Raw genomic sequence first — 110,304 nt, forward strand, 5'->3', positions numbered from 1 at the left:
GGGCAGCCCGGTTTGCAGGGCCTGGAGGGCCTGCAAAAGGGTTAGGTAAATTTTCCCTTGCGGTACAAACACCAGGTGCGTGGGCGGTAAAAGCTGGGTGCGGCGGCCTTCCTGGCTGGAGAGGATAACCGTACCGGTCTCGGCCACCGCGCCCCAAGCCCAGGAGATGCCCAGGGGGGCTTCTTCGGGGGGTAGGAGGGGCACCTGGGGGTGCAACACCTCTGGAAGCGTCTGACCCAGGCTTGCCCCAGCAAAAGTCTGGGCAAAGCGGCCCAGCCATTCCTCAGCGGCCTGCAGGCTCTCCAGCCGCACCATCTCACCCCCGTTTCCCGTCAAGCGCTCGCTAAAGAGGGCCAGGGCTTCATCGGGCGAAGGCACCGGCGAGACCAACGGCTCCGGCAGGGCAGCCTTAGGACGGTGCTCGAGGCCCCTGCGGATGCGGGCCAGGATGCGTTCGCGCATGGCTGGAGTATACCAGGCCCTCGTTGCCCGATGGCCCATGGGGCCTTTACCATAGAGGTCAAATGATCCTGATTCTCAACGGCCCCAACCTGAACCTGCTGGGTAGGCGCGAACCCGGAATTTACGGCCATACCACCCTCGAGGAGCTCGAGGAGCTGTGCGAGGCCTGGGGGGCCGAGCTGGGCCTGGGGGTGGCCTGCCGCCAGTCCAACTTTGAAGGGCAGCTGGTGGAGTGGATTCAGCAGGCCGCCGATGAGGGCTTCCGGGCCATCGTGCTGAACCCTGGGGCCCTCACCCATTACTCGGTTGCACTGCTGGATGCGCTACGGGCACAGACCTTGCCAGTGGTGGAGGTGCACCTTTCCAACATCCATGCCCGTGAGGAGTACCGCCGCCACTCGGTCACAGCCATGGGTGCCAGGGGCATCGTCTCGGGCTTTGGCCCCATGTCCTACAAGATGGCGCTGGTCTACCTGGCCGACCTGCTGGAGGCCCAGCCATGAGGGTGGAGTGGCAGGAAGTGGCCATAGTCGCGGCCATCGCCGGCATTTTCACCCTGGTGGCCCAGATTCCACAGGTGGGCTTCTGGACGGCTCTACTGCCAAGCCTTGCAATGGCCCTGCTGGCCGCGGGGGCCTATAGGCTGCTGATGCCCTGGATCATCGGCTGGGCTGCCAAAGGGGCCCAGCCCCCAAAGACACCCCCTGATGAGGAAAAGTTATAAAGACACCCCGCCCTGCAAGCTTTCAACAAGCAAGCGGCTCCTTGCTGTGGGAAAGCGCCGCCTCGGCCAGGGGCATCACCCAGGGTCTACCGCTGGGGTGCTGGGTCTGGATAAATGGCAAACCGTAAACAGCCTGAAGGCGCGCGGGCTGTAAAACTTCGGCCGGCTGACCCAGCGCCTCCATACGGCCCTGGTGTAGCAGCAAAATGTGGTCAGAGAACAGCCCGGCCAGGTTAAGATCGTGCAGCACCGTCAGCACCCCCCAGCCCGCCTGGGCCAGACGTCGGCACAGGGCCAGAATCTCCACCTGGTGTTTGGGATCGAGGTGGTTGGTGGGTTCGTCCAGCAGCAGCAGCCGCGGTTCCTGGGCCAGCACGCGGGCCAGATCCACCCGGCTCTGCTCCCCGCCCGAGAGGGTCTGGTACCGGCGGGTAGCAAACTGCAGCGCACCGGTCTGGCTCAATGCCCGCTCGGTAACCTGGTGATCCTGAAGGTTTTCGGCCCGGCGCTCGAGGTGGGGCAGGCGGCCTAAAAAGGCCACCTCATAAGCGTCAAAGGGGAAATTGATCTCGCGGCGCTGGGTTAGCACTGCACGTTCAAGGGCCAGCTCGAGCGGCCGGTAGCTGCTCAAGGGCCGGCCCAATAGTTCAATCTGCCCCGAGTCGGGCTTCATCTCGCCCGATAGAAGCCGCAACAAGGTGGATTTGCCAGCGCCGTTGGGCCCGATAATGCTCAGCATCTGGCCGGCCTCGAGCCGGAAGGAGATGTTCTCGAGAAGGGTTTTTCCGCCTACAGCATATTTGAGCGAGCGAGCCTCCAACATTACCTCACACCCTCCACACAAGACCTAGCGGGCGGCCCCCTGCTTAAAGCGCAGCAGCAGCCAGATGAAGAAAGGAGCCCCCAGCAGACTGGTCACCACACCCACCGGCAGCTCGGCGGGCGAGGCCACGGTGCGGGCAATAAGATCGGCCAGCACGCTCAGGCCAGCTCCCAGCAGCACCGAGCCGGCCAAGAGGTAGCGGTGATCCGGCCCCGCCATCAGACGGAAAAGATGGGGGGCCACCAGCCCGATGAAACCCACCCCACCCGCCGCCGCCACCGCAGTGCCCACCGCCAGCGCGGCCAGGGCCACGGCCTGGCGCTTGAAACGCTCGAGGTGCACCCCCAGATGAAAGGCCTCGCTCTCGCCAAGAACCAGCGCGTTCAGCGGGCGGGCCAGGCGCATCAGCCCCCAGAAGGCCAGCAGTGCGGTAGGGGCCATGGCGGCCAGCCCGCCCCAGGTGGCCCCGCTGTAGCCACCCAGCGTCCAAAAGGTGAGACTGCGCAGCTGCTCATCGGTGGCGCGGGTGATCAAAAGGCCAATGAGGGCCCCTGCCAGGGCGTTGATGGCAATCCCCGCCAGCAGCAGGGTCAGGGTCTGCACCCGTCCATCGCTGCTGGCCATGAACCAGACCGCCAGGGTCGCCAACAGCCCGCCCACAAAAGCCGCGAGCGGCAGGGCATACACCTCCAGGATGCCCGCGCCCGGAATCAGGATGATAAAGACAGCGGCCCCCAAGGCGGCCCCGGCGCTCACCCCGATCAGGCCCGGGTCGGCCAGGGGGTTGCGAAACAGCCCTTGCATGACCGCGCCCGAAAGGGCTAGCAACGCCCCCACCAGCAAAGCCAGCAAAACCCGGGGGAAGCGAACCGATACCAGCACCGCGTAGGCCTGCTCCGAGCGCTCCCATAGGATGCGGGGAATCTCCTGGGGTGGGATGTAGTAGGCCCCGATGCCTGCCGAGATGAGCACCACCAGCGGCAGCAATAACCCCAACGCCAGCAGGGTCGAGCGGTAGCGGCTGGAGGCTTTATAGAAAGAAGAGGGTTGCATGGCCTTAGGTCAGCAGGGCGTGCTGGTCAAGCCGCAACTCACGCACAGTCACGCCGTCCTTATCGTGGCGCACCACCTGGCGCCGGCTGGGCAACCAAACCCCCTCAACCTGAACATAGCGATCGTCGAACGATTCCACCGCTTCAATGCCACCCTGGGCATTGCGATAAACGACGGTAAAGTGCTGCGGTAGGTGGTGCGCTCCAGCCGGTACGTGGTTGTGGATGTGGATGCGAAAGGAGCTATCGGGCAGGTTGCGCTCGACCATCCGCACGTGGTTATCCTGCACCCACAAAACAGAGCGCATAGCGTCCTCGAGGCGCACACCCACCCCCAGCGGGGTTTCCCCCTCGAGGTGCATGGGGTACTGGCCCTCGCTCTGGGCAAAAGGCCGGGGGCTGCGGTGGGCCAGCATCGAGGCCAGTTCCCGACGCGGCCAGGCCTGGAGGTCTTCGAGCAGGTGCAGCTCAATTTCCTTGGGCGAGCGGGCCACCAGGCCACCCTGGTGCCAGCTACCGGCCAGGTACACCTTGAGGCTGGCCCTGAACCCGGTGAACCCCTCTGGTAGGGTGTAGGCCCGGCTGCGGGCTGCTTCCAGCAGGGCGTAGGCTTTCTCCTGAACCGATGGCATATAGCTCACCTACTCCTGGGCTCCAGCGATATAAAGCCCGCTGCGTTCATAAGCTCCCACAAACAAATCCAGCGCAGCCCGCCCCGCCCTAGGCCCAAAACCGCCCAGGTACAGGTCGTCGATGGCCACCACCCGGCCGTTCTGACCGGCAGGGGTCTGCATCACCCCCGGCAGCTTACGCAAGCCTTCCAACCCACCAATGCTCTCCAGGCCAGCAGTGAATACCACAATAACATCGGGCTGGGCAGCAATCACCGCCTCAGCGGTCATCTGCTGGCAGTTCTGGATGCCTTTGGCCGCATTGGCAATGCCGGCCAGCTCCATCATTCCCACCGGGTTGGAACCCTGACCGCAAACATAGGTGACGTTGGTGCCGCGCAGGTACAGAAAGATGCCCTTGAGCTGTTTGCGTGTGGTGGCCTGGCGCTGCTTGGAACGCAACACCAGCAGGTCGCGCTCGAGGCGGCGCACCAGCTCCTCGCCGCGTTCAACCCGACCCACCGCCGCTGCAATCGTGCGGATTTTTTCCTTGGCCCCCTCGAGGCTGGGCTTGTCCGGTACCCGCACCACCGTGACCCCAGCAGCCGTTAGCTGATCAAAAACGGTGGGGGGACGCACATCCTCCCGGCCCAGCACCAGGGTGGGGCGCAGGGAAAGGATGCCCTCCACGTTGAGCTGGAACTGGTAGCCCACCGTGGGCAGCTTGTTGACGCTGGCCGGGTAGTAGCTGCTGGTATCACGGCCCACCACCCGATCCCCCACCCCCAGGGCAAAGAGAATCTCGGTGGTAACGCCGTTGAGCGAGACGATTCGCTCGATGGAACGCACTGTGACGGTTTGACCCCTTGAATCCTTTACGGTAAAGGGCTGGGCCAGCCCAAAGCCCAACAAGCAGAGCCCCAGTCCGATAACGATCTGTTTCACAAAACCCACCTCATTTCTTTGGACGTCGGGTTTCAGTCCCCGCACTGCTCCCTAGCTAAGAAGTTGTGGCCTCGAGCGCGGCCGAATCGGTGAACACTTCAAAGGTTTCCAGCGAGCTATGCCCCGTAAACACTTCGCGGGGCAGGGTTCCACTTCTGGCATGACCTTGCTTGAACTCGGGGCTTTCCACCCAGTTTTTAAAGTGCTGCTCGCTTTCCCAGAAGGTCATGACCACATAGGGTTGGTCGGGCTTCTGCGGACGCAGCACCAGGTTGCGGATGAAGCCCGGCATGCGATCAACCAAACGGGCCCGCTCACGGAAATTTTGCTCAAACAGCGCGGCATACTCGGGGTTGACCGGTATGCGGTTCATGGTAACGAACATTTCCTTCCCTCCTTAGCTTCGTCTGGTCGCTCCCCAGGCCTCGCTTCCAGGGTAGATGGCTTGAGGAGCAGCCCCATCGGATCCCCATTCCGGCATCGCTGTGCAAACTCGGGCACCAAAAAGCCGGGAGGAACCGAACAACACGCTTTCCGTACAGCTCTCTTCCCACATTCTGGCCGTCAGTTTATATAGGCCACAGCCCAAAGTCAAGTAATCCGGTCGGAATATATTTATTTAGTAAAAAGAACTATTCGCAACAGTCCAGCCCGCCTTATACCAGATTCGTTTAGTTCGCCGCCGGAAGGCGCTGAACTAGCCCGACCGAAGTTATCCGCGTAGCGGAGGGTGATACCGCCCCTTGGAAGGGATACGCTTTCTTCGCCGAGCGTAGCGAGGGGTGTGCTCTAGGATTCAAAAAGATAGCCTCTAGAGGTCTTTGTTTTGGAAGATTGTCTTTTTGAATCCGGTATTGGCTGGCTGCTTCAAAGAGAAACCTCCCCCATTGGACGGGGGAGGCGCACAACCTCGAGGCTACCGACGAACCAGACGCCAGGCGGTAGGGAGCAGGGCAGCGGCGATGCCGGCCTTGATCAGATCCCCAGGTATGAAGGGAATCATTCCGGCCTGCAAGACCCCCCACACACCGGCGTACTTCCCCGCCCCTGCCAGCGCAAAGCCCAGCCAGGTCACACCGATGGCGTAGATCAGCAGGCTGGCCAGCAGCATGGCCCCAAAGGTCTTGAGCACGCTGCGGTCGGTGCCGTAGCGCTCCACCAGGTAGCCCACCAGGTAGGCGGCCAGGGGGTAGGACAAGAGATAACCCGCGGTAAAGGCGATGCGCGGGTGGAACCAGGTGGCCCCTCCAGCAAACACCGGCAGCACCAGGCCCTCGAGCAAATACGCTCCCATCGCCCAAAAGGCCAGCCGGCTGCCCAGCAGGGCCCCCACCAGCAGCACCCCCAGGGTCTGGCCGGTGATGGGCACCGGGGTAAAGGGTAAGGGGAGGCTCACCTGGGCCAGTAGCGCCACCAGAAAACTGCCCAAAAGCACCAGCAGCAGATCGCGCTGCCAGCTGCGGGCCGGAAAAAGGGACTTGGAGAGGGGTAGGTAGGGTAGGCTTTGCGTTGGGTTCATTGGCTTCCTCCTAAAAAACCGATCAGTTCCACATCACCCGCCCCGATGTGGTGGGTTGTGTCCGCGCTTTGCACCACCAGGGCCCCATCCGGGGCAATCTCGGTGGCCTGGCCCTCGAGCACACCCCGCGTCGTGGTCACCCGCACCCGCCGGCCCAGGGTGTAGCTGTAGGTGCGGTAGTCCCGCAGCAGCGCCTCGGGGTCGGCAAGCTGGGCATAGCGGGCCTCGAGGCACTCCAGCAGCCGGGCCAAAACCCGAACCCGGCTCACCTCGAGGAACTCCTCCAGGGCCGCAGCGCCCTCCGGAAGCGCCCCCTTGTGCACATTGAGGCCGATGCCCAACAGCACCCAGGCCACCTCCTCCCCACTCACCTGGGCCTCCAGGAGCACCCCCGCCAGCTTGCGCCCGTCGGGGCTCAGCAGGTCGTTGGGCCACTTGAGCCCCCCCACGCCACTAGCATCGCGCAGGGCCAGCCCCGCCGCCAGGGGCAGCAAGGGCAGGGCAGATAATGGCAGCGCAGGGCGCAACAAAACCGAAAAGGTCAGGCTCCGGCCCGGCTCGCTGGCCCAGGCCCGCCCACGGCGGCCCCGGCCTTTGAGCTGCCGCTCCGCCAGCACCACCGATCCTTCTTCGGCCCCGTCCAGGGCCCAGTTTTTGAGCACCTCCTGGGTGCTGTCCACCGTGCCCAGGTAGGCATAAAAGGCCCCGAAGCTCCCCTTTCGCAGGGCCTCGAGGGCCGCCGGCGTGGGGCTTCCAGGGGCCAGGCGGTAGCCCCGGCCCTTCTGGGTCTCCACCGGATAACCGGCCTTACGGAGTTCGGCTACCTGCTTCCAGACCGCCGTGCGGCTTACGCCCAGGGCCGAGGCCAGCGCCTCACCGCTCTGGAAGTGCTCGTGCAGGTGGTTGAGCAGCGCAGACACGTCAACCAAAATACCCTGCTTTGGTTGACAAAGACAAGCCCAGTCGAACGCAGTGCCAGGTGGCCTCGAGCAGCGTGGGTGGGGTGGGTTTGTGTGGCTTAAGGCTGGCTTCAGCTTGGGTGGCTATGGTGGGTGCATCAGGAGTTCCGCTATGGCCCGTCCCCTCAGTTTTTCCAACGCTGCCCACCTGCTACGCCGCGCCGCTGCACGGGGGCGCAGGGAAGAAGCCCAGCAGCTGGCCGAGATGGGCCTCGAGGCCGCCGTAGACTTCCTGCTGCGCGACCCGGCCCCGGCCCCCAGCTACCGCACAGCGGCCACCCGCACCGAGCGCGGCCAGCAACACCGTGAGATCAGCCAGCTCTGGCTCAACCACTGGCTCACCACCCCCACCCCCGCCGCCGAGCGCCTGGTGCTGTTCTGGCACGGCCACCTGACCTCGGAGTTCCGCGAGACCATGGGGGCCCAGGGCATCGACTTCTGGCAGCAGTTTGCCACCTTCCGGCAGCTGGGGTATGGCCCCTACGGCGACCTCCTGAAGGCCATCGCCCGCAACCCCGTAATGCTGCTCTACCTCAACAACGCCCAGAGCCGCAAGGAGCACCCCAACCAGAACTGGGCTCGAGAGCTGCTGGAGCTTTACACCCTGGGGCCCGGCCACTACACCGAGCAGGACATCCTCGAGGCCGCCCGCGCCTTCACCGGCTGGACGGTGCGCCTGCCCGGCAACCAGCGGCCCCGCGAGGCCAGCGCCAACCTGGCCTTCGAGTTCGTCTTCAACCCCCGCTGGCACGACCCCGGGGAAAAAACCTTCCTGGGCCGGCGCGTCCGCACCGGCGACGAGGTACTGGAAGTTCTGATCGAGCACCCCCAGACCTATCTTTTTGTGGCCCGCAAGCTGCTGCGCTTTTACCTGTGCCCCGATCCGCCCGAGGCCCTGGTGCAGGAGGGGGCCCGGGTCTTCCGCGCCGAGGGCACCCGGGGGTTTTTGCGCTGGCTTTTCACCCACGAGGCGTTTTACAGCCCGGCGTACCGCAACGCGCTCATCAAAAGCCCCCTGGAGTACCTGGTGGGGCTGTGGTACGCCGCCGGGGTGCGCCAGGTCAACTTCGAGGAACGCCCCGGACGGGCCCTCTACCAGTCCCTGGCGGCCATGGGCCAGATTCCCTTCGACCCGCCCAACGTGGCTGGCTGGGACGGGGGCCTGGCCTGGCTGGCCGAGTCGCCCTTCCTGACCCGCATCAACCTGCTGGCCGGCTTTGCCGGCCGCGAACAGCGCCTCGACCTCTCGGTCTTCATGGACAACGCCGATGGGGCCCTGTCACTGGTCAAGCCGGAGGCCCAACTGCTGTAAACCCAGCCACCCGAACGAGGATCGTATGAACCGACGCGAGTTTATCCAGAAATCCCTGCTCACCCTGGCCCTGGGCCAGGGGGCCCCTTCGCTGCTCTCGAAGACAGCGCTGGCCGCACAGTCCAAAGACAAAATCCTGGTGGTGGTCAACCTGTTTGGCGGCAACGACCAGCTCAACACCCTGGTGCCCTACCGCAACGAGCTCTACTACCGCCTGCGCCCCAACATCGCCATCCAGCGCCCAGAGGTGCTCGACCTGGGCGCCAACGGCGAACGCCTGGGCCTGCACCCCGCCCTCAGGCCCCTGATGCCGATGTGGAACAACGGTGAACTGGCGGTCATTCCCCAGGTGGGTTATCCCAACCCCAACCGCAGCCACTTCATCTCCACCTCCATCTGGCACACCGCCGACCCCAGCCGCCGGCTGGAGACCGGCTGGCTGGGCCGCTGGGGCGACCTGCAGGACGACCCCTTCTGCGATACCTTCCTGGGCGGGGCCACCCCCCAGGCCCAGATGGGCGAACGCCGCAGCGCCCCGGCCATCAGCAGCATCGATACCTTCAGCATCCGTCTGCCCCGGCCCTTCGAGGAGGCCTTCGACCGGGAGGCCCAGCGGGTGCGCAGCGGCACCGCCGAAGAGGTGCGCCGGGCCATGCTCTCATTGCGCGGCGCCCTGGACAAGGTGGGCCAGCTACGCCAGGTTCGGAACCAGGCCCAGTACCCCGACAACGCCTTTGGCCGCAGCATGGCCGACATCGCCCGCATGATCGCCGGTGGGCTGGGCAGCAGCGTCTACTACACCACCCTGGGGGGTTGGGACACCCACGCCGGGCAGCCCCCGCGCCAGGCCGAGCTGCTGGGGTATCTGGCCCAGGCCCTGGCCGCTTTACGGGCCGACCTGAAGGCCATTGGCCGGGACAAAGACGTTATGATTATGGTCTTTAGCGAGTTCGGGCGCCAGGTGGCGGAAAACGCCTCGTTTGGCACCGACCACGGGGAGGGCGGCCTGATGCTGGTGCTGGGCGGCGGTATACGGGGTGGGCTGTACGGCGGCGAACCCGACCTAGAAGACCTCGAGCTCAACGCGCTCAAGTACCAGACCGACTTCCGCAATGTCTACGCCGCCGCCTTGCAGTGGATCGCCGCCAACCCCCAGCAGGTGTTGGGGGGCGATTTCCAGCCCTTGCGTCTGATTTAGCGTAATACCAGCACTGCTCGGTTTTATCCAGTATGGGGTTGGGCTCAGCCCACCCTTTCCTACAACGGCGGGGGCAGCAAAAAGGACCGCCCTGTTCGGCTGGAGGAGCTGGTTGCTATCATTGGTCAGATTTTAGATTTATAATCTAAAAAGCATGAAACGCAACAAGGAGTTTGCCAACCGCCTCCACGCGCTCACCCCCAAGTTTGCCTACATACCGCAGGAAGACCGCTTCCTGATGAACCCCGGCCCCCTCAAGTATCGCTTCAACGTGATTGGGGTGGGGGTGAACGGGCAGGAGCACATCCGGGTGACGCTGCTCGAGGGCCGCTGCACCGTTCACGGCGTCTACGACCCCAACCCCAGTAGCGTGGAGGCCGCCCGGCGCATCAAGGCCCAGTTCACCGAGGAACCCCTGGTGGTCTACGACAGCCTCGAGGCCGCCTGCAACGACCCCGCGGTGGACGGGCTGATCATCTGCACCCCCAACCACACCCACCTGGAGGTGCTGAAGGTGGCCGCCCAGTCGGGCAAGCACATCCTGCTGGAGAAGCCCATGGCCACCAACCTGAAGGACGCCTACGAGATCTGGCAGATTGCGCAGAATTACCCCAAGGTGCTGCAAATCGGCCTGCAGTACCGCTTCAAGCCCATCTACGTGGAGGCCATCCACGAGGCCAAGGAACGCAAAAGCCTGGGCGAGATCAAGACCATCACCATCCTCGAGCACCGCGAGCCTTTCCTGGACAAAGTCAAGCAGTGGAACAAGTTTTCCAAGTACTCGGGCGGCACCCTGGTGGAAAAGTGCTGCCACTACTTCGACCTGTTCAATCTGTTCGCTGGGTCGCGCCCGGTGAGCGTGTACGCCTCGGGCAGCCAGGCGGTGAACTTCCGCGACTTCGAGTACGGCGGGGAGAAATCGGACATCCTGGACAACGCCTTTGTAATTGTCGAATACGCCAATGGCATCCGGGCCAACTTCAACCTGTGCATGTTCGCCCCCATGGTCTACGAGGAAATCGTCATCTGCGGCGACGAAGGCCGGCTCAAAGCCAGCGAGGGCGTGAACGGGCAGGCCTACTCCAAGTGGGAGAACTACCTCGAGGTCATCTGCCTCCCCGACCGCACCTCCCGCACCATGACCCCCAGCTACCCCGCCCTGATCGAGGAGAGCGGCCACAGCGGGGCCACCTACTTCGAGCACCTGCGCTGGATTGAGGCCATGGACGGAAAACCCAATACCGCCGCCACCGCCGAAGAGGGCTTCTGGAGCGTGGTGGTGGGGGTGGCCGCCGAGGAGTCGGTGAAGCGGGGGGAGAAGGTGTGGGTAAAGGAGCTGCTCGAGGGGAGTGGTTTGGGGCAGTTGGTGTAGGTTGCGTCGCCCAGCCCCTGACCACGCTATCGTTGGTCTCGAGAGCATCGTAGCAGGCCAGCGCGTGCTTCTAACCTTGGCAGCTAGGGAATCTTGAGGCCATGCGTCACCTGTTAACCGGTGTCCTCGAGCCAGGCCGGGGCTGCCTGTTCAACCACAGATTCGGTCATCTGCGCCATGATTCATCTCTTGGCGGGGTAGGTTGCAACCCCGCCTTCTAAAATCGGATTTTCTCTATCCAGGCCCCATTTTGTCGGGTTATTCACAATATATTGGCGAATGCGGTTTAGAGATGCGTCGTTGCGGATGATGTGTTCGTAGTAATTGCGTTGCCAAAGGCGACCACCAAATGGCGGCCATCCCGATTGTTTCACGCCGCGTATATACGCGACCGTCGTCTTTGATTTGAACGCCCCCACAATATCCCCAACCGTAGGGGCAACCCTTGTGGTTGCCCCATCGGCGGTTGCCCCATCGGTGGTTGCCCCATCGGTGGTTGCGCGGTCATGTTGGGCAGGCACAAGGCCTGCCCCTACGGGGTGGTTATGGGCAATGACGATAATTCCGTGCAGATGATTCGGCATCGTCACAAACGCATCCAACTCGACATTGGGGAAATACGTAGGAATGTCGTACCAACACCGTTCGACCATGTGGCCCGCCTCGCTTAATTGCATCACTCCATCCACCACATCGCCCAACAAACATTCGCGGTCTTGCGTCACAATAGTGATGAAATATGCCCCCGCCTGGGTGTAATCGTAACCTTTCAGGCGGATGGATCGGCGGTGATGTTTTTGCGGGTCGTATTTCACAACTCGAGCTCCTTCAAGAGCCAGCGCGCATCCTTCACCCAAATCTCGCCGGAGATGAGCCCGGGCATCAGCATGTCGCGCAGGGCAGTGAGGGTGCAGGATTCCATAACTACTAACCACAACCTTCTGAGGGTTGTTGCAGTGCTTCCGGAGCGCCCCTCGGCCCAAGCCCGCTATGCGCCCTGCAAGCATGTTTGCTCTTTATCCTACGAAAACCCACAACCATACGCCAAGTCATCTGCACAGAAATAGCGCTGGTCTATTCCTTCAGTCACGCGCCAGTCATCCTGGGCTGTGTACACTGACCAATAACCATAGGAGGTGTGCGCATGAAACGGTTGGCTGGGTTTTTGGCTGCGGCGTGGCTGCTGGGGTGCGGCTTGGGGGTGGCCCTGGCCGACAGCTTCGACATTTTCGAGTACACCCCACCCCAGGGGTGGAAGAAAAGCAACCTGCAAGGCGGGGTGATGCTGGCGCTACAGACCAAGGAGTCGTTTGGTTCGATCGTGCTCTATGCCAGCGTGCCCGCCGGCAACAATCCCCAGCAAAACTTCCAGGGAGAGTGGAAGCGCCTGGTCGTAGAGGGCCTGGGCCTCTCCGGCGAACCCACCACCGAGATGGGGCCGCCCAACGGCGACTACCAGAATTTAGCGGGAGGCATCGCAGCTTCGCAGGACGGGCTGAACTATGTGGTGCTGCTCTCCACCTTTACCGGCAACGGGCGCGTGGCCAGCATCCTCTACATCACCACCGACGAGCGGCACTTCGACCTGTTCGACCGCTTCAACAGCTCCCTCAAGCTGAACAAGCCCAAGGCGGCCCAGGCCCCTCCGGTTAATGTGGCCCGCCCCCCCACCCATACAACAGCCAACCAACGCACCATCGCCACCCCCACCACCCGTTTCAACGACGGCTGGGTATCCACCATCGAAAACGGCTTCGTGCGGGTTGCCAAAGGCGAGGTGGTGGTACTGCTTCACTACGGCATGCCACTGCCGGAAAACATGTGGGTCACGGGCAACGAGCAAGAGCGGGTGGGCTACTACTGGAACCGCCTGGTGGCTCCCCGCTACCGGGTGGACGAACTCAAGGTCTTCAAAAACGATGTCTGCTATTACTGCCTCTACTTTGGCGAAGGCAGCGCTACCGAGGTTTCTACGGGTACGCGCAAGCATGTGGCCCTCTACATTGGATTTGACAAGGGCCTGGGCTACGCCATCCAGGTAGTGGCCCCCAGCTTTGCCGCCTTCCAAAAGGAATTCCCCAACATCGAGGCCGTTGGCAGGATGTACGGCTACAACAAGTTTGCGGTCAAAGCCACCGATCTGGTCGGCACGTGGAAGGAGAGCAGTTCCGTTGCAGGCCAGTACTACAACTCCATCACCGGCGCTTATGCCGGCATGAACGCGGTGAGCAGCGCCCATAGCTTCACCTTCAACCGCGACGGAACCTATACCTCCACCCACGCCGGGGCCAGCGGCTTCGTGGGGTCACAGCAGTTTTACTCCCAAAAATACCAGGGCCGAATGACCCTCAACAACTGGCAGATGAGCCTGACCAACCGCCACAACAACCGAACCGAGGTGTTCGAGGCCTACTTCGAGATGACCGGCGCTGGGCCGGTGCTCCATCTGATCCAGGTGGATGCAAGGGGCATCCACTACCGGCTGGTACGGGAATAGATTTTTAGCCTGCGACCCCCTCGAGCCTCCAGTCCACCTCGGGATACATAGGCTTGATGGCCTGCAGGAGCTCGTTTAGGCGGTGGAGGGTCTCGAGGCCCTCTTCGCGCAGGGCCTCGCGCACCCTGGCCTTGTCGGGGTAGAAACGCAAAGGATGCTGCCAGACCGCGCGGCCTGCCAGAAAACCACGGGCCCCGGCACTCAGAGCAGCTTCCAGCATCTGCACAAACTGCTCGGCATTCAGGCCACCAGAAAGCAGCAGCCAGGGCGCGGGAAGTCTGCTGTATTCGCGCATGTCGGCTTCCAGGTCTTCGAGCGAGTAGCCCCCGCCGCCAAACTCCTTTACCAGATCGGCGGCGCCGGGGAAGGCCAGCTTGTACAGGTCAATGTGGAAGCCGGGGTCGGCGAAGGCCGCGGCGATCTCCAGCGACATCTCGCGCAGCTTGGCGTTGTAGGTATGGGTATCTTCGCCGGGGAGGGGGTAGGGCAGCACCTCGAAGATGAAGAGACGGTCGGCCTTGCGGCAGGCCTCGCCCACGCTTCGCACAAAGTTCAGCTGGTGCTCGGTAATTTCGGGCGGGGCATCGGGGCGGTGCCAGGCCAGAAGCTTCAGGCCGTCGGCGCCCATCTGCACCGCCCGCTCCACGCTCCAGCCCGGAATCATCGCGCTTTTGCGCCAGCCGCCTTCTACGGTCTCGAAGCGGTGGTGCTCGAGGGTCAGCATCAGGCCGGTCTCACGCGGCAGAACCGGCATGGCCGCAGGAAAGGCGTAGTGCGGGTCTATCAGGATTCCGGTTACGGCCCGGGCCAGGGTCTCGGCCAGCAGGCCCTTGAGTTCGCTCACTTCGGGCCCCACGCTCTCCAGGTCGCGGCCCAGCGCTTTGGCAGCAATCTGCATCAAGGGTGGGCGTTGGTCAATGGCCAGGGTGCCAAAGCGCATGGCCCCATCGCCAATGCGGGCATAGGCGCGGGCTTTTGCTGGGGTGGTTTTCATGCTCCTCCTCGTGTATCTAGCTTGCTTGGGGTTTTGGGGTTCAGGGCAGGGAAGCCAGAAAGGCCTGCACCTCGTTCCGGCGCGGGGGGCTGGCCTGGGCGCAGTGCAGGGCGGCGGTCGCCGAGGCAAATCGCAGGGCCGCCAGCTCGCCCATCCCCTCGGCAAGGGCCAGGGTAAAGGCCCCGTGGAAGACGTCCCCCGCCCCGGTGGTGTCGCGCACCTGTACCGGGTAGGCCGGCAGGTGTCCGCCCGCATAGGCCACCCCCTGGGCCCCCAGGGTCACCGCGGCGAACACCCCCAGGGCTTGCAGTTGGGCCAGCAGCGCGTCCACGCCGCCTTTCTGCACGGCCAGCTCCTCCGAGGCCACCACGTGCGTGGCCACCCGGGTGAGCATCCAGTCCTCGTCGCGGTCGCGATCCAGATCCAGCACCACCGGGAGGCCCCGCGCACGGGCGGCCTGGCCCAGGCCATACCCCGCCGAGGCCCAGCGCCCGTCCAGCAGCAGCGCGCCGGTTCCTTCGAGCAGGCCCTCCTCGTTTAAAACCAGCTCATCGGGCAGCTCGGGCCGGTAGGGAAAGATGTAGCGCTCGCCCTCCGGCGTGACCAGCACCGCCGAGACCGGGGTGGCCGCGCCCAGCTGGAAGTGGGCCCTGACCCCTTCGGCCTCGAGCATCCCCTGCAGGCGTTCCCCCGTGGCATCGTCGCCCCGGCGGCTCACCAGATGGGCCTCGGCCCCCAGCCGGGCCGCCGCCACCGCCGCCACCGCCGCCGGCCCCCCGATGGTCTCGCGGTAACCCAGCACCCCGGTGCGGCTGCTGGAAGGCGGGAACTGCTCGACATAGAAGCGCTGGTCCAGGTTGGCCCAGCCCACGGTCAGGATCTTCACCATACCAGTCGGTTTTCCTCGGGCCGGGCGGGCAGCACCTCCAGGCCCAGCCAGGCGCACATCTCCAGCAAGGCTTCTTCATGCGGGCCCATCCCTACGGCCAGGTGGTGGGGGATGCGGTGGTTGAACCAGCTTGCTAAAAACTGCCGGGGGGTGAGGGGTTGGGCGGCCCAGGTGGGGCGGGTGAGGTAGCTCGAGTCCCCGTCGTAGCCTTTCTCACCGCTCAACACGCCCCCGTGCACCACGGCTTTGCGGCCCGGCAGCAGGCGCAGGCCGCTAATAGGGCCCGCCCGCAGCGCCATGTCGCGCACCGCGGGCAGGTGGCGGTTGAAGTGCGGCACCAGCCGGGTGGGGCCCGCGGCCCAGGCCAGGGGTGCCTCGCCCCCGTGCCAGAGCATGATCCCTTTGGCCGAAAAGTGCGAGATGTCCAGCAGAATGGCCGGCCGGCCCGAGATGGCCTTCAGGGCCAGCTGGCTGGCCAGGCCCATCACATCGCCCTCGGGGGCCAGGGTGTAGCCCGCATCGGCCAGGCGGGCCATGGCCGCGTAGGCCATCACCCCAGTTCGCTCGGGGATCTCCGGCCACTCCCGCAGGGCCACCCCGTCGTAGGGCCGGGCCAGTTGTTCTAAGGCCAGCTCGAGGCGGAAGCTTTCACGCAGCTGCTCCACCGGATACTCGGAAAGCTCGCGGAACCCTGCAACCCGCGCCTCTATTTCCGCCTCCGAGACCGCCGCCAGGGCCTCCCACAGCTCGGCCAGCTCAGCCTTCTCCACGGTGAGACCGGTCTCGGGCAGGGCATCAAAGGCAAAAAAGCCGGGCGCGTGGCCGCCCAGCCAGAGCACCCGGCCTTCGCGCAGCACCTTCACACCCCGCAGGGCCTGCAGGGTGAGCTTGAGGCGGGCCTGAAACCAGGCATCGTCTACTGCCCCATAGAACCACTTGGTGGGCTTTGGGGCCAGCGAGACCCCCAGGTTGAGGCCGCAGACCGCGTTCTGCGGCAGCGGGCCGCTGTCCCACACCTCGGGCAGGGCCCACAGCCCCACCGGGATGGGCAGCTCCAGGAGCGGCAAAAAGGCATCGCCGGTGGCAAAGGTCACGTGCTGCACCAGCAGCAAGTCCAACTTGGCGGCCTGGGCCGCGCGGGCCGCCGCCTCGGCCTGGGCGGCGTCGGCCACCGGCTCGGCCACATAGGCCAGCTCGAAGCCCAGCCGGGGGCCCAGGGCTTCCAGGGCCTGGCGGGTGGTGGGCTCGAGGCCCAGCTTGGAACCCCTAAACAGGGGCCGCACGATGGGAACAAGACCGATTCTGAGGTTTTGCATATGGACGTTGTTGCTCGAGGCCAGCCTATCCTTTCACGCCCCCCTGGGTCAGGCCGCCCACCACCCGCTCCTGGAAAATCGCAATCACCAGAGCCACCGGCACCAGCGCAATGATCAGCGCTGCCGAGATCAGCGGCCAGGGAAAGGTATACTCGCCTTGCAGGAACTGGATACCCACCGGCAGGGTGCGCATGGCCTGCGAGGGCAGCAGGGTCAGCGACAGAAGGAACTCATCCCAACTGTTGACGAAGGCCAGAATGCTGGCGGTAAAAACCCCCGGTGCGGAAAGCGGCACCACGATACGCCACAACGCACCCAGACGAGAGCAGCCATCCACCATGGCGGCCGACTCCAGATCCTTGGGGATACCCTGAAAAAAGCTAACCAGCACCAGCGTAGCCACCGGGATGGACAGCGCGGCATGGGGCAGAATCAGGGCAATATAGGTGTTGCGCAACCCCAGCGCCAGCACCATCTCGAACAACGGCAACAGCAGGGTGACGGTAGGAAACATCGAAACCCCCACCAGCAAAGAAAAAATCAGGGTCTTGTGGGGAATGCGCAAACGGGCCAGGGCGTAGGCGGCCAGCGCCGATACAAACACGCACAGCAGGGTTGCCCCCACGGCCACAATCAGGCTGTTGAGGAAGTAGCGCCCGATGGGGGCCTTGGTGAGGGCCTGCACGTAGTTTTGTAGGGTCGGGTTCTCGGGCAGCCAGGTGATGGGGATGCGGGTGAGCTCCGCCTCGGTTTTGAACGAGGTCAGGAGAATCCAAACCGCCGGAAAAAAGCCGTTAATAACAACGATACCTGCGGCAATCCAGAGCCATATACGGGGGTTGTTGAGTTTCATAAAACCCTCCTGGCTCGAGCAAAGGCAGCAAGGAGCCGGCCGGACTGGGCGAAGCTTGCTTCACTCCACCCATGCCCCAGACCGTGGGACTTTAGCTTAATCATCGGCCCCCCTCACATACCGCAGGTAGACCAGGGTGACCGCCAGGCTGATCAGGAACATCAGCACCGCCAGGGCCGACCCGTAGCCAAAGTTGAGGTTCTCGATGCTCATGGTGCGCACATACATAGCCAAGGTTTCAAAGGAGCTGCCCCCGTTCTGCATAGCAAAGGGGATGTCGAAGGTCTGGAAAGCCGTGATGGTGCGGAAGATCGCCGCCACCAGAATGGCTGGGGTTAGGAGCGGCAGGGTGATCCGCCAGAAACTCTGCCAGCGGTTGGCCCCGTCCACCGCAGCCGATTCGTAGAGCTCTTTGGGAATCACCTGCAACCCGGCCAGCAAGATAAGGGCCACAAAAGAACTGCTTTTCCAGATGATGCTGAAGCAAATGGCCCAGAAAAGCAGATCCGGCGTGGTTACCCATAGCAGCCGCTCACCCCCTAAGCGCACGATCACATCGTTGACCACCCCATACTGGCTGTCAAAAAACCATCTGAAAATCAACCCTGCGAACACCAGGGGCAAGGCCCAGGGCAGCAACAGGCCCAGGCGCACCGGCCACCTGACGCGAAAAGGCAGGTTGGCTAGCAAGGCCAGCAAAAGCCCCACCACCAGTGCCCCCGGCACCGTCACCAAAACAATCAGAAGGGTGTTCCACAAGGCCGTCCAGAAGCGCTCATCGGAGAGGGCCTGGGCAAAGTTGGCAAAACCAATGAACACCGGGTTGCTGCCGGTTTCATCGGTCAGGCGGCGCTGGAACAGGCTGGTGTAGAAAAGACGTACAACCGGATACAGCGCCACCGACCCCAGCAGCAAGGCCGCCGGAAGCAGCAGCCAGAAGGCCAGGGCGCGCTCGCTCAGGTCGCCAAAGCTGCGGCGGTATTTAGGCTGAATCATGCGCACCTCCCAGTTGGTTCTTGGCCCAGCCACCTGGCTTCACCATCCTGCTACGCCTGGAGATTATTGGGTCGGTCTTGGGCCGCTTTTGCATGGCTTGTTCCAGAAAGAGCCGTTCTTGTGTTGTGCAAACAAAAAACATGGGTTGAGGGGTAGGAGCGCCCGGCCCCTACCCCTATCGGCTTTTATCTGCCGCTGTAGATCGCCTGCAAGCGGTTCACAATGTCGCGGGCGCCCTGCTCAGGGGTTTTCTGGCGGGCCAGCACCTGGTTGGTGTTAACCCGGATGGCCTCAGAGATCTCAGCATAGCGCGGGTGTTGGGGGCGCGCACGGGCCGCCTGTACCACGGGCAAGGCCTGACCGAACCAGGGGTTCACCCGCAAAATATCCGCATCACGGTACAGCGAGGGGAAGGTCGGCAGATTGGAGGCATCGATAGCCAGTATCTTGGAGACCTCCGGGCTGCTCAGGAAGCGCACCAGGCGGTAGGCCTGCGCTTTATTGCGGCTAAAGTCGGAGACAGCCCACTGCCATCCCCCCAGACAGCTCGCCTGGCGGCCCCCAGGGAAGGCAGGCAGGGGCACCACGCCAATCTTGCCCTTGACCTGGCTGTCGGCGTCGTTCTGGAACCTGTTCCAGGCGTAGGCGAACAGGGTACCGAAGATCCAGCGTCCGGCCTGCATCTCCTGGCGAATGGTGTCTTGGGGTTTTTCGGCCATGTTGGGCGGCGAAACCCGCCGGTCCATCAGGCTGACCCAAAACTGCAAGGAGCGCTGGGCCTGTTCCACGGTGAGGCTGAACTGGCCCTCTGCGTTGGTCACATCGCCGCCCGCTGCCCAGATGGGGAGCAAGAAGGTGCAGACCGTCCCCTCGACGGGTGCGCCGATATAGCCGATACCGTTGAGGTTGGGGTTGTTCTCGCGCTGCAGGATGGTCTGGGCTTGCTGGATGACCTCATCCCAGGTGGTGGGGGGCTTGAAGTTGTACTTCTCCAGCAGGTCGGCGCGGTAGTACAAGAACATCGCGTCGGCAAAGGCCGGCAAGGCCACCAGTTGACCGTTGATCACGTTGGCCTGCGAGTAGGCCGGCAGGTACTGCCTCAGCAGGTTCTGGCGTGAGGCGGCGGGCAGATACTTGTCCAGGGTATCGGCCCAGCGGCTGGCCAGGTACTGGGCGGGGCGGATGACATCAATCAGGATGATGTCGATGCTGGGGTCGCGCGAGGCCAGCACCGTGGTGAGGTACTGCTGCTGCTGATCGGAGGTGGCCCCACCCACCTCGATATCCACCCGCACCCCTGGGTTGCGCTGCTGGTAGATGTCCAGAATTTTGCGCATCACATCCGGGCGCTGCTGCCCCCCCACAAAGACCCGCAAGCGGGTTTGCTGCGCCAGGGCAGTAGACATCACCAGCACAGCGACCAGTAGCCAAAACAGCTTCTTCATCTTGTCCCTCCTCCTTGTAGATGCACGCCTAGTTTACCGAGTTCGGCCTCTAGTGTCTCGTTGACCTCCACTCCTTCTACTAGGGATTTCTCTCGTAAAGCGGCGCGGCGCGCTCCAGGAATCCGGCCTCCGGCCGCTTCAAGAGCCTGGACGAGCTGGGCCAGCCGGCCCCCGTAGCCTGTGCCAAAGGCGGCGGGATCGAAGGCCAGCAGCAGCAGCCCCGGTTTGGCAGCTTGCTCGGGTGGCATCCAGGGCAGGGGCAGCTCGGGCGAGAGCACCTCGCCCGCCAGGGCCCCGGCCAGCACCTCCACCAACACCGCCAGGGCAAACCCTTTACCCTCGCCAATGGGCAGCAGCGAGCCTTCCAGCGCGGCTTGGGCATCGGTGGTGGGGCGGCCCTCCTTGTCGAGCGCCCAGCCCGGCGGGATGGGCTCGCCCTTTTTGGCCGCGGCAATAATCTTGCCGCGCGCCACCACCGAGATGGAGGTATCGATGATGATCGGCTGGGGCTCGGCCGGCGCGCCCAGGGCGATGGGGTTGGTGCCCAGCACCGGCCCCGGGGCGATGGCCGGGGGGGTGTTGGCAAAGGCCAGGGCCACCAACCCTTGCCGAGCCAGCCGGCCCACGTAAGCCGAGAGCACCCCGGAATGCCCCGCGCCCCGCACGGCCAGCGCGGCGCTCCCCTGCTCCCTGGCCATCGGGGCCAGCGCCTGCACTGCAAAAAGCCCGGCCACCGGCCCCGGTGCGCCGTCGGCATGGAGAACTGCAACGCCGGGTTTGGTTCGTTCCAAGCGCATCTGCGGCCGGGGGTTGAGCCCGCCAGCCCGAAGCTGCGCGGTGTACTGGGCAACACGGGTCAGGCCGTGCCCCACGTTGCCCTCGAGCTCGGCCTCGAGGATCACCTCGGCGAAGGCCTCGGCCTGATCCGGGGCCAGCCCCAGGCCCTGGAAGTGGCTCGAGAGCGCCTGCTTGAGCGTGGGATAAGGAACCCTCATGCCACCCCCAGGATGTTCAAAACCCCCTCGGCCACCCGCAACCCCACCGCCTCCTGGGCCTCGGCGGTCAGTCCGGCCACATGGGGGGTGATCCACAGGTTCTCCACACCCCGCAGCGGGTGTTGGGGGGGCAGAGGCTCGGGGTCGACCACGTCCAGCACCGCCCCGGCCAGGTGGCCCGAGCGCAGGGCTGCGATCAGGTCGGCCTGGTGCACCAGCTCGCCGCGGGCGGTGTTGATGAGAAAGCTGCCCCGGGGCATGGTGGCCAGGGTCTCGGCCCGGATCAGTCCTTTGGTCTCGGGGGTCAGCGGGGCGTGCAGCGAGAGGAACTGGGCCCGCCGCAGCACCTCCGGGGTCGAGAGCAGCTCGATCCCCAGGTCTTCCACCGCGCTCTCCCAGGGCAGGCGCATGGGATCGGAGGCCACCACCCGCATGCCAAAGGCCCGGGCCCGCCGGGCCACCCTGAGCCCCACCTCGCCCAGGCCCACCAAGCCCAGGGTCTTGCCCGAGAGCTCAAACCCCCCAAAGGCCGCGCGGTTCCAGCCGCCCTCGGCCACATGGGCCGCCGCCCCGGCGATGTTGCGGGCCAGGTGTAGCATGGCGGCCATTACATACTCGGCGACCGCATTGGCGTTGATGCCCCTGGCAAAGTAGAGCTGAACCCCGGCGGCCTTCAGGTCGGGCTGCGCGATGTTGTCCAGCCCCACCCCCAGCCGCCCCACCACCCGCAGCCGGGGCGCGGCGGCCAGCAGCTCGGCGTTGACCTGGGTCTGGTTGCGCACGATCAGCGCGGTGGCCCCGGCCAGCCGGGCCTTGAGGGCCTCGCGGTCTTTCCAGAGGTTGGGGTCGTAGTGCACCTCGAGGCCGCTTTGCTGCAGGCGCTGCAGGCCGCTGGGTGTGATGAACTCGCAAACCACAATCATGTTCAGGCGCTGGGGTACAGCTTGGTAATCACGAACTCGTTGTGCCGCAGGAGCTCGGCGGCGGTCAGGCGGCCATTCACGGTGCGGGCGAAGACCTCGAGGATGCGGTCGGCGGCCTCATCCAGGGTGATATCGCCCACCAGCAGATCCGGCAGTTTGACGTCGATGTGCTCGCTCATGGTGCTGCAGGTGATGGGGTTGGGCGAGACCTTGATGACCGGGATCAGGGGATGCCCCACAATGTTGCCCTGCCCGGTGGTGAAGAAGTGCAGCACGCTGCCCCCCGCCGCGCACAGCGTCACCTGCTCGGCCCCGGCGGAAGAGCTGTTCATGAAGACCAGGCCCTGGCCCGGCCTGACCGGCTCGGCGTAGTCGAGCACCGCCTGGATGGGGCGGGTGCCGGTTTTCTGGATGTTGCCCAGGGCTTTTTCCTCGATGGTGGAGAGGCCGCCGCGGATGTTGCCCTCGGTGGGCTGGGAGCCCAGCAGGTCGACGCCCTGGGCCTCAATCATGCGGATGTAGTCGTTGTAGATCTGCATGAATTTGCGCTTGAGGGCGGGGGTGGCACAGCGGTTGGCGATCAGGTGTTCGCCGCCGGTGAGCTCGGAGGTCTCGCCGAAGATGACCGAGGCCCCCATATCCACCAGCCGATCCACCGCCCGGCCCTGGGCCTTGTTGCCGGCCAGCCCCAAGGTGGGGTCGGACTCGCCGCACTTGATGGAGAGCACCAGCTCCGAGACCTGGATGGGCTCGCGTTTGAGCTCGGAGGCATCCTGCACCATCCGGTAGGCCACCCGGCTGGCCGCGTTGATCACGTTGAGGTCGCCATGGCGCTCGATGGAGAAGGTCTCGACGGGCTTGCCGGTCCTGGCAATGGCCGAGGCCACCCGGTCGGTCCATTTGGGCTCGATGCCGATCACCACCACCCCGTGCACGTTGGGGTTGGCCCCGTGGCCCGAAAGGGTGCGGAAGGTGAGCTCGAGGTCGGCGCCAAACTGCAAGCGCCCGTAAGGGTGCGGCAGGGCGGTGGTGCCGTGGATAAGCCGGGCCACCCCCTCGGCAGCGGCGTTGGAAAGATCGTCCACCGGCAGGATCAGCACGTGGTTGCGCACCCCCACCGCCCCGTTCGGGCGGCGGTAGCCGGTCAGCTGCAGGCCTTTGGAGGCTGCTTTCCTAGGCATTACTGGCCTCCTTTGGCCCTGGGCTTTTGGCCCTTGCCCTTGCTTCCGTAATCCCAGCGCAGGGTGCGGATGTTGTGCACGTGTACATAGCCACCTTTTTTGACGGGCTGGGTCATGCGGCCCACCTTCTCGCCGTACTCGATGACCACATGGCCCTCGGGCATGTCCCTGAGGGCGATTTTGTGCCCCAGGGGAATATCCTCAAGCAGTTTGACCTTGTGGGTTTTACCGCCCTCGAGGCTGTGAATGACCAGCTCCTCGCCGGCTTTTAAGTCGGCCACTGCAACCGCTACATCATCGGTGCTTTTATGCGCTAAGGCCCTATGTGCCACCAGACCCTCCTTTGGTTTCTGCAGGATTTTATATCTAAAATCTTTTATGGTCAATGTGCTAAACTGGGAGGCTAAGAATGACCCTGAACCGCACCACCCTGAACCGCGAAGCCTACAAGGCACTCAGGCAGGCCATTCTGGGGCGCAAAATTCCCCCCGGCCAGAAGCTGGTGGTGCGGGTGCTGGCCGAGGAGCTGGGCCTCTCCCCCACCCCGGTCAAGGAGGCCCTGGCCGCGCTGGAGCGGGAGGGGCTGGTGGTGGCGGTGCCGCACCGGGGCTACTTTGTGCTGGAGCCGAGCCTGGAAGACGTGCGCGAAATCTACAGCCTGCGCGAGGTGCTGGAAGGACTGGCCGCCCGGCTGGCCGTAGAAAACAACGGAAGGGCGCTGTTGCGGAAGCTCGAGCGGCTTTTCGAAAAGCAGTGCGAGGCGGCGGAGCAGGGGGATATAGAAGCCTATGGCGACCTCGACCTGGCCTTCCACCGCACCTTCTGGGAAGCCGCCGGCAGCAAACGCCTGCTGGCCACCGCCGAGACCATCGACGGCCAGATTCGCATGCTCATCAACAGCTCGGCGGCCATTCCCGGGCGCTTGCCGCAGTCCCGGGCCGAGCACCAGGCCATTTTGCAAGCGGTGCGGGACAAAGACCCCCAGGCCGCCGAGACCGCCATGCGCACCCACGTGCGCAACGCCGGGCAGGCCCTGGAACGCTTCTTGATGCGCAGAATAAATCGCTAGGGCAACGCCGCCAAGGCCCGCCGCACATTCCCCTCCACGCGCTCGAGCAGGGCCTGGGCCGCCGGGGCGTCCAGGCTTTTTTTGATCATCACGATGGCGGTCTTGACGTGGTAATCGCAGGCTTCCAGGGCTGCTTTGGCCTGGGCCTCGGAGGCCCCTGTGGCCGCCACGGTCAGGCGCACCGCCCGCGCCAGCAGCTTGGCGTTGGTGGCCTGCACATCCACCATCAGGTTGCCATACACCTTGCCCAGTCGCACCATCAGGGCGCTGGAAAAGGCGTTGAGGGCTATCTTTTGCGCAGTACCGGCCTTGAGGCGGGTCGAGCCCGAGATCACTTCGGGGCCGGTCTCGAGCACAATTCCTATCTGGCTCTGTTGCACCAGCGGCGTCTCGGGGTTATTGGCCAGGCCGATGGTCAGGGCCCCCACCTCCCGAGCAGCCGCCACCGCCCCCAGCGGGTAGGGGGTGGTGCCGGAAGCCGCAATCGCGATCACCACATCGTGGCGCGTAGGTTGCAAGGCCAGCAGGTCGCGCTTTCCAGCCTCAAAATCGTCCTCCGCGCCCTCCACCGCCCGCCACAGGGCTTCCCGACCCCCCGCGATACAGGCCACGGCCCGCTCCCGTGGCCAGGAAAAGGTGGGGGGCAGTTCGGAGGCATCGAGCTGCCCCAGGCGTCCGCTGGTGCCGGCGCCCACGTAAATCAGGCGGCCGCCCGCTTTCATGCGTTCAGCCGACTGTTCGACCGCATCCACCAGCTGGGGTATGGCCCGCTGCACGGCCTCCACCGCCCGGAGCTGATCCTCCACCAGGGCCTGCAGGATCGCCGGGGTAGGGCGGGTCTCGAGGTCGCGAAAGGCCTCGCTGATCTGCTCGGTGGTCAGGTGCGGTTTATTCATAAGCTGCTCCTGCGATTCTAATGGGAAACCCCTGTCCTGAGCAGCTCCAGGGCCAGGCGGGCGGCGGCCTCGGCGCTCGAGGCGTGTTGAACGGTCAGTTCCAGCAATTCCCGGGCTCCTTGCTCGATAAGCGGGCTCACCTGCAAAGCACCACCACACAGCACCACCGGCAACGGCCCCAGCCGCTGCTGCAAGGTCAGGGCCAGGTCGGCCAGCGCACGCCCGGCCTGAAGCAAGATCTGGGTTGCGGCCTGGTCGCCCTCGAGGGCCGCCCGGCCCACCGCCGGGGCCAGCGCGGCCACGGCCTGCCGCCCACCCCCGTACACATACCCACGAATGTGCGGCCAGTCGCGCCCCCCCAGCGCCCTATACAGATGCCGGGCCAGCGGGTACGAAGCCGTGTCCAATCCCGTATCGTGCCAGCGCAGCACCTGGCGCAAAGCGGTTTTCCCTATCCAGAACCCGGCCCCCTCGTCGCCAATCAGAAAACCGTGCCCGCCTGCACGGTAGACCGTGCCGTCCTGGGCGATGCTGTAGGCCACCGAGCCGGTTCCGGCATAGACCACAATGCCCTCCCCAGGGGCGAAGTGGGCCCGGTAGACCAGATCCATATCGTTGAGGACGCACACCCGCTTCTCTGGAAGCCCCAGGGCTTGCTGGATATATGCACCGAGCTGCCGGGCCTCGAGGCTGCCCGCATCCAGGCCGGTGATGCCCGCCACCACCGCCACCGGCGCGTAGGGCCGGCTCTGCCAAAGCAGCGCGTCCAGCGAGGCCAGCGTCTGGGCCTTTACTTTTTCGTCCAGCAGGTGGCCCACGATGGGGGCTGTCCGGCCCTGGGCCACCAGCCGGCCCGCCTCATCCAGCACCGCCCATTTGCCGCTGCTGGCGCCGCCGTCGATACCCAGGACGTAACGCATAGGCCTTCTCCTAAAGCTCGAGGCCGCCCCGAAACACCCGCCCTACGGGACGCCCGTTCTCCCACAGGGTCAGGTCGGCGGGGGCCTCTGGGCGAATCTGGCCGTGCTGGGGCCAGCCCGCCGCCAGCGCCGCCCCCCTGGTGTGGGCCCACAAAACCTCGGCCGGGGTCAGGCTCTGGGCCGGGTTCAGGGGGTGCTGGGTAGCGGCCTGAAGGTTCAGCTCATAGAGCGGTTTCATCACCGGGGCATCCGAGCCAAAGGCCATGGGCAGGCCGGTGTTCCAGAGGTCGCGCAGGCGGAAGGCCTCGCGTTCCTGGCCCTTCAGGTGAAACCGCACCAGCTCGGCATCGCCCAAAAGATGCATGGGCTGCAGGGAGAGGGCCAGCTTGAGGCCGGGCAGCCGGGCCAGCTCGGCATCGCGCACGTGCTGGGCATGCTCGAGCCGAAAGATGCGCCTGGAGACAGGTTGCAGTTGGTGGAACACCTCCAAGACCCCCTGCACTGCCCGGGTTCCGATGGCGTGCACCACCAGGCCCAGGCCGGCCTCCAGGGCCGCCCGCCCTTCGCTCAGGATGAGCTCGAGGGCATCGAGCGCCAGCCCGTGCGAGCCGTCGGGGTAGGGCTCAATCATCCAGGCCGTGCGGCTGCCCAGGGCCCCATCGGCAAAAAACTTGACCGCGGCAATCTCCAGGCTGTCGCCCCGCCAGCCGGGCCGGGCTTCCCGCCAGTGGTCGCGGTCCAGGGCCCACCACAACCGCACCGGCAGGCGGCCCGATTCTGCCAGTTGTTCGGCCAGGCTAAAGTGGCACCAGCCCATATGGTGCACGGCGGTGTAGCCCCGGCGCGCGAGATCCTGCAGGCCGCGCTCGAGTTCGGCCAGGCCGGGCTTTGGCATCACCCGCTGCACCAGTTCCTGGGCGGCTTCCAGCAGGTAGCCGGTGGGCTGGCCCTGCGCATCGCGCAGCAGAACCCCACCGGGCGGGTCGGGGGTCTGGGCGGTGATACCGGCCTGCTCGAGGGCTTTGGTGTTCACCCAGGCCGAGTGCCGGTCGCGGCTTTGCAGGAAAACAGGATGGTGGGGGGCTGCCGCGTCCAGCAGTTCACGGGTGGGGTAAGCCCGGAAAAGATAGCCCCCACCGCGAATCCAGCCACCAGAGGGCAGGGTGCGGGCCTTCTCGGCCACCTTCTGCGCCACCACCTGGGGGTCGGTCAGCCCCTCCAGATCCAGGCTGTCGAGTTGCAGCCCCCACATCTGCGGGTGGGCGTGGGCTTCGTGCAGGCCGGGGGTGATCTGCTCAAAAAACTGTTTTTTAGCAGCGGGATACCGCGCGCTCAGATCCTGCAGGCTGCCCACATCGGCGATGCGGTCGCCCTCCAGGTACACCGCTTCGGCCCGACCGGCCTCGGTCATGGTTTCAACGCGCCCGTATAGCAGCATGGAAGGCATCCTATCCCGCCGCCGGCCCTGGCTCAAGCCGGGGGTGAAGGTTCTATGCAACCCGATTGGGCATTCGCCCTCAAATCCAGGCTGTACCGGGCAGCTATACTCGGAGTCCGATGAGACGGGGTGTGGTGGTCGGGCTGGGTCTGGCAACCGGTCTAGCATTGGGCTGGGCGGCCTTTGAGCATTACCATCGCAACCGCATCTATGCCGGCGTCGAGGCCGCTGGGGTTCGGGTGGGAAGCCTGACCCTGGAAGAGGCCGAGGCCCGCATCGCCGCCGCCACACAAAACACCCCCCCGCCCCGGCTTACCCTCAAGGCAGGGGATAAAACCCTCGAGGTCTCCGCAGCCGAGCTGGGCTGGAGGCCCGATCCCAGGGCCACCGCCCTGCGCGCTTTTGCGGTAGGACGCACCAGCCTGGGTGAGCGGCTGGCAGCCCTGCGCGGACAGATCAAGGTTCCACTGGTGCCCGGCGTGGATGCCGCAGCCCTGGAAAAGCGGCTGCAATCCATTGCCCGGGGCCTCGAGCACCCCCCCACCAACGCCAGGGTGGTATTCCAAAACGATCGGTACGTGGTTGTTCCGGAAAAGCCGGGCCTTGCACTGGATGTCCTGAGTGCAATCGAGACCTATCTCCAGCACCCCGAGCTCACCGTGCTCGAGTTTTTCCCCAAGCCCCTCACCCCCCGCGTTACCGCCGCCATGCTCGAGCCGGTAGCCCGCCGGGCCAACGAGCTCCTGCGCCCCCTCGACCTGATCTACACAGAACCACCCCCCAGCGGCAGCGGAAAACGCCACCGGTACAGCCTGGGCACGGCCCAGGTGGCCTCGCTCCTAAGCGTGCAGGAGGAGGTCAGGGTTAACACCCAGGCCCTGCGCAAGCTCCTGGCCCAGATAGCCGCCCGCCACGACCGCTTACCCAAAGATGCCCGCTACTCCCTAGGCCCCGAGGGCCAGCTCACGGTACAGCCCGAGGTCAATGGCTGGAAGATGAACCAGATCGAAAGCCACAAGCGCCTCGAGCTGGCCCTCCTGCGGCCCGACCTCGCCGAGTTTCACCTGACCGTGCTGCCCAAAGCCGCCCAGGTGCGGGCCGCCGACCTGCCAAAAGCCGAGAACCTTCAGCTCCTGGCCGAAGCCACCACCCATTACGCCGGCTCGAGCCCCGAACGCATCGCCAACGTCCATGCGGCGGCCCGGAACCTCGATGGCTATGTGGTACCCGCGGGTGGGGTTTTCAACTTCAACGAGGCCATCGGCAGCATCAGCCCCGAGAACGGCTTCAAAGAGGCTCTGGTCATCTCCGAGGGGCGCACCGTCATGGGTGTGGGGGGTGGGGTCTGCCAGGTTTCTACCACGGCCTTCCGGGCTCTGTACCAGGCCGGCCTTCCCATCCTCGAGCGCAACCAGCACGCCTACCGGGTGCGCTGGTACGACCCCATCGTGGGCTACGATGCTGCAGTGTACCAGCCCTACCTCAACCTACGGGCGGCCAACGACACCCCTGGCCCCATCGTCGTGCGCACCAGCTTTACCCGATCCAGCCTCACAGTGCAGCTATACGGCCTCCCCGATGGCCGCAAGGTAACGGTCTCCAAGCCCGTCATCCTCGCCCGCACCCCCCACCCGCCCCCGCAGTACATCGTAGATCCCAGCCTGCGCCCCGGCCAGATTAAGCAGGTGGACTGGGCCGTGGATGGCTTCCGCACCCGCATCACCCGCACCATCCTCTGGCCCGACGGCCGGGTAAGCACCGACGTGCTCAACTCCAACTTCCGCCCCTGGCGGGCGGTGTACCTGGTGGGGCCGCAGACCCCCATTCCAGGGGATGCGGTGGCCTCGAGGAACCCTTAAGCCGGGCTCATCTCCACCCGGTTGCGGCCTAGGCGCTTGGCCTCATACAAAGCCTTATCGGCCCGCTCTACCAAAGCGTGACCGCTGTCGCCTATATGCCCTTCGGCCACCCCAAAACTCGCCGAAACCGAGCCCACCAGCTTAAACGGCCAGAAGGAGATGTCTTCCCGCAAACGCTCCACCGCTGCCAGCACATCCTGCTGGCCCTCACCGCGCATCAAGATCATGAACTCCTCGCCCCCCCAACGCCCCAAGACATCCTCCTTGCGCATGGAAACCCGCAGGCGACGGGCCACCTCCTTGAGCACCTCGTCACCGGCTGCATGACCAAAGCGGTCGTTGATCTGTTTGAAGCGGTCGATATCCAGCAGCACCAGATACAACCCATGCATATGCTGCGCGGCTCCCTCTAACAGTTCGCTCAGGGCCAGGCGGTTGGGCAGCCTGGTCAGGGGGTCGGTGCGGGCCAGGGCGTGCATCTCTTCCACCTGCCGGTTGGCCAGGGCAAGCTGATCCTTGACGATGGCCAGAGCGTACAGCAGGCCCGCCATTGCCAAAAGCCGCATCTCCGAGCGCACAAAGGCCAGAAACTCGGTTCTGTACAGGCCCTGGGCCACCTCGCCCCCCAGGCGCAGCAGACCCAGAATCAGGGTCGCCACCGCCAGGGCCAGGCTGTACACCAGCCCCATCCGGGCATCAAAAACGATGTAGAGCAAAACCATGACAAACGCCATGACCCAGTAGGTGCTCTCGATCTCGACCCAGTTGCGCTCGAGGTCGCCCCAAAACAGGTAATAGGCCAGTTTGATGGTAAAGAAAAGCGTTACCGTACCGATGGTCTCGCGCTCTATACGGCCTACGTGGGCCCCTTGATACAACCGCCAGGCCCAGCCCGCACACATCAGGATAAAGGCCGGGTACAACCAGCGGATAAAGCCTTCCTCGGGCCGCATCAGCCAGATAAAAAGCAACACCGGTACAGCCAGCAAAATAGCCCAAAAGTAAACGGCCCGTTTTTTGCTTTTAGAAATAGCTAGGAAAAACCCCCGCACTTCATCAGTCTAGGGGAAGCTCGAGGGCCCCGTACGAATTTTGGACATCACAAGCGCCTAGCGCGTAACGGCATCGGATATCTTGGCCTTGTCCCCCAGACGTCGCTCGTTGCCTGCTTGCAGTCGCTTGATGTTTTCGCGGTGCGTCCAGAAGACCAGTGCGGCCAGCAGCACCACTGTCAGGATCTCCCACATGGGCCGGCCCAGGGCTATAGCGACCACCGCTGCGGTAAGGGCACCGATCATGCTGCCCGCCGAGACAAAGCGGGTCAGTCCCATGGTTGCCACGCCCACCGGAAACGTAAGGAGGGCCAGCAGGGGATCCAAAAACAGCAGGGTGCCAAAGCTGGTCGCCACTCCCTTACCCCCAGTGAAACGTAGGAAGACCGAGTAGTTGTGGCCCAGCACCGCCGCCAGGGCCACCCCGCCCAGCAGATAGCCTTCGATGCCTACCAGCCGGGCCAGCCATACCGCAATTCCACCTTTGAGCACGTCAAAGACCGCCACCACCAGCGCCGGGCCTGCCCCCAGGGTGCGCAGGATGTTGGTAGCGCCGGTATTTCCGGAACCCACCTTCTGGATATCTACCCCGTGGTAGCGGGCCACCCAAGCGCCCGCAGGGATTGCACCAAACAAGTAAGCTAGCAACAAAACAAGCCAGGTTGTCCAGTCCACTGGGGCATTTTATACCCAACGAAAAGGTCTTTCAAAAGCACGGGCCCGTCAGGTGTTGCACCCAAAATCGGCTGGCAAGGGGGCGCTCAGTCGCTAAAGCGCTCCTCCTTCCAGGGGTCACCCCGGCGGTGGTAGCCGTTGACCTCCCAGAACCCCAGCTCCTCCCTGTCCAAAAACTCCAAACCCCGCACCCACTTGGCGCTCTTCCAGGCGTACAGGTGCGGCACCACCAGGCGCAAAGGGCCGCCATGCTCCCGCGGCAGGGGCTGGCCGAAGAGGCGGTGGGCCAGGATATTCTCCGGGCGCAAAAAGTCGTCCAGGCTCAGGTTGGTGGTGTAGCCCCCGTAGCAGTGCACCAGCACCGCCCTAGCCTGCGGCTTGAGCTGGATCGCTCGCATTAAGTCGGGTATCCGGATACCGCTCCACTGCACATCCAGCTTGCTCCAGCGGGTCACGCAGTGGAAGTCGGCGGTCAGGTCGGACTGCGGCAGGGCCATCAGATCGGCCCAGCTCAGGGTTCTGGGTTCCTCAACCTGACCCTTGATTTCAAACTTCAGCTCCTCCGGGCGCACGGTGGGGGTAGGGCCGTAGGTTAGCACGGGGAACTTCTCGGTGAGCACCTGGCCGGGGGGCACCCGATGCTGATCTACGTGTTTGGGCTTGAAAAAGTTGCCGAACATGGTTTTAGCCTAGCCCGGCTCGAGCCCCGGCCCCGTAAGCAAAGGTACAATGCCTAGCGGGAGCGGTAGCGAATCACCTCGAGCTTTTCCATGGTGATCAGGCCTTCCTGCACCATCTGATCGAGGGTGGGCATAAAGGCCTGAATTTTTTCCTCGCTGTCCACGATCTCAACGCAGATGGGCAGGTCTTCGGATAGCTGGAGGATTTTGGCGCTGTGGATGCGGGAGTGGGCCCCAAAGCCCATGAAGCCCCGGAACACGGTAGCACCGGCCAGGCCGGCTTTTTTGGCCTCGAGCACAATCGCTTCGTAAAGGGGCCTTCCCTGCCACTTGTCCGACTCGCCCAGAAAAATTCGCACCAGCTTGGCTTCGCCCTGTAGCTTCATACCCACCTCCCGGCCCAGCGGTAGGCCAGCCAGACCAGCCCAAACCCCAGCACCACGCTGCCAGTCACGTACAAAAAAGCCTTGAGCCACTCCCCCTGCTGTACTAAGTTCAGGGTCTCCCAGCTAAAGGTGGAAAAGGTGGTGTAGCCGCCCAGCACCCCCACCGCCAAAAACAGCCGCCACTCCGGGCTCAGGGCCCCCTCGAGGCTCCAGCGCAGCACCAGCCCAATCAGAAAGCTGCCGGTGATGTTGATCAAAAAGGTGCTCCAGGGGAAGCCCGGCCCCAAGAGGCCCTGCACCCAGGCCCCCAGCCCATAGCGCAGCATGGCCCCAATGGCCCCGCCCAGCATGACCAGCAGATAGCGCTCCACCCTGCCCAGTATCTTCTCTAAAGGCCACCTTAATCCAGTCCTGCGTAGTGCTCTCAGGAAGTGCGGGGTAGACTCTGGGGATGAGATTCCTGGGCCTGTTATTCGGTTTACTGTTGCTCGTGGGCTGTGCGCCCCAGGTTGGAATTGGCGAAAAAGAGCGTCAGGCATGGGGTTTACAACCCATCATCGGCGAGTTTGCCCCCGACCGGGGCGAGGGGGGTAAGTACAGGCTCGGTGACCGGGTGTTTCTTAGCTTTACCCTGAGCCAGCCGGGTTACGTGACCCTGGTGACCATGGATGTGGATGGCACCACCGTGGTGCTCGAGCGCAATGTGCAGTTACCGGCAGGCCGCCACACCTTCCCGCTGGCCACCGACCGCAACGCCCAGGGCCAGGCCGCCTATCTGGTGGTGCCGCCCCTGGGGCCCTCGCGCTTCCGGCTTTTGTACACCAACGTGCCCGTAGCCAACCGGGAGCTGTTCAGGGGCAGGCTCAGCAACGAGGCCTTCAACCAGCACACCCAGGCCTACCTGAGCGCTGCTGAGGTACGCGACGTGGCCGAGACCTGGATGGAGGCGGTGCGATGAAAGCCCGCTTCTTGCTAGCCCTGGCCGTGACCCTGCTAGTAGCTTGCGGCCCTACGGCACCCCAAAACAGCTTGGACTTGAAGCCCAATGCGGTGGTGCTTTCGGACGATGAGGTGGATTCAGCGACCGCTACCGACATGACCGTTCAAACCGACAAAGACCTGAGCGCAGGCCAGATTGTCATCAGCGATGAAGGAGAGGGTTTGGTGCGGAGAATTGCCGAGGTGACGCAAGCTGGCGTCGGTGAGGTCAATGGCCAGGCGGTGCGAAAGTTCTACCTCAAAACCGAGGAAGCGAGCCTCGAGGACGCCATTGCTTCGGGCGATGTGACCCTCGAGACCGACCTGACCATCGGCGAGGCCAACATGGTGCAGGCCCTGGATGGGGTTAGCGTGCAGGACTTCACCGGGCGCATCAACCTGACCAACGTCAAGTTCGATATTCCGGGGGTGCCCGGCGGGAGCATCACCCTCAACGGGTTTATCGAGCAGACCCTCAAGCCCAGCTTCAACCTCAAGTTTAGCAGTGGCAGCGTGGAGGTGTTCAAAGCCGGCCTGAGCGGCACGCTCAAGTCCTCCATTACCGCCACCATCCAGGCCAACGCCAGCTACAACCCTTTTAGCCTGAACAAGGAGCTGGCCTCCTGGAACATCAAGCGGGCCTTTCTGGTAGGCAGCGTGCCGGTGGTGGTGATCTTGCAACCCAAGCTGATCGCCGGGGTGAGCAGCAACGCCGGGGGCAAGGTGACGGTGTCGGTGGGCATTGCCCCTACCTTCACCACCAATCTGCAGCTCGACTACAACCGCAGCCGCACCACCAACGGCGGATGGAACAACACCTTTACCGCCAGCTTCGCCCTCAACCCCACCTTCAAATACGATGTTCCGGTGCAGGGCACGGGCAATGCCTTCGCGGGGCTGGCCATGGACATCAAGTTCTATGGGGTGGCCGGGCCCAGCCTCGAGACCAGGCCCTTCATCAACCTGACCCTGAACGGCAACAACGGCACCGCCGGGCTCAAGACCGGCATCAACGGCCAGAGCAAGGTCGAGGCCGGGTTCAAGGTGCTGGGGAAGGGGCTCGAGACCAGTTACAACGGGCCCAGCATTGAACAGGCCCGCACCTTTAGCTGCCGGGCCGACACCGACACCTGCACCGCCAACTGATACCAGATTCGGTGAGTTCGGCACCGGAAGCTTCGCTCCCTGGCCCGTTGCAGTCAATTTGCCCTTCCCACGGGGCCCAGGCAGGGGCGGTTGCACTTTGCGCCTCTAGGCCCCAAAATACCCAGGTGTTCGAGTTTGCCATCACCGCCCAGTCCGGCAGGGCCCGCACTGGGCTTTTTCACACCCCCCACGGCGTGGTGCAAACCCCCCTGTTCATGCCGGTGGGCACCCAGGGCAGCGTGAAGGGCCTCAGCCCCCGCGAGCTTAGGGAAATCGGTTCGCAGATCATTCTGGGCAACACCTACCACCTGCTCCTCAGGCCCGGCCCCGAGCGGGTACGGGCCCTGGGGGGGCTGCATAAATTCGCCGCCTACGACGGCCCCTGGCTCACCGACTCGGGCGGCTTCCAGGTGATGAGCCTGGGCGACCTGCGCAAAATTTCCGAGCAGGGCGTCACCTTCCGCAGCCACCTCAACGGCGATCTGATCGAGCTCACCCCCGAGTACAGCATCCAGGTGCAGGAAGCCCTGGGGGCCGATATCATCATGGCCTTCGACGAGTGCCCGCCCTACCCCGCCACAACGGAATACTTGAAGGCCTCCATCGAACGTACTTTGCGCTGGCTCGAGCGCTGCCTTAAGGCCAAAACCCGCCCCGACCAGGCCCTGTTTGCCATTGCCCAGGGTGGGGTTGACCTGAAACTGCGCCGCTTCAGCGCCGAGGCCACGGTGGCTTTCGATACGCCCGGCTTTGCCATTGGCGGCCTGGCCGTGGGGGAGCCCAAGGAGGGAATGTACCCGGCGGTGGAGCTTTCCACCAGGCTGCTGCCCGAGCACAAGCCCCGCTACCTGATGGGGTTGGGCCACCCCGAGGACCTGGTGGCCGCGGTGGCGCTGGGGGTGGATATGTTCGACTGCGTCTACCCCACCCGCACCGGGCGCTTTGGCTATGCCCTGGTGCCCGAGGGGCGGCTCAACCTCAAGCTCTCGCGCTACCTCGACGACCCCCGCCCCATCGACCCCGCATGCGACTGCTACGCCTGCACCCACTACAGCCGGGCCTACCTGGCCCACCTGGTGCGGGCCGAGGAGATGCTGGCCCCCCGCATGATCTCGCTGCACAACCTGCGCTACCTGCACCGCCTGATGGAGGGTGCCCGCACGGCCATCCAGACCGGCAACTACGGCGAGTTTGCCCAGGACTTTGCTGGCCGACGTTTTGGACGTCAGATCCCAGGGTGGTTTACTCGAGCTCTCCAGGAAGGCGGGCACTGGAACTAGGCCTGCATCACAGGTAAGAGACTGTCTTAAAACTCTTCCAGACGATATAATCACCTATGGAACCCAGAGAAAGCCGCTATCCGAGCGACTTATCGGACAAGGAGTGGGCGATACTCGGGCCGTTGATGCCTGAACCCTCTTGGTACACTCATAGACCTAGAGAAAATAGCTGGCGGGAAATCCTCTATGGCATCTTCTACATCACCCGTGGGGGTTGCTCTTGCCGCACTGGAAAACCGTTTATCACTACTTTCGGCTGTGGCGTAAGAGTGGTTTCCTCGAGCGTCTGCACACCACATTGCGGGAGAAGACCCCTACCCGAGTGCGGGCAGTCTGGACAGCCAAAGCGTGAAGACCGGTGAAAAAGGGGGGTCAGGGGGTACGACGGTGGCAAGAAAATCAAGGGTCGTAGAGGGCTGGTGCTCAAAGTCAAGGTGCTGCCAGCCCAGATCACCGATGCTGAGGGTGGGAAAGTAGTGCTGCAAGCTGCTGGGGCCACCCAGAGAGATTGCTGCCATTTGTGGCTACAAACGCCGGTTCGAGGGGTGGGTCAAGACCACCTTGGGCTGGAGCGACCCGATGCTAACTTTCGCGGCATCTGGTGGCCCAAAGACAAACCCATACCCGACGGCCTGCTCAAGAAGACCGGAGGGTATCGCGGCTTTGTGGTTATCCCCGTTGAGCTTCAACCGCAGGCTCAACCGGGACTGCGAGCTACTGTCCGAAACCTCAGAAACCCTGATCTACGCGGCGATGATCCGGCTCATGGTCAGGAGACTGGCCTCCTAGACGGTTTTTAAGACAGTCTCTTACATTCAAAGAATAGTCACCCAAGGTAAAAGACCTCCAGAGGCTATCTTTTTGAATCCCAGAGCACTCCTTTCGGGGAGCCAGGATATCGTCTGAAACCCTTGGTTCTCTCCCCTGTTCACCGCTCATGTCTCTATCGCAGTGTCTTGTCTGCTGCTAGTGATGAGCTCTTAACAAGGTGGGGACTTTTGAACAGCGCTCGAGCAGGGGTTGGGATTAAATCCCCAGGCGCTCGAGCTCATATGGCAGCATCTTCTGCCACCAGGGCCAGTCGTGGTCCACGTCGTGGCCCCAGTAGTCGAAGGTGGCGTACACCCCCTTCTGGTGGAGCAGTTCCTGCATCTCGCGGGTGTCGCGGATGCACTCTTCCTCCCAGCGCCCCTGGCCCACCGCGAAGACAATCTTGCTGCGCCGGTAGGCGTTGAGCTTGGCCTCGTCGGTCAGGTTGCGCAGGTACCACAACGGCGAGTTGAAGTAGGCATCCATGCCGCCCTCGTCCCCCACAAACCCCCCCACCTGGTACAGCCCCGACAGGGCGATCAGGCCATCGAAGACCTCGGGGTATTTAAAGAAGAAGTTGGCCGCGTGGAAGGCCCCCATGCTGCACCCCGTGACCCATAGGGTGGGCAGGCCGGTGTTTTTCTGCACAAAGGGCACCACTTCCTGCATGATGTAGGCGTCGTAGTCGTTGTGGCGGCGGGCCCGCGCAGCGGGGGGGATGCCCTGGTTGGTCCAGCTCTGCCAGTCAATGCCGTCCACGCAAAAAAACTTGACCCGCCCGGTCTCGATCATGGGGGCCAGGGCCTGCACCATCCCGGCGTGGCCCTCCCAGTCGTACCAACGCCCGTTCTGGGCTGGAAATACCATGACCGGCTGGCCGTAGTGGCCGTACAGCTTGAGCTCCATCTCCTGCCCCAGGGCCGGGCTATACCATTTGTGATACTCGGTGTACACGCAGCACCCTCCCTAGGCCCGTTCCTGAATGGCCTGAGCCGCCTGAAGCAGGGTTGGCAGGTCGGGGTGGCGCAGGATGTAGCCGTAATTCCCGATGGCCCCGGCAAAAATACCGCTGATGCGCTCGTGGTGGGCGATCAGGGGGCCAAACTCGGCCAGCACCTGTTCGTGCGGGCGCTTGTAGTGAATGTGATCCTTGCGGCCCACGTAGGCACAGAAGTAGGGGCGCTGGGCCTGCTGGCTCACCCGGCCATGGGTGAGCACGTTGACCCACTCCTTGAAGATGTCCATGTCGTTGGCATAGTTGAACATATCAATGGTGAGGCCCCCTGGTGGGCGCATGTTCACCTCGAGCGCCACCAAACTACCGTCTTCTAAGCGGAAAAACTCGAAGTGGAAGAAGCGCTCGCGCACCTTGAAGGCCTGCACCACCTTGCGCCCGGCCTCGCGCAGGTCTTCGGGGATCTCCCGCACCATGTAGTAGTAGATGTCGGTGTCCTGGTTGACCACCTCCATCACGCCTTTGGAGTACTCGAGCGAACTATCGAAGACCACGTTGCCCTGGAGGTCGGTCAGGCCGTCGTAGGTGATGATTCTGCCGGGGATGAACTCCTCCAGGATGTAGTCCACCGGGGGCTTGGTGGCGATGTAGTCCATGAGCTCGGCGTCGTTGGTGATCTTGTAGGTTTTGGCCGCGCCCACCCCAATATCGGGTTTGGCCACCACCGGGTAGCCCACCTCCTCTACGAAATCCTGGGCCTCCACCGCGGTGCGGCAGACCCGGCCCCGCGCCACCCTGAGCCCGGCCTGCTGAAAATACTGCTTCATAACCGACTTGCGCTTCACACGGTCCATGTCCTGGGGGCGCAGGCCGAAGATGTTGAAGTCTTCGCGCAGCCTGGCCTCGGTCTCGAGCCAGTACTCGTTCATGGAGTCGAGCCGGTCAATCTTGCCGTAGCGGTGGGTGAAGTAGCCCAGGGCCCGCAATAGCTCGTCGTAGTTGTGCATGTCGGAGACTTTGTAATACTCCGTCAGGGCCTGCTTTAGCTCTGGCCGTAGCGCATCGTACTCAGCATCGGCCAGGCCCAGCACGTTGTGCCCAGCCTCGCGCAAACGCACGCAAAAAGGCCAGAAATTGGGGGGGAAATGAGGGGACAGAAAAACCACATTCATCGCATACCTCCTGGGCTTTGAGTTGACCCCAGTATTCCCAAGCAAAGCCCGCAAATCAAGCTTTTTGGCCTTGCAGTCCCACAAACGATAGAATCCTCGGGGGCTTGCCAAAGCAAAAAATACATGCCAGCGGGCATAAGCGGGCTACTTGGTCAGCTCAGTGGGCTCCACGGCCTCGGTCTGCAGATCTTCCGGCCAGGCCCCCCCCAGGCCCACCCAGGCCTGCACCATATCGACGGGCACGGGGGCCACAAAGTGCAGGTATTTGCCGGTGCGGGGGTGCTGCAGGCGCAGCTCGTAGGCGTGCAGGGCCTGGCGCGCTATCCGCTCGGAGGGCTTGCCGTAGACCTCGTCGCCCAGGATGGGGGCGTGCAGGTGCTTGAGGTGCACGCGGATCTGGTGGGTACGCCCGGTGTGCAGGATGGCCGAGACCAGGGCGTGGGTTCCGGCCCGGGCCAGCACCTCGAACTCGGTCTGGGCGTGCCGGGCTGCCACCCCCCCCACGTGCATGCGGGTGCGGTCGACCGGGTGGCGGCCAATGGGGGCCGAGAGCAGGCCCTCGCGCGGAATACCCACCGTTAGGGCAATGTAGCGCTTGTATACGCTGCGCGTGGCGAAGGCCTCAGCGAGCCGGCGGTGGGCGGCCTCGTGGCGGGCTATCACGATCACCCCGCTGGTGTCCTTGTCGAGGCGGTGCACAATGCCGGGGCGTATCAGCTCGGGCCTCTGGGCTTGCAGTCCCTCCTCAGACCCGCCCAGCGAGAGATCCAGCCCGAACCGGCCCAAAATGGCGTTCACCAGGGTTCCGGAATACACCCCCGGGGCCGGGTGGGTGATCATGCCCGCGGGTTTGTTGATCACGATCAGGTCGGGGTCTTCGTACAGGACGTGCAGCGGGATATCTTCAGCGGCCACGCTGGCCGGCTGGGGGGGTGGGGGCTCCACCTCCACCGTCTCGCCCCGGAGTTTGTAGGAGGGCTTGGTCACCACCCTGCCCCCCACCGTCACCAGGCCGGCCTCGATCCATTCCTGGGCCTTGGCCCGGGAGGTATTGGCCTCGAAGGCCAGGGCCTGGTCGAGGCGAACCCCGCTGGCAGAAAAGCGCACCATCAGGGGTTATTGTACGTTACGTCAAAATGACCCGGCGCTCCCGTGGCTGAGGTGCTAAGGTGAGCCTAGCGATGGACGGCCGTAAGCGCCTATTTAGCCAGTTTCTGCGCCGTACGGTCTGGGCCTATTTTTGGGGCTCGCTGGCGGTTTTGGTCAATGCCCTAATTGTTCACGGGCTGTACTTCGGCTGGCCGGCCTGGGTCTGGGGGTATGCCGTTGCGATTGGCGCGTTGGTGGCTCCCCTAGTTGCGCTGCTGGATCTGTGGTGGGCCCGGCGGCAGCTCAACCCGACGAAAAGGGTTTTTCTGGACGGTTCTGACAGCCTCGAGGCAGCCCGGCAGGCTTACCGCAACCTGGTGCACTGGCCGGTGCTCTCGGTGGGTCGGGTGATGGGGCCGCACCTGCTCGCTACCATGGGCGGCTTTTTGCTGGCCATTAATTGGGCGCACCGGTGGAGCGGCTTTCCCATCGGGCCGCTGGAAATGCTGTATCTGCTGCCATGGTATCCGCTTAACGCGGCCCTGCACGCCATCATCGAGTATCTGGTGGGGGCCCGCCAGTCCCAGCGCCTGATGGCCTATCTGCGTGAACGCTTTGGCGACGAGGTAGTGGTACCCTCCCGCTTGCGCATCCCTTTTGTGTTCAAGGTGCTGGGGGTGCTGGTGGCTTTAGGGCTGCTACCCCTCTTGCAGGTGGCCGTGCTGGTTTACTTCCGGCTTGAATCCACCCATCTTGCCGGGCTGGTGGTCTGGGGGTTGTTTTCCGGTCTGGTGCTGATGGTGGCTGGGGGCATTCTCCTCTCCCGCGAAGTGGCGCGGCCCGTGCAGGCTGTGCTCGAGGGCATGCAGGCTATACAGGAAGGAAAAGGGCCGGTGCGGGTGAGCGCGGTGGCCTGGGACGAGCTGGCCGACCTGGCCCTGGGCTTTAACAACCTGGCCCGGGCCCTCGAGGCCGAACGTCAGCACAACCTCGAGCTGTACCGCGACACCGTACAAACCCTGGCGGCCGCCATCGACGCTCGAGACCCCTACACCCGGGGCCACTCCCAGCGGGTGGGGGCCTATGCGCAGCTCATTGCCCGCAAGCTGGGCTGGGATGAACAAAAAGCCTACCAGCTTTACATCACCGGGCTGTTGCACGACATCGGTAAAATCGGCGTTTCCGAGGCCATTCTGCAGAAAACCGATAAGCTCAGCCCCCAGGAGCGCCAGCTCATCGAGAGCCACCCGCTCATCGGCTACGAAATCGCTCGCCAGTCCCGCGCGCTTTCGGCCCATCTGCCGGGTATTCGGCATCACCATGAGCGGCTGGATGGCGGTGGTTACCCCGATGGTTTGAGCGGGGAGGCCATTCCCATCGAGGCCCGAATCCTGGCAGTGGCGGATGTCTGGGATGCCCTCACCAGCCACCGACCCTACCGCCCGGCCTTAAAACCTTCAGAGGTGTACCCCCGCCTCTGGTCTGAAGCCCTTGATCCCCAAGCGGTACGAGCCCTGGGTGAACTGTGGCAGGAAGGGGCGCTGGATGCCTTGCTCGAGGAAGCCCGGCGAGAAACCGGGCAGCCAGACCTTTCCACGCCGAAAAGTGCTAGGGAATCAATCCAGTGGCCCTGGCCTCTGTCAAAAACAGAATAGAACGCACCCACTTGCTATGATGAGGGGCGTGGAAGCGGATTTGACCCTGCGGCCCAAGCGGCTGGACGATTACGTGGGCCAGGCCAAGCTAAAAGAGAAACTGCGGGTCTACCTCGAGGCCGCCAAAAACCGGGGGGAGGCCCTCGATCACCTGCTGTTGTTTGGCCCGCCCGGGCTGGGCAAGACCACCCTGGCCCACGTGGTGGCCTACGAGCTGGGGGTGAACATCCGCGTGACCAGCGGCCCGGCCATCGAAAAACCGGGCGACCTGGCCGCCATCCTGACCAACAGCCTGGAGGAAGGCGATATCCTCTTCATCGACGAGATCCACCGCCTGTCCAAAGCCGCCGAGGAGCACCTCTACCCGGCGCTGGAGGATTTCAAGATTGACATCGTGATTGGCGCAGGCCCGGCGGCCCGCACCCTGCGGCTCGACCTGCCCCGCTTTACCCTGATCGGGGCCACCACCCGCCCAGGGCTTATCTCCGGGCCTTTGCGCAGCCGCTTTGGCATTATCGAACACCTGGAGTTCTACACCGAGGCCGAGCTGGCCCAGGGGGTGACGCGCGATGCCCTGCTGATGGGTTTGCAAATCGAACCCGAGGCCGCGCTGGAAATCGGCCGCCGCAGCCGGGGCACCATGCGCATTGCCAAGCGGCTGTTCCGGCGGGTGCGCGACTTTGCCGAGGTGGCCGGCGAGCAGGTGGTGGGCCTGGAGCGCGCCCGGCAGGCCCTGGATGCTTTGGGCCTGGACGCGCTGGGGCTGGACGCACGCGACCGGCTGATTATGCAGACCATCATCGAGCGCTTTGCCGGGGGGCCGGTGGGCCTCGAGACCCTGGCCACCGCCCTTTCCGAGGATCCCGAGACCCTCGAGGAGGTCCACGAACCGTTCCTGATCCAGCTCGGCCTGCTCAAGCGCACCCCCCGGGGCCGCCAGGCCACCGAGCGGGCTTACGCCCACCTGGGCTACCCGCTGCCCGAGCAGAGCCGCTTGCTGGAATAAACCCATCCGAGCGCCGCAGTCGAAGCGCAGGGCCTGTGCCATACTGGGGTCGGCGAGGCAGCTGTACCATGATTCGGGCCAGACTGGGTGAAATTGAGCTGGGAGACCTGCTGCGCACCCTCGAGGGGGGCCGCAAGAACGCGGTTATCAACATCACCTGCCCCAAACTGAAGGGTCGGATTCACATTCGCGAGGGCAAAATTGCCTACATCCAGACCCAGCCCGGCCCCCACCTGGGCGAGTACCTGGTGCGCTTCGACTACCTGACCCTGGAGCAGGTGCAGGCCCTGGTCAAGCACCAGCAGCAGGAGAACCCCGGAACCCCTTTGGGCTTGCTGGCTTTGCAGCAGAGCCTGATCACCGACGATGAACTCAACGAGGTTCTGCATGCACAGATCCTGGAGGGCCTGGCCACCCTGCTGGCCCAGCAGGAGGGCGAACTGGTGGCCGAACCCCCGCCCCTAGAAGCCTCCCAGGTGCTGCTGCCCGGCCTCTCCGATGCCAGCACCATGCTGATGGAAGCCCTGCGCCGCCTCGACGAATGGATGCGGGGCAGGGTGGAACCGGAAACCGTGTTACAACTTGCGGGCGATCCCACCCGCCATGCCCTCTCACCCGATGCCTGGACGGTGCTCGAGGTCATCGACGGGGTCAAGCGGGCCCGCTCGGTGGCCCTGGCCTGCGACCTACCCGAGGAGCAGGTGTATCACCTGCTTTACGAACTCAAAAGCCGGGGGATTCTGACCGAGGCCGAGGTGCGCCCGCAAGACCCCCTGCTGGTGGTGCTGGCCGACTCCGATCTCATCCGCCGGCTTTTGCTGGTGACGCTGGAGCGCCACCGCTACCGGGTCATGCTGCCCCCCGACCTCGAGGCCGTCAAGCGCGTTCTCGAGCACAACCGGGTGCAGGGGGTTTTGCTGGAAGGCACCGATCTTGCAGCAAAGGTGCGCCAGCTTCGGGCCCTGCCCAATGGGCGCTTTTTACCCATCTGGCTCATCGCCGAGCAGCCCCCCCGGGGGTTTTGGGTTAAGAACGCTCGGGTGGCCCATATTCCCAAGCCCTTTGGGGAGGAGGAGCTGCTCGCGGCCCTGGCAGTGATCCGGCGGCCGGTCTAGCCCAGGCTCAGGGTATGCAGGCCGGTGGCTGGAAGTTCGGCCAGCCGCTCGAGCGCAATCTCGCCGTGTTTGAGCAGGTACATCAGGAAAGGGTAGACCCGCTCCTGGGGGCCGGTGGGGGCCAGGTGCCGCTGGAGGCGGGCAAACTGGGCGCCGGTGGTATTTTCCTGCCGCAGGGCGTTGTCCAGAATTTTACGCTCGAGGCGCTTTAGCTCGTGCTGGATACGTATCTGGGCGCGATGACGGGGGCGTTGCAGGGTGGGCTCGTCGAGCAGGCGCTCTATCTGCTCGAACTCTGCGTTGATGCGCGCTAGGTGGCCTTGAATGGCCCGCACTTTTGCATCCTGCCGGGCCAAAGCAGCCTTGAAGGCCCCCTCGGGATCGGCCTGGAAGGCCCAGGCCTCGAGGCCGTATTTTTGCAGGAGGCGCTCGATGGGTGGCTCCAGCACCGTAACCCCCATCCGTCGGATGACGGCCGGGGGTTTGAGCCCATGCAGCTGGTAGACGCCCCCCAGCTCGGCCACGTACCTGAGTTCGCCCGGCCCCACCACAAAACCGGCGGTCGGTAGCACGCTGTCCTGCAATACCGGCCTGAGCCCGGCGGCGGGGGTAATGCGGGCGGGATCCTGCCCCAGAATGGCCCGCAGGTCGGCTTCGGTGTACTGCCGTTCGCCGTCCTCAAAATACCCCTTGCGGAAACGCAGCAGCCGACGGATGCCGTCGGGGCCTTCTAAAAACAGGTTGGTGGCCCCTTCGCCGCGGCCCAGGGCGGGCTCGAGACCGGCCTGCTTCATGGCCAGGGCGCTGCGGTTGATGGCCTCGGAGGAAGCCAGGGGATTGGCAATTTCGCGCTCGAGGGCCGGTATGAACAGGGGGGCCAGCTCGGGGGCCATGGGGTCGAAGACCACCAGCCCACGGGGCCCCAGGAACTCCAGCAGCAACCGGGCGAATACCTCGCTGTAGCTCCAGGGCCCCACCAGGGCTTTGCAGATGCGCTCGCGTACCTCAGGGTACCCACCGAACTGCCGCAGCAGCTCACAGACCTGGGCAAAATAGGGTGAAAACGAAATTCGGCCCGCGGGGTGGGCTGCGGGCAGCTCGAGCGCCAGGCGGTGCACCCGCTCCTCGAAATCCAGCAGCTCAACCGTGCGAATCTCCTCGGTGTCGTGATCCTGCGAGGCCACCCAGAACACCGGAACCACCGGCGCAGCACCGCTATGGGCCTGCGCCAGCTTGAGGGCTGCGTGGGCTTTGTAGAAGGTGTAGGCCGGCCCGGTGAGCAGGCCGGCTTGCTGACCGCTCACAATGGCCCGGCTATCCGGGTGGGCCAGCCGCCGGGCGGCCTCGAGGCTGGCCGAAGGCGCACCAAGCCGCTTCAGATAGGCCACCAGCCCCGCGCTGAGGGCCTCGCGTGGGGCTGCTCGAGGGGCGCGCAACAAAGCGGGTAGATCCTCGAGACCGTAGGGCAGGAACTGGCGCAAAGGGTCGGCCATGACCAGGGGATTCTATCTGTGGGTGAGGCACCACAGCGTAACTTGCTTTACCTGTTTCGCGCCCATCGCCATCATTGCGAGGCCACCTGCTTCAGCGCCTCGGGTTTGAGTATCAGGATGCGGCGGTAGCCCAGCTCGATGGTGTCGTCCATGGCCAGCTCCCCCAGCACCTTGGTGATGGTTTCGCGGGTGGAACCGGCGAGGTGGGCCAGATCCTGGTGCGATAAGGTGACCTCCAGGCCCTCTTGGCCCCTGCGCATCGCCGAGAGCAAAGCCTTGGCCAGCCGGGGGAGCACCTCCTTGAAGCGCAGGTCGCGCAGGCGTTCCTCGGTTTTGCGCAGCCGGCGGGAGAGCAGCAACACAAAAGCCGCTTGCGCTTCGGGGAAGCGGCTATTGAGGCGCAGCAGGTCTTCCCTCGAGGCCGAGAGCAGCTCACAGTCCACCAGGGGTTCGGCAAACATACCGTAGCGCTCGCCCGGCAGCAGGGCGCTCTCTCCAAAAATATCACCAGCCCCCACCACCGTTAGGGTGATCTCCTCCTCCTGTGGGCCAAGCTGGAACAGGCGCACCCAGCCCTCGAGCACGTAGTATAGGGTTCGGGCCTCGTCTTCTGGGTAGCACACGTAGCTGCCCCGCCGCGCTGTAAAGCTACGGAAGACCCGTTCGGCCTCGGCCCGGGCTTCGGGAGGCAGGGTGGTGATAAACTCCGGCGTCATACCCATCAATTTAGCGGCTCTACGCGCAAGAGATTCCTGGCTGAAGATACAAATTGTGATACGCATTTCGCTAGCATCGTTACCCTGCAAAGCCCAGACGATACCAGCCAAATGCTTTTCCACTCCCTATGGCAGTGAAACTGGTATGGGTCGGTTATACCGGACTCAAAAAGATAGGTAGTAGAGTGAGATTATCCCAGACAGGGGTTGAAGGGGAGGCCGTTTTCAACGCAGATTGCGTTGTGTGAAAACAAACAAACCTCCCCTCTCAAGTCTGGCATGCCCGATAGAAGGATGCAAGCTGTACGGGAAAACCGGACAAGGCAATCTCAAGGTACGCAAAGTGTACAGCGCAGAAAAGATACGATACCTGCGTTGCAAGAGCTGCGGGCAGGAGTTCAGCGAAAGGAAGGGCACGGCCCTCTGGAACTGTAAACTGCCCGAATCCAAGGCCGTAGCGGTCGCAGAGCAACTGAGCGAGGGCAGCAGTCAGGCCGCCACCGCTCGCCTGCTCAAGGTGAGCCGGGAGAGCGTGCGCAGACTGGAACGCTGCCTGGGTCGGCACGGGCGGCTGTTTCATGACCAGCAGGTGCAGGGCCTGGTGTGCAGCAGCCTGCAGGCCGACGAGCGGCACGGGTACGCCGGGAGCAAGAACCGGCCCTGCTGGGAGGCGGAGCTGCTCGAACCCAAAAGCCGCCTGATCGTGGAGCGGGTGCAGGGCGAGCGCAACGAGGATCTGGCCCGCCGCCTTCTGCGCGGGGGGAAGGCCCGGCTGAGAGACTTCCAGGATCTGGCCTTCTTCAGCGATGGCTGGGAATGCTACGCCACCCTGTTCCCGCAAGTCTTCGGAACCCCCTACCAGCCCAAGCGGCGAGGGGCTCGCGGCAGGAGGCCGCGAGAGCGCTATCGCCTGACCCGCCGACAGGCCCATGTCCAGGTGCTCAAACGGCGTGAGGGCCGGCGGGTGGTGGAGGTCAGACTGCGCATGGCCCATGGCAGTCGCAAGCGCATTGACCTGGAGTTAGAGCGTCTGGGCTACACCACCCCTAACACCTCTGCCATTGAGCGGCTCAACGCCACGGCCCGGCGTATGGACGCCTTCTCCGTGCGCAAGACCCTGGCCTTTGCCCGCAGGCCTGAGTCCCGGGAGCACCGCGGTGACTGGCGGATGACGGTCTACAACTTTGCCCGCCCCCACCGCTCCCTCCGACTTCCCCTACCAGAGCCCATCGGCAGGCGGCGCTACCAGCCTTGTTCTCCGGCTATGGCAGCAGGTCTCACGGAACGCATTTGGACGATCCGAGAAATCCTTCTTCATCAGGTTTTCCCCAGGCCTGTCAGAGATAATCTCACCTAACTACCAAAAGATAATCTTCAAACAAAAAACATTCAGAGGCTATCTTTTTGAATCCTAGAGCACACCCCTCGCTACGCTCGGCGAAGAAAGCGTATCCCTTTCAAGGGGCGGTATCGCCCTCCGCTACGCGGATAACTTCGGTCGGGTTAGTTCGCCACCAAATGGTGACGAACTAACCGAATCTGGTATTACTTATCGCTGGAAAACAGCGGTTGGCTGGATGGGGGCAGCAGCCCGGCGGCCTCGCCGCGTCGGAACAGCTCGGCCACCGCGGCCTCGCCTTCGGGGCCCACGTCCAGCGAAAAGCTGTTCACATAGGTGTGGATGTGGGCCCAGATAACCTCGTCCTGCAGTTCCTGGGCGTGCTGCTTGATGTAGGCCACCGTTTCTTGGGGGTGGGCGTAGGCATACTCGAGGCTCGCACGCACCGCCCGGTCGAGGGCCCGGATGGTATCCGCCCCCAGGTCGCGCCGGGCCAGGATGGCCCCCAGCGGCAAGGGCAGGCCGGTCAGGCCCTCCCACCACTCCCCCAGATCCAGCAGCTTTTGTAGCCCGTGCAGGTGGTAGGTAAACCGCGACTCGTGGATGATCAGGCCAGCGTCCACCGCGCCCTGGGCAACAGCGGGCATTATCTGATCGTAGCGCATCTCCACGGGCTCAAAACCCGGGCTGTGCAGGGAAAGCAGCAGAAAGGCCGTGGTGTAGCGGCCAGGAATGGCGATTTTTTTACCGCGCAGCTCTCCTAGTGGGTGTTTGGCAACCAGCAGCGGCCCCACCCCCCGCCCCAGGGCCCCGCCCGACCGCAGCGCCACATACCGATCGCGCAGATGGCCGTAGGCCGCGTAGCTGATCTTGGTTAGCGGGAGCCGCCCTTCCAGGGCCCAGCGGTTCAGGGTTTCCACATCCTCCAGTTGTTCGGTGATGGGAAAGGGGGTGGCAACCTTGCCGTGGGCCAGGGCATAGAAGATAAAGGTGTCGTTGGGGCAGAACGAGTAGCCTAGCTGCATGCTGTTTATGTTATCGACTGGCCCAAAGCCGCAAAGTGAGCCCGGCCGGTTGATAAACTAGGATCGTGCGGTATCTACGGGTGCTGGGTCGTTTTTGGGGAACTGCGCTGGCCGCCGAGCTCGAGTACCGGGGCAATTTTGTACTGGCGGCCCTCTCGTCGCTGGGGGGCGCGGCGGGGAGCTTATTTGGGATCTCCTTGCTTTACCAAGGTGGCTACCAGCCGGGCGGGTGGCGCTTCGAGGAGGCTTTGCTGGTGCTGGCAGCCTTCCTGATGCTGGATGGCCTGGCTTTTACCCTGCTTTCCCCCAACCTCAACCGGGTGGTGGAGCAGGTGCAGAAGGGTACGCTCGATTTTGTGCTGCTCAAGCCGCTGGATAGCCAGTTCTGGCTATCCTTTCGCACCCTTTCCCCCTGGGGCCTCACCGATGGCCTGATCGGACTGGCCCTCTGGTTCTACGCCGGTAGCCGCCTGCAGTTTGCTGCATCCGATTACCTGGTAGGCTTCGGGCTCTTGGGGGTGGCCTTTGTGATGCTGTACAGCCTGTGGTTCATCATCGGCAGCAGCAGCATCTGGTTTGTGAAGGTGGCCAACGCCACCGAGGTGCTGCGGGCGGTGCTCGAGGCTGGGCGCTTTCCCGTGCAGGCTTTTCCGGCGGCCTACCGCTTTGTCTTTACCTTTGTGGTGCCGGTGGCCTTCCTTACTACCGTACCCGCCGAAGCCGCTTTAGGCCGGCTGACCCTTGTGAACCTGGGCCTGGCTGTGCTCATAGCCCTGGGCCTGCTGTGGTTTTCCCGGGCCTTCTGGCGTTTTGCTCTGCGGAGCTACACCTCGGCCTCGAGCTAAGACCGGTTACCCAAACTTGTAAGGCGCTGACCAAGCCCCAGCGCTGTTTTGCTCACCAGACTTGACAATATTACACTCAAGTTTCATAATAACACTGATATGAATCTGGAGCGCTACACCGAACAAGCCCGCCAAGCCATTGCCCAGAGCCAGGTGCTGGCCCGGGAGTCGTCCCATTCGCAGATCGACCTGCCGCACCTGGCCGCGGTGATGCTGCGGGATGCCGCGGGTCTGCCAGCACGGATTGTGCAAAAAGCCGGGCAGAACCCCCAAAATATCTACCAGGCCGCCCAGAGCGAACTGGGCCGGTTGCCCAGGGTTTCGGGCACCGAGGGGGGGCAGTACCTGTCGTCCCGCCTGGCCTCGGCGCTGGGGCGGGCCGAAAAGCTGGCCGATGAGCTGAAGGATCGCTTCGTGGCCCTGGACACGCTGCTCTTGGCCCTGGCCGAGACCGGGTATGGGGGGTTGCAGGCCAGCGCGGTTCGGCAAGCTCTGCAGGAGATTAGAGGAGGAAGAACCGTGAACAGCGAACACGCCGAAGGAACCTACAACGCCCTCGAGCAGTACGGTCTCGACCTGACCCGCCAGGCCGAGGAGGGCAAGCTCGACCCCGTGATCGGGCGCGACGAAGAAATAAGGCGGGTAATTCAGATTCTGCTGCGCCGCACCAAGAACAACCCGGTGCTGATTGGTGAACCGGGGGTGGGCAAGACCGCCGTGGTTGAAGGATTGGCCCAGCGCATCGTGAAGGGCGACGTGCCCGAAGGGCTCAAGGGCAAGCGCATCGTAAGCCTGCAGATGGGCTCGCTGCTGGCGGGGGCCAAGTACCGGGGTGAGTTTGAGGAGCGGCTCAAGGCCGTCATCCAGGAGACCGTGCAGAGCGCGGGCCAGATTATTCTGTTCATCGACGAAATTCACACCGTGGTGGGGGCCGGCAAGGCCGAAGGCGCGGTGGACGCGGGCAACATGCTCAAGCCGGCGCTGGCCCGGGGCGAGCTGCACCTGATCGGGGCCACCACCCTCGACGAGTACCGCGAGATCGAGAAAGACCCGGCCCTGGAGCGCCGCTTCCAGCCGGTGTTTGTGGATGAGCCCAGCCTCGAGGAGACCGTCAGCATCCTGCGCGGCATCAAGGAGAAGTACGAGGTGCACCACGGGGTGCGCATCTCCGACCCGGCCCTGATTGCGGCGGCCCAGCTTTCGCACCGCTACATCGCCGACCGCAAGCTGCCCGACAAGGCCATCGACCTGGTGGACGAGGCCGCGGCCCGGCTGCGCATGGCCCTGGAGAGCAGCCCCGAGAGCATCGACGCCCTGAACCGCCGCAAACTCCAGCTCGAGATCGAGCGCGAGGCCCTGAAAAAGGAGACCGACGCCGAGAGCAAGTTCAGGCTGGGCGAGCTGGAAAAGGAGATCGCCGAGCTCGAGGCCGAGATCAAGAAGCAGCAGGCCGAGTGGGAGGCCGAGCGCGAGATTATGCAGAAGCTCCGCGCGGCCCAGCAGCGCCTCGATGAGGTGCGCACCCAGATCGAGCAGGCCGAGCGGGCCTACGACCTGAACAAAGCCGCCCAGCTCCGCTACGGCGAGCTGCCGAGGCTCGAGCAGGAGGTCAACGAGCTCTCCGACCGCATGGCCGGGGCCAAGTTTGTGCGGCCCATGGTGACCGAGGAGGACATCGCCGCCATCGTCTCGCGCTGGACGGGCATCCCGGTGGCCAAGCTGATGGAAGGTGAGCGCGAGAAGCTCCTGCGCCTGGAGGACGAACTGCACAAACGGGTGGTGGGCCAGGACGAGGCCATCGTGGCGGTGGCCGATGCCATCCGGCGGGCCCGTGCCGGCCTCAAAGACCCGGGCCGGCCCATCGGTTCCTTCCTCTTCCTGGGCCCCACCGGCGTGGGCAAGACCGAGCTGGCCAAAACCCTGGCCGCCAGCCTCTTCGACACCGAAGAGAACATGGTGCGCATCGATATGTCGGAGTACCAGGAGAAGCACACCGTGGCCCGCCTGATTGGGGCCCCGCCGGGCTATGTGGGCTACGAGGAGGGCGGCCAGCTCACCGAGGCGGTGCGTCGGCGGCCTTACTCGGTGGTTCTCTTCGACGAGATCGAGAAGGCCCACCCCGATGTGTTCAACGTCCTGTTGCAGGTGCTCGACGACGGCCGCCTGACCGACGGCCAGGGCCGCACGGTGGACTTCCGCAACACCGTGATCATCCTCACCTCCAACATCGGCTCGCCCCTCATCTTCGAGGGCATCCAGTCGGGCCAGAGCTACGAGACCATCCGCGAGCGGGTCTTTGGGGTGTTGCAGCAGCACTTCCGCCCCGAGTTTTTGAACCGCCTCGACGAGATCGTGGTCTTCCGCCCGCTGGCCAGGGAGCAGATCGCAGCCATTGTGCAGATCCAGCTCGAGGCGGTGCGCAAGCGCCTGGCCGAACGCCGGATTACCCTCGAGCTCTCGCAAGAGGCCCTCGACTTCCTGGCCCAGCGCGGCTACGACCCGGTCTTTGGGGCTAGGCCCTTGAAACGGGTCATCCAGCGGGAGCTCGAGACCCCCCTCTCGCGCAAGATTCTGGCGGGCGAGGTGGCCGATGGTGCCCATCTGTACGTGGGCAGCGGCCCCCTGGGCCTCACCTTCGAGGTGCGTCAGGCTGCGGTGGCCTAAGGAGATACCGTCTGGGGCCTTGGCGGCCCCAGACGTCTGTTGATTAGGAGTAACCATGGCTGTATCCGACAACATCACCACCTGTATCCATTGCGGCGCTAAAAACCGCCTGGGCAACCCCCCCGCCGGCCAGGTGCCGGTCTGCGGGGCCTGTAAAAAGCCCCTGCCCTGGCTGGTGAACGCCACCCAGGGCCTCACCCCCGAGCTTCAGGCCAGCGTGCCGGTGCTGGTGGATTTCTGGGCCGAGTGGTGCGGGCCCTGCAAGATGATTGCCCCGGTGCTCGAGGAGATCGCCCGCGAATACGCGGGCCGGCTCAAGGTGGTCAAGCTCAACGTGGATCATCACCCCCTGGCCCAGAGCGCCTACCACGTGCAGGGCATCCCCACCCTGATCCTCTTCAAAAACGGCCAGCCGGTCGAGCGCATTGTAGGGGCGGCGCCTAAGCATATGCTCCTGCAAAAACTCCAGCCCCATTTGTAGGGAGCGGGCTACCCATTCCGGCGCTGGGGTATGGTGATGTATATTCGTGATGTATGATCCGGAAACAGGTTTACCTAACCCCCGCAGAAGACGCCAAGCTCAAGCGTCTGGCGCAAGCGACCGGGCGCACCGAGGCCGAGATCATTCGCCTGAGCCTCGATCTTCTCCCGGAGGAAGAGGCCCCCGTGTTGCTCAACCTGGCGCGGGAGGGCTTGCTGGAGTTTCCGGAGCACCCCTGTACGCCGGCTAAAGCCCAGGAAGCTTTCCAGCGTTATCTAGCACAGGTAGGGAAGCGCCGGCTGGGGCTGTCCCAGGCGGTTATCGAGGGGCGGGAGGGGCGGTGATCCCTCCGTACCTGGATACCTCGGCCCTCATCAAGCGCTACGACCCCCAGGAGCCTGGGGCCGAGGCCGTGAGGGCCCTGCTGGAAAAGGCGAAGGTGGTGCTCACGAGCGCCTTGACCCCAGTAGAGGCGGTTTCCGCCTTCCGTATGAAAGAGCGGAGCGGGGTTTTCAGTGCGGAGGAGGTGCACCTGGCTATAGAAGTGCTGGAGGCCCACACCGCTCTACAGTACCGCCTGGTCTCGCCCGGACCCCCGGTGTACCGCGAGGCCAAGCGCCTTCTTTTGAGCTATAAGTTGCGGGCCTACGATGCCCTACAACTGGCCACCGCCCTGGTGGCGGTTCGGGTAGGCGGCCTCGAGGCCGGGGCCCTGGAGTTCTGGACGGCAGACCGCGACCAGGCCGAGGCGGCGCGGGCCGAAGGGCTATCCGTCAGGCCGTGTTAGTTCATAAGTCACTAAAACTACTTGACAATACTACACTCAAGTTTTATACTTTCCTACGTAAAGGAGGTTGCTATGGTTCGGTACAACCCTTTCCGCGAGATTGAACAACTGCAAAACGCACTGCTGCGCAACTTTTTCACCCCCACCACCGAAAGCGCCAACACGCCCTTGGTGGACGCGCTCGAGGATGCCCAGGGCATTCACCTGGCTGTTTACCTGCCGGGTGTCGAGCCCTCCAACGTTGAGGTAACCACTGAGAACAACACCCTCACCATCCGGGCCGAGCGCCCCTTCAACAAGCCCGAAAATGCCAGCCAGTGGCGGCTCGAGGGGCCTTACGGCAAGTTCGAGCGCAGCTTCGTCATCCCCAACACCTTCGACCTGGGCAAAATCGAGGCCACCTTCAAGCACGGTATCCTCTACCTCGATATCCCCAAGGCCGAAGCTGCCCAACCCCGCCGCATTGAAGTTCGGGTCAACCCGTAAGGTTTGTAGCTAGCACCTGCCCCCGCTTGGCGGGGGTTTTTTGTTGTGCTTGCTGTAATCTGTGGGCATGTTCCCGCTGCACGACATCAACCGGGCCCACCGCCGCCCGTATGTGGTCTACCTGCTGGTGGTGCTGAACCTTGCGGGGTTTGTGTATACCTTTGGCCTCACCGACCCCGCCGCGGTGATCGGGGCCTATGGCTTTGTGCCGGCGCGCTTTGTGGCCGACCCCTTCGGCGAGTGGGTCACCCTCTTCAGCAGCATGTTTTTGCACGGTAGCCTCTTACACATTCTGGGCAATATGTGGTTTTTGTGGGTCTTCGGCGATAACATCGAAGACCGCCTGGGCCACGGGCGCTTTTTGCTCTTCTACCTGCTGGGCGGGGTTGCCGCCGCCCTGATTCAGGGCCTGGTGAGCGGTTTTTCCAGCGACATCCCCATGATCGGGGCCTCGGGGGCCATCTCGGCGCTGCTGGGGGCCTACATCGTGCTCTACCCCCGCGCCCTAATCCTCTCGCTGGTGGGCTGGATACCGGTGCCCATTCCCGCCGTTATTTACCTGGGCTACTGGCTCCTGATCCAGTTTGTGGGCGATTTTATGGGCGAGGAGGGCATCGCTTTCTGGGCACACATAGGCGGGTTTGTGGCGGGGGTGGTGTTGATAAGGTGGTTTGAAGGCAGACAGTCTGGACGGAGACGGTACTAGGCAGTCTTAGCGGCAAACTAACCCGACCGAGGTGCAAAAAGATAGCCTCTGCCTAGGCCACATATGAGATCACTTGGCATTTTTCAAACGCTCGAGCAGCCTTGGTGCGCTGGTGCGCCAGGTTTCGTAAAATGGTGTGAGCGCGCCAAAAAAATTACCAGACTGATAACCCTTGAAATCGGGGGGAAAACGGCTCAAACCCAACTCCAACACCCGTATTGCATCACTTGGCCGGTTGAGGTCTGTGGCTAGCTCAGCAAGCTGCAAGTAATATATCGGGTTGGCTAGAGGAAAAACTTCGATAATCTGCTGCAGAAGCCTCATCTTCTCTTCTGGGGCTCGAGCGTGTTCAAGCTGGGTTCGATAGACCCAAAGGCTCTTGGGATTGAGCCGCGCAGCCTCGCTCAGCAGTTTGTTCTGCTGAAGTTCGGGAACCCGCTCGAGCTCGGTCAGCACGGCTGGGCGATACCCCAGGTAACGGCTAACCGCACAGTTGTGTTCGCAGGGCCAGTACCACCAGACAGCCAAACCCAGCCCAAGACCCAGTCCTACAATTGATTTTGGGTTCAACCATTGCCTGATTGTAAGTGAACTATAACCCCCCCGATGGCATGATCGCTGTTAGATTTTCAGTATGACCTTGATTTACAGATGGTGGTGGGCAGTTTACGCAGCAGTTTACCCCCTGATATTCGTGCCATCAGAACGTGGGTTTTGGGGACTTAACTATACTTACCATATAACTTTTACCGTGGTATTTGTGCTGGGAGCGGCCTTTTTTGAATGGTTCGCCCACCCGCACCTTCGTCTGCGGGATATTCGTTTGCTGCCAAAAATTATATGGCAGCACAAGCCGGTTCTTTTTACTTTGCTATTTGGTCTCTGGGGGGTGCTAGCTGCTTTTTTCACGCCTGTTCCAGCGGTAGCCTTGATGGGAAGCTTAGCAAGAAGTGGAGATGGTGCGCTGGCATCACTGCTATTTGTTTTTGTGTTGGTTTTCGTATACATCCAAATATGGCGTGACTCCAAGGCGCTGGAGTGTGTGGCCTTGGGAGTAGTGGCCTCGGGAATCTTGCTTAGCCTGGGATCTGTACTCGAGATTGCCCTGGGAAAAGGGCTGATTTTCGCACCTCCATCACCTGCCGATTTACCCATTGTGTCTTTTCCACAAAAGGGTCATTTGGCAGGCTACTTGGTAGCTACATTAGGTGTTGCTCTGGCCTTTTGGTTTCACAAGCCTGGCTGGCCTTTCTTACTGACAAGCTTGATAATCGCCTTTGCGTTAGGCCTAACTTACAACCGGGCTGCATTTTTGGGCTTGGCTACTATTTTGCTAATTGGAGTCTGGCGGTATCCGCGACTGGGCTTATGGGCTTCGGGACTTACTATCCTGGCGGTGCTGGCGGGGATTGGATGGACCCAGGCCAGGGGCGTGGGAGGACAAAAAGAGCTTGCCAGCACAGGATCTATGCAAGCCCGGCTGCTTTTCTGGAAGGCGGCCTGGGGAGGCATATTAGATCGGCCGATCTGGGGCTGGGGAGGCGGCAATTTTGACTACAACTGGCCCTTGTTCCTTAGCCCCTCCGAGCAGGAGCAGTTTTTACGCCTTGAGGTTGGGGCCTACAAGATGATTGACTACATAAGCACACCGGGCACGGTGCCGGTCTGGGTGGTAGAAAATGAAAAAGGTCAGCGCTACACCCAGAGTATTGTGCTGTGGAAGTCGCATAATCAACTGCTAGAAGTGGCCTTGCAGCGGGGCTTGGTTGGGCTGGGGCTTTACCTAGCGCTCTTAATTTATAGCTTGCCCGCCTTCTTGCGGCTTACGCTGGGAGCCACCGGCCTTTGGGCCTACCATGTTTTTTTACTGCTGTGGTTCATTCCCTTTTTCTCTGAGGGGGTTTTATGGGTTCTGTTTGCACTGGCTGTTGCTGAGGCCAATCGACAAAAGAAATAAGGGGGAGCCAGAGCTCCCCGGTATGGTATGAGGTCGGATTTGGATTAGGGCATCTGGCCTGTGCCCGAAAGGCCGCTATAACTAACGGTAGCTGTCGCACCGTAGACCAATACCTGGCAAAAAGTCAGGGTGGGGCGGGCCAGGGGCTGAACTTGATAGCTTCCTGCGCTAAAGCCATTCATGCAATCGGTTGGGAGTGTGCTGGCCAGCACATTCTCTGAAAGATAGGCGTTGGCAGCGTAAACAACGTTACGCAAATACATCTGTTCGGCCCTTAGAAAAGCAGCGTTGCGGGCGTGTAGCAAATTGGGCAGCAGTACGGCGGCCAGAATCCCGATGATGGCAATAACGATTAGGAGCTCAATGAGGGTAAAACCGGGCCGTGTAGGCATGGTCGCTCCTTGCAATAAGCCCCCTGGAGGAGTGCCACCAGGGGGCTTGCCTAATACAAGAGTGGCTACTGGATGTTACCGCTGCTAAGGCCGCTATAGGACACAGAAGCCCGCCCGTCGCTGGTGACGCTCACGGTGCAAGTGTTGAGGGTGCTGGGAGCGGTGCCCGCGCCGTAGTTGCCGACGCTATAGCTGCCCGTGCAGCTGGTAGGCACCGAGCCAGCGCTCGCTGTGACGTTTTCAGCCAGGTACGCGTTGGCGGCCTTGTACACGTTCTGGGCGTAGGCCTGCTCGGCGCGAATCTGGGCGGTGCGGCGGGCGTTGAGCAGGTTGGGGATCAGCACCGCGGCCAGGATGCCGATGATGGCGATGACGATCAGGAGCTCGATGAGGGTGAAACCGGACTTCTTCATACTTTCTCCTAAGGGTTCCGCACCGGTATATGGTATGGGTGCGGTATTGCGTAGTGCAGATAAAGCTTTGGGCCTCATGGGAGCGGGCCGATTCCCGAACTCCAGGGTTTAGTATAGCGGCTGGTTTTGCAGGGCTTGTGGAATTTGACCCAACTTAAGCCCCCAAGCGTTACGTGGGCTAAAGGCTTGGTAGATTGGTGTTTATGGAAGTTAATCGGCTCATCGAGTTGGGGCGTTACGAAGAGGCCCGTAGCCGCATTCTGGCGGGAGAAGAAGGCGATGCCGACGGGCTGGCGGTGCTGCTCGAGCTGCGCGACTGGCTACGCCTGAAGGAGTACGACAGAGCCCTGAAGGTGCTGGAGCAGGACGGCGACCTGGTGCAGGGCTATCTGGATGTGGTGCAGGTTAAGGCGGCCATTCAGGCGTTCGAAGCCGAGGACGAGCAGCAGATCAGGGCCTACCTGGGCCATCCCCACCTGGGGGCAGAGGCCTGGGCAGTGCTGGGGCTGGTATACATCTCGCAGGGCGACCGTGTGCAGGCCCGGCAGGCCTTTGAGGCTGCCTTGCAGACCGACCCCCGCCACTTTAGGGCCAGAACCAACCTGGCCAACCTGGCCCTCGAGGCCGGCCAGATCGATGAGGCCATCCGGTTGTACCAAGAGGTGCTCCGGCTGAACCCCGACTACGCCCTGGCCCACCACAACCTGGGTGCGGCCTATCGCAAGAAGGGCCAAATCGATAAAGCGGTCTACCACATTAAGCAGGGCCAGCGCCTGCAGATGCGGCCTGTGACACGCCCGCCCCGAGCGCCCACACCGGGAGCCCCGCTGCCCATGCCGGAGCGCAGGTTTTTGCTGGGGGGCCGCTGGTGGCTGTGGCTGCTGGTGCTGGGGTTGGTACTCTGGCTGGTCGGCCGTCGGCCTTGAGGCCATGTTTGACACCGGCTCGAGCATCTGTGAAGGCTGGACGTTCTCTTGGGCCTGTAAACCCGTTGATGCTACCGAAATGCGTTATGCCAGCTAGCCCACCACCTCCAGCCGGGCATAGCGCAGGGCCAGCTTGCGCACCCCATCGGCAAAGGCCACCGTGGCCACGCCATCGTCCAGGCTGACCACCAGCCCCGTGCCAAACTGAAAATGCCGCACCTTTTGCCCCAGCGATATTTCAGGAGCTTTGGGCTTAAGCAAGAAGCGCTCGAGGTCGGCAAACTCCCCCACCACCCCCTCTCCCGGCTCCACATCGAAGGCTTCCCAAAGGCCCCTGGCTTCCGGGGTGAGACCCAGCGCCTCGAGCCAGCCCGCCCGCTCGGCGCGCGCGAACAGGCGCAGCACCTTGGCGGCGATGGGCTGGGCCTGCTCGGCGTTCCACCAGCTATGCAAGAAGCGCTCGAGGCCCAGCTTGTGGGCCCCCTGGGCCAGGGCCAGGGTCTGGGCGGTGGAGAGCTCCTCGGCCTTCATCCCCAGGGCCTCCCCTACCCGCCCCACAGCCTCCAGCACCTGCGGGTACCCGGCCTCTTGCAAGAAGGGCGAGAGTGGCAGGCTGGAGAGGGCATAAAGAAAGGTATGCTGCGAGCTGCGGGTCAGGGCCACGTAAAAGAGGCGGCGCTCCTCCTCGAGGTTCTCCGAACCGCTGTAGGGCAGGGTGCCTGCGTTGCAGTCGGGGATGAAGACCAGCGGCCATTCCAGTCCCTTGGCCCGGAAGATGGTCATCAGGCTCAGGCGTTCGCGGGTGTCCGGCGCGGGCTCGTCGCCCAGGTGTTCCTGGGCCAGCCGCTCGAGGTGCTGCAAGAGTTGGGGCACACGGCCCTTGTCGCGGGCGTACTCCAGGAAGGCCCGCACCCCCTCGGCCCGGCCCACCCCCACCTCGTAGAAGCCCGAGGAGCGCAGCAGATGACGGCAGTACTCCAGGCGGACCTCGAGGGCCACCAGCACATCATGGGCCGAGCCCTGGGCTATGGCCCCACCCAGCCACTCAAAAAGCTCGGCCAGCTCATATAGGCGCCGGGCCACCCGCTCCTCAGCCCCGGCCACCTCGGCCCGCAGCGCCTCCACCAGCGAAGCCCCCCGCTCCACCCGCCGCCAGACCGCATCGGCCAGGGCCCGGCTCAGGTAGCGCTTGGGGGTGTTGTATGTCTGCAGCCAGAGGCGCTTGCTGGGGTTCAGGGCCAGTTGCAGGTAGGCCAGCAGCACCTGGATCTCCGGGCGCTGGTAGAAGGGCGTGCTGCCCACCACCCGGTAGGGGATCTGCCGCTCGATCAGGCATTGCTCGATGTAGGGGGTCTGGGCATAAAGCCGCACCAGCACCACCATCTCGCTGAGCCTGCGGCCCTGGGCCAGCAGTTCAGCAATATCGCTCACCAGGCGCTGGGCCAGGGCCGGGGTGTGGGGTTCCAGGCGAAGCTGCACCTGGCCCGCAAAACCCCTGGTCAGGCTCAGTCGTTTGGGCTCGCGCTGCTGGTTGTGGGCAATCACCCGCCCGGCCAGCACCACCTGCGGGGCGGGGCAGCGGAAGGTGTCGCGGATCAGGTATTTTTTGGCCCCATAGCGCTGGGCGAACTCGAGGATGAAGCGCGGGCTGGCCCCCCGCCACTCGTAGATGGTCTGGTCGTCGTCGCCTACCGCCATGTAGTTGCGGTGGGGCTGGGTGATCAGGTCGAGCATCTCCGACTGGGCCAGGTTCACGTCCTGGAACTCGTCCACCAGCACCGCCTGAAAGGCCTTCTGCACGGTCTGCAGAATCCCGGGGTAGCGCACCAGCACCTCCCAGCCGGTCATGAGCATGTCGTCGAAGGTGAGGAGGCCTTCCTCCCGGCGCACCTGCTCCATCAGTTTGTACAGCTCCAGGTACCACTCGAGCTCCTTGGGCGCCTGGGCCTGGCTCGCCACCCGCAGGGCCGCCGGGGGCAGCCCGGCCCCTTCTAAGTCGGCGTACTGCAGGTTGCCCTTGCAGGCCCCCACGTAGCTCAGAAAGTCCTCGGCCTCGAGGTTCTCCAGCTCGGGCACCCAGGGCAGTCTGAGTTCCCGCGCCCGCCGCAGGGTGCGCTGCAAGAGGGCCTGTTCGGAGCCCTCTTCCCTGGCCTCGCTTAGCTTCAAAAGCCCCTCCGAGGCCGCCTTGCGCACGATGCGGTAGCCCAGCGCATGCAGCGTGGAAACCTGGATGCCCTGGGTGTGGGGCCAGCGCGAGAGCGCCCGCTTGAGGTCGTCTACCGCCAGGCGGCTAAAAGAGGTGGCCAGAATCTTGCGCGGCTCGAAGACCCGCTCGCGCACCAGGCGCTCGAGGCGATGCACCAGTGCGGTGGTCTTGCCGGCCCCGGCCACCGCAAACACCAAGGCCGGCCCCTCGTTGTGGGCCACGATGGCTTGTTGTTCGTCGGTGAGGCGCAGCGACACGGCCCGAACAGTCTACTCAAGAACCGGCCACTCCCCTAGGTTTCGGGCTCGAGGCCGGCTTTTCCGAAAAGCGCTCTAGGCAAACTGCAAACGCCGCCCTTTGGGCGCGGGGACGGGATCGCCAAACTCTTTGGCAGTCTCGATCCAGAGCTCGATGGCCTGCTGCGCATTGGCCAGCGCAGCCTCTGGGGTGTCACCGTGCGCCATACAGCCCGGCAGCTCGGGCACCTCGGCGATAAAAACACCATCTTCCTGGCTCCAGTAGATGATGATCTCGTACTTATACACTATTCCTCACCCCCAAGTTTGTACCGGGTAATCACCGCGCGAACCTGCCGCACCTGGTACGGCTTGGCCTTGCTTCCATCTTGCTGAAGATTGATCCGATCCTCAATACCCTCCTTGCGGAAAATGTGGTGGCTTCCTTTTACCCGCTCCTCAAAACCCAGGTGAAGCAGCAACTGCCGGAGGTCGTCAAAGTCTATGTTGGCATCGGCAGTACCCCGCAGAACTTTTAGAAGCAGCTTCTCAAAACGGCCCATGGCAGATAGCATCAAGCAAACCGGTACAGCTTCCCTGCCAGCGTGGCCACGTAAAGCGCCCCCCGGTAGGGCAGCGGGGGCACCTGGATGGGGCCTAAGCCGGTGGCCTCGAAAACCAAACGACCGCTTCTGGCCTCCACCCCCAGCACCCGGCCCTCCTCGGTGCCCAGGTACAGCACCCCGTGGGCTATGGAGGGCGCCGCCGTGACCTTGCCGACCGGCAGGCTCCAGATCTCGTCGCCGGTCTTCTGGTCGAGGGCGTGGAGCCTACCGGCCCAGCTCGCCGCGTAAATGTAACGCTCGTCCAGGGCCGGGGCCCCCCAGAGCTCGCCCTCGAGGTCGAAACTCCACTGCACCTCGCGGGTGAGGGGATCAAAGGCGTGAATCTCGCCCGCCCAGGTGGGGATAAAAAGCAGGCCGCCGCGGGCCGGCAGGGCGGTGTGCACCGGCCCGGTCTCCACCTTGTAGCGCAGGTGTCCGCTCAAAGGGTCGAGGGCAAAAAGCCAGCCGCCCTCGCTGGCCACGAACAGAAGCCCCCGGTAGAGGGTGGGCGAGGCCGAAAGCTCGCTACCGGCCTGGAAGCCCCAGCGCAGGGTGCCGCTGGCATCCAGGGCGTACAGAAAGCCGTCGCGCCCGGGCAGGTAGATGAGCTCAGCCACCAGCGGGGCCGCGGTGATCTCGGCGCGGGTGGGAAAGCTCAGGATGGGCCGCCCGGACAGTGACATGGCGGTCAGGCGGCCATCCCAGGCCGCCACATAGACCCGTTCCTCGGTTACCACCGGCGGGGCCGAGACCTCGTCGCCCAGGCGCTGGCGGTGAACCGAGCCGTCGGTTAGGTCGAGCCGGGCGATGCCCTGTCCGGCCCCCACCCACAGGCTGCCCTCGCGGGCCACCAGCTCCCCCGGCCAGGCCACCTGGCCCGAGAGGTCGTGGGTGCCGCGCAGCTCGAGCTTCTCGGGCCGCGCGGGGCCGCTGGGGTAGTGGCCGCTGCGGCCGGCCCCCGCCCGCGGGGTGGCCGAGAGGCGCTCACGGTAGCGGCGCAGGGTTTCCTCCAGCACCGCGTGGGCCGTGGCCGCGCTGGCCGGGCGCTCGCCGGGGATTTTTTGCAAAAGCGACTGAATCAGCTCGGAGACCTCGAGGGGAATGGCCGGGTTCAGGCTGTGCGGGGGCCTGGGCGGCTCGTAGACGTGCTGGTAGAGCACCGACTGGTCGTTTTCCCCTTCGAACAGGGGCTTGCCGGTAAAGGTGCGGTAGAGCACCGCGCCAAAGCTGTAGAGGTCGGCCTGGGGGGTGAGGGCCAGGCCCTTGGCCTGCTCGGGGGCCATGTACTCCGGGGTGCCCACGGTGATGCCGGTGCGGGTGAAGTGGCGGCTTTCCTGCATCAGATAGGCCAGGCCAAAGTCCATCACCTTGGGCTGGCCCTCGGGCGTGACCAGGATGTTGCGGGGGGTGAGGTCGCGGTGGATCACGCCTCGCTGGTGCAGGTGCTCTAAGGCCTCGAGCACCCGCGCCGAGGCGGTCAGGAGGCGCAGGCCCTCGAGGCCGTCTTCGAAGGGGCCCAGGCGGTCGTAACTGCCGCCCTCCACCAGCTCCATCACAAAATAGGTGCGGCCCTCCTCCTCGCCGATATCGAAGACCTGCACCACGCCGGGGTGGGAAAGCTTGGAGAGGGCCTTCACCTCGCGGAAAAAGCGGCTGCGCTCGCTGGGGGGCAGGTAGGTGTGCAGAATCTTGACCGCCACCAGGCGATCCATGCGCTCGTCGGCGGCCCGCCAGACCTCGGCCATCCCCCCTTCGCCCAGGGGGGCCAGCAGCCTGTAGCGCCCGGCCAGCTTAACCTTATCCGTGGTACTCATGGGCTACGCCCCCATTATGAATCAGGCGGTGTTTTTCCGATAGCTGGCTAGCAAAGCTGGGTCAGCCCAGCCGGTCGCCCACCCGCAGGCGGGCCCCCCTCGCCCAGTCGGCGGCCGGCATGGGCTTCTTCCCCTCGGGCTGCACCTCTTTCAGCAGGAGGCTCCCCTGCGCGGCGGCCACCCATAGCCCATCGGCCAGGTGCAGAACCGTGCTTGGTTCGGCACGGGTTGTAGGCCGTTCCGGCACATCCCTCGACATCTGCAGAACCTTCACCCGCCTGCCCTGGTGCTCGAACCAGCTTCCCGGCCAGGGCTGTACCCCCCGGTGGCGGTTGTAGATTTCCTCGGCGCTACGCTCCCAGACGATTTTTCCGTCCTCTTTTTGCAGCATGGGGGCGTGGGTGCCCAGGGCGGGCTGGGGCTGGGGTTGCAGGTGCTCGAGGTCGGCCAGGGCCTCCAATAACAGCTCGATCCCTTTGTCGCGCAGGCGGTTGGAAAGCTCCACGGCGGTTTCCTCGGGATCCACCGGGGTGCGCCAGCGGGCCACCACCGGGCCGGTGTCCATGCCCACGTCGGTCTGCATGATGCAGACGGCGGTCTCGGTCTCGCCGTGGATCAGCGTCCACTGCACCGGGGCCGGGCCGCGGTACTTGGGCAGGTCGGAGGGATGCAGGTTGAGGAAGCCGAACCGGGGAATTTCCAGCAGTTCGGCAGGCAGAATTTTGCCGTAGGCCGCCGTGACCGCCACCTCCGGGCCGATCTCCCGGAAAAGCTCCGTGAACTCGAGGTTCTTGCGCAGCTTGGCGGGCTTCTCGACCCGCAGGCCCTGGGCCTCGGCCCAGGCGGCCACCGGGCAGGGCGTGAGCTTGAGCCCCCGGCCCGCCGGTTTGTCGGGCTGGGTCACCACCAGCACCACCTGGTGCTGCTGGTAGAGGGCCTCGAGCACCGGCACCGCCCAGGCCGGGGAGCCGAAAAAGGCCACCCTGCGACGTGGGTTGGAGTGGGTTGGGATGGTCTCGCTGGTCATCGCTTGGCTTCTCGCAAAAAGGCCTTGGCCTGGCGCTGGAACTCGGCCAGGTCTTCGCGGTGCTCCTCGAGGAATTTCTGCCGGTCGGCAAAGGACATGCGCTGGAAGAACAGGATGCCGTCGAGGTGGTCGATCTCGTGCTGCATAACCACCGCCAGGTAGCCCTCGGCCTCGAGCACCTTCTTCTGGCCGTGCTCGTCCTGGTACTCGACCCGCACCTCTAGGTCGCGCTGGGCCCCCTCGGCGTACAGGCCCGGCAGCGAAAGGCAGCCCTCGAGGATGGACTGCCGGCCCGCGCGGTAGGTGATGACGGGGTTCACCATCACATACAGCTGCTTGACGCGGGTCTTGAGGTTGGCCTCGGGGCCTTCCTCCTCATCGTCGTCCAGGTACTCGGCGGCCACAAACAGCCGCTGGCTCACACCCACCTGCGGGGCGGCCAGCCCCACCCCCCGGGCCTCGAACATGGTCTCGAGCATGTTCTCGGCTAGCTGGGGTATGCCGCTAAAGTCCTGCACCGGCAGGGCTTTTTTCTTCAAGACAGGGTCGCCGTACAGGCGGATGGGAAGAATCTCGGCCATATCTTTGTTGATTGTACCGGTAGGAAGACGCGGTTATTGGGAGGCAGGCCCGCAGAGCGTTTCCCACGAATACCCAGTACAGCGTATTTTGCTGTACTGGGTAAATTGCCTGCCACCGTGGGGCAGGCAATTGTGGGAAACGCGAGCAGGGCTAAGCATCCTTGGTCACCCTCCCCAGCGTGTTCACGATGATCACCCCCACCAGCGCAATACCCCCGCCCACCAGGGCCAGCAAGCCGGGCACTTCCCCCAGCCAGAGGTAGGCAATCAGGGTGGCAAGCACCGGGGAGACATACAGAAAACTGGTCACCTGCGAGGCCGGGGCGCGGCTCAGGGCGTAGTTCCAGGTCAGGTACGAAAGGCCGCCGGGCAGCACCCCCAGGTAGATCACGCTCCAGGTGGCCTGGGGCGAGGCCGCCCGCACCTCGGCTAAGAGCCCCGGCCAGAAGGCCAGAAGGGGCAGCGTACCGGCCCAGATGGTGTAGGCCGTGAAGTTGAGGGGGTTGTACTTACGTGCCAGGCGCCGCTGGAACACAAAATACACCGAGGTCACAAAGGCCGAGAGCACAATCAGCAAAGCGCCGGGCTCGAGCTGAAAACTACCGGGATGGTTGCCCACCGCAATCAGGGCCACCCCGGTAAAGGCCACCGCAATGCCCAGCCAGCCCCAGGCCGAGAGCCGCTCCCGCAGGAAAAAATAGGACATCAGGGCCACAAACACCGGCCCCACCGCAATCAGGAGGGCCGCCGGGCCAGCTTTCACCGTGACCTGCCCAAAATTGAGGGCGGTGTGGTAGACGGTAATGCCCAAAAACCCCAGCCCGAAGATGGCCGGCCAGTCGCGCCGCTCGGGCATCGGCATCCGCACCCACAGGGCATAAATCAGCATTACGCTCGAGGCCACCAGAAAGCGCAGCAAGGTGAGGTGCGCGGGGCTGTAGTCGTGCAGGCCGGCCCGGATCCCGGCAAAGGCCGAGGCCCAGGGCAGGATGGTGAGGGCAATGGCGAAGAGAACTCGAGCTTCCATCCAAACCAGCTCCTCTACGGACGATCTCTTATCGGCAAGGGAAGGGTAGGGCTTAGGGCTTCAGGGGAATGCGGTGGCTGTAGCTGATGCTGTTGCCCTGGCGCAGGCCCAGCCACAGCGCTTCCAGGGTGCTGGGGAGGGTGAGCTCGAGGCGCACCGGCCCCGCAACGTTCTGCCAGAAGCGCGGTTGTGCGCCCACCGCCAGGGTGAAGCTGCCCGCCGGCAGGCCCAGCGAGATGCGCTGGCCGGGTACAGCGCTCCGCTCCAGGGTCTGCTCGAGGCGCAGGCCGCGCTGGCCGTTCTGGGTGGCCCACCAGGTCTGGCCGTCGAAGAGCGCAAAGCTCACCTCGGCGCTGGGGGGCAGCTCGAGGCGGGCTTGGATGGGGGGGTTGAGCCGGGCATAGAGGTTGTTGCCCACAAACACCCCCACCGTACCGGGGGCGCTCCCCGAAAGAACCAGAACGGTGCGCTCGGCCTGGGCGGGGGTCAGGCGCACCTGGGGGTCGAAGGGCCGGGCGATGAAGTTCTGCACCACCATCACCCGCTGTCCCTGGCGCACCAGGGCCACCCCCAGGTGGGTGAACTCCGGCTTGAGCAGGTTGGCCCGGTGGCCGGGGCTGTTCATCCAGCCCACCAGCGCCCGCTGGGGGATTTCGGGGTCGGGGTAGCCCTCGAAACGGGCCAGGTTCTCCCCCACCATGACCTCGAGCACCCCCGCGGCCCGCATCCGCTCGGCAGCCCCCAGGCCCTCCGGGTTCTGGTGGGCAAAGAAGTTGCGCTCCAGCATATCCCGGGCGTGCCCCAGGGCTGCCTTGTAGGCCAGCGCGTCCCATTGCAAGGGCCGCAGACCGCGTTCCTGGCGTACCTGGTTGGTTCGCTGAAGCACCTCCAGCTCCAGGGCGCTCTGGGCGAAGGCAACGGCCCAAAGCCAGGCCAGAAGCAGCAAGGCCCAGCGCATCCCCACCCCTAGGCCGGCACCAGGCTGTAGAAGAAGCTCCGGCTGAAGGGCCGGGTCTCCAGCAAGCCATTCACATCGTCCAGCGTGACGGCCTCCACCTTGCGGGCCACCTCGCTCAGGGGCTCGTAGCTCTGGTTGTAGAGGTACTGGAGGCCCACGCTCATCAGGCGCTGCATGGGGGTTTCGCCAGCAAACACCAGGGCGGTGGCCAGTTTGTTTTTGGCCCGCTCGAGCTCCTCCGGGCGCACCCCCTGGCGCTCGAGGCGGGTGAGTTCCTCGCGCAGCACGGCCTTGACCCGCTCTTCGTTGGCGGGGTCGGTCTGGGCGTAGATGTAAAACATACCGGCCTGGTCGGCCTCGTCTACCCCGGCCCCCACCGACTCCACCAGCCCTTTATCGGTCAGGGCCCAGTGCAGGCGGCTGTTGCCCTCCTCCCCCAGGATGTTGGCCAGGATATGGGCCGCGTAGCGGCGCGGGTCCTGGGCCGAGACCCCCGGGGCAAAAACCGCCAGGTAGGTCTGGGTGGCCTTGGGGTAGGGTTCGCGCAGCTCGCCCACCGCCGGGTTCAGCGCCGGGTAGGCCCTTTCGGCGCGGCCCTTGGGCCAGGAAGCGGTGAGCGCGGCCACCTGCTCGAGGGTGCGCTCCCAGTCCACCCGGCCCGCCAGGGCCAGCACCAGGTTGGAGGGGGCGTAGCGCCGGGCCTGGTACAGAGCCATCTGCTCGCGGGTCAGGGCGGTGATGGACTGGGTGGTGCCCAGCACGCTATTCCCCAGCGGGTGCCCGGCAAAATAGCGGGCCCGCCCCCAGTCGAAGAGCATCACGTTGGGGCGGTCTTCGTAGAGGGCGATCTCCTCGAGGATGACCTGCTTCTCGGTCTCGAAGTCTTCCTGGCGCAAAGCCGGGCGCATCAGGTCGCTCCACAGCTCCAAGAGCCGGGGGGCGAACTCGGGCAGCACCGCCCCGTAGTAAACGGTGTTCTCCTCCGAGGTGTAGGCGTTGTACTGGGCCCCCATCTGGTCGAACTCGAGGTTGACCTGCAAGGCGTCGCGCCGCTCGGTACCTTTGAACAGCATGTGCTCCAGAAAGTGCGAAACGCCCGCGATCTCCGGGGTCTCGTCGCGGCTGCCGGTCTTGCAGAAGTAGCCCAGGGCCACACTCTTGGCCTCGGGGTTGATCTCGGCGATGACGGTGAGTCCGTTCTCAAGGGTGGTTTGTCGGAAGGTCAGGGTCGGTCGGGTCAGGGTCATGGTTACTCCGGGAAGCAGATCTATTCAGCAGCCACCAGCTTGCGCGGCCCCAGGGTGGCAATCCAGGGGTTCTGGTAGGGGTGGGCGGCCAGGTAGCGGTTGATGCGCGCCACGTCTACGGCTGCAATCTGGGCCTCGATCTCGTCCAGGGTGCGCACCCGGCCCAGCAGGTAAAGGTCGCGGGCGATGCTGGCGGCCCTCGAGCGCGAGGACTCGTCCTGCATCACCAAAGCCGCCCGCAGGCCCACCTTGGTGCGCTCGAGCTCCTCCTCGCGCACCCCTTCGGCCAGGCGGGCAATTTCGGCCTGCATCACCCGCAGGGTCTCGTCGGCCCGCTCGGGGGTGGTACCGGCGTAAGCGGTCAGGTAGCTGTAGCCTTTGACACCGTTGGGCGCAGCGTAGACCGAGTAGACCAGGCCCCGCTTCTCCCGCACCTCGGTGAACAGGCGGCTGCTGCTGCCCCCCGAGAGCACCTGCGCGGCCAGGCGGGCGCTGTAGAACTCGGGGTGCTCGAAGGAGATGTCGGGGTAGATCAGGCCAATCTGCACCTGGGCGGTCTCCTGCTCGAGGTGCAGGGTGCGCACCGGCGCCAGCTCAACCGGTGGGTAGCCCGCCCCCGCCCCGCTCCAGGCTCCAAAAGCGTTCAGGACAGCCTGCCTGGCCTCTTCAAAGCCGATACCGCCCACCAGGGCCAGAATGGCCCCCTGGGGGGCGTAGCGCCGGGCAAAGTCGGCCCGCAGGGCCTCGGCGGAGATGGCTTTGAGGTGGGCCTCCTGCCCGCTGGGGTTGCGCCCGTGGGGGCTGGCAAACACCGCCCGGCGCAGGGCGGCCAACATCTTCTTGGGGGGCTGGTCTTCCAGTGCGGCCAGCTCCTGCAGGGCGATCTGCCGCACGGCCTCGAGGGCCTCGCTGGGCAGGTGGGGGCGCATCAGCACATCGGCATACAACCCCAGCACCGCCTCCAGCTTGTCGGCCAGGAACTGCGCGGCAAAGGTGGTGTACTCGAGGGCGCTGCTGCTGCCCCGGCGCACCCCCAGGTCGTCGAAGGCCTCGGCCAGGGCCCTCGCGTCGCGGCTGCCGGCCCCTTTCCATAGCCAGCCCTCCAGCAGGCTGGCCGCGCCCTCCATGCCCTCGGGGTCGTTCACCGCGCCCACCGGAACCAGAAGCTGCATGGCCACACCCGGTGTCCAGGGGCGTTCTTCCACGGCCAGCGTCAGGCCGTTGGGCAACACTTCAACTTGAGATAAAGCCATACCCACCAAGTATACGAACCAGCCTTTCCCAAACCATGACCTTTTTGACATTGCCGAAGGCCCACCACAAAAGAATCTGGGGGCTTCGCTAGAATGAAAAAAGAGGAGCACGTGACCCGCGAAGAGCTCAAAGCCCGCCTCATCCGCCCCATCGCGCGCGAACTGGCCGATGGGGCTCAAGACCGGGTGGTGGCCGGGGGCCTGGAAAAGCTGATTCAGAACCTGGGCCAGCCCTTCCCCGAGGTGGGCCGGCTGCTGGCCGGGTACCGCCAGATGGAGGTCGAAGCCCGCAAAGAGCGGCTGATAAAAGCCCTCGAGCTGCTGGGGGAACAGGTTGCCCCGAGCCCACCTTCACGCCCCGAACCCCCCGCCGCCAGGCCCGGTACGCTGGAGGCTGTGAGTTTCGACACCCCCGTGGAAGCCCTCTACCTGGGGCCCGGCGGCAGAAAAAAGCTGGCCGAGCTGGGCATCCGCACCCTGCGCGACCTGCTGCATTACTACCCCCGCCGCTACGAGGACCGCCGCACCCTGCAAAGCATCCGCGAGGCCCCGGACGGGGCCAAAGCCACCGTGGTGGGCAAGGTGCTGAGCCGGGAGCTGGTCAAAACCCCCAGAAAGGGCCTGCAGCTGGTGCAGGTGCGCTTCATGGATGCCTGGGGCTGGAAGTTTACCGGCGTCTGGTTCAACCAGCCCTGGGTGCTCAAGCAGTTGCCCGAGGGGGCCAGCCTGGTCCTGTCGGGGCGGGTGCAGAAGCGCGGGGGTGTTACCTCGCTGATGGTGGAGTACTTCGAGGACGAGGGCGGCGAGTCGCTCTCCACCGGACGCATCGTGCCGGTCTACCCCGCCAAAGAGGGGGTGGGGCAGGCTTTTTTACGGCGGGCGGCCTGGCGGGCCCTCGAGGCCTTCCACACCATACCCGACCCCCTCGAGGCCTACTTAAAGCAAGAGGCCCTGATGCCGCTGGACAGGGCGCTGCGGCAGGCCCACTTCCCCGGCTCGGAAGAACAGCTCGAGCAGGCCCTCCAGCGTCTCAAGTTCGACGAGTTCTTGCTTTTAGAGCTCAAGGTGATGATCGAGTCCGGGGGCTCGGCGCTTCTGGGCCGGGTCTTCCGGGTCACCCCCGAGATGCTCCAGCGCTTCCGCGCCGCCCTGCCGTTTACCCTGACCGGCGCGCAGGAACGGGTGCTCTCGGAGATCCTGGCCGATATGCAGTCCGAGCGGCAGATGGCCCGGCTGGTGCAGGGCGACGTGGGCTCGGGCAAGACCGCGGTGGCCGCCGCCGCGCTCTTTGTGGCAGCCCAGAACGGGGCCCAGGGGGCTCTGATGGCCCCTACCGAGATCCTGGCCAAGCAGCACTTCGAAAACCTCACCCGCTACCTCTACCCGCTGGGGGTTTCGGTGGATCTGCTGGTGGGCTCCATGTCGAATGGCGAAAAAAAGCGCGTGCTGGAGCGGATCAAAAGCGGCCAGACCCAGGTGGTGGTGGGCACCCATGCCCTCATCCAGGACGGGGTGGTATTCCACGACTTAGGCCTGGCGGTCATCGACGAGGAACACCGCTTCGGCGTGCTGCAGCGCCGCCGGCTGCTGGGCGCTCGCCCCGATGTGCTGGTGATGTCGGCCACCCCCATCCCGCGCTCGCTGGCCCTCACCCTGTACGGCGACCTCGAGGTCTCCCAGATCGACGAACTTCCCCCCGGCCGCACCCCCGTCCGCACCAAGATCCTCACCCAGAAAACCCGCACCCAGGCCTACGCCTTTGCCCGGCAGGAGATCAAAAAAGGCCACCAGGTCTTCGTGGTCACCCCCATGATCGAAGAGGGCGGGTCGGAGGCCACCGCCGAACTGGCCGCGGCCACCCGGCTGCGCGAGGAGCTGGAAACCCTACTCCCCGACGTGCGCATTGACCTGCTGCACGGCAGGATGAGGCCCGAGGAAAAGGACGCAGTGATGGAGCGCTTCAAACAAGGGGCTTTCGACCTTTTGGTCTCGACCACCGTGATCGAGGTGGGGGTGGATATTCCCCAGGCCACCCTGATGATCATCGAAAACGCCGAGCGCTTCGGGCTGGCCCAGTTGCACCAGCTGCGCGGGCGGGTGGGGCGGGGGGGGCTGGAGTCCTACTGCATCCTGATCGCCGGCGAAACCTCCAAGCGCACCCTCGAGCGCCTGCGGGTGATCGAGGAATCCACCGACGGCTTCTACATCGCCGAGCAGGATCTCAGGCTGCGCGGCCCCGGCGAGCTGCGGGGCACCCGCCAGTCGGGCCTGCCCGACCTGCGGCTGGGCGACCTGGCCTCCGACCAGGCCATCATCGAGCAGAGCCGGGCCTTGGCCAAGGCCATTCTGGAGGCCGACCCCTATCTGGATAGGCCCGAACACGCCCTCTTAAAGCGCGAACTCCAGGCCCGGGCCGAGGCCATTGGCTTCCGCGAGGTGATTTAGAGGGGGTTCGGCACGCCCCGGCATTTTGCAGTAGCATAAAGCCATGTCCCTGGAATGGGCCTTAGGGGTGCTGGTGCTGCTGGCGCTGGTCGCGCTGACCTCCTTCCAGCTGGGGCGCCTGAGCCAGCGTTCGGGCGCTCCACAACAGCCGCGGAAGCGGCCCAGCCACCCCTCGGTGTTTGTGGATATGGACGACCGCCCCCCCATGGAGATCGACTTCGAGGCCGGCATCAGGGCCAATCAATCCTCCAAGCGCAAACACCCCAGCCGCGACGAGGCTTCCAACTGATACCAGATTCGGTTAGTTCGGCGCCGGATGGCGGCAAACTAACCCGACCGAAGTTATCCGCGTAGTGGAGGGCGATACCGCCCCTTGGAAGGGATACGCTTTCTTCGCCGAGCGTAGCGAGGGGTGTGCTCTAGGAGCCTCTGAATGTTTCTTGTTTGAAGATTATCTTTTTGAATCCGGTATGACCACCCCCTGACCAATCCGGGCTACCTTAGCGTTGTGGAAGGGCTTGTGTCGTTGCTGCTGCTTCTGGTGGTCGCTGTACCGATCCTGGTGCTGCTATGGCAGGGTGTCCTCGAGGGTGCCCCAGCCGACGAGGCCCTGGAGTAAATCAGCCTTTCCAAGCAGCCGCAATGGCATTGCCCACCGCCCGGCGCAGTTCCTGGACGCCGGTTTCCCGGTGCCGGCTGGGGTGTACCCGGTTGGTCAGCAAAACCCAGGCATAGCCCCGCTCAAAATCCATCCAGACCCCCGTTCCGGTAAACCCGGTGTGTCCCAGGGTCTGGCGGCTGCACAGGCTGCCGCCGCTGTAGGGAGGGTTTGGCACAAGCCAGCCCAGGGCCCGCTCGGCATGCTGCGGACGCCGCATCTCCGCCAGTGCCGCCGGGGAGAGCACCTCGCCCTTCATCAGACGGTGGACATAGGCCAGAACACCCTTCAGACTGCCAAAAAGCCCGGCGTGCCCGGTAGCACCGCCCAGGGCAAAGCAGTTCTCGTCGTGCACCTCACCCTGCAGAACCCGCCCGCGCCAGGGGTCGTGCTCGGTAGCAGCACACTGCTCGGGGTTGGGGGGGTTGAACACCAGGCCCTCCGGAAGGGTAAAAACATCCAAGCCCTTACCCCTTACCCGCTCCAGCACCAACCCCAGCAGGATGTAGCCAATATCCGAGTACACATGCGCGCCCGCCGGCCCCACTACCCAGCGGTGCTGCAAAACCCGGTGCTTGAGGGTGTGAGCCTCCCCACCCCAGGTATAAACGGCCTCCCAGGCCGGCAACCCGGCCACATGCGTTAGCAGCTGCCTTAGGGTGCGGCTGGGCAGCTCGTTTCCCTGCATCCAGGCCAGCTCGGGCAGGAAGCTCGAGAGCGGGTCGTCCAGGTCGGCCAGCCCCTCCTCCACCAAATGCAGCACCTGCGGCACGGTGAAGAGCACCTTGGTCAGGCTGGCCAGGTCAAAAAGGGTATCGGGGTCAACCGGTGCTGGTTTTTGCAGGTGCTTGACCCCGCTGCAAAACATCTCCATGGAACCATCCAGGCCCACCACGCCCAGTGCAGCCCCCGGTATTCGACCCGATTCAACCGCGCTTGTAACAATCTGCGAAGCCTTTTTGAGCATGACCCCCCCAGTCTATATCGCTCACAGAGCGAATAGGGGTAGAGTCTGGGCTATGCGCGTTTTAGGTCTGATGTCCGGCACTTCGGTGGACGCGGTGGATCTGGTGCTGGCCGAGCTGGAGGGTCGGCCTCCTAAGCTCGACTGGCGGGTGCTTCGCCACAAAGAAGCCCCTTTTCCGGACGAGCTGCGCGCCCAGATTATCCGCACCTTGAAGTCGCAGGTTACGACCCGCGAGGTGGCCCTGCTGCACCATGCCCTGGGCCGTTTTTATGCAGAAGCGGCTGCCGATTTCAAGGGCCAGGTAGACCTAGCAGCCTCCCACGGACAAACCGTCTGGCACGAACCCCCCCACACCACCTTGCAAATAGGCGAGCCCGCTTACCTGGCGGAGGCCCTGGGCGTACCGGTGGTCTCCGATTTTCGCCCCTCCGACCTGGCCCTAGGCGGGGAAGGTGCGCCCTTGGTACCCTATCCCGACCTGCTGCTCTATGGAGAAAAAGGGGTCAACAGGGCCATCCACAACATCGGGGGCATCTCCAACCTGACCTACCTGCCCGCCGACCTGAACCCCAGCAAGGTGCTGGCCTTCGACACCGGCCCTGGCAACGCCCTGCTCGACGAAGCCGCAGGTCGTTTGGGGCTGCACCAGGACACCGATGGAAAGATAGCGGCCTCGAGCCTCCCCGACCTCAATCGGGTAGAAACCTGGCTGCAACACCCCTACTTTGCCCGCACCCCCCCCAAATCGACCGGGCGCGAAACCTGGAACCTAGAGCAGCTCGAGCAGGACGGAACGCTTCCACCGGCCCGGCTCCTCGCCAGCCTGACCCTGTTCACGGCCCGCTCCATCGCCCAGGCCTACCAAGCATTTGTGATACCCATGGGCCTCGACGAAATCTGGGTGGCTGGCGGTGGAGCCTACAACCCCACCCTCATGCAACACCTCAAGGCCCTGTTACCGGTTCCGGTATATACCTTTGCAGAAAGGGGGCTGAACGCCAAGCACCGGGAGGCCCTGTGTTTTGCAGTGCTGGGGTATTTGCGCTACCTCGAGCTGCCCAACGTCCTGCAACAAGTTACAGGGGCGAGCCAGAGCGCCATCGCGGGCAAGATCACCCTGCCTTCTACCCGCCGTGGTCTAACCGGTTGAAGCCCTGGCATGGCTGGCTTGATGGCGGGGCCTCGAGTGCCATAATGGGCCTATGGCAGACCTGTACCACATCGGCTTCGGGCCCGAAGACCTGGGCGATCAGCGCCCCACCCTGGCTCTTCTGAGCGGCGACCCCAACCGCGCGACCCAGATAGCCCAAACCAAGCTAAGCCAGATCAAAACCCTCTCGGAAAACCGAGGCTTGAACAGCTATCTCGGTTTTTTGCCCAACGGACGGCCCATCATTTCAGCCACCAGCGGCATGGGCGCCCCCAGCCTGAGCATCGTGGTTAACGAGCTGGTGCAAATTGGCATCCGCACCATCATCCGGGTGGGCACCAGCGGCTCCATCCAGGAGGACGTAAAACCTGGCAGCGTGGTGATCTCTAAGGCAGCCCTGTGCCGTCAGGGCGCGGCCAACGACATCGCCCCCCCCGAGTACCCGGCCAGCGCCGACCCCTTCCTCACCGTGGCCCTGGTGGAGGCCGCCCAGCGCCTGGGTGTCGAGTACGCCCTGGGCATCACCGCCTCGGTAGACACCTTTTACGAGGGGCAGGAGCGCACCGGCTCGGCCAATCCCCACCTGCTTAGGAGCCTGCAGGGAATCACCGAGGAGTACCGCCACCTGCGCGTACTCAACTACGAGATGGAGGCCGGCACCCTGTTCAAGATGGGCAACGTCTACGGGTTTGCCGCCGCCTGCATCTGCGGCATCATCGCGCAGCGCACCCGGGCCGAGCAGCCCATCCTGGAGGCCAAGGGCCTGGCAGTACAGCGCGCCATTGACGTAGCCATCGAGGCAGCCGCGCAGTTTGCCTAACCTTTGCCCAACTAATAATCGCTTTAGAAAAAAGTGTTCTGAACCACTAAGGATCGTTCATGTAACGCCCCGTCCCCTAAATAAACTCTCATCAGAATATCTCACCGCGTCACAATTGCTAGCTGCGCGTGGGTAAATCCGGAAGGGCCTGAAGATGAGAAATTGGGTCGGGTCGATTAAAGGCCCCTTGACTTTAACCATAAGGCGGCGTTACTTATAGCACCTGATGCCGCTGCGCCGACACCCTGTGCGCTATACCCTGTGGCTGGCCCGCACCGGCGCCGCCCCGCGGACGTTTTCCTTGCCCGTGTGGGTTCCACTGGTGGTGGTGCTGGCGCTGCTGGTCTGGAGCGGGCTGAACCTCTGGCTCTGGCAGCGCACCGCTGAGATGCGCAGCCTTCAAATTCAGCTGGTAAGTCTTTCGGATCAGGCCCGCAAGCTCAACAACCAGTTGGCAGCTGAGCGCACCCGCAACAACGCACTCAGCCAGGATGCCCAGCGCATTCTGCGGCAGCTCGAGGTGCTCGAAAAAGAGATCAACACCCTGCGCGAGCGGGCCGGGATGCCCAAAATCAAGCTCACCCCAACCCGCAACGAGGGCGGTGGGCGCGGCGGGGCTGCAACCCCGGCGGCGCTCGAGGACGTCTTTAAGTTTGCTGAGCAGCAAACCCAGGCTTTTTCTGAGAAGCTGAGCGAGGTGTCTCCAGCGCTCAACGAAACCCTTGAGCGGGAAGCCGCCCTGCCCTACGGCTACCCCATTCGTGGACAGACCCGGATCACCTCGTATTTCGGCTACCGTCGCAACCCTTTTGGCTGGGGCTTTGAGTTCCATAACGGGTTGGACTTCCCTGCCTCTTACGGCACCCCCGTGCGGGTCACCGGGGCCGGCAGGGTCATCGAGACCGGCTGGAAGGGCCCCTTTGGCCTAGCGGTGGTGGTGGATCACGGTTACGGCTACCGCACCTTGTATGGGCACCTATCCTCCATCACGGTACGGGTTGGGCAACGCCTCGAGCGCGGCGATGTGGTAGGGCAGGTGGGCTCAACGGGCCGCTCAACCGGGCCCCACCTGCACTACACGGTTTTCCGCAACGGGGGCGAGGTTAATCCGATTCCCTACCTAGACTGAGCAGGCCGCGGTAAGTTTGATGGGCAGGGGTGTAAACTATGGCGGTGTTAGGTGGAGGACGTAAACCCAATCCAGCTGCGCTCACCTACCTGAGCGAGGGCAGTGAGATCGAAGGCAACCTTAGAGCCCCAGGCAACACCCGCATCGACGGGAAGATCAAGGGATCGGTCACAGTTGAAGGCGACCTGGAGATCGGCAGCAACGCCCAGATCGAAGGCGATCAGATCAAAGCCAACAACATCATCATTCACGGACAGGTTAGCGCCCAGGTTATCGCACTGGGCAAGCTGCACATCACCAAGAGCGCCCGGGTAGAAGGGGACGTGCGGGCCATGTCCCTGGATGTGGAGGCCGGGGCGGTGTTTGTGGGCCGCAGCCAGACGGGCGAACCCAGGGCCCTGCCCCAGAACACCAAAACAGGCAGCAGTCAATAGCCCAAACCCCCAGCCGCAGCTTTTCTTTTGAGGGCGGTTAGCCGTCACCAAGGCTCCGGCCTTCCTGCTGTAGGCTAAATGGGTCATGGCGAGAGCGCCCCGCTCCCTTGCCTCGAGCGTCACCCTGACCGTGCCGCTGTGGCTGGTGGCGGCTTTGCCGGTGCTGCTGGTGTTGCTGGTGCTGCTGGGGTGGAGCCAAAGCTCACTCGAGCGTCAGCAACTGGCCCAGCTGGAGGCCCGGGCCTATAAGCTCAGCCTGGAACTCGAGGCCGAAAAAAGCCGCAACGAGGCCTACGGCATCGAGGCTGTTCAACTGCAACAAAGCCTCAAGGTACTGGAAGCCGAGATCAACCGGCTCCGCGCCAAGGCCGGCCTACCCAGGCTGCGCCTGCCCGAGCCAGCCCAGCCCAACCCGGTGCCCAGGCCCGACGGGGCCCCTCGAGGGGCCGGCGAGCCCATTGATCTGGGTAACCTGCTGCTCAGCCTGCGCTCCCAGGTGGAGGGTTTTGCAGCCGAGCTCGAGGCCACCGCCCTCGCGCTCAATAACCCACCCCCCCCCGACCCCCGCCCTGGACGGGTGCTGCGGCGCCCCGCCCCCCAGGGCGGCCCCCCCAGCCCGACCCTGTTCATACCCACCGGGCTGCCCTTGCTGGTAGAGGCTCCGCTCACCTCCGCCTTCGGCTACCGCTCCAATCCTTTTGGCGGTGGGGCCTACGAATTCCACAACGGCGTAGACTTTGCCGCACCCGAGGGCACACCGGTCTATGCCACCGCTGCCGGAACGGTGAGCGAGATGGGCTGGAACCCCATCTTTGGCTTGATGATCCTGATTGACCACGGCAATGGTCTGCACACCCTGTATGGACACCTTTCGTCCAGCTACGTCGAAAAGGGCCAGCAGGTTCAACAAAGCGCCCTGATCGGTGCGGTTGGTTCTACCGGGCGCTCCACCGGCCCGCACCTGCACTACAGCGTATACCGGTATGGGGTGGCCGTTGACCCACTCCCCTATGTGGGTTATACCGCGATTCGCTAAGTGCCCATCCATGCCGACTCAGCGCAACCCGTCAGTCGCAGCCCTAAACTTGAACCCCGTCCAAAGCAAGGGGGGTTTCGCCTTATTCTCATTCTGCGGTATAAGATAGGGCGTTATGGCCTTAGAGCGGCTCTTCCGCCGTCGCCGGGCACAGGGCGAGGCAAGGGACATTCCCGAGCTGTGGGTCAAGTGCCCCAAGTGCGACGCGCAGATATACAAGAAAGATCTCGAGACCAACCTGCACGTCTGCCCTAAGTGCGAGCACCACCTGCGGCTCTCTGCCGACAAACGCATCGCCATGCTGGCCGATGCCGGCAGCTTCGAGCAGATCACCGGCCTCAAACCCACCGACCCCCTGGGCTTTGTGGATACCGAGCCCTATCCCAAGCGGCTCGAGCGCTACCAGAAAGAAGCCGGACGCCCCGATGCCATCGTGGGGGGGCGCTGCACCATTGGGGGCATAGAAAGCGTGCTGCTGGTGATGGACTACGCCTTTGCCGGGGGTTCGATGGGCAGCGTGGTGGGCGAGGAAATCACCCGCGGCATCGAACTGGCCGCCCAGGAAAACCGGGCGGTGGTGATCGTCTCGGTCTCGGGGGGGGCCCGGATGCAGGAAGCGGCGCTTTCGCTGATGCAGATGGCCAAAACCACCCTGGCCCTCGACCGGTTATGGGCGCAAAAACTGCCCTATATCTCCATCCTCACCGACCCTACCACCGGCGGGGTTACGGCCAGCTTCGCAGCCATTGCCGACGTGATTCTGGCCGAGCCCGGTGCCCTGATTGGCTTTGCCGGGCCTCGAGTGATTAAGCAAACCATCCGCCAGGATCTGCCCGAGGGCTTCCAGCGCTCGGAGTTTTTGCTCAAACACGGCATGGTAGACCAGGTGGTAGACCGGCGCCGGCTCAAGGAAACCGTAGCACGCATCCTCAAGCTGCTCCACCCCAGGACGGTGAACCATGCAGGGTAGGCTTCCAATCTGGCATAAACCAACGAAAGGCGGTGCCCATGCCGCTTGAGTTCGAAAAGCCCATCGAGGAGCTCGAGGCCAAAATCGCCGAGCTCGAGGGGTTTGCTACCAGCAGCGGGGTGGATCTGTCCGGCGAGCTTCAAGTCCTGCGGGAGCGCCTGGCCCAGCTCAAATCGGAGACCTTCGGCAACCTGTCCCGCTGGGAGCGGGTGCAGCTGGCCCGCGCCCCTGGACGCCCCACCACCCTCGACGTGATCGGGGGCATCATGAGCGAGTTTGTCGAACTGTACGGCGACCGAACCTACGGCGAAGACCCTGCGGTGGTGGGGGGCCTGGCCCGCTTTGAGGGCACCTCGGTGGTGGTGGTGGGCCACCAGAAAGGCCGCGACACCAAGGAAAACATCCGGCGCAACTTTGCCATGCCCCACCCCGAAGGCTACCGCAAGGCTATGCGCATGATGGATCTGGCCGACCGCTTCGGACGACCCTTCATTGCATTCATTGACACCCCCGGTGCCTACCCCGGCGTCTCCGCTGAGGAGCGCGGCCAGGCCTGGGTGATCGCCCAGAGCATCCAGCGCATGGCCCGCCTAAGGGTGCCGGCCATCGCCATCATCCTGGGCGAGGGCGGCTCGGGAGGGGCCCTGGCGATTGGCGTAGGCAACCGCGTGCTGATTCTGGAAAACGCCTGGTACTCGGTGATCTCGCCCGAGTCCTGCGCGGCCATCCTCTGGCGCGACGCCAAAGAAGCCGCCAAAGCCGCCGAGGCCCTCAAACTCTCGGCCCCCGACCTCCTGAGCCTGGGTATCGTGGATCGGATCATCCCCGAACCCAGCGGCGGGGCCCACCGCGACCCCGCCACCACCCTGAGCAATATCAAACAGGCCTTGCAGGCTACGCTTGCTGAACTCGCTGGCCTGGGCCCAGAACAGCTATTCGAAGACCGCTATCGGCGGTTTAGGGGGCTGGGGCGCTACCAGGTCTAGTCACGGAGCAAAACGTACCCAAAAGCAGGGGGCGATCCATGCACCGCCCCCTGTATTTTCACGCCCCCAATCAACCCGGTGGCAAAGCTTCCCCGGCTCAGCTCACACCAGCCGGCTGCGCAACCACGAGGAAGCAAAGTCGATGATGTTCACCACCACCACAATCGCTATGACCCCCACAATCATCTGGTCGTACTGCCCCGAGGCCATCTTCTCGTTGATGAAGTAGCCGATACCGCCCGCCCCCACCAGGCCCAGCACCAGCGAGGAGCGGAAATTAATCTCGAAGTTGTAGATGGTATAGGAGACAAAAAGGGGCAGCACCTGGGGCAAAATGGCCCAGCGCACCACGTTCACCCCCGCTGCACCGGTGGATTCCAGGGCCTCAACCGGGCCCTTATCGGCGTTTTCGATGGCCTCGGAGTAGAGCTTGCCCAGCTCGGTCAGGGAGTGGATGGCAATGGCCATCACCCCAGCGAAAGGGCCCAGACCCACCGCTGCCACCAGAATCAGCGCGATTATCAAGGTAGGCACCCCACGCAGTACGTTCAAAAACAGGCGGGTTACGTAGAACACCGAGCGCATCAGGGGTGTACCCGAGGTCACGTTGCGGGCCGCTAGAAACGAGATGGGCATGGCAAAAACCGCAGCCAGAAAGGTGCCTACCAGGGCCATCTGTACCGTGACGGCAATCTGGCTCAGCACCTCTTGCAACGGGTAGCGCTCCGTCGAGGCATCGGCCAGCAGGGGCGGCCAGGCTTTATCGGCGAACTGTTGCAAAAAGGGCCAGCCCACCACCAGCTTGTTGAGGTCGAACTCGGTGGCATCGAATGCCGGAATCAGGCAGCCCGCCACCAAAGCAATCAAGATACCGGCGCGCCAATCGTCGGGCTCGTGCAGCGCGGGGTTTCGTAGCAGCACCAGCCCGGCCCCCAGCATGATTCCGGCCAGAAAGAACAGGCCAAAAGCACCGTACTGGGTTGTGGCCGGCTGCACCAGGCGGTACCCCTCGCTCGAGGCCTGCTGGGGGATGGCTCCTTGCAGGTCGGCCAGGCTTTGTATGGGCTTGAGTTCCTCCTGACCCAGCTCCTTGCGTATGGCGTTGAGTTCAGGCAGGGCCTGGTTGTAGGCCTCGACCATGGCCGTCTGGCTCTCCGGCGCTGTGGGGGAGAACAGCTTGTAATAGCCCAGGATTTTGGGCAGGTAGGCCCCACCGCCCTGGGGAGCGTGAAACCAGTAAAACGCCAGCGCCCCCGCCAGAACAGCGGCCAGCAGAATGGGCACGCGCTGTTTGGGGCGGCTAAACGAAAGCAGGGCCACCGAGGCGGCCACCCCAAGGGCCACCAGCAGCTCCATGAGACCGTTGATGGGCTGCATACGCACCAACTGGGCTGGCTGCACATACCAGCTTCCCGCAACCAGCACCGCCCCCGCCCCCCCCAGCACACCGCCCCATCCGGCAGCCGTGCCTCGACGGGCAAGCGTCAGGGCCATGAGCACACCCAGGGGAATCAACAACAGCAGAGGGTAGACGGGTGTAAGCCCCAGCAGGGTGGGATCTATGGTATCGCGGCTCAAAAAGCCCCGGGCCCGGCTGAAGGGAAAGGCCACAAAAACCACTAACAAAGCCAGCCCAGCGCCCACCACCCAGCGCCGCATGGAACCCCGGGCCACCCCCATCAGCAGTGCCAGGAACACCCCGCTCAAGGTGTACAACAGCAGCTCGGTCATGCCAGCATCTCCTTGCGCTCGTACAGGTCGTCGACGATCGACTCGGTAAGCTGTGCTGGTGATCCATCAAACACCAGCCGCCCGCGCTTGAAAGCGACGATGCGCTTGGCGTACTTCAGAGCCAGGTCGAGGGCGTGGATGTTGATGACCACCGTCACCCCGTCCTGCTCGTTGAAGCGCTTAAGGGTGCGCATGACCTCCTCCGAGAGCACCGGGTCGAGGTTGGCCGCGGGCTCGTCGGCCAGCATCAGGGTGGGTTGCTGGGCCATGGCCCGGGCGATGGCCACCCGCTGCTGCTGCCCGCCCGAGAGGGAGTCCACTCGAGCGTTCTCTTTTGCGGCCAGGTCGACGCGCTCGAGCTGCTGGCGGGCAATCTGGTAGTCGGCCTCGCTGTACAACCCCAGCAAGCCGCGCCAGGTGGGCAGGTAGCCCAGCCGGCCATGCAGCACGTTATCCAGGGCGCTCAGGCGGTTGACCAGGTTGAACTGCTGGAAGATAAAGCCCACCGTGCGGCGGTACTTCTGCAACTCGCGCTTGGACAGCTTGGTGATATCGGTACCGTTGACAATCACCGAGCCCGAGGTGGGAATCAACAGCCCATTCAGGGTGCGCAAAAAGGTGCTCTTACCGGCCCCCGAGCGCCCAATCACCGCCACGAAATCCCCTTGGGCGATCTCGAGGTTCACATCCGTCAGAACCTGCAAAGGCCCCTTGGCGGTCTGGAAGGTCTGGTTAAGGTTTCGGACTTCAATCATGCGTTCTCCAGATCGGCTGTGTGGGCTGCACCTTTTCCCACAGAGCCATACCATCAAATCATAAGCCCCCAGCCAAAACCGGGGGCATGAGCGGTCAAAAGCGTATAAGCTTACTGCCCGGCCACTTTGCGGGCCTGGCGCACCACATCGTAGTCGGAGTCCTGCGCCGGGATCATGTAGTCGATGCGGTAGAGGTTAAACAGGAGCTTGCTCTCCGGGGTTTTGATGCCCTGCAGGGCCGCCGCGATGCCGCGCGAGAGGGTGGGGTATTTGGCGTAAAACTGCTTGGAGACCGAGAAGGTGTCGCCGGGGATGGGCTTGGAGTAGAAAATAGCGGTGAGCTGGGCGGCTTCCTCGGGTTTGAGGAACTGCGTCCAGGCCCCGCTCTTGTTGCGGTTGTCGTTGGCGAAGGTGGCCGCTGCGTCCACCGACTTGTTCAGCACCGCCAGCACCGCCGCGTCGTGCCGACCGGCAAAGGTCTGCTTGGAAAAAAGCTTGTCGGGGTCAATTTTTTCTGCCACCAGTGCAGCCCGCGGGAAGACGTAGCCAGCAGCAGAGTTTTTGTCCACCCAGGCGATGGTTTTGCCCTCGAGGTCGCGCACGTTCTTGATGCCCGAGTCCTTGCGCACGATGATGGCGCTCCAGTAGTAGGGGCTGTTGCCGCGCACGCTCTTGAGGAGCACCTGGGCGCCCACATCCTGGTTGGCAATCACGTAGCCGTCGGGCGGGAAGAAGGCAAAGTCGAGGTTGCCGCCGCGCATGGCCTCAATCAGGCCGCGGTACTCGGTGGGGATGAAGATTTCCACCTCGATGGCCCCCTGGAAGCGGCGCTCGAGGTAGTCGGCGATGGCCTGGGCCGCCGGGCGGAGCTGGTCGGAGTTCTGGGTGGGGTTAAACCCAATGCGCACCTTGACCGGGTTCTGGGCCAAACCGACCGACAGACCAAACATCAACAAAGCCAGCAGAAGAAACAGGCTGCGTTTCATAACGCCGCTTAGCCTACACCAGCTTGGGTCAGAATTGAATCGGGTCAAAATTTTTAGCGACCCGGGGGGTGCTCAGAGTCCAGTGGCCGTGCCCAGGCCCTATAGCAAGTAGAATGCCCCCTGTATGCAAGCCCTCATCTTCGATTTCGACGGCACCATCCTGGACACCGAAAAGAGCGAGTTTCAGGCCTGGCAGGAGGTGTACCAGGCCCATGGGGCCGAGCTGACCCTGGAATACTGGCTGCCTTTCATCGGCAACAACTCCATCCCCTTCGACCCGGCCGGCAACCTGGAGCAGCTCGTGGGTATGCCGCTGGACAAAGAAAGTATCGAGCGCTGGGTGGACGAGCGCAAGCAAAGCCTCAACCAGTCGCTCCAGCCCTTGCCGGGGGTGCTGGACTACCTCGAGGCCGCCCAGGCCATGGGCCTGGGGTTGGCCGTGGCCAGTAGCTCGCGGCGGGCCTGGGTGGAGGGCCACCTGGAGCGGCTGGGCTTGCTGGGGTATTTCCAGGTCATCCGCACCAAGGAAGATGTGACCCTGACCAAGCCCGACCCCGCGCTATTTTTGCGGGCTGCCGAGGGGCTGGGGGTTTTGCCCCAGGAAACCATCGTGCTCGAGGACTCCCTGAACGGGGTGCGGGCCGCCAAGGCAGCGGGGGCTTTTACGGTGGCCATTCCCAACACCCTCACCCGGCACCTCGACCTGAGCCAGGCCGACCTGGTGCTCACCCGCCTGGACGACCTGGCGCTATGGGATCTGCTGCGCATTGCCCAACAGAAGGGCGATGTGGGGCTACTCCCCGTTGTTTAGAAAGCGCAGGATGCCTCGAGCTAGCGCCTCGGCCAGGGTCTGGCGGTACTGGCTGGTCTGGAGGCGGCGGCCCTCGACGGGGTGGTTGGCGAAGCCCACCTCCACCAGAATGGCCGGGATGCGGGCGTTGCGAAGTACGTAGAACGGGGCCTGGCGCACCCCGCGGTCGGCTGCGCCCGTAGCCTGCACCAAAGCACTCTGCACATACTGGGCCAGCTGACGCGAGAACTTGAGGTTGGACTGGGCGATCAGGTCGCGCACCAGGCGCTCGCCCACGCTCTGGGCCTCACGGGTCAGGCGCTGACCCAGCTCACCCCCACCGTTCTCGCGGATCACCTGGGCCAGCAGGCTCTGATCCAGGGTGCTGCCGAAGTAGTAGGTCTCGATGCCCTGGGCCGCATTGGGCGCGCTGTTGACATGGATGGAGATAAACAGGTTGCGCTTGGAGTTGGCCATCTCGGCCCGCAGGCCCAGGTCGGTGGCCTTGTCGGGGGAAAGGTGGGTGTCGCTGCTGCGGGTCAGAACGACCTCGATGCCCTCTTTTTGCAGCAGCTGGCGCAGGCGCAGGGCCAGATCGAGCGTCACCTCTTTTTCCACCACAAACCCCACCGCGCCGGGGTCGAGGCCGCCGTGGCCGGGGTCTATCACCACCACCCTGGGCTGGGGGCGGGGCCTGGGGGGAGGGGGTGGGGCCTGGGCCGGGGGGCTGGGTTTTGGGGCTGCTGCGAGCACATCCACCACCAGGCGCCGCCGGTTCCCATCGGCCAGAACCGCCGTCTTGACCTCAACGTTTGGCCTCAGGCGCACAAACACCGTGGCAGTGTTGCCAGCCACCACCACCTGGTACGAGGCCACCTGGGGTGAGCTCACATCCACATCGGCGGCCTCCACGCCGATGCCGCTGAAGCGCAGGGTGAGGGTGTCAGGGGATTGGGCCAGCTGGTACTGGGTTCGGGCCTCGAGGTCGAAGACCAGCCGGGTGTAGCCTTCGTGCAGGCCCAGGCGCGGAAACGCCAGCACCGGGGCCAGCCATACGATGACGAAGGCTAAAAGCCGCATCTTTTTGGAGTATAGCCGAAGCCGCTGGATTTTTATTAGACCGCTGAACCAGGCCATGTTGATGGTTTGCTCATTCGGTTCATGCCCCAGGCCCTACCATTGAAAGCATGAAGCGTTGGTGGATTCTGCTCACCTTTCTTTCTTTGATTGCACTGGCCTCGAGGTTTGCCGGTTTCGAGGTACGGCCCAGGGGCAACTCGGAGCTGGATGTGGGCACCGGCATCTACACCCTGCCCACCGGCGGCACCATCTCCGACAATAAAAGCGGCCTGGTGCTGGAAGCCCGCTACATCCAGTACAAAGACGGCGAGTTTATCCGGGCCCAGGGGGCCACCCTCAGGGCCAAGGAGGGCGATTTCAGCGCGAGCAGCCTCGAGTACCTGCAAAAACCCGACACCCTGCGGATGAACGGGGTGCGCTTCAGCTCCAAGGAGTTCAAGGCCCTCACCGCCCAGCAGGGGCTCTTGCTGGGCGACAACGTGCTGGTGCTGAAGGGCGAGGTGCGCTCGAGCGAGCCGGTGCTCGAGGCCAGCACGCTCATTGTGGACACCACCAAAGACCTGGCTTTGGTGCTGGGGGCCTTCACCTTCCGCGACGGGGCCACCACCCTCAGGGGCAACCGGCCCGACAGCACCTTGCTGCTGACCGTTGGTGGCGGCAAAGTGCGGGCCAACACCCGCGTTCCGGCCGATGTTTATAACCGCCTGCGTCCCTACGCCGATAAACTGTAGGGCGTGTGCGTGGAGTATACGAAAAACAAACTGCAAGATTCGCGAATACTGAGCCTCACATTGGCTTTTTGTATAGGCTTGAAAGCATCGAGCCCATCCACCCCCCAGGGCCGAAAGGCCGGGCTGCTCCCCCTGCTTTGCGCCCTGGCCCTGGGCTGGAGCGGCCTGGCCTGGGCCAGCCCTGCCAGCCCCACCCCCTGCGCCGAGCAGCCCTACACCCTCGAGACCCCCGAAGGGCTGGCCGGTGGGGGGAACCTCGAGTTTGACGGGGATCTCGCCATCTTCAGCGATGGCGCCTGTCTGCAAACCCAGGGACTATCCCTGCGGGCACCTGAACTGCGCTACGACCAGGCCAGCGGTGAATTGACGGCCCCGCAGATTGAGGTGGAAACCCCCCGCTACCGCTTCTGGGCCGAAGCGGGCCAGGTCAAGGGCCGGGTGCTGCAGGCCCGTGGCATCCGGATCACCACCTGCCGGTGCGGTGACGACCTGCGGCTCATCTCGGAACATCTCAGCTTTGACACCCAGAGCGGCGAGGTGATTTTGCAAGAAAGCCGGCTCGAGGCCTACCAGCTGGGCCTGGCCCAGTTCGAGGCCCTGCGCCTCAACGCCAACCGCCCCTTGGGCGAGAGCCTGGGCCTGGATACCCTGGCCTTCCCCCTGCGCTTCGACTTTGACCAGGGACTGAACCTGGGGCTCGTGGATTTCCCCTTGCTCGATGCCGAGGGCCGCTTCAGCACCCGCCTGACTCTGCTGGGCCTCCAGTTGTGGGGGCCTGAGCCCACCCTGCGCCTGGGGGTCTCGGGGCAGGCCCCGGGGCGGCGGGCCCGCATCGAGTTCGACCTCAAGCAAAGCGGCCCGGCCAGCCGTGGGGAGGTGGTGGCCGATCCTGTGTTTTTCCTCCACGACAGCACTCTAGGCCGCCACGCCTTCGGGCTGCGCCACTCCTTCACCCTGGGGGGGCTGAGCCTGCGCCCGTACGCCTGGGTTGCTCAGGATCTCTCCAACGGTGTCTCGGCCGGCCTGGCCGCCGGGGCCGAGCTGCGCTACAACCTGGAGGTGCAGGAAGGCCCCTTTCGCTTCCGCCTCGAGCCCTTTGGGGTGCTGGGTTTCTACAACCAGCCCCAGCAGTACCTGGCCTACGGGGGGTACGCCGAGGGCCGCTACGAGGGCGCGTTTGCCCTGCGCCTGGGCTATACCTGGGCCATCGAGTCTACCCCTGGGCACTTCTGGCTCGAGCGCCGGGAGGCCACCCAGGCGCTCTCGGGCAGCTTTTCCTACCAAAACATCCAGCTCGAGGCCACCCACAATTTTCTTCTGGATCAAACCCAGGCCAGCCTGCGCCTCGGCTACCCCCAGAGCTACGGCGAAATTTGGGCCCAGCTCAACACCTGCTGGAACTGCGTGGGCAAAACCCTGAGCAACGGGCGCGACGACTGGGAACGCCGCGAGCTGGTGCTGGGCTTTACCCCGGTGCCCCTGAGCTGTACCTACGACCTCAGCCTGACGCCTTTCCTCGGGTATGATTTCCTGCGGCAGGGCGTGAGCCGCTGGGGTTTGGAGCTGCGCTACGCCGACTGTTGTTTTATCTGGCGGTTGGGGTATCAGGAGGTTCGCATCGCCCAGCACCCCGATGAGATCCCCAACGGCAAACTAACCTTCGGACTGGAAATTCGATGACCCGCCTAGATCGCTACATCTTACGTGAGGCCTGGCCGGTTTTTCTGTTTGGCCTGGCGCTTTATGTGGGCTTTGGTCTTCTGAGCAACCTCCTGCCCAGGGCCCAGTGGATGACCACCGCCGAGCTCAGCAGCGTGCTCAAATGGCTGGCCTTGCAGGTGCCCTACGCCACCGTGCAGGCCATGCCCATCGCCGGACTTCTGGCGGTGATGCTGGCCTTTGGGCGGCTGGCACGGGAAAACGAGCTCTTGGTGATGCAGGCCGGGGGCATCTCGCTGCTCCGCACGGCCCGGCCCTTTTTGCTGGGGGGCTTGCTCCTGAGCGGCTTCTCGCTGGCCCTCTCGGAATGGGTGGTGCCCTGGGCTAACCGGGCCACGGCCCTGGTGTACTGGAATGAGCTCATCCCCGAGCGCACCGCGCAGTTCAACCTGGTGGGGCGCGAACTTACGGTGGGTGAGTACATCCTGCGCTACGATGGCTTCGACCCGGCCAAAGACGAATTCCAGCGGGTGCGCCTCGAGCGCTGGCAGGATCAGACTATGACCGTGATCCTGGCCCAGACCGCCCGCCTGCAGGGCCAGCGCATCGTGCTAAGGGATTACCGGGTCTTCACCCTGGATTTCGCCCAGCTTCCCCTGCCCGAGTTCACCTCGTTGGAGCAGGCCGAGGCTGGCTTGCAACAGGTTTTCCGTGCCCAGAACATCGGCCAGCCAGGCGCCGAACTCACCGTGCGGCTTTCCCGCAGCCGCGAAGATCTGGAAGCCCAGTACGCCGGGGGCGGGTTCGAGGTGCCGGTGCCCCTCTCAGAGTGGTGGCGCAAGCTGCAAGACCCCCACACCCCACCCCGCGAGCAGCGCGAGGCCCGGGCCCAGTGGCACGCTGCCATCGCCCTGGCCCTGGCCAACCTGATGGTGCTGGTGCTGGCCCTGCCGGTAGCGGTGCGCCGGGCCACCAGCCCCGGTACAGCGCTGGGCCTGGCCCTGGTGCTCACCATCGCCTACTACGTGGCCTTCAGCGCCGGTAAGGTGATGGCCCTATCGGGCCCCCTACCGCCGGAGCTGGCCGCCTGGGGGGCCAACCTGCTGGGGGTGATCGTGGGCTACGGCTTGGGTAAAGGCATCTACCGTTAGTTCCACCCCTTGAAACAGGCGATGTGCCACTACCAGATTCGGTTGGTTCGCCGCCGGAATGCAGCAAACCAACCCGACCGAAGTTATCCGCTGGAGGTCGAGCTCTTTGCCTTGGATGACTATATTAGGACTTACGCAGTTGGGTGAAGGATGTGTATGGGATTGGCCAGGTAACTTCGTATCGCCTCGCGGATAATGCTTGCCTTGGACTCATACCAACTCACCCCCGTTCGCAAGCGGTACACCTCCAGCCTCAGAAAAGCACGTAGGGACAGAAGAAGGTGGCCCAGGATAGAGGCCCTCTTTCTCACCTGGGCCCGCTCCACCCCGCAACACCCCTTGAGCCCCCGGTGGTAGACCTCGATACCCCAGCCTGCCCGCTCCAACTCCCCCCGCCGACCTTCAGTCATCCCCAGGTCGTTGGTCGCCCAGTGCTCCGCGTCCCCGTCTTTCGAAACCGTCCGGAACACCCTGACCAGACCAAAACCCCTCAGGTGCACCACCCGCCCCTCCGGCGGTATCTCCACCTCGCTCACCGGCCGAAGCCCCTCCCTATCCGGGTTCACCTGCCGGTTCCCCTTCAGCCGCGTGAGGAAGCGCCAGCCCAGGCGAGCAATCTCCTTCAGGTTCTCCAGCGAAGCGTACCAGCTATCCATTAGCACGTACGCTGGAGCAAACCCCCGTCCCTTGGCTACCCGCAGCATCTCCATAAAGTGCTCGTTCTTGGTCTTCCCTTCCCAGGGCTTGTCATAAATCCTGAAGTCGCAGGGGATGAGGGCCTGGCCCTCCGTCCACAGCAGGGTCATGAGGGCGATCCCCTTGACCACCCGCTGGTGCTTGCCGCTCCAGTGGTAGGTCACCAGCTCCATCCGCTGGGCGTAGGGTTTATCCAGGGTGGTGTCGTCCAGGATCAGAAGCCCCCGGCTGGGCTCCACCACGGCCCTGGCCTCCTGCCACAGCGCCTCCGTGTCGGGAGGCTGTCGCTGGAGCAGGCGGGTGAAGGCGTCGTGGGCGGGAGCGCTGGGTTCCTCGGGTTGGCAGCGGGCGGCCTCGGTACAGGTGAAGACCCTCTGGGCGGCGATGAGGAAGTGGATATAGTCCAGGTCGGTGCACTTTGGGGGGTTCATGGCAGCTAACTCCTCTTGGCCTGTTTGCTTTGCAGAAAAGGGTAGCCGAGTAGAGGGGTGAGGGGCAACTGCGTAACTCCTATATATTTTTGAATCCGGTATAAGCTAGGGAGCGGGTGTTTTGAATGGTACCTATCCTTGATCTTAAGCGTGAATATCTGGAGTTGAAAAGCGAGGTTGACGCCGCCCTGGCCCGTGTCCTGGCCTCGGGGGCCTTCGTGGGAGGGGCCGAGGTCGCCGCCCTGGAGGAGGAGCTGGCCGCCTACCTGAAAGTGCCCTACGTGGTGTCCTGTGGCTCCGGCACCGATGCCCTCTTCATCGCCTTGCGGGCCATGGGGGTAGGGCCGGGGGATGAGGTCATCACCACGCCCTTTACCTTTATCGCCACCCTCGAGGCCATCCAGCACGTGGGGGCCCGCCCCGTGCTGGTGGACATTGACCCCCAAAACTTCAACCTCAATCCGGCCCTGCTCGAGGCCGCCCTCACCCCGCGCACCAAGGCCATCCTGCCGGTTCACCTGTACGGCCAGGTGGCCCCCATGGGCGAGATACTGGAGTTCGCGCAAAAACACGGTTTGCAGGTGCTGGAAGATGCAGCCCAGGCCATCGGGGCCCGCTACTGCGCCCCGGGCCAGCCGCCTGTCCAGGCCGGCACCCTGGGCAATGCGGGGGCTTTTAGCCTTTACCCCACCAAAAACCTGGGGGCCTATGGCGATGGCGGCTTTATCGCCACCCACAACCCAACCATCGCCGAGGAGGCCCGCCTGTTGACGGTGCACGGCTCCAAGGAGCGCTACCACCATGTGCGCCCGGCCGGTTACACCTCGAGGCTCGACAGCCTCCAGGCCGCCATCTTGCGGGTTAAGCTCCCTCACCTGGAAACCTGGAACGCCCGCCGCCGCCAGATCGCCCAGGTCTACAACGAGCACCTCAAAAACCACCTCCAGACCCCCCGCGAGATGCCCTATGCCCTGCACGTCTACCACCAGTACACGGTGCGCCACCCCGAGCGCGACCGGCTGGCCGCCCACCTGAAGCAGCAGGGCATCGGCAGCAGCGTGCACTACCCGCTGCCGGCCCACCTCCAGCCGGCCTACCGCGACCTGGCCCCGGAAGGCTCCCTTCCAGCCGCAGAGGCCGCCGCCCGCGAGGTGCTGAGCCTGCCCATGCACCCCTTTTTGCAAGAGGCCCAGCTCGAGGCGGTCATCCAGGCCGTACAAAGTTACGCCTAAACAAGGCACATTCTCCGGCTTTGGCCCCGTTTATACTGGGTTGCTATGCCGGAGAATCCTTTGCTGGAAGTGCGCTACGACATCCCTTTTAGCCAGATCCGCCCCGAGCACATCGAGCCAGCCATCCAGACCCTCCTGGCCCAGGCCGAGGCCGAGCTGGAGGCCATCCTGCGGGTAGAAGGCCCCCGCACCTTGGAGAACACCCTGCTACCCCTGGATCGGCTGGGCGAGGGCCTGGGCTACGCCTATACCCTGGTGGCCCACCTCGAGAGCGTGGCTTCCACCCCTGAGCTGCGCGCAGCCTACAAGGCCATCATTCCCCCCACCACCGCCTTCTACACCAAGCTCCAGATTTCTGCCGAGCTGTACCAGGCCCTCAAGGACTTTGCAGCCACCCCCGAAGCAAGCCAGCTCAGCCCCGACTGGGCCCGCTTCCTCAAACTGCGCCTCGATGAGTTCCGCCGCCAGGGGGCGGGCCTTCCCCCCGAGAAGAAAGCCCGCCTCGAGGCCATCAACACCCGGCTTTCGGAGCTTACTACCCAGTTCGAGCAAAATGTCACCGACTCCACCGCCGACTGGGAGCTGTACCTGGACGAAAGCCAGGTGGCGGGCCTGCCCCCAAGCGCCCTCGAGGCCGCCCGCCAGAGTGCCCGGGCCAAAGGCCGCGAGGGCTACCGCTTTACCCTGCAGCAGCCCAGCTATCTGGCCCTGCAAACCTACCTGGACGACGCCGAGATCCGTAAGCAGGTCTACCTGGCCTACCACCGCCGGGCCACCGAGCCAGGCCGCGACAACCGGCCCCTGATTGATGAAATTCTGGCCCTGCGCCGCGAAAAGGCCGAACTGCTGGGCTACGCCAACTTTGCCGACTACGTGCTGGAGAACCGCATGGCCGGCAAGGCCGAGACCGCCCTGCGCTTCGAGCAGGACCTCAAAGCCGCCTACGAGCCTTACTTCAAAAAAGAGCTGGCCGCCCTCGAGGCCTTCCGCCGGGAGCTCGAGGGGCCAGAGGCCCCGCCGCTGGAGCCCTGGGACATCGCCTACTACGCCGAGAAGCAGCGCAAGGCCCTCTACGACTTCGACGAGGAAGAGCTCAGGCCCTACTTTGCCCTGCCGCAGGTGCTCGAGGGGCTGTTCGAGATCGTGCGGCGGGTCTTCGGCCTCGAGGTGCGGGAAGTAGCGGGTGTGGACACCTGGCACCCCGAGGTCAAAACCTACGAGATCTACCGGGAGGGCCGGCGCATCTGCCGCTTCTTCACCGACTGGCACCCCCGCGAGAACAAGCGCGGCGGGGCCTGGATGAACACGCTCATCCGGGGCGTGCGCCAGGGCGATACCACCGAGCCCCACCTGGGCCTGATGTGCGGCAACCTCACCCCCCCGGTGGGCGACCGGCCCGCTTTGCTCACCCACCGCGAGGTGGAGACCATCTTCCACGAGTTTGGGCACCTGTTGCACCTGGCGCTCTCGAGCGTGGAGGTCCGCAGCCTGGTGGGCACCCAGGTGGCCCGCGACTTTGTCGAGCTGCCCAGCCAGATCATGGAAAACTGGTGCTGGGAGCGCGAGGCCCTGGACTTGTTCGCCCGCCACTATCAGACCGGCGAACCCATCCCCGACGAGCTTTTCGAGAAAATGCTGCGGGCCAAAAACTACTGGGCCGCCAACCAGGGCATGCGTCAGCTGGCCTTCGGCACGGTGGATCTGGCCCTGCACATCCACTACACCCCCAGCGACGGCGATGTGGTCGCCTACGCCCGGCAGGTCATGCAGCCCTTCATGCCAGCCCCGCTACCCCAGGACTATGCCTTTGTGGCCGGGTTTGCCCACCTGTTCGGTCATCCGGTGGGCTATGCCGCGGGCTACTACTCCTACAAATGGTCGGAGGTGCTCGACGCCGACGCTTTCTCGCGCTTCAAGGCCGAGGGCATCTTCAACCGCCAGACCGGCGAGGATTTCATCACCCACATCCTGAGCAAAGGCAACTCTGTCGACCCCGCCGAGCTCTTCCGGCGCTTCCTGGGGCGCGACCCTGACCCCAAGGCCTTGCTAGCGCGCTCGGGGCTTCTGGACTAAGCGCTGTCTAAGGCGAAGCATCCCCCCATAAAACCCGCAGGGTGGTGCCATAGCGGCTGTTATCCTGCGGGTCGAGTTCTTCCACTGCTTTTACATAACCACCGCGCATGATCACCCGCACGCGCAGGTTGGGCCGCTTCCAGTCGTATACCTCGCGCCCCCAGTCCCACTCGTCGTACTGGCTGAAAGGCCCTATGCACTCCATGATGGCCTTCAGAGACAGATTCACATAGTTCTCTGGACGGGAGAAAAACGCGCGCAGGGCTGCTTCCGAGCAGGCCATATACTCCCCAGGGCTCCGTGGCTATAGGCCCTTAGGGGCGGCGCACACCGGCCGCCTGGGGCGTGGAGCCCCCCGCCGCACCAGCCAGACGAGCAAACTCCTTGGGGTCTACAGCGCGCGACTGGCCCATCTCGTAGGTAATCAGCTTGCGCTTGTACAGGTCGGCCAGGTAGGCGTCCATGGTGATCATGCCGTACTGGCCCCCAGTTTGAATTACGCTGACCAGTTGATGGCTCTTGCCCTCGCGAATCAACGCCCGCACCGCTGGGGTAGCCACCATGAGCTCGTAAGCCAGCACCCGTCCACCGCCAAAGGCCTTGGGCAGAAGCTGTTGGGTGAGCACCGCCACCAGGTTGTTGGAGAGCTGCACCCGTACCTGCTCCTGTTGAGACTCCGGGAAGACGTCAATAATGCGGTCGATGGTCTCGGGGGCGCTGTTGGTGTGCAGGGTACCCATCACCAGGTGCCCGGTCTCAGCGGCGGTGATAGCGGCCGAAATGGTCTCGTAGTCGCGCATCTCCCCCACCAGAATCACATCGGGGGCCTGCCGCAACACCGAGCGCAAGGCCTTTTCAAAGCTGTGGGTATCCGAGCCAATCTCGCGCTGGTTGATGATGGAGGACTTGTGACGGTGGAAGAACTCGATGGGGTCTTCAATGGTCACGATGTGGCAGCGCTTGCGCTCGTTGATGTAGTCGATCATGGAGGCCAGGGTGGTGGACTTACCCGAGCCGGTGGGCCCGGTCACCAGCACCAGCCCACGCGGGCTCATAGCAATATCGGCCACGGTCTTGGGCAGACCCAGCTCCTCGAAGCTCTTGACGTTGGAGGGCACCACCCGCAGCACCCCACCCACACTACCGCGCTGCAAGAAGATGTTGACGCGGAAGCGGCCTTTGCCTGGAAGGCTGAAGGAGAAGTCGAGCTCCTTTTCTTCCTCAAAAACCCGCTGCTGCTTCTCGTCCATCAGGGCATAGGTCAGGCGCCGGGTTTCCTGGGGGGTAAGGGGCTCAAACTCGGTGGGGTGAAACTCACCATCCACCTTGACCATAGGGGGAAGGCCCACCGTGATAACCAGATCCGAGGCACTGCGATCTACGGCCAGATTGAGCAGGTCTACAATATCGGGTGCTTTGCTCATGCGCATCTCCAGTTGTCAATTCAGAATACGCCAACTCGAGAACCGGCCATGTTTATATAGCCCACCAAGACCCCAGGCGAACAATCACAGCCGACTGCCGGTATTGCCGAACCGCCCTGGCTACCTTGCCCCCAGGTATTTGAAGTAGCGTTCCCGCGTAACCATGCCGTGCACCGTATCACCATCGGCCACGAACACAATCGGATGCTGGCGAAATAGCGATCCCAGCTCGCTTGCGGCGGTTTCACCGGAGACCACTGGGGCTTCGTCCCAGGGAACCAATGAGTCGGCCATGCCGATAACGCCTACCGGATGACCGTCCTCGAGCAGTACCGCGATACTACCTTCAAAGGACTGTAGCGCGCTGATCACCGGCACCGGTCTAGCCAGCTTGCGGGCCGAAGTGGGTACAAATATACCCGCGGAAAGCAGGGTGGTGGTGGTCACCTTAACCGCCCTTTTGGCAATAAGGAGGCTGACGGTAAAAACCAGCAAGAAAGCCAGGCCCTCGAGGACGCCGAAAAAGTTAAAGCCCTCCCAGCCAAACTGCCCCCGCCCACCCAGGGCCCAGTGTATAAGCCCCGAGACCATCAGCCCGGCAATCAGCGCCGCAAGGTAAGCGATCAGGCCCGCCAAACGCAAGTCACGAACAGTTCGCATCCGGCCTCCAGTCTACATCCCCCGGCAAGGTGGTTCCAGCCAAGCGGAATCTCCCTCAGGCCAACCAACGAAGATCCTCCTCTTTATCGATATCCACCCCTATTTCAGGGTAGGGGGTAATGAGGGCTTTGGCAGGAACTCCGATAATTTGTGAGACCCTGGCCTCGAGCCCGGGGATGTCGGCCCGGCCCAACAGCACCTTTACCAGGGTGCCCAGCCCAATCATCCGGGCCAGGGCCAGGGGTTTTTTGCGCAGTTCCAGGGCTTGTCTAAGCAAAGGCAGGGCCGTAAAAAAGAGCTTCTTGTCGATGATGACCAGGTTGCCCCCAGTAAAGTAGCCCTCGCGGACGCGGGCGTAGGTGCGGCGCATCCCCGGGAAGCGCTGCTCGATGGTGGGCCGGGCAACAATGGTGTAGACGAAGCCCGCCTGGGGTGCATTTTCCAGCACCCAGCGCACCGCCTCTGCCTGCAAAAAGGGCATGTCGCCAGTAGACACCAGCACCTTGCTACCCTGGGCGGCCTTAATTCCCGCCTCGAGGTTAGCCAGCAAGCTGCCCTGGTCGGGCAAGGCCCGTTGGGGCGGGGGGTTCAAGGGCAGGGACGGCCCTACCAAAATGACCTCCAGCCCCGCTTGCACCAGGGCCTCGAGGGTGTACTCCAACAGCGGGCGACCCCGGTAAGGCACCAGGGTTTTGCTGGCTACGCCAAACTTCTGGGCCAGGGGGTCGCCGGCGTTACCACCTGCCAACACAATCGCTTCCACCAAACCAGTTTACCCTTGGTTACCCACCTCTCTTTACCCAAAGCCCTTGCAGGCGATACCCTAATGTCTATGGACGACCTGCTCGAGCGGCTGGGAAATCATCTGGTCTGGCGCATCGGCAAGGCCGAGGCCGAGGAGGTGCTGGTGGTGCGGGTGGGCCTGGCCTCCGCCGCCCCCGAGTTCAGCCACCTGGCACGCCTCCGCAACGTAACCGACGAGGAGATCGAGCAACTCGTACAGTCCGGGCAGCTAAGGGTCGAGTGGGTCAATTAGATGATACTGGAAAAAACCTTCCAGCTAAAGCTACCGGAGCCCCCCGAGCACCTGCTCCAGCCCGAGCGGGTCTTTGGTGGCAGGCCCCCGTTTAGTGAACTAACCCGTCAGGGCACCACCCTCCAGGGCTACCTGGTGGCCGAGGCCCCGCTGTTTGGCGAAATCCAGTTTCCCTTCCAGAGCCGTATTCATCCACAGGGCCTGGCGGCGCGCCTCGAGGCCCTGCCCCTCCCCGAGCCCCCGGCCTTCTGGGCCGAGCTCGAGGGCCATGGCGAGGTGGTAGAGGGGGGCATCGCCTATCAGCTCACCCTCCGCATCCACGCCACCCTGCCCCAGGGCGAAAAATGGGGGGGACGGGCCCTGGGGCGCCTGGCCGAGGCCGCTTTCGAGCGGAACGTGGAACGGGTTCTGCAGCGGCTCACCCAGGCCTGAGCCAGCGCACCCAACCCCCGTTTCGGACATATACTAGTTAACGCGTCGGAGGTCGAACCATGGTCGAGGTACGCTACCTAGGACACTCAGCCCTGCTCATCAGCGACGGTACTACCCGCATACTGGTAGACCCTTTCCTCACCGGTAACCCCAAAGCGGCCCTCACGGCCGACCAGGTAGAAGCCGACCTGGTGGTGCTGACCCATGCCCACGGCGATCACTACGGTGACAGCGTGGCTATTAGCCAGCGCACCGGAGCCCCAATTATCTCCAACTACGAGATTGTGAGCTATGCCGAAAAACAGGGCGCCAAAGGGGTGGGCATGAACCTGGGCGGCACCTACCGGTTCAAAGGCGGGTGGCTCAAGTGGTTTCCCGCCTGGCACTCCTCTTCTTTTCCGGATGGAACCTACGGCGGCCTGGCCCAGGGCTTTGTGCTCGAGCTGGGCGGTAAGCGCCTGTACATCGCAGGGGACACCGCCCTATTCAGCGATATGACCCTGGTAGCCCAGTACAGCCCCGATCTGGCTGTTCTGCCCATTGGCGACCACTTCACCATGGGGCCGGACGATGCCCTCAAGGCCCTCGAGCTAACTCGAGCCAAGCAGGTGCTGCCGGTGCACTACAACACCTTCCCCCCCATCGCCCAGGATGGCGCGGCCTTTGTGCAGCAGGCCGGCCGGCTCGGGGTGGGGGGCCAGGCCTTAGCACCCGGCGAACATATGACCCTTTCGTAGCAGTTGCCATGACCCCCAACCCCCAGCAACCCATGGACTATCGCCGACTGACCCGACAACACTACAAGCTCGAGATGCTCTTGGGCCTGGGGCGATCGTCCCAGGTGTACCTGGCCCATGCCCCCGACGGTACCAAGGTGGCCCTTAAGGTGCCGCGCCGCGAGGTACGCACCGACCGGGCCCTCACCGAGCGCTTTGCACAGGAGGTGGCCCTGTCGCTTACCCTTAACCACGCCAACCTGGTGCGGGGGCTCTCGGGGCGCCCCGAGGGGGAAGGGGCTTTTCTGGCGCTGGAATACTTCGAGGAGGGCACCCTCGAGGACAGGCTAAAAAAAGGCCCCCTTAGCCGGGAGGTGGCCCTCGACTGCCTGAGCCAGATCGCCCAGGCCCTCATCTACCTGCACGACCGGGGCGTCATCCACCAAGACGTCAAACCGTCCAACATTTTTATCGACGGTATGCTGTTCAAGCTCGGCGACTTTGGCGTGGCTAAAACCCGCGAAAACCCCAAACCCCTCGAGCGGGCCGGCAGCCCCTTCTACATGGCCCCGGAGCTATTCCTGGGAGAGCCGGCCACCCCTGCCTCGGATGCCTACTCGTTTGGGGTGATGGCCTTCGAGCTGTTGGTAGGTAAGCGGCCTTTTGTGGGGGAAACCCTGGAAGAGATCACCCACGCCCACCTGCACAAGCTGCCCCCACCCACCAACCTTCCACCCCACCTCGACCGGATTGTTCGCAACCTCCTGGCTAAAGACCCCGCCATCCGCGCGACCCCCAAAGCCTTCTTGCAGATCGTACAAAACACCCCCCAGGCCGAGGCCAACCCCGGTAAAAGCAGCCCAGAAAACAAGCCCTCCAAAGCCAAAGGGCTGTTTGGCCTGTTTCGCAAAAAATAGCAACGCGGTGCTTCACCAAAAGCCAGGCCCCTCGCGCGCAACCCCTTACCGGCTTCTGCCGATAAACTATGGGCAAGCAAAGCGAGGCCTGTTATGAACGACCCCATCTGGTTCCCTTCCGACGCGTACACCCGTGGCAGCCATATCGAAGCCCTGCTAAAACACCTGCATCTGGACAGCTACGAAGCCCTTTATCGCTACAGCATTGAACGGCCCGAGGCTTTCTGGGAGACCACCCTCCAGCTCCTGGGCCTCGAGTGGTTTACCCCTTACCGGCAGGTGCTGGACACCTCCCAGGGGCCGCAGTGGCCCCAGTGGTTTGTAGGCGGGCGGCTCAATCTGGCCTACAACGCCCTGCATCACGCCAGAACCCGCAAAGACGCTCCGGCCCTGATCTGGGAAGGGGAAGAGGGGGCCGTAGCGCGCTTGAGTTACGGGGAGCTCGAGGCCGCCGTGGCCCAGGCCGCCCACGCGCTCGAGGCCCTGGGCATCCAGAAAGGCGACCGGGTAGGCCTGTTTCTGCCCATGCTGCCCGAAACCGCCATCAGCGCCCTGGCCGTGGCACAAATTGGGGCCATCTTTGTACCCATCTTCTCCGGTTACGCCCCTGAAGCAGCAGCCACCCGGCTGCAGGATGCCGGGGCCAGGCTGGTCATCACCGCGGATGGCTTCTACCGGAGGGGCAGCCGGGTTGATCTTCTGAACAACGCCCGCCGCGCCGCAGCCCTTTCGCCAAGCGTAGAAAAGCTGCTGGTGGTGCGCCGCTTTGGGGACGTGGCCCTGGCTGCAAACGAGGTGGCCTGGGACGAACAGGTTCTAAAACAGCCCTCGAGCGCCCCGTACCAGCCTATGGACAGCATGGATCCGTTCATGCTGATCTACACCTCCGGCACCACCGGCAGACCCAAGGGCACCGTGCACTACCACGCCGGCTTTCCCATCAAAGCGGCCCAGGATATGGCCCACCTCTTCGATCTGCGCCAGCACGAAACCCTGTTCTGGTTTACCGATATGGGCTGGATGATGGGGCCGTGGGCCATTCTGGGTGCTCTTACCATCGGCGGCACGGTGCTGCTGTACGAAGGGGCCCCCGATTACCCCAATCCAGGCCGCCTGTGGGCCCTCTGCGAACGGCACAGGGTAACCCATCTGGGCCTCTCCCCCACCCTGGTGCGGGCCCTGATGCCCCTGGGGGATGACTGGGTGCGCTCGCACGACCTGTCCAGCCTGCGCATGCTGGGCTCCACCGGCGAACCCTGGAACCTCGAGCCCTACCTCTGGTTCTTCAAGACCGTGGGCCAGGGCCGGGTTCCCATCATCAACTACTCCGGGGGCACCGAGATCGGCGGGGGCATTCTGGGCTGCACAGCCTGGCGACCCATCAAGCCCATGGGCTTCAACACCGCCGTGCCCGGCATGCACGCCGAGGTGCTCGACAGCACGGGCCGGCCGGTGCGGGACGAGGTAGGCGAGCTGGCCGTGCTGGCCCCCTGGCCGGGCCAGACCAAGGGCTTCTGGAAAGCGCCCGAACGTTATCTCGAAACCTACTGGCAGCGCTTTAAAAACATCTGGGTGCACGGCGACTGGGCCAAGGTGGATCGAGACGGACACTGGGTGATTCAGGGCCGGAGCGACGACACCCTCAAAATCGCCGGCAAGCGGGTGGGGCCCGCCGAGTACGAGAGCGCCGCCGTGGAGCACCCCAGCGTAAAAGAAGCCGCCGCCATCGGCATACCGCACCCGGTAAAGGGCGAGGCCGCGGTGCTATTCGTGGTGTTGCGCAGCGACCACACCCCCAGCCCCGACCTCGAGCAGGCCATTGCAGAAACCGTTACCCAACGCCTGGGCAAGGCCCTCAAACCCGAGCGCATTCTGTTTGTGCCCGACCTGCCCAAAACCCGCAACGCCAAGGTGATGCGCCGGGTGATACGGGCTGCCTTTCTGGGCCAGCCCCCCGGCGATCTCTCGGCGCTGGAGAACCCCCAGGCGGTGGAGGCCATCCAGCAAGCAGCCAGATAGTCGGCCCGCAAAACCCAGGTTAGAAAGCCCGGCCGGTGGCTTTGGTAAGCATCAGCCTGAGTTCGTGGGGGCTGGTGGCCGATCCTTCGGCATCCTCGAGGCTGATGTGGCCCTGGCTGTAAAGCTCAACCAGGTGTTGATCAAAGGTTTGCATGCCGCGCAGATTGTCCTGTAGCATGGCATCCTTGATCTGGGGCGTCTTGTTTTCGTCCTTAATGAGGTCGCGCACAAAAGGCGTGGCGAGGAGTATTTCCAGGGCCAGCGCCCGACCGTGACCATCGGCGCGGGGCAGCAGGCGCTGCGAGATGATGCCCAGGAGCGACTCGGCCAGCAGAATGCGAATTTGTAGGTGTTCGTGCAGGGGGAAAAAGTCGATGATGCGGTTGATGGTGCGCACCGCATCCAGGGTGTGGAGGGTGGATAGCACCAGGTGGCCGGTCTGGGCCGCCATAATCGCCGCCTCCACCGTTTCGCGGTCGCGCATCTCACCGATCAGAATCACATCCGGATCCTGCCGCATGGCGTACTTGAGGCCGGAGCTGAACGAGTCGGTATCCACCCCCACCTCGCGCTGCACCACCAGGCTTTTCTTGTGCTTGTGTAAAAACTCGATGGGGTCTTCGATGGTGATGATGTTTTTAGGGTAGTGCAGGTTGATGTGGTCGATGAGCGCTGCCAGGGTGGTCGATTTACCCGAGCCGGTAGGGCCGGTCACCAGTATCAACCCGCGCTCTTTGGAGGCCAGGTCTTCCATCACCGGACGGGGTAGCCCCAGCGCCTCGAAGCTTGGAATGGTTTCGGCCACCACCCGCATCACCAACCCAAAGCTACCCCGCTGGTGCAGCAGGTTGCAGCGAAAGCGCGCCAGACCCGGCACGGTGTAGGCAAAGTCCATCTCTTTTTTGTACTCGAGCTCCTCGAGCTGCATGGGGTTTAGCAGGCTGCGCACGATGGCTTCCACATCTTCCGGCGAGAGCACTTTACTCCCAAACGGCTTAAGCTTGCCATCGATGCGCACCGTAGGCGGCGCCCCGGCCTGCAAATGGATGTCCGAGGCTCGGGCCTGCACCATGCTGCGCAGCATATCAGCAATGGGCGTAGGGGTTTGCGTGGCACTCATCTCAAAGCTCCCTCGTGGCAGCAGATCAACGGGTTAATCTCGCTGGAGCCCACCGACAACCACCATAAGGCCACCATTGCAATAAGTGCTTATCAAACATCGGCCTTACCACGTTGCTGGCGCCCAGCTCAAACCCACGCTCATGAGTATATGACACCTCCCCAGCCTGGTTCGCACCAAATGAACAAACCCCGCGATTCGGCACAGCATCCGGCGGGGTTAACTTCCCAGACCTGCTTGCCGGGCCGCCCTTGGCCCCTATGGGGATCAGGGCTTAAACTCGAGCACATGGGCAAGAAACGCCGGGCAGAAAAACTCAAACGTAAAGCGCAGCAGCGGGCGCCGCTCTCCGGTCGGGACATGCTGCGCATCTTTCCCAGCCTGCTGTTGCGGGCTTTTATCGTGGTGATGCCCCTCTCCGTGCTTATGACCATCCTGGGCAGCAACGGGGTCACGCTGTTCAATAATTTCTGGGTGCAGATGGGAACGTACCTTGCCGCCTATATCGTATTCAACAGGTTCATCTTTGGCCCCATTCGCAACTACCAACCAACCCAGGCCAGCTCGCGCAACCACCCACCCAGGGCCAAGCCCTAGGCGCTATCCCGCTATATACGCTTTGCATCGGCCCAGAAACCCTCTAGATCGTAGTATTCGCGGGCCTCCGCGCTCATCAGATGCACCAGCACCGGGCCATAGTCGAGGAGCACCCAGCGCGGACTGGGGCCTTCGACGTTGTTAGCCCGGATACCGTGGTCTTCGAGTAACTTTTCCCGCACGGCCCGCTCGAGGGCCTGCAGGTGGGGCTGGGAAGTCCCGGTGGCAATCACAAAGTAGTCGAGCGTGTCGGAGACACCGGTCAGATCCAGCACCACCACATTCTCGGCTTTCTTGTCCTCCAGGGCCTCCTTGACCAGGTGGATGAGTCTTTGGGTATCAATGGCTTGAACCATTCGACCTCATTGTACACAAGTTAAGGACTATCGAACCTCAGGGATGTACTCAAACTCATGAGTACCAAAGCGCACTGTATCGCCCGCCCGCACCCCATGGGCCTTGAGCGCTTGCTCAACCCGGTAGCGCTTGAAAAGTTCCTGCAGGTAGCCTGCGGCCTCCATCATATCGCCCTTGAGCCGGTCGAGGTGGCGCTGCACCTGGGGGGCCTCGAGCTCAAACACCCCTTCTTCCACCTGGGTCACCTTGATGTAATCGGCAGGTTCGGGCCGGGGCTTGGGGGCTTCCAGTTTGGGCTTGGGGGCGGCCTGCACCAGGGCAAACAGGGCCTCGACCAGCTCGGGCAAGCCGGCTTTGGTCTGGGTCGAGATGGGCAGCACCGGCAGGCCGGTTCGGCTGAGTTCGCCCACCAGGGTTTGCACTTCTTCCGGGGTGAGCAGGTCGGTTTTGTTGAGGGCGATCAGGGATTGGCGCTCGAGCAGTTCGGGGTTGTAGGCCCGCAGTTCGGCCTGCAGGGTGTGCAGGGTCTGCACCGGCTGATCAGCGCCGTCGAGCACGTACAGCAGGACTCGAGTCCGGGCGATGTGGCGCAGAAACTCGAGGCCCAGGCCCCGGCCCTGCGCGGCCCCCTCGATGATACCGGGGATGTCGGCCATGGTGATGCGCTCGAGGTTGCGCTCGATCACCCCCAGGTTGGGGGAAAGGGTGGTGAAGGGGTAGCTGGCGATCTTGGGATGGGCATGGGTCAGGGCGGCCAGCAGGCTGCTCTTGCCGGCGTTGGGGTAGCCCACCAGGCCCACATCGGCCAAAAGCATCAGCTCGAGGCGCAGCTTGCGCTTCTCACCTTCTTCGCCGGCCTCGGCAAAGCGGGGTGCTTGCCGGGTGGGGGTCACAAAGCGTGGGTTCCCCCAGCCGCCCCGGCCGCCCCGCGCGGCCACGAAGGTCTGGCCCTCCTCCACCAGGTCGGCCAGCAGTTCGCCGGTCTCGGCATCGTAGACCCGGGTTCCCCGCGGCACCTCGATGATCAGATCTTTGCCCGACTTGCCGAAAAGCCCCTTGCCCATCCCGTGCTGACCGTTTTCGGCTTTGTAAACCCGCTTGGAGAGATTGGAGAGCGAGTCCACCTGGCCCAGCGCCCGCAGGATCACGGAGCCCCCATCCCCCCCATCGCCGCCATCAGGGCCCCCTTTGGCGATGTACTTTTCACGCCAAAAGCTAATGCACCCATCGCCCCCGCGTCCGGCGGCCACGCTGATCTCGAGCACATCCCTGAACATAAATCAAAAACCGGAGGCTAGAAGCCCAGGCTCCCGCCTCCGGCCAATAATATGGCTAATCGCCGGCCTGGGCCGTTTCCAGGGGCCTGACCTGCACAAAGCGGCCCTTGCGACCCTTATCGGCAAACTCCACCACACCGTCGATCAGGGCGAACAGGGTGTAGTCGCGGCCCTGGCCCACCCCCGCACCGGCGCGGAACTTGGTACCGCGCTGGCGCACCAGCACGTTACCCGCCTTGACCACCTGACCTTCAAAGCGCTTGACACCCAGGCGCTTGGCTTGGCTGTCACGCCCGTTTTTGGTTGAACCCAGACCCTTTTTATGTGCCATCGTGTGCTCCTTCTGGCTAAGCGCGGATATCTTTCACGAGAATCTCGGTGTAGGGCTGGCGGTGGCCCCGCTTGCGGCGGTACTGCACCTTGGCCTTGAACTTAGCCACCACCACCTTTTTACCCTTGCCGTGCTCGACCACCTCGGCCACCACCTTGGCACCGGGTACGGTGGGGCTGCCGATCACGGTCTGCTCACCGCCCAGCATCAGGGCCTCGAACTCCACGGTATCGCCGGGGTTGGCCTCGAGCTTCTCCACGCGCAGCCTGCTGCCCTTTTCTGCGCGGTACTGTTTACCACCCGTTTTGATGATTGCGTACATAGCCACACTCTCCAGTTAGCCGTCCGGGATGCAGGTGCAATCCAACCAAACGGCTCGGGTCTTTTGACCCAGCCAACTGTCAACTATAGCGGCTATACATAAATGTTTCAAGTGCTAGCAGGTCGGGGCAGCCCACTGAACCGTGAGGCCAGATGTTCCATCGCCTTGGAATTTTCCGTAAATGTGGTAGGCTCTCTGTTGCGGATGGGCAGGAGTTCCAGTACCTGCTCCCGCCCTCGGCGGAGGCTTAACCTTGATACGCATAAGCGCTGTCGTTGATTACGCCGAGAAGGTGCGCCGGCTGGTCAAGCCCGAGCGCTATGAGCATATCCTGCGGGTTGCCGAGCTGGCGGCTCAAATTGCCCGAGCCAACCGGCTTGATGAAGGAAAAACCTACTTGGCGGCAATCCTGCACGACGCTGCGCGCGACCTGAGCACCGAGCGCTTGCTGGAGCTGGCTACCCCAGAAAACGATATTGAACGCAACCATCCCCTGGCCCTGCATGGGCGGGCGGGCCGTCGGCTGGCCGAGGCCTGGGGCATAAAAGACGAGGAGGTGCTCGAGGCCATCGAGGGCCATGTCTATGGGGTTGACCCCGATCACAAAATCGGCATGGCCCTCTACATTGCCGATGTCTCGGAGCCGGGCCGCGGGGTCAATCATGAAATTCGCGAGATGGCACTGAGCGGCAGGCTCGAGGAAGCCTACCAAAAGGCTGTCGTTTGTAAGGTTGATTACCTGCAAAAGAAGGGCATTACGCCGCATCCCCGCACCTGGGCTGCCTATCAAGCCTTGCAGGGAAAGCCAGACAACGGCTAGGCGCACCCCCGGCAAGAGGCTTTGCTGCCGCTAGGCTGCTGCTTGCCCAATTTTGTAATCTGATGGCCATGGCACGACCACCCAGCCCCCACCGCCCTAGCGCCGCTTCGTCGGTTCGCCAGCGCCGCCCTGGGCCGCGGGGTTCGCTGATCTGGCTAGGGCTGTCCTTGCTGGCCCTGGCCTGGGCCCTGGCCTATGGGCCACAGCACAGGGCTGCAAAGACCCAGTGGCAGGACACTTACCAGGGTGGAGGCCCGTACGAGGAACTTAGCCTGGTGGTGGCAGCCCGCGACACCGAGTACTGCGGCTACCATACCCCCTGTGGGCCGGGGCTCCGCACCGACACCATCTTTTATGTCCGTCTGCGCGGGTCAGAAGCCACCGCCGTAGCCATTCCTCGCGATTTGCATTACAGCGGAGAAACCCCCGAGGGGTATTTTGATGGCCGGATCAACACCGTCTACGAGCGGGGAGGCAAGGGCAAAGGGCTACAGCTGGCCGTGGAAAACCTGCTGGGCGTACCGGTAGAGCATTATGTGATCCTGACCTTTGAAGCGGTCATGAAGCTGGTCGACGCGGTGGACGGGGTGGACGTGGTGCTGCCCCAGCCTATGAAGTACACCGACCGGGCCGCGGGGCTTTACATCGACTTCCCGGCAGGGCCGGTGCATCTCAACGGCAAGGATGCCGTCAAGTACATGCGCTTCCGGCGCTGGGAGGGCACCGACCTGGGCCGGCTGGATCGCATCCGGGAGGTGATGGAGCTGGCCCTACGCAAGGCACAGAACCCCCGCTACTGGCCGCGCTTACCTGGGGTTGCCAGCACCCTCTGGGGCTCCATTGAGACCAGCCTCCCCCTCTCCGAAGCCCTGCGTCTGCTCCCGAGCCTGCGAAACCTGACTTTGAAAAGCGCCACCTTGCCCACCTTGGAAGAGGGCCTTTACCTGATCCCCGACCAGGCCGCCATGCCTTCTTTTATCGCTGGGCTGCTAGGCCACAGCACCGATACCGAGGTCATGGCCCGGTTGGTGCAGGCCGAGGCCCTGGGTCTGAAAACCCTGCTGCTTGACCGGAGCGGCCGTGGGCTGGGCGAACGATACCGGCAGGGCTTTATCGAGCTGGGCCTGCCACCGCCCGAAGTACGGCTTGGGGAGGTGGGAGGCTCGAGCGTGGTCTTGGTGCGCAGCGGCGTTTCGGTGGTGGGGCGCGAGTCCCCGGCTTTCGTACTGGCTCGAGACTACGCCGACCTGCTACACCTGCCCCTGCAAACCCGCATCCGCCTCGAGCCCCCAGGCTACGATGTGATCATCGTGCTGGGGCCAGGCTAAGCGGCCGCCCCTCCCCACACCCCGGGGCCGAGACACCCTGAGCATAAGCAGCATGACAGCTCGCGGTGTCCAATCTGCCAGCGCCGCATCAAGCCCCAGGCCCACCGGAAAGCTGCCGGGGCTTTTTAGGTTCCGTCATCTCAAAACCGCTATAATCGGCTGTACTCGAGGCCATACTATGGCAACCGCGACCCTACCCCACACCCATCCGCTGCCGGAGCGCAACCCCGGCACCCCCTTCGACCCCGGCGCCCTCGAGGGCGCGCTGGTCAACAAAAGCGCGGTCGAGCGGCGGGCCGCCACCCTGCCCACCCGCCGCACGGTCAAAAAGGAGTGGCAGGCCGCCTGGCTGCTGCACGCCATCCGCACCATCGACCTCACCACCCTTTCGGGCGACGACACCCCCGGCACGGTGCGGCGGCTGTGCGCCAAGGCCCGCCAGCCGGTGCGCCCGGAGCTGCTGCGCGACCTGGGCATACCCCACCTGCGGCTCACCACCGGGGCGGTGTGTGTCTACCACGAGATGGTGCCCGTCGCCGTGGAGGCCCTGGAGGGCTCCGGCATCCCGGTGGCTGCGGTCTCGACCGGGTTTCCGGCGGGCCTCAATCCACACCGCCTCAAGCTGCAAGAGATCGAGGCCTCGGTGGCCGCCGGGGCTAGTGAGATCGACATCGTGATCTCGCGCCGGCACGTCCTGACCGGCAACTGGAAAGCCCTCTACCAGGAGGTGCGCGACTTCCGCGAGGCCTGTGGCCCGGCCCACATGAAAAGCATCCTGGCCGTGGGCGAGCTGGGCACCCTCAAAAACGTCTACAAGGCCAGCATGGTGTGCATGCAGGCCGGCTCGGATTTCATCAAAACCTCCACCGGCAAGGAGGCCATCAATGCCACCCTGCAAAACAGCCTGGTGATGGTACGGGCCATCCGGGCTTTCTACGAGCAGACCGGCTACAAGGTGGGCTTCAAGCCCGCCGGGGGTATCCGCAGCGCCAAACAGGCCCTGGACTGGCTGATCCTGATGAAGGAGGAGCTGGGCCACGAATGGATGCAGCCGCACCTCTTCCGGATTGGGGCCAGCGCCCTTTTGAACGACATCGAACGGCAGCTCGAGCACTTCGCCTACGGGCGCTATGCCTCCATGCAGTACCAGCCGCTGGGCTAGCCAAGCGCCCCGCCTAGAGCATCCCCTGTCCCTCGAGCTAGGAGTCCATCATGACCCTCACCGAACTTATGGAGACCCTCCCCTACGGCCCTGCCCCCGAGGCAGCCCAACCCGCGCTGGACTGGATCCAGGCCCACAAGGGCCGGTTTCAGCTCTTCATTGCAGGCCGGTGGCGAAAGCCGGCCAGCCAGGAATGGTTCACCACCTTCAACCCGGCGAGCGGCCAGCCCCTGGCCGAAGTAGCCCAGGCCAACGCCGCCGACGTGGACGAGGCGGTCAAGGCCGCCCGCAAAGCCTTTGCAAGCTGGAGCCAGACCAAAGGCCACGTGCGGGCCCGCTACCTGTACGCCATAGCCCGGCAGATCCAGAAGCACGCCCGCCTGTTCGCCGTGCTGGAAACCCTGGACAACGGCAAGCCCATCCGCGAGACCCGCGATATTGACATCCCCCTGGTGGCCCGCCACTTCTACTACCACGCCGGCTGGGCCCAGCTGATGGAAAGCGAGCTGGCGGGCTACGGGCCGGTGGGGGTGGTGGGGCAGATCATCCCCTGGAACTTTCCCCTGTTGATGCTGGCCTGGAAGATTGCCCCGGCGCTGGCCATGGGCAATACAGTGGTGCTCAAGCCCGCCGAGTTTACCCCCCTGACCGCGCTTCTGTTCGCCGAAATCTGCCAGCAGATCGGCCTGCCGCCCGGGGTGGTCAACATCATTACCGGCGATGGGAAGACCGGCGCGGCCCTGGTGGAGCACCCTGGGGTGGACAAGATCGCCTTTACGGGTTCAACCGAGGTGGGCCGTCTGATCCGCAAGGCCACCGCCGGCAGCGGCAAAAAGCTCTCCCTCGAGCTCGGGGGCAAGTCGCCTTTTGTGGTCTTCGAGGATGCCGACCTCGATAGCGCAGTGGAGGGCGTGGTGGACGCCATCTGGTTCAACCAGGGGCAGGTCTGCTGCGCGGGCTCGAGGCTTTTGGTACAGGAAGGCATCGCCGAAAAGATGTACGCCAAGCTCCGCGCCCGCATGGAAAAACTGCGGGTGGGCGACCCGCTGGACAAGGCGGTGGATATCGGGGCCATCATCGCGCCGGTGCAGTTGCAAAAAATCCAGCGATTGGTGCAAAAAGGCGTAGAGGAAGGGGCCAGGCTCTGGCAGCCGAGCTGGGCCGTTCCCACCGAAGGCTGCTTCTACCCCCCAACCCTCTTCACGGATGTGGCCCCTTCTTCCACCATCGCCCAGGAGGAGATTTTCGGGCCGGTGCTGGCCGCCCTCACCTTCCGCACCCCCGAGGAGGCCGTCCGGCTGGCCAACAACACCCGCTACGGCCTGGCCGCCTCCATCTGGAGCGAGGACATCAACCTGGCCCTGGATGTGGCCACCCAGATCAAGGCCGGCACCATCTGGATCAACAGCACCAACCTCTTCGACGCCGCCAGCGGCTTTGGCGGCTACCGCGAGAGCGGTTTCGGGCGCGAGGGGGGCAAGGAAGGGCTGTGGGAGTACGTCAAAAAAATCGCGGAGAGCAAAGCTGCCAAAGCCCCCAGGGCAAAAGCTGCAGGTGATAAGCCCAGGGCCGCCCAGCCCGGTCTACCCCCCATCGACCGCACCGCCAAGCTCTTCATCGGCGGTAAGCAGGTGCGCCCCGACAGCGGCTACAGCCGGGTGGTGTACGACCCCGAGGGGCAGCGCATCGGCGAGGTGGGGCTGGGCAACCGCAAGGATATCCGCAACGCGGTGGAGGCCGCTCGAGGGGCCTTGGAGGGCTGGCGCAAAACCAGCGGCCACCACAAAGCCCAGATCCTGTACTTCCTGGCCGAGAACCTTTCCGAGCGGGCCGAGGAGTTCGCCCGGCGCATCGAAAAGCAGACCGGGCAGGATGGAACGGCCGAGGTGGAGGCGGCCCTCGAGGCCCTCTTCACCGCCGCGGCCTGGGCCGATAAGTACGAGGGCGTGGTGCACAACACCCCCATCCGCAACGTGACCCTGGCCATCCCAGAGCCCATCGGGGTGATGGGCCTCCTCTGCCCCGACGACCAGCCCCTCTTAGCCCTGGCCCGGCTGGCCGGCACCGCTTTGGCCATGGGCAACACCCTGGTGGTAGTACCCTCTCCCATCGCCCCCCTCACGGCCACCGACTTCTACCAGGTGCTCGAGACCTCCGACATCCCCGCCGGAACCTTCAATATCGTGACCGGCGAGCGCGACGAGCTGGCCAAAACCCTGGCCGAGCACGACGACGTGGACGCCCTCTGGTATGCCGGCCCCCAGACCGGCTGGGCCCTGGTGGAGAAGGCCAGCGCCGGCAACATGAAGCGCACCTGGACGCTGCCCGCCAGCGGCCCCCTGCCCGACACCGACGAGATCCTGCGGCAGGCCACCCAGATCAAGAACATCTGGGTGCCCTACGGGGCCTGAGTCGACTTCAAATAGCGCCTTCCAAGCGCAACAGCCACTCCTTCACGCCCTCCCGCCCGGCAAACCCCCCCAGCCGCCCATCGGCGTGAATCACGCGCTGGGCCGGTACCACCAAAAAGAACGGGCAGGCCCGCATACCCGCTCCCACTGCCCGGGGTGTGAGACCGCACAAGCGCCCCATCTGGGCGTAGCTGCGGGTCTCGCCGATGGGAATGCGCCGCACTTCTTCATACAGCGCTACCCGGCGGGCCTCGAGGCCGCTGTAATCGAGGGGCACCTGCAAAAAGGTTTCCCCCTTACCGGCAAAGTAGGCCTCTACCCGCCGGGCCAGGTCGCCCAGCAGGGCGCTGGGACGCTCTGGCAAACCCTCCCCCCACACCAGCAGTTCCACCGATAGCAACCCCTGGGTGCTGGCCTTGGCGTAGAGTGGGCCCACCGGGGTGGGTATTAGCAGGCTGTGCATGGCCTAGCTCGAGGTGCGCGCAGCCTTGGCGGGCTTGCCAACCTCCCTGGACAGGGCACCTTCCAGCATCAGGTCGAGGAACTTGTTCATCTCGTCCTTGAGCTGCCGCCCTGGGGTATAGGCCGCCCAGCGCAGGGCCGAGAGCAGGTACACGTCGGCCATCGAACGGGAGATGCGCTCGAGCGACATATCCTGCCGCAACCGGCCCTGAATTTTTAGCGGGTACAGAATTTCGGCGATCAGGTCACCCAGGGGTAGGGCCTCGAAAGCAGCCTTGGCGCGCTGGGGGTCGGGGTTCAGCAGCTCATAGGCCAGGGGGGATAGCAGCACCCGTTCGCGTTCACTAACCTCGGCCAGCCGGTTCCATAGGCGGCGCAGCACCTCGAGGGGGGGGCTGCCCTGGTTCAGTTCCGCCAGGGCTTGCTCACGCAGCTCACCCAGTAGCTGGGCACCAAAGTCGAGCAAAACCGCCTCTTTGTAGGCGTAGTAGTTGAAAAAAGTGCCCCTGGAAACATGCGAGGCCTTGGCTATATCGGTGGCCGTGGTCTGGTGAAAGCCCTTCTCGCGGAAC

The 110,304-nt window shown here is 64.0% G+C and carries 112 protein-coding genes and 1 pseudogene (2 of these 113 cut by a window edge); 50 read left to right on the plus strand and 63 right to left on the minus strand.

The features are described 5' to 3' along the window. On the minus strand, nucleotides 1-462 hold the 5' portion of the coding sequence (locus MTAI_RS10415) for a LutC/YkgG family protein (RefSeq protein WP_027887566.1). The gene continues 123 nt to the left of window position 1, outside the view; only the first 462 of its 585 coding nucleotides appear in the window; its start codon is at nucleotides 460-462; the stop codon falls past the left edge of the window. Between the two features lie 62 nt (nucleotides 463-524). Between MTAI_RS10415 and aroQ the strand changes: the two genes are divergently transcribed. Together aroQ and MTAI_RS10425 are read left to right on the plus strand one after the other, a co-directional pair. Then, complete coding sequence (aroQ, locus tag MTAI_RS10420; protein ID WP_027887567.1) at nucleotides 525-965, plus strand: type II 3-dehydroquinate dehydratase; 441 nt, start codon at nucleotides 525-527, stop codon at nucleotides 963-965. Next, a complete protein-coding gene (locus tag MTAI_RS10425; RefSeq protein ID WP_027887568.1) occupies nucleotides 962-1,186 on the plus strand; it encodes a hypothetical protein in 225 nt (74 codons plus the stop codon). Before aroQ ends, MTAI_RS10425 begins: the two co-directional genes overlap by 4 nt. Before the next feature lie 22 nt (nucleotides 1,187-1,208). Here MTAI_RS10425 and MTAI_RS10430 read toward each other — a convergent pair whose 3' ends face one another. From MTAI_RS10430 to MTAI_RS10460, 7 genes are all read right to left on the minus strand, one after another. Then, nucleotides 1,209-2,009 carry a heme ABC transporter ATP-binding protein gene (locus MTAI_RS10430; protein WP_027887569.1) on the minus strand — a complete coding sequence of 267 codons (801 nt, stop codon included), beginning with the start codon at nucleotides 2,007-2,009 and terminating at the stop codon, nucleotides 1,209-1,211. A 24-nt stretch (nucleotides 2,010-2,033) separates the two neighbouring features. Beyond that, complete coding sequence (locus MTAI_RS10435) at nucleotides 2,034-3,062, minus strand: FecCD family ABC transporter permease (protein WP_027887570.1); 1,029 nt, start codon at nucleotides 3,060-3,062, stop codon at nucleotides 2,034-2,036. Between the two features lie 4 nt (nucleotides 3,063-3,066). After that, nucleotides 3,067-3,693, minus strand: a complete 627-nt coding sequence (locus MTAI_RS10440) for a DUF3386 family protein (RefSeq protein WP_036196944.1) — start codon at nucleotides 3,691-3,693, stop codon at nucleotides 3,067-3,069. A 9-nt stretch (nucleotides 3,694-3,702) separates the two neighbouring features. Beyond that, nucleotides 3,703-4,617 carry a heme/hemin ABC transporter substrate-binding protein gene (locus MTAI_RS10445; RefSeq protein WP_036196945.1) on the minus strand — a complete coding sequence of 305 codons (915 nt, stop codon included), beginning with the start codon at nucleotides 4,615-4,617 and terminating at the stop codon, nucleotides 3,703-3,705. 55 nt (nucleotides 4,618-4,672) lie between these two features. Further along, nucleotides 4,673-5,002 (minus strand): antibiotic biosynthesis monooxygenase family protein, encoded by a 330-nt coding sequence (locus MTAI_RS10450; RefSeq protein ID WP_027887573.1) that lies wholly within the window; start codon nucleotides 5,000-5,002, stop codon nucleotides 4,673-4,675. A gap of 531 nt (nucleotides 5,003-5,533) precedes the next feature. After that, entirely contained in the window at nucleotides 5,534-6,136 is a 603-nt protein-coding gene (locus MTAI_RS10455) for a biotin transporter BioY (protein WP_027887574.1), read from the minus strand. Beyond that, a complete protein-coding gene (locus MTAI_RS10460; RefSeq protein WP_027887575.1) occupies nucleotides 6,133-7,056 on the minus strand; it encodes a biotin--[acetyl-CoA-carboxylase] ligase in 924 nt (307 codons plus the stop codon). Before MTAI_RS10460 ends, MTAI_RS10455 begins: the two co-directional genes overlap by 4 nt. A gap of 151 nt (nucleotides 7,057-7,207) precedes the next feature. On the opposite strand from MTAI_RS10460, the gene MTAI_RS10465 reads away from it, so the two are divergent. The 3 genes from MTAI_RS10465 to MTAI_RS10475 all read left to right on the plus strand — a co-directional run bounded on the left by MTAI_RS10465 (nucleotide 7,208) and on the right by MTAI_RS10475 (nucleotide 10,977). Further along, nucleotides 7,208-8,407 carry a DUF1800 domain-containing protein gene (locus MTAI_RS10465; protein WP_027887576.1) on the plus strand — a complete coding sequence of 400 codons (1,200 nt, stop codon included), beginning with the start codon at nucleotides 7,208-7,210 and terminating at the stop codon, nucleotides 8,405-8,407. A gap of 25 nt (nucleotides 8,408-8,432) precedes the next feature. Beyond that, the gene (locus tag MTAI_RS10470; protein WP_027887577.1) at nucleotides 8,433-9,605 is read left to right on the plus strand and encodes a DUF1501 domain-containing protein; all 1,173 of its coding nucleotides are present in this window, start codon (nucleotides 8,433-8,435) and stop codon (nucleotides 9,603-9,605) included. Between the two features lie 154 nt (nucleotides 9,606-9,759). Continuing rightward, a complete protein-coding gene (locus tag MTAI_RS10475; protein ID WP_027887578.1) occupies nucleotides 9,760-10,977 on the plus strand; it encodes a Gfo/Idh/MocA family protein in 1,218 nt (405 codons plus the stop codon). A 182-nt stretch (nucleotides 10,978-11,159) separates the two neighbouring features. Here the strand turns inward: MTAI_RS10475 and MTAI_RS10480 are convergent, their stop codons facing one another. Beyond that, nucleotides 11,160-11,792 carry a transposase gene (locus MTAI_RS10480; protein WP_036196943.1) on the minus strand — a complete coding sequence of 211 codons (633 nt, stop codon included), beginning with the start codon at nucleotides 11,790-11,792 and terminating at the stop codon, nucleotides 11,160-11,162. A 329-nt stretch (nucleotides 11,793-12,121) separates the two neighbouring features. On the opposite strand from MTAI_RS10480, the gene MTAI_RS10485 reads away from it, so the two are divergent. Next, nucleotides 12,122-13,474, plus strand: coding sequence for a hypothetical protein (locus MTAI_RS10485; protein ID WP_027887579.1), 1,353 nt, complete (start codon nucleotides 12,122-12,124; stop codon nucleotides 13,472-13,474). Nucleotides 13,475-13,478: 4 nt separating this feature from the next. Here the strand turns inward: MTAI_RS10485 and MTAI_RS10490 are convergent, their stop codons facing one another. The 10 genes from MTAI_RS10490 to MTAI_RS10535 all read right to left on the minus strand — a co-directional run bounded on the left by MTAI_RS10490 (nucleotide 13,479) and on the right by MTAI_RS10535 (nucleotide 23,398). Then, nucleotides 13,479-14,468, minus strand: coding sequence for a tagatose 1,6-diphosphate aldolase (locus MTAI_RS10490; protein WP_027887580.1), 990 nt, complete (start codon nucleotides 14,466-14,468; stop codon nucleotides 13,479-13,481). Between the two features lie 40 nt (nucleotides 14,469-14,508). Then, the gene (locus MTAI_RS10495; protein ID WP_027887581.1) at nucleotides 14,509-15,357 is read right to left on the minus strand and encodes a PfkB family carbohydrate kinase; all 849 of its coding nucleotides are present in this window, start codon (nucleotides 15,355-15,357) and stop codon (nucleotides 14,509-14,511) included. Further along, nucleotides 15,351-16,673, minus strand: a complete 1,323-nt coding sequence (locus MTAI_RS10500; protein ID WP_027887582.1) for a fucose isomerase — start codon at nucleotides 16,671-16,673, stop codon at nucleotides 15,351-15,353. Before MTAI_RS10500 ends, MTAI_RS10495 begins: the two co-directional genes overlap by 7 nt. Nucleotides 16,674-16,698: 25 nt before the next feature. Beyond that, a complete protein-coding gene (locus tag MTAI_RS10505) occupies nucleotides 16,699-17,526 on the minus strand; it encodes a carbohydrate ABC transporter permease (RefSeq protein ID WP_027887583.1) in 828 nt (275 codons plus the stop codon). A gap of 96 nt (nucleotides 17,527-17,622) precedes the next feature. Beyond that, a complete protein-coding gene (locus MTAI_RS10510; RefSeq protein ID WP_027887584.1) occupies nucleotides 17,623-18,522 on the minus strand; it encodes a carbohydrate ABC transporter permease in 900 nt (299 codons plus the stop codon). Between the two features lie 185 nt (nucleotides 18,523-18,707). Next, complete coding sequence (locus MTAI_RS10515; RefSeq protein ID WP_027887585.1) at nucleotides 18,708-19,967, minus strand: ABC transporter substrate-binding protein; 1,260 nt, start codon at nucleotides 19,965-19,967, stop codon at nucleotides 18,708-18,710. Beyond that, nucleotides 19,964-20,962, minus strand: coding sequence for an Ldh family oxidoreductase (locus MTAI_RS10520; protein WP_027887586.1), 999 nt, complete (start codon nucleotides 20,960-20,962; stop codon nucleotides 19,964-19,966). Before MTAI_RS10520 ends, MTAI_RS10515 begins: the two co-directional genes overlap by 4 nt. Next, nucleotides 20,959-21,885: a hydroxyacid dehydrogenase gene (locus MTAI_RS10525; protein WP_027887587.1), complete on the minus strand. Its 927-nt coding sequence runs from the start codon at nucleotides 21,883-21,885 to the stop codon at nucleotides 20,959-20,961. The genes MTAI_RS10520 and MTAI_RS10525 overlap by 4 nt, the downstream gene beginning before the upstream one ends. 2 nt (nucleotides 21,886-21,887) lie before the next feature. Continuing rightward, entirely contained in the window at nucleotides 21,888-23,066 is a 1,179-nt protein-coding gene (locus tag MTAI_RS10530; protein ID WP_027887588.1) for a UxaA family hydrolase, read from the minus strand. Next, nucleotides 23,066-23,398: a UxaA family hydrolase gene (locus MTAI_RS10535; protein WP_119361703.1), complete on the minus strand. Its 333-nt coding sequence runs from the start codon at nucleotides 23,396-23,398 to the stop codon at nucleotides 23,066-23,068. Before MTAI_RS10535 ends, MTAI_RS10530 begins: the two co-directional genes overlap by 1 nt. Before the next feature lie 77 nt (nucleotides 23,399-23,475). On the opposite strand from MTAI_RS10535, the gene MTAI_RS10540 reads away from it, so the two are divergent. Continuing rightward, entirely contained in the window at nucleotides 23,476-24,135 is a 660-nt protein-coding gene (locus tag MTAI_RS10540) for a GntR family transcriptional regulator (protein WP_187388544.1), read from the plus strand. Here the strand turns inward: MTAI_RS10540 and murQ are convergent. The 3 genes from murQ to MTAI_RS10555 are packed head-to-tail and all read right to left on the minus strand — an operon-like array spanning nucleotide 24,132 to nucleotide 27,389. Beyond that, nucleotides 24,132-25,031 carry an N-acetylmuramic acid 6-phosphate etherase gene (gene murQ / locus MTAI_RS10545; RefSeq protein WP_187388545.1) on the minus strand — a complete coding sequence of 300 codons (900 nt, stop codon included), beginning with the start codon at nucleotides 25,029-25,031 and terminating at the stop codon, nucleotides 24,132-24,134. The genes MTAI_RS10540 and murQ overlap by 4 nt on opposite strands. A gap of 17 nt (nucleotides 25,032-25,048) precedes the next feature. Continuing rightward, nucleotides 25,049-25,951, minus strand: coding sequence for an N-acetylglucosamine kinase (locus tag MTAI_RS10550; RefSeq protein WP_187388546.1), 903 nt, complete (start codon nucleotides 25,949-25,951; stop codon nucleotides 25,049-25,051). Nucleotides 25,952-25,961: 10 nt separating this feature from the next. Continuing rightward, complete coding sequence (locus MTAI_RS10555) at nucleotides 25,962-27,389, minus strand: amidohydrolase (RefSeq protein ID WP_187388547.1); 1,428 nt, start codon at nucleotides 27,387-27,389, stop codon at nucleotides 25,962-25,964. 119 nt (nucleotides 27,390-27,508) lie between these two features. Here MTAI_RS10555 and MTAI_RS10560 point away from each other — a divergent pair, with 119 nt between their 5' ends. Beyond that, entirely contained in the window at nucleotides 27,509-29,248 is a 1,740-nt protein-coding gene (locus MTAI_RS10560; RefSeq protein WP_027887594.1) for a VanW family protein, read from the plus strand. On the opposite strand, the gene MTAI_RS10565 is transcribed toward MTAI_RS10560, so the two are convergent. From MTAI_RS10565 to crcB, 5 genes are all read right to left on the minus strand, one after another. Then, nucleotides 29,245-30,237: a GGDEF domain-containing protein gene (locus MTAI_RS10565; protein WP_245453112.1), complete on the minus strand. Its 993-nt coding sequence runs from the start codon at nucleotides 30,235-30,237 to the stop codon at nucleotides 29,245-29,247. The genes MTAI_RS10560 and MTAI_RS10565 overlap by 4 nt on opposite strands. 120 nt (nucleotides 30,238-30,357) lie before the next feature. Then, on the minus strand, nucleotides 30,358-30,975 hold the full coding sequence (gene plsY, locus MTAI_RS10570; RefSeq protein ID WP_027887596.1) for a glycerol-3-phosphate 1-O-acyltransferase PlsY: 618 nt from the start codon (nucleotides 30,973-30,975) through the stop codon (nucleotides 30,358-30,360). Nucleotides 30,976-31,061: 86 nt separating this feature from the next. Continuing rightward, nucleotides 31,062-31,655: a sulfite oxidase-like oxidoreductase gene (locus tag MTAI_RS10575; RefSeq protein WP_027887597.1), complete on the minus strand. Its 594-nt coding sequence runs from the start codon at nucleotides 31,653-31,655 to the stop codon at nucleotides 31,062-31,064. A gap of 53 nt (nucleotides 31,656-31,708) precedes the next feature. Further along, the gene (locus tag MTAI_RS10580) at nucleotides 31,709-32,041 is read right to left on the minus strand and encodes a DUF190 domain-containing protein (RefSeq protein WP_027887598.1); all 333 of its coding nucleotides are present in this window, start codon (nucleotides 32,039-32,041) and stop codon (nucleotides 31,709-31,711) included. Then, nucleotides 32,038-32,412: a fluoride efflux transporter CrcB gene (crcB, locus tag MTAI_RS10585; protein WP_027887599.1), complete on the minus strand. Its 375-nt coding sequence runs from the start codon at nucleotides 32,410-32,412 to the stop codon at nucleotides 32,038-32,040. Before crcB ends, MTAI_RS10580 begins: the two co-directional genes overlap by 4 nt. Nucleotides 32,413-32,492: 80 nt before the next feature. Between crcB and MTAI_RS10590 the strand changes: the two genes are divergently transcribed. The 4 genes and pseudogenes from MTAI_RS10590 (at nucleotide 32,493) to MTAI_RS10605 (ending at nucleotide 36,234) form a co-directional block, all read left to right on the plus strand. Further along, nucleotides 32,493-32,999 (plus strand): DUF4384 domain-containing protein, encoded by a 507-nt coding sequence (locus tag MTAI_RS10590; protein ID WP_027887600.1) that lies wholly within the window; start codon nucleotides 32,493-32,495, stop codon nucleotides 32,997-32,999. Continuing rightward, nucleotides 32,996-34,165: a hypothetical protein gene (locus tag MTAI_RS10595; protein WP_027887601.1), complete on the plus strand. Its 1,170-nt coding sequence runs from the start codon at nucleotides 32,996-32,998 to the stop codon at nucleotides 34,163-34,165. Before MTAI_RS10590 ends, MTAI_RS10595 begins: the two co-directional genes overlap by 4 nt. A 125-nt stretch (nucleotides 34,166-34,290) precedes the next feature. Continuing rightward, complete coding sequence (tgt, locus tag MTAI_RS10600) at nucleotides 34,291-35,445, plus strand: tRNA guanosine(34) transglycosylase Tgt (RefSeq protein WP_187388548.1); 1,155 nt, start codon at nucleotides 34,291-34,293, stop codon at nucleotides 35,443-35,445. A 56-nt stretch (nucleotides 35,446-35,501) separates the two neighbouring features. Continuing rightward, nucleotides 35,502-36,234 (plus strand): annotated as a pseudogene (locus MTAI_RS10605) (transposase). Between the two features lie 237 nt (nucleotides 36,235-36,471). Here MTAI_RS10605 and MTAI_RS10610 read toward each other — a convergent pair. The 3 genes from MTAI_RS10610 to MTAI_RS10620 form a co-directional block, all read right to left on the minus strand. Continuing rightward, complete coding sequence (locus MTAI_RS10610; protein ID WP_027888262.1) at nucleotides 36,472-37,209, minus strand: esterase family protein; 738 nt, start codon at nucleotides 37,207-37,209, stop codon at nucleotides 36,472-36,474. Nucleotides 37,210-37,221: 12 nt separating this feature from the next. Then, entirely contained in the window at nucleotides 37,222-38,382 is a 1,161-nt protein-coding gene (locus MTAI_RS10615; protein WP_027888261.1) for an ATP-grasp domain-containing protein, read from the minus strand. A gap of 144 nt (nucleotides 38,383-38,526) precedes the next feature. After that, a complete protein-coding gene (locus tag MTAI_RS10620; protein ID WP_027888260.1) occupies nucleotides 38,527-39,492 on the minus strand; it encodes an RluA family pseudouridine synthase in 966 nt (321 codons plus the stop codon). Nucleotides 39,493-39,563: 71 nt separating this feature from the next. Between MTAI_RS10620 and MTAI_RS15330 the strand changes: the two genes are divergently transcribed. The 3 genes from MTAI_RS15330 (at nucleotide 39,564) to MTAI_RS10640 (ending at nucleotide 43,247) form a co-directional block, all read left to right on the plus strand. Then, nucleotides 39,564-41,126: an HD-GYP domain-containing protein gene (locus MTAI_RS15330; protein WP_245453113.1), complete on the plus strand. Its 1,563-nt coding sequence runs from the start codon at nucleotides 39,564-39,566 to the stop codon at nucleotides 41,124-41,126. A 16-nt stretch (nucleotides 41,127-41,142) separates the two neighbouring features. After that, nucleotides 41,143-42,132, plus strand: coding sequence for a Holliday junction branch migration DNA helicase RuvB (gene ruvB, locus MTAI_RS10635; protein WP_043982698.1), 990 nt, complete (start codon nucleotides 41,143-41,145; stop codon nucleotides 42,130-42,132). 68 nt (nucleotides 42,133-42,200) lie between these two features. Continuing rightward, on the plus strand, nucleotides 42,201-43,247 hold the full coding sequence (locus MTAI_RS10640) for a response regulator (protein WP_063843378.1): 1,047 nt from the start codon (nucleotides 42,201-42,203) through the stop codon (nucleotides 43,245-43,247). On the opposite strand, the gene bshC is transcribed toward MTAI_RS10640, so the two are convergent. Both bshC and MTAI_RS10650 read right to left on the minus strand, forming a co-directional pair. After that, nucleotides 43,244-44,740, minus strand: coding sequence for a bacillithiol biosynthesis cysteine-adding enzyme BshC (gene bshC / locus MTAI_RS10645; RefSeq protein WP_119361708.1), 1,497 nt, complete (start codon nucleotides 44,738-44,740; stop codon nucleotides 43,244-43,246). The two genes, MTAI_RS10640 and bshC, sit on opposite strands and share 4 nt — an antisense overlap. Before the next feature lie 71 nt (nucleotides 44,741-44,811). Then, nucleotides 44,812-45,456, minus strand: a complete 645-nt coding sequence (locus MTAI_RS10650) for a Crp/Fnr family transcriptional regulator (protein ID WP_027888256.1) — start codon at nucleotides 45,454-45,456, stop codon at nucleotides 44,812-44,814. Between the two features lie 343 nt (nucleotides 45,457-45,799). On the opposite strand from MTAI_RS10650, the gene MTAI_RS15105 reads away from it, so the two are divergent. Beyond that, complete coding sequence (locus MTAI_RS15105; RefSeq protein WP_198525971.1) at nucleotides 45,800-46,813, plus strand: hypothetical protein; 1,014 nt, start codon at nucleotides 45,800-45,802, stop codon at nucleotides 46,811-46,813. Between the two features lie 188 nt (nucleotides 46,814-47,001). Here MTAI_RS15105 and MTAI_RS10660 read toward each other — a convergent pair whose 3' ends face one another. After that, the gene (locus tag MTAI_RS10660; protein WP_027888255.1) at nucleotides 47,002-47,820 is read right to left on the minus strand and encodes a menaquinone biosynthesis family protein; all 819 of its coding nucleotides are present in this window, start codon (nucleotides 47,818-47,820) and stop codon (nucleotides 47,002-47,004) included. Nucleotides 47,821-47,885: 65 nt separating this feature from the next. Here MTAI_RS10660 and MTAI_RS10665 point away from each other — a divergent pair, with 65 nt between their 5' ends. From MTAI_RS10665 to MTAI_RS10695, 7 genes are all read left to right on the plus strand, one after another. After that, entirely contained in the window at nucleotides 47,886-48,665 is a 780-nt protein-coding gene (locus MTAI_RS10665; RefSeq protein WP_027888254.1) for an ABC transporter permease, read from the plus strand. A 99-nt stretch (nucleotides 48,666-48,764) separates the two neighbouring features. After that, the gene (clpB, locus tag MTAI_RS10670) at nucleotides 48,765-51,329 is read left to right on the plus strand and encodes an ATP-dependent chaperone ClpB (protein WP_027888253.1); all 2,565 of its coding nucleotides are present in this window, start codon (nucleotides 48,765-48,767) and stop codon (nucleotides 51,327-51,329) included. 55 nt (nucleotides 51,330-51,384) lie between these two features. Beyond that, entirely contained in the window at nucleotides 51,385-51,810 is a 426-nt protein-coding gene (trxA, locus tag MTAI_RS10675) for a thioredoxin (protein ID WP_013013172.1), read from the plus strand. Nucleotides 51,811-51,863: 53 nt separating this feature from the next. Beyond that, on the plus strand, nucleotides 51,864-52,154 hold the full coding sequence (locus MTAI_RS10680; RefSeq protein ID WP_027888252.1) for a CopG family transcriptional regulator: 291 nt from the start codon (nucleotides 51,864-51,866) through the stop codon (nucleotides 52,152-52,154). Beyond that, entirely contained in the window at nucleotides 52,151-52,597 is a 447-nt protein-coding gene (locus MTAI_RS10685) for a type II toxin-antitoxin system VapC family toxin (RefSeq protein WP_027888251.1), read from the plus strand. The genes MTAI_RS10680 and MTAI_RS10685 overlap by 4 nt, the downstream gene beginning before the upstream one ends. 72 nt (nucleotides 52,598-52,669) lie before the next feature. After that, on the plus strand, nucleotides 52,670-53,083 hold the full coding sequence (locus MTAI_RS10690; RefSeq protein ID WP_027888250.1) for an Hsp20/alpha crystallin family protein: 414 nt from the start codon (nucleotides 52,670-52,672) through the stop codon (nucleotides 53,081-53,083). A 67-nt stretch (nucleotides 53,084-53,150) separates the two neighbouring features. Further along, on the plus strand, nucleotides 53,151-53,789 hold the full coding sequence (locus MTAI_RS10695) for a rhomboid family intramembrane serine protease (protein ID WP_027888249.1): 639 nt from the start codon (nucleotides 53,151-53,153) through the stop codon (nucleotides 53,787-53,789). A gap of 69 nt (nucleotides 53,790-53,858) precedes the next feature. Here MTAI_RS10695 and MTAI_RS10700 read toward each other — a convergent pair whose 3' ends face one another. Next, nucleotides 53,859-54,359: a tetratricopeptide repeat protein gene (locus MTAI_RS10700; protein WP_245453114.1), complete on the minus strand. Its 501-nt coding sequence runs from the start codon at nucleotides 54,357-54,359 to the stop codon at nucleotides 53,859-53,861. Nucleotides 54,360-54,423: 64 nt separating this feature from the next. On the opposite strand from MTAI_RS10700, the gene MTAI_RS10705 reads away from it, so the two are divergent. After that, nucleotides 54,424-55,746: an O-antigen ligase family protein gene (locus MTAI_RS10705; protein ID WP_081698403.1), complete on the plus strand. Its 1,323-nt coding sequence runs from the start codon at nucleotides 54,424-54,426 to the stop codon at nucleotides 55,744-55,746. 44 nt (nucleotides 55,747-55,790) lie between these two features. Here the strand turns inward: MTAI_RS10705 and MTAI_RS15730 are convergent, their stop codons facing one another. Both MTAI_RS15730 and MTAI_RS10715 read right to left on the minus strand, forming a co-directional pair. Further along, nucleotides 55,791-56,138, minus strand: a complete 348-nt coding sequence (locus MTAI_RS15730) for a type II secretion system protein (protein ID WP_027888246.1) — start codon at nucleotides 56,136-56,138, stop codon at nucleotides 55,791-55,793. Nucleotides 56,139-56,203: 65 nt separating this feature from the next. Further along, nucleotides 56,204-56,551, minus strand: coding sequence for a type II secretion system protein (locus tag MTAI_RS10715; RefSeq protein ID WP_027888245.1), 348 nt, complete (start codon nucleotides 56,549-56,551; stop codon nucleotides 56,204-56,206). A gap of 203 nt (nucleotides 56,552-56,754) precedes the next feature. On the opposite strand from MTAI_RS10715, the gene MTAI_RS10720 reads away from it, so the two are divergent. Next, entirely contained in the window at nucleotides 56,755-57,477 is a 723-nt protein-coding gene (locus MTAI_RS10720; protein WP_223299709.1) for a tetratricopeptide repeat protein, read from the plus strand. A gap of 93 nt (nucleotides 57,478-57,570) precedes the next feature. On the opposite strand, the gene MTAI_RS10725 is transcribed toward MTAI_RS10720, so the two are convergent. The 10 genes from MTAI_RS10725 to MTAI_RS10770 all read right to left on the minus strand — a co-directional run bounded on the left by MTAI_RS10725 (nucleotide 57,571) and on the right by MTAI_RS10770 (nucleotide 68,431). Next, nucleotides 57,571-59,940: an ATP-dependent helicase gene (locus MTAI_RS10725; RefSeq protein ID WP_051349839.1), complete on the minus strand. Its 2,370-nt coding sequence runs from the start codon at nucleotides 59,938-59,940 to the stop codon at nucleotides 57,571-57,573. Between the two features lie 75 nt (nucleotides 59,941-60,015). Beyond that, complete coding sequence (locus MTAI_RS10730; RefSeq protein ID WP_027888243.1) at nucleotides 60,016-60,228, minus strand: type II toxin-antitoxin system HicB family antitoxin; 213 nt, start codon at nucleotides 60,226-60,228, stop codon at nucleotides 60,016-60,018. Beyond that, nucleotides 60,228-60,482 carry a type II toxin-antitoxin system HicA family toxin gene (locus tag MTAI_RS10735; RefSeq protein WP_027888242.1) on the minus strand — a complete coding sequence of 85 codons (255 nt, stop codon included), beginning with the start codon at nucleotides 60,480-60,482 and terminating at the stop codon, nucleotides 60,228-60,230. The genes MTAI_RS10730 and MTAI_RS10735 overlap by 1 nt, the downstream gene beginning before the upstream one ends. A gap of 11 nt (nucleotides 60,483-60,493) precedes the next feature. Further along, on the minus strand, nucleotides 60,494-62,338 hold the full coding sequence (locus MTAI_RS10740) for a serine/threonine-protein kinase (RefSeq protein WP_027888241.1): 1,845 nt from the start codon (nucleotides 62,336-62,338) through the stop codon (nucleotides 60,494-60,496). A 61-nt stretch (nucleotides 62,339-62,399) separates the two neighbouring features. After that, the gene (fmt, locus tag MTAI_RS10745; protein WP_043982687.1) at nucleotides 62,400-63,365 is read right to left on the minus strand and encodes a methionyl-tRNA formyltransferase; all 966 of its coding nucleotides are present in this window, start codon (nucleotides 63,363-63,365) and stop codon (nucleotides 62,400-62,402) included. After that, on the minus strand, nucleotides 63,362-63,946 hold the full coding sequence (gene def, locus MTAI_RS10750; protein WP_027888239.1) for a peptide deformylase: 585 nt from the start codon (nucleotides 63,944-63,946) through the stop codon (nucleotides 63,362-63,364). Before def ends, fmt begins: the two co-directional genes overlap by 4 nt. 151 nt (nucleotides 63,947-64,097) lie before the next feature. Further along, a complete protein-coding gene (locus tag MTAI_RS10755) occupies nucleotides 64,098-64,973 on the minus strand; it encodes a DMT family transporter (protein WP_027888238.1) in 876 nt (291 codons plus the stop codon). 52 nt (nucleotides 64,974-65,025) lie between these two features. Further along, nucleotides 65,026-65,931 carry a CAP domain-containing protein gene (locus MTAI_RS10760; RefSeq protein WP_036197144.1) on the minus strand — a complete coding sequence of 302 codons (906 nt, stop codon included), beginning with the start codon at nucleotides 65,929-65,931 and terminating at the stop codon, nucleotides 65,026-65,028. Nucleotides 65,932-65,939: 8 nt separating this feature from the next. Next, entirely contained in the window at nucleotides 65,940-67,178 is a 1,239-nt protein-coding gene (locus MTAI_RS10765; RefSeq protein ID WP_027888236.1) for a M16 family metallopeptidase, read from the minus strand. A 20-nt stretch (nucleotides 67,179-67,198) separates the two neighbouring features. After that, nucleotides 67,199-68,431 (minus strand): M16 family metallopeptidase, encoded by a 1,233-nt coding sequence (locus MTAI_RS10770; RefSeq protein ID WP_027888235.1) that lies wholly within the window; start codon nucleotides 68,429-68,431, stop codon nucleotides 67,199-67,201. 93 nt (nucleotides 68,432-68,524) lie between these two features. Between MTAI_RS10770 and recG the strand changes: the two genes are divergently transcribed. Together recG and MTAI_RS10780 are read left to right on the plus strand one after the other, a co-directional pair. Next, a complete protein-coding gene (gene recG / locus MTAI_RS10775; protein WP_036197143.1) occupies nucleotides 68,525-70,876 on the plus strand; it encodes an ATP-dependent DNA helicase RecG in 2,352 nt (783 codons plus the stop codon). Nucleotides 70,877-70,919: 43 nt separating this feature from the next. Further along, nucleotides 70,920-71,165, plus strand: a complete 246-nt coding sequence (locus MTAI_RS10780; protein WP_027888233.1) for a hypothetical protein — start codon at nucleotides 70,920-70,922, stop codon at nucleotides 71,163-71,165. Nucleotides 71,166-71,496: 331 nt separating this feature from the next. Here MTAI_RS10780 and MTAI_RS10785 read toward each other — a convergent pair whose 3' ends face one another. Next, nucleotides 71,497-72,501, minus strand: a complete 1,005-nt coding sequence (locus MTAI_RS10785; RefSeq protein WP_027888232.1) for a serine hydrolase domain-containing protein — start codon at nucleotides 72,499-72,501, stop codon at nucleotides 71,497-71,499. A gap of 52 nt (nucleotides 72,502-72,553) precedes the next feature. Between MTAI_RS10785 and MTAI_RS10790 the strand changes: the two genes are divergently transcribed. The 7 genes from MTAI_RS10790 (at nucleotide 72,554) to MTAI_RS10820 (ending at nucleotide 79,026) form a co-directional block, all read left to right on the plus strand. Then, entirely contained in the window at nucleotides 72,554-73,651 is a 1,098-nt protein-coding gene (locus tag MTAI_RS10790; protein ID WP_027888231.1) for an anhydro-N-acetylmuramic acid kinase, read from the plus strand. Nucleotides 73,652-73,703: 52 nt separating this feature from the next. Then, nucleotides 73,704-74,471 carry a nucleoside phosphorylase gene (locus MTAI_RS10795; RefSeq protein ID WP_027888230.1) on the plus strand — a complete coding sequence of 256 codons (768 nt, stop codon included), beginning with the start codon at nucleotides 73,704-73,706 and terminating at the stop codon, nucleotides 74,469-74,471. A gap of 226 nt (nucleotides 74,472-74,697) precedes the next feature. After that, nucleotides 74,698-75,600: a M23 family metallopeptidase gene (locus MTAI_RS10800; RefSeq protein WP_036197139.1), complete on the plus strand. Its 903-nt coding sequence runs from the start codon at nucleotides 74,698-74,700 to the stop codon at nucleotides 75,598-75,600. Between the two features lie 38 nt (nucleotides 75,601-75,638). Beyond that, the gene (locus MTAI_RS10805; protein WP_027888228.1) at nucleotides 75,639-76,034 is read left to right on the plus strand and encodes a bactofilin family protein; all 396 of its coding nucleotides are present in this window, start codon (nucleotides 75,639-75,641) and stop codon (nucleotides 76,032-76,034) included. Nucleotides 76,035-76,119: 85 nt separating this feature from the next. Continuing rightward, a complete protein-coding gene (locus MTAI_RS10810) occupies nucleotides 76,120-77,070 on the plus strand; it encodes a M23 family metallopeptidase (protein ID WP_027888227.1) in 951 nt (316 codons plus the stop codon). 115 nt (nucleotides 77,071-77,185) lie between these two features. Further along, on the plus strand, nucleotides 77,186-78,040 hold the full coding sequence (gene accD, locus MTAI_RS10815; protein ID WP_027888226.1) for an acetyl-CoA carboxylase, carboxyltransferase subunit beta: 855 nt from the start codon (nucleotides 77,186-77,188) through the stop codon (nucleotides 78,038-78,040). A gap of 38 nt (nucleotides 78,041-78,078) precedes the next feature. After that, on the plus strand, nucleotides 78,079-79,026 hold the full coding sequence (locus MTAI_RS10820) for an acetyl-CoA carboxylase carboxyltransferase subunit alpha (protein ID WP_027888225.1): 948 nt from the start codon (nucleotides 78,079-78,081) through the stop codon (nucleotides 79,024-79,026). Between the two features lie 102 nt (nucleotides 79,027-79,128). Here MTAI_RS10820 and phnE read toward each other — a convergent pair whose 3' ends face one another. The 3 genes from phnE to MTAI_RS10835 form a co-directional block, all read right to left on the minus strand. Continuing rightward, entirely contained in the window at nucleotides 79,129-80,757 is a 1,629-nt protein-coding gene (gene phnE, locus MTAI_RS10825; RefSeq protein WP_027888224.1) for a phosphonate ABC transporter, permease protein PhnE, read from the minus strand. Next, nucleotides 80,754-81,512, minus strand: a complete 759-nt coding sequence (gene phnC / locus MTAI_RS10830; protein WP_027888223.1) for a phosphonate ABC transporter ATP-binding protein — start codon at nucleotides 81,510-81,512, stop codon at nucleotides 80,754-80,756. Before phnC ends, phnE begins: the two co-directional genes overlap by 4 nt. A 110-nt stretch (nucleotides 81,513-81,622) precedes the next feature. Further along, a complete protein-coding gene (locus MTAI_RS10835; protein ID WP_027888222.1) occupies nucleotides 81,623-82,498 on the minus strand; it encodes a phosphate/phosphite/phosphonate ABC transporter substrate-binding protein in 876 nt (291 codons plus the stop codon). 124 nt (nucleotides 82,499-82,622) lie between these two features. Between MTAI_RS10835 and MTAI_RS10840 the strand changes: the two genes are divergently transcribed. Further along, nucleotides 82,623-83,309 carry an HAD family hydrolase gene (locus MTAI_RS10840; protein WP_027888221.1) on the plus strand — a complete coding sequence of 229 codons (687 nt, stop codon included), beginning with the start codon at nucleotides 82,623-82,625 and terminating at the stop codon, nucleotides 83,307-83,309. Here the strand turns inward: MTAI_RS10840 and MTAI_RS10845 are convergent. Further along, the gene (locus tag MTAI_RS10845) at nucleotides 83,292-84,368 is read right to left on the minus strand and encodes an N-acetylmuramoyl-L-alanine amidase family protein (protein WP_027888220.1); all 1,077 of its coding nucleotides are present in this window, start codon (nucleotides 84,366-84,368) and stop codon (nucleotides 83,292-83,294) included. The two genes, MTAI_RS10840 and MTAI_RS10845, sit on opposite strands and share 18 nt — an antisense overlap. A gap of 107 nt (nucleotides 84,369-84,475) precedes the next feature. Here MTAI_RS10845 and MTAI_RS10850 point away from each other — a divergent pair, with 107 nt between their 5' ends. From MTAI_RS10850 to MTAI_RS10860, 3 genes are all read left to right on the plus strand, one after another. After that, on the plus strand, nucleotides 84,476-85,099 hold the full coding sequence (locus tag MTAI_RS10850) for a hypothetical protein (RefSeq protein ID WP_027888219.1): 624 nt from the start codon (nucleotides 84,476-84,478) through the stop codon (nucleotides 85,097-85,099). Between the two features lie 78 nt (nucleotides 85,100-85,177). Then, nucleotides 85,178-86,779 carry a hypothetical protein gene (locus tag MTAI_RS10855; RefSeq protein ID WP_223299714.1) on the plus strand — a complete coding sequence of 534 codons (1,602 nt, stop codon included), beginning with the start codon at nucleotides 85,178-85,180 and terminating at the stop codon, nucleotides 86,777-86,779. After that, nucleotides 86,776-87,909: an LptF/LptG family permease gene (locus tag MTAI_RS10860; protein ID WP_027888217.1), complete on the plus strand. Its 1,134-nt coding sequence runs from the start codon at nucleotides 86,776-86,778 to the stop codon at nucleotides 87,907-87,909. Before MTAI_RS10855 ends, MTAI_RS10860 begins: the two co-directional genes overlap by 4 nt. A 131-nt stretch (nucleotides 87,910-88,040) precedes the next feature. On the opposite strand, the gene MTAI_RS10865 is transcribed toward MTAI_RS10860, so the two are convergent. Then, nucleotides 88,041-89,036, minus strand: coding sequence for an IS701 family transposase (locus tag MTAI_RS10865; RefSeq protein WP_187388537.1), 996 nt, complete (start codon nucleotides 89,034-89,036; stop codon nucleotides 88,041-88,043). Nucleotides 89,037-89,161: 125 nt separating this feature from the next. On the opposite strand from MTAI_RS10865, the gene MTAI_RS10870 reads away from it, so the two are divergent. Both MTAI_RS10870 and MTAI_RS10875 read left to right on the plus strand, forming a co-directional pair. After that, a complete protein-coding gene (locus MTAI_RS10870) occupies nucleotides 89,162-90,268 on the plus strand; it encodes a DegT/DnrJ/EryC1/StrS family aminotransferase (protein WP_027886347.1) in 1,107 nt (368 codons plus the stop codon). A 45-nt stretch (nucleotides 90,269-90,313) separates the two neighbouring features. Continuing rightward, on the plus strand, nucleotides 90,314-92,341 hold the full coding sequence (locus tag MTAI_RS10875) for a M3 family metallopeptidase (protein ID WP_027886348.1): 2,028 nt from the start codon (nucleotides 90,314-90,316) through the stop codon (nucleotides 92,339-92,341). A gap of 7 nt (nucleotides 92,342-92,348) precedes the next feature. Here the strand turns inward: MTAI_RS10875 and MTAI_RS10880 are convergent, their stop codons facing one another. The 4 genes from MTAI_RS10880 to MTAI_RS10895 form a co-directional block, all read right to left on the minus strand. Then, nucleotides 92,349-92,570 (minus strand): hypothetical protein, encoded by a 222-nt coding sequence (locus tag MTAI_RS10880; RefSeq protein ID WP_223299715.1) that lies wholly within the window; start codon nucleotides 92,568-92,570, stop codon nucleotides 92,349-92,351. Between the two features lie 85 nt (nucleotides 92,571-92,655). Beyond that, the gene (locus MTAI_RS10885; protein WP_027886350.1) at nucleotides 92,656-93,765 is read right to left on the minus strand and encodes a type IV pilus twitching motility protein PilT; all 1,110 of its coding nucleotides are present in this window, start codon (nucleotides 93,763-93,765) and stop codon (nucleotides 92,656-92,658) included. Between the two features lie 120 nt (nucleotides 93,766-93,885). After that, nucleotides 93,886-94,425: a hypothetical protein gene (locus tag MTAI_RS10890; protein WP_013014467.1), complete on the minus strand. Its 540-nt coding sequence runs from the start codon at nucleotides 94,423-94,425 to the stop codon at nucleotides 93,886-93,888. 55 nt (nucleotides 94,426-94,480) lie between these two features. Then, nucleotides 94,481-95,188 carry an NTP transferase domain-containing protein gene (locus tag MTAI_RS10895; protein ID WP_027886351.1) on the minus strand — a complete coding sequence of 236 codons (708 nt, stop codon included), beginning with the start codon at nucleotides 95,186-95,188 and terminating at the stop codon, nucleotides 94,481-94,483. Nucleotides 95,189-95,251: 63 nt separating this feature from the next. On the opposite strand from MTAI_RS10895, the gene MTAI_RS10900 reads away from it, so the two are divergent. The 5 genes from MTAI_RS10900 to MTAI_RS10920 all read left to right on the plus strand — a co-directional run bounded on the left by MTAI_RS10900 (nucleotide 95,252) and on the right by MTAI_RS10920 (nucleotide 99,545). Further along, the gene (locus MTAI_RS10900) at nucleotides 95,252-95,461 is read left to right on the plus strand and encodes a DUF3248 domain-containing protein (RefSeq protein WP_027886352.1); all 210 of its coding nucleotides are present in this window, start codon (nucleotides 95,252-95,254) and stop codon (nucleotides 95,459-95,461) included. Further along, nucleotides 95,462-95,893, plus strand: coding sequence for a DUF3809 family protein (locus tag MTAI_RS10905; protein ID WP_027886353.1), 432 nt, complete (start codon nucleotides 95,462-95,464; stop codon nucleotides 95,891-95,893). Between the two features lie 59 nt (nucleotides 95,894-95,952). Further along, nucleotides 95,953-96,630 carry a metal-dependent hydrolase gene (locus tag MTAI_RS10910; RefSeq protein ID WP_027886354.1) on the plus strand — a complete coding sequence of 226 codons (678 nt, stop codon included), beginning with the start codon at nucleotides 95,953-95,955 and terminating at the stop codon, nucleotides 96,628-96,630. Between the two features lie 8 nt (nucleotides 96,631-96,638). Next, nucleotides 96,639-97,526 (plus strand): serine/threonine-protein kinase, encoded by an 888-nt coding sequence (locus MTAI_RS10915; RefSeq protein WP_027886355.1) that lies wholly within the window; start codon nucleotides 96,639-96,641, stop codon nucleotides 97,524-97,526. Nucleotides 97,527-97,619: 93 nt separating this feature from the next. Next, nucleotides 97,620-99,545, plus strand: coding sequence for an AMP-binding protein (locus tag MTAI_RS10920; protein WP_027886356.1), 1,926 nt, complete (start codon nucleotides 97,620-97,622; stop codon nucleotides 99,543-99,545). 19 nt (nucleotides 99,546-99,564) lie between these two features. Here the strand turns inward: MTAI_RS10920 and MTAI_RS10925 are convergent, their stop codons facing one another. After that, nucleotides 99,565-100,665 (minus strand): type IV pilus twitching motility protein PilT, encoded by a 1,101-nt coding sequence (locus tag MTAI_RS10925; protein ID WP_027886357.1) that lies wholly within the window; start codon nucleotides 100,663-100,665, stop codon nucleotides 99,565-99,567. Between the two features lie 288 nt (nucleotides 100,666-100,953). Here MTAI_RS10925 and MTAI_RS10930 point away from each other — a divergent pair, with 288 nt between their 5' ends. After that, the gene (locus MTAI_RS10930) at nucleotides 100,954-101,262 is read left to right on the plus strand and encodes a hypothetical protein (protein WP_027886358.1); all 309 of its coding nucleotides are present in this window, start codon (nucleotides 100,954-100,956) and stop codon (nucleotides 101,260-101,262) included. A gap of 11 nt (nucleotides 101,263-101,273) precedes the next feature. Here MTAI_RS10930 and rsfS read toward each other — a convergent pair whose 3' ends face one another. The 4 genes from rsfS to rplU are packed head-to-tail and all read right to left on the minus strand — an operon-like array spanning nucleotide 101,274 to nucleotide 103,549. Continuing rightward, nucleotides 101,274-101,618: a ribosome silencing factor gene (gene rsfS, locus MTAI_RS10935; protein WP_027886359.1), complete on the minus strand. Its 345-nt coding sequence runs from the start codon at nucleotides 101,616-101,618 to the stop codon at nucleotides 101,274-101,276. Between the two features lie 27 nt (nucleotides 101,619-101,645). Beyond that, nucleotides 101,646-102,896, minus strand: coding sequence for a GTPase ObgE (obgE, locus tag MTAI_RS10940; RefSeq protein ID WP_027886360.1), 1,251 nt, complete (start codon nucleotides 102,894-102,896; stop codon nucleotides 101,646-101,648). A gap of 55 nt (nucleotides 102,897-102,951) precedes the next feature. After that, nucleotides 102,952-103,227: a 50S ribosomal protein L27 gene (rpmA, locus tag MTAI_RS10945; RefSeq protein ID WP_027886361.1), complete on the minus strand. Its 276-nt coding sequence runs from the start codon at nucleotides 103,225-103,227 to the stop codon at nucleotides 102,952-102,954. A gap of 16 nt (nucleotides 103,228-103,243) precedes the next feature. Next, nucleotides 103,244-103,549, minus strand: coding sequence for a 50S ribosomal protein L21 (rplU, locus tag MTAI_RS10950; RefSeq protein WP_027886362.1), 306 nt, complete (start codon nucleotides 103,547-103,549; stop codon nucleotides 103,244-103,246). Between the two features lie 253 nt (nucleotides 103,550-103,802). Between rplU and yqeK the strand changes: the two genes are divergently transcribed. The 4 genes from yqeK (at nucleotide 103,803) to MTAI_RS10970 (ending at nucleotide 109,270) form a co-directional block, all read left to right on the plus strand. Next, nucleotides 103,803-104,369 (plus strand): bis(5'-nucleosyl)-tetraphosphatase (symmetrical) YqeK, encoded by a 567-nt coding sequence (yqeK, locus tag MTAI_RS10955; protein WP_036196712.1) that lies wholly within the window; start codon nucleotides 103,803-103,805, stop codon nucleotides 104,367-104,369. Nucleotides 104,370-104,437: 68 nt separating this feature from the next. After that, a complete protein-coding gene (locus tag MTAI_RS10960; RefSeq protein WP_036196744.1) occupies nucleotides 104,438-105,697 on the plus strand; it encodes an LCP family protein in 1,260 nt (419 codons plus the stop codon). A 178-nt stretch (nucleotides 105,698-105,875) separates the two neighbouring features. After that, a complete protein-coding gene (gene deoC / locus MTAI_RS10965; protein WP_027886365.1) occupies nucleotides 105,876-106,859 on the plus strand; it encodes a deoxyribose-phosphate aldolase in 984 nt (327 codons plus the stop codon). Between the two features lie 50 nt (nucleotides 106,860-106,909). Beyond that, nucleotides 106,910-109,270 (plus strand): aldehyde dehydrogenase family protein, encoded by a 2,361-nt coding sequence (locus MTAI_RS10970; RefSeq protein ID WP_027886366.1) that lies wholly within the window; start codon nucleotides 106,910-106,912, stop codon nucleotides 109,268-109,270. 7 nt (nucleotides 109,271-109,277) lie between these two features. Here the strand turns inward: MTAI_RS10970 and MTAI_RS10975 are convergent, their stop codons facing one another. Both MTAI_RS10975 and MTAI_RS10980 read right to left on the minus strand, forming a co-directional pair. Further along, a complete protein-coding gene (locus tag MTAI_RS10975; RefSeq protein WP_036196714.1) occupies nucleotides 109,278-109,733 on the minus strand; it encodes a methylated-DNA--[protein]-cysteine S-methyltransferase in 456 nt (151 codons plus the stop codon). Between the two features lie 3 nt (nucleotides 109,734-109,736). Further along, nucleotides 109,737-110,304 carry the 3' portion of a TetR/AcrR family transcriptional regulator gene (locus tag MTAI_RS10980; RefSeq protein WP_027886368.1) on the minus strand. The gene runs 68 nt beyond the window's last position, so the window shows 568 of its 636 coding nt (coding positions 69-636); its start codon lies off the right edge, out of view; its stop codon occupies nucleotides 109,737-109,739.

It is taken from the genome of Meiothermus taiwanensis WR-220 (assembly GCF_003568585.1).
GTDB lineage: Bacteria > Deinococcota > Deinococci > Deinococcales > Thermaceae > Meiothermus > Meiothermus taiwanensis.

Bases quoted from the DNA above. Each gene is read 5' to 3' on its own strand.
- MTAI_RS10850 (WP_027888219.1), top strand. From the start codon at position 84,476: ATGAAGCGTTGGTGGATTCTGCTCACCTTTCTTTCTTTGATTGCACTG.
- MTAI_RS10530 (WP_027887588.1), bottom strand. From the start codon at position 23,066: ATGCCTAGGAAAGCAGCCTCCAAAGGCCTGCAGCTGACCGGCTACCGC.
- MTAI_RS10560 (WP_027887594.1), top strand. From the start codon at position 27,509: ATGAGACGGGGTGTGGTGGTCGGGCTGGGTCTGGCAACCGGTCTAGCA.
- MTAI_RS10440 (WP_036196944.1), bottom strand. From the start codon at position 3,693: ATGCCATCGGTTCAGGAGAAAGCCTACGCCCTGCTGGAAGCAGCCCGC.
- ruvB (WP_043982698.1), top strand. From the start codon at position 41,143: ATGATGAGGGGCGTGGAAGCGGATTTGACCCTGCGGCCCAAGCGGCTG.
- MTAI_RS10875 (WP_027886348.1), top strand. From the start codon at position 90,314: ATGCCGGAGAATCCTTTGCTGGAAGTGCGCTACGACATCCCTTTTAGC.
- MTAI_RS10960 (WP_036196744.1), top strand. From the start codon at position 104,438: ATGGCACGACCACCCAGCCCCCACCGCCCTAGCGCCGCTTCGTCGGTT.
- MTAI_RS10800 (WP_036197139.1), top strand. From the start codon at position 74,698: ATGCCGCTGCGCCGACACCCTGTGCGCTATACCCTGTGGCTGGCCCGC.
- MTAI_RS10970 (WP_027886366.1), top strand. From the start codon at position 106,910: ATGACCCTCACCGAACTTATGGAGACCCTCCCCTACGGCCCTGCCCCC.
- MTAI_RS10615 (WP_027888261.1), bottom strand. From the start codon at position 38,382: ATGAATGTGGTTTTTCTGTCCCCTCATTTCCCCCCCAATTTCTGGCCT.
- fmt (WP_043982687.1), bottom strand. From the start codon at position 63,365: ATGACCAGCGAGACCATCCCAACCCACTCCAACCCACGTCGCAGGGTG.
- MTAI_RS10925 (WP_027886357.1), bottom strand. From the start codon at position 100,665: ATGAGTGCCACGCAAACCCCTACGCCCATTGCTGATATGCTGCGCAGC.
- MTAI_RS10640 (WP_063843378.1), top strand. From the start codon at position 42,201: ATGATTCGGGCCAGACTGGGTGAAATTGAGCTGGGAGACCTGCTGCGC.
- accD (WP_027888226.1), top strand. From the start codon at position 77,186: ATGGCCTTAGAGCGGCTCTTCCGCCGTCGCCGGGCACAGGGCGAGGCA.
- MTAI_RS10795 (WP_027888230.1), top strand. From the start codon at position 73,704: ATGGCAGACCTGTACCACATCGGCTTCGGGCCCGAAGACCTGGGCGAT.
- MTAI_RS10760 (WP_036197144.1), bottom strand. From the start codon at position 65,931: ATGCGCTGGGCCTTGCTGCTTCTGGCCTGGCTTTGGGCCGTTGCCTTC.
- MTAI_RS10695 (WP_027888249.1), top strand. From the start codon at position 53,151: ATGTTCCCGCTGCACGACATCAACCGGGCCCACCGCCGCCCGTATGTG.
- MTAI_RS10810 (WP_027888227.1), top strand. From the start codon at position 76,120: ATGGCGAGAGCGCCCCGCTCCCTTGCCTCGAGCGTCACCCTGACCGTG.
- trxA (WP_013013172.1), top strand. From the start codon at position 51,385: ATGGCTGTATCCGACAACATCACCACCTGTATCCATTGCGGCGCTAAA.
- MTAI_RS10540 (WP_187388544.1), top strand. From the start codon at position 23,476: ATGACCCTGAACCGCACCACCCTGAACCGCGAAGCCTACAAGGCACTC.
- rplU (WP_027886362.1), bottom strand. From the start codon at position 103,549: ATGTACGCAATCATCAAAACGGGTGGTAAACAGTACCGCGCAGAAAAG.
- MTAI_RS10715 (WP_027888245.1), bottom strand. From the start codon at position 56,551: ATGAAGAAGTCCGGTTTCACCCTCATCGAGCTCCTGATCGTCATCGCC.
- bshC (WP_119361708.1), bottom strand. From the start codon at position 44,740: ATGGCCGACCCTTTGCGCCAGTTCCTGCCCTACGGTCTCGAGGATCTA.
- rpmA (WP_027886361.1), bottom strand. From the start codon at position 103,227: ATGGCACATAAAAAGGGTCTGGGTTCAACCAAAAACGGGCGTGACAGC.
- MTAI_RS10510 (WP_027887584.1), bottom strand. From the start codon at position 18,522: ATGATTCAGCCTAAATACCGCCGCAGCTTTGGCGACCTGAGCGAGCGC.
- MTAI_RS10785 (WP_027888232.1), bottom strand. From the start codon at position 72,501: ATGCTCAAAAAGGCTTCGCAGATTGTTACAAGCGCGGTTGAATCGGGT.
- MTAI_RS10805 (WP_027888228.1), top strand. From the start codon at position 75,639: ATGGCGGTGTTAGGTGGAGGACGTAAACCCAATCCAGCTGCGCTCACC.
- MTAI_RS10705 (WP_081698403.1), top strand. From the start codon at position 54,424: ATGACCTTGATTTACAGATGGTGGTGGGCAGTTTACGCAGCAGTTTAC.
- MTAI_RS10660 (WP_027888255.1), bottom strand. From the start codon at position 47,820: ATGCAGCTAGGCTACTCGTTCTGCCCCAACGACACCTTTATCTTCTAT.
- MTAI_RS10915 (WP_027886355.1), top strand. From the start codon at position 96,639: ATGACCCCCAACCCCCAGCAACCCATGGACTATCGCCGACTGACCCGA.
- recG (WP_036197143.1), top strand. From the start codon at position 68,525: ATGAAAAAAGAGGAGCACGTGACCCGCGAAGAGCTCAAAGCCCGCCTC.
- MTAI_RS10740 (WP_027888241.1), bottom strand. From the start codon at position 62,338: ATGAGTACCACGGATAAGGTTAAGCTGGCCGGGCGCTACAGGCTGCTG.
- MTAI_RS10860 (WP_027888217.1), top strand. From the start codon at position 86,776: ATGACCCGCCTAGATCGCTACATCTTACGTGAGGCCTGGCCGGTTTTT.
- MTAI_RS10865 (WP_187388537.1), bottom strand. From the start codon at position 89,036: ATGAACCCCCCAAAGTGCACCGACCTGGACTATATCCACTTCCTCATC.
- MTAI_RS10515 (WP_027887585.1), bottom strand. From the start codon at position 19,967: ATGAAGAAGCTGTTTTGGCTACTGGTCGCTGTGCTGGTGATGTCTACT.
- MTAI_RS10780 (WP_027888233.1), top strand. From the start codon at position 70,920: ATGTCCCTGGAATGGGCCTTAGGGGTGCTGGTGCTGCTGGCGCTGGTC.
- MTAI_RS10435 (WP_027887570.1), bottom strand. From the start codon at position 3,062: ATGCAACCCTCTTCTTTCTATAAAGCCTCCAGCCGCTACCGCTCGACC.
- murQ (WP_187388545.1), bottom strand. From the start codon at position 25,031: ATGAATAAACCGCACCTGACCACCGAGCAGATCAGCGAGGCCTTTCGC.
- MTAI_RS15730 (WP_027888246.1), bottom strand. From the start codon at position 56,138: ATGCCTACACGGCCCGGTTTTACCCTCATTGAGCTCCTAATCGTTATT.
- MTAI_RS10910 (WP_027886354.1), top strand. From the start codon at position 95,953: ATGGTCGAGGTACGCTACCTAGGACACTCAGCCCTGCTCATCAGCGAC.
- MTAI_RS10590 (WP_027887600.1), top strand. From the start codon at position 32,493: ATGAGATTCCTGGGCCTGTTATTCGGTTTACTGTTGCTCGTGGGCTGT.
- MTAI_RS10595 (WP_027887601.1), top strand. From the start codon at position 32,996: ATGAAAGCCCGCTTCTTGCTAGCCCTGGCCGTGACCCTGCTAGTAGCT.
- MTAI_RS10485 (WP_027887579.1), top strand. From the start codon at position 12,122: ATGAAACGGTTGGCTGGGTTTTTGGCTGCGGCGTGGCTGCTGGGGTGC.
- MTAI_RS10755 (WP_027888238.1), bottom strand. From the start codon at position 64,973: ATGGAAGCTCGAGTTCTCTTCGCCATTGCCCTCACCATCCTGCCCTGG.
- MTAI_RS10905 (WP_027886353.1), top strand. From the start codon at position 95,462: ATGATACTGGAAAAAACCTTCCAGCTAAAGCTACCGGAGCCCCCCGAG.
- MTAI_RS10735 (WP_027888242.1), bottom strand. From the start codon at position 60,482: ATGGGCCGTTTTGAGAAGCTGCTTCTAAAAGTTCTGCGGGGTACTGCC.
- MTAI_RS10475 (WP_027887578.1), top strand. From the start codon at position 9,760: ATGAAACGCAACAAGGAGTTTGCCAACCGCCTCCACGCGCTCACCCCC.
- MTAI_RS10620 (WP_027888260.1), bottom strand. From the start codon at position 39,492: ATGGTGCGCTTTTCTGCCAGCGGGGTTCGCCTCGACCAGGCCCTGGCC.
- MTAI_RS10520 (WP_027887586.1), bottom strand. From the start codon at position 20,962: ATGAGGGTTCCTTATCCCACGCTCAAGCAGGCGCTCTCGAGCCACTTC.
- phnE (WP_027888224.1), bottom strand. From the start codon at position 80,757: ATGACCGAGCTGCTGTTGTACACCTTGAGCGGGGTGTTCCTGGCACTG.
- MTAI_RS10455 (WP_027887574.1), bottom strand. From the start codon at position 6,136: ATGAACCCAACGCAAAGCCTACCCTACCTACCCCTCTCCAAGTCCCTT.
- MTAI_RS10575 (WP_027887597.1), bottom strand. From the start codon at position 31,655: ATGTTCGGCAACTTTTTCAAGCCCAAACACGTAGATCAGCATCGGGTG.
- MTAI_RS10720 (WP_223299709.1), top strand. From the start codon at position 56,755: ATGGAAGTTAATCGGCTCATCGAGTTGGGGCGTTACGAAGAGGCCCGT.
- MTAI_RS10765 (WP_027888236.1), bottom strand. From the start codon at position 67,178: ATGACCCTGACCCGACCGACCCTGACCTTCCGACAAACCACCCTTGAG.
- deoC (WP_027886365.1), top strand. From the start codon at position 105,876: ATGGCAACCGCGACCCTACCCCACACCCATCCGCTGCCGGAGCGCAAC.
- MTAI_RS10770 (WP_027888235.1), bottom strand. From the start codon at position 68,431: ATGGCTTTATCTCAAGTTGAAGTGTTGCCCAACGGCCTGACGCTGGCC.
- MTAI_RS10505 (WP_027887583.1), bottom strand. From the start codon at position 17,526: ATGAAACTCAACAACCCCCGTATATGGCTCTGGATTGCCGCAGGTATC.
- MTAI_RS10425 (WP_027887568.1), top strand. From the start codon at position 962: ATGAGGGTGGAGTGGCAGGAAGTGGCCATAGTCGCGGCCATCGCCGGC.
- MTAI_RS10430 (WP_027887569.1), bottom strand. From the start codon at position 2,009: ATGTTGGAGGCTCGCTCGCTCAAATATGCTGTAGGCGGAAAAACCCTT.
- MTAI_RS10650 (WP_027888256.1), bottom strand. From the start codon at position 45,456: ATGACGCCGGAGTTTATCACCACCCTGCCTCCCGAAGCCCGGGCCGAG.
- MTAI_RS10920 (WP_027886356.1), top strand. From the start codon at position 97,620: ATGAACGACCCCATCTGGTTCCCTTCCGACGCGTACACCCGTGGCAGC.
- MTAI_RS10840 (WP_027888221.1), top strand. From the start codon at position 82,623: ATGCAAGCCCTCATCTTCGATTTCGACGGCACCATCCTGGACACCGAA.
- MTAI_RS10555 (WP_187388547.1), bottom strand. From the start codon at position 27,389: ATGCTGCTATACGGGCGCGTTGAAACCATGACCGAGGCCGGTCGGGCC.
- MTAI_RS10495 (WP_027887581.1), bottom strand. From the start codon at position 15,357: ATGGTGAAGATCCTGACCGTGGGCTGGGCCAACCTGGACCAGCGCTTC.
- MTAI_RS10690 (WP_027888250.1), top strand. From the start codon at position 52,670: ATGGTTCGGTACAACCCTTTCCGCGAGATTGAACAACTGCAAAACGCA.
- rsfS (WP_027886359.1), bottom strand. From the start codon at position 101,618: ATGGTTCAAGCCATTGATACCCAAAGACTCATCCACCTGGTCAAGGAG.
- MTAI_RS10465 (WP_027887576.1), top strand. From the start codon at position 7,208: ATGGCCCGTCCCCTCAGTTTTTCCAACGCTGCCCACCTGCTACGCCGC.
- MTAI_RS10820 (WP_027888225.1), top strand. From the start codon at position 78,079: ATGCCGCTTGAGTTCGAAAAGCCCATCGAGGAGCTCGAGGCCAAAATC.
- MTAI_RS10580 (WP_027887598.1), bottom strand. From the start codon at position 32,041: ATGAAGCTACAGGGCGAAGCCAAGCTGGTGCGAATTTTTCTGGGCGAG.
- phnC (WP_027888223.1), bottom strand. From the start codon at position 81,512: ATGATTGAAGTCCGAAACCTTAACCAGACCTTCCAGACCGCCAAGGGG.
- MTAI_RS10870 (WP_027886347.1), top strand. From the start codon at position 89,162: ATGGTACCTATCCTTGATCTTAAGCGTGAATATCTGGAGTTGAAAAGC.
- def (WP_027888239.1), bottom strand. From the start codon at position 63,946: ATGGCCGAGATTCTTCCCATCCGCCTGTACGGCGACCCTGTCTTGAAG.
- MTAI_RS15330 (WP_245453113.1), top strand. From the start codon at position 39,564: ATGGACGGCCGTAAGCGCCTATTTAGCCAGTTTCTGCGCCGTACGGTC.
- MTAI_RS10470 (WP_027887577.1), top strand. From the start codon at position 8,433: ATGAACCGACGCGAGTTTATCCAGAAATCCCTGCTCACCCTGGCCCTG.
- MTAI_RS10835 (WP_027888222.1), bottom strand. From the start codon at position 82,498: ATGAAACGCAGCCTGTTTCTTCTGCTGGCTTTGTTGATGTTTGGTCTG.
- obgE (WP_027886360.1), bottom strand. From the start codon at position 102,896: ATGTTCAGGGATGTGCTCGAGATCAGCGTGGCCGCCGGACGCGGGGGC.
- MTAI_RS10900 (WP_027886352.1), top strand. From the start codon at position 95,252: ATGTCTATGGACGACCTGCTCGAGCGGCTGGGAAATCATCTGGTCTGG.
- MTAI_RS10975 (WP_036196714.1), bottom strand. From the start codon at position 109,733: ATGCACAGCCTGCTAATACCCACCCCGGTGGGCCCACTCTACGCCAAG.
- MTAI_RS10450 (WP_027887573.1), bottom strand. From the start codon at position 5,002: ATGTTCGTTACCATGAACCGCATACCGGTCAACCCCGAGTATGCCGCG.
- aroQ (WP_027887567.1), top strand. From the start codon at position 525: ATGATCCTGATTCTCAACGGCCCCAACCTGAACCTGCTGGGTAGGCGC.
- MTAI_RS10550 (WP_187388546.1), bottom strand. From the start codon at position 25,951: ATGCGTTACGTCCTGGGTATCGACGGCGGCGCCAGCAGCGGCAAATGG.
- MTAI_RS10790 (WP_027888231.1), top strand. From the start codon at position 72,554: ATGCGCGTTTTAGGTCTGATGTCCGGCACTTCGGTGGACGCGGTGGAT.
- MTAI_RS10845 (WP_027888220.1), bottom strand. From the start codon at position 84,368: ATGCGGCTTTTAGCCTTCGTCATCGTATGGCTGGCCCCGGTGCTGGCG.
- MTAI_RS10525 (WP_027887587.1), bottom strand. From the start codon at position 21,885: ATGATTGTGGTTTGCGAGTTCATCACACCCAGCGGCCTGCAGCGCCTG.
- MTAI_RS10490 (WP_027887580.1), bottom strand. From the start codon at position 14,468: ATGAAAACCACCCCAGCAAAAGCCCGCGCCTATGCCCGCATTGGCGAT.
- MTAI_RS10680 (WP_027888252.1), top strand. From the start codon at position 51,864: ATGATCCGGAAACAGGTTTACCTAACCCCCGCAGAAGACGCCAAGCTC.
- MTAI_RS10500 (WP_027887582.1), bottom strand. From the start codon at position 16,673: ATGCAAAACCTCAGAATCGGTCTTGTTCCCATCGTGCGGCCCCTGTTT.
- MTAI_RS10930 (WP_027886358.1), top strand. From the start codon at position 100,954: ATGGGCAAGAAACGCCGGGCAGAAAAACTCAAACGTAAAGCGCAGCAG.
- clpB (WP_027888253.1), top strand. From the start codon at position 48,765: ATGAATCTGGAGCGCTACACCGAACAAGCCCGCCAAGCCATTGCCCAG.
- MTAI_RS10885 (WP_027886350.1), bottom strand. From the start codon at position 93,765: ATGAGCAAAGCACCCGATATTGTAGACCTGCTCAATCTGGCCGTAGAT.
- MTAI_RS10890 (WP_013014467.1), bottom strand. From the start codon at position 94,425: ATGCGAACTGTTCGTGACTTGCGTTTGGCGGGCCTGATCGCTTACCTT.